This is a genomic window from Paraburkholderia sp. A1BS-2L (assembly GCF_051125205.1).
Taxonomy (GTDB): domain Bacteria; phylum Pseudomonadota; class Gammaproteobacteria; order Burkholderiales; family Burkholderiaceae; genus Paraburkholderia.
The window spans coordinates 57,672-173,014 of the sequence record NZ_CP120429.1; the positions used below are offsets into that span (position 1 = coordinate 57,672).

At 65.8% G+C, this 115,343-nt stretch carries 96 protein-coding genes, 1 pseudogene and 1 riboswitch (2 of these 98 cut by a window edge); of the genes and pseudogenes, 53 read left to right on the forward strand and 44 right to left on the reverse strand.

Features of this window, described 5'->3' with window-relative positions; translation table 11 throughout:
* Window positions 1-762, forward strand: the 3' end of a protein-coding gene (gene hpnR, locus P5W98_RS15075) for a hopanoid C-3 methylase HpnR (RefSeq protein ID WP_421025495.1). Its footprint begins 783 nt before the window's first position; the window shows 762 of its 1,545 coding nt (coding positions 784-1,545); its start codon lies off the left edge, out of view; the stop codon is at window positions 760-762.
* Window position 763: 1 nt separating this feature from the next.
* Here hpnR and P5W98_RS15080 read toward each other — a convergent pair whose 3' ends face one another.
* The 4 genes from P5W98_RS15080 to P5W98_RS15095 all read right to left on the reverse strand — a co-directional run bounded on the left by P5W98_RS15080 (window position 764) and on the right by P5W98_RS15095 (window position 5,039).
* Window positions 764-1,525 (reverse strand): DUF4410 domain-containing protein, encoded by a 762-nt coding sequence (locus P5W98_RS15080; RefSeq protein WP_421025494.1) that lies wholly within the window; start codon window positions 1,523-1,525, stop codon window positions 764-766.
* A 198-nt stretch (window positions 1,526-1,723) separates the two neighbouring features.
* Complete coding sequence (locus P5W98_RS15085; protein ID WP_421025493.1) at window positions 1,724-3,064, reverse strand: ATP-binding protein; 1,341 nt, start codon at window positions 3,062-3,064, stop codon at window positions 1,724-1,726.
* A 14-nt stretch (window positions 3,065-3,078) separates the two neighbouring features.
* On the reverse strand, window positions 3,079-3,792 hold the full coding sequence (locus tag P5W98_RS15090; protein WP_213302789.1) for a response regulator: 714 nt from the start codon (window positions 3,790-3,792) through the stop codon (window positions 3,079-3,081).
* A gap of 278 nt (window positions 3,793-4,070) precedes the next feature.
* On the reverse strand, window positions 4,071-5,039 hold the full coding sequence (locus P5W98_RS15095) for a hypothetical protein (RefSeq protein WP_421025492.1): 969 nt from the start codon (window positions 5,037-5,039) through the stop codon (window positions 4,071-4,073).
* 265 nt (window positions 5,040-5,304) lie between these two features.
* On the opposite strand from P5W98_RS15095, the gene P5W98_RS15100 reads away from it, so the two are divergent.
* Window positions 5,305-6,219 carry a sterol desaturase family protein gene (locus tag P5W98_RS15100; RefSeq protein WP_421027007.1) on the forward strand — a complete coding sequence of 305 codons (915 nt, stop codon included), beginning with the start codon at window positions 5,305-5,307 and terminating at the stop codon, window positions 6,217-6,219.
* A gap of 69 nt (window positions 6,220-6,288) precedes the next feature.
* Window positions 6,289-6,999: an SDR family NAD(P)-dependent oxidoreductase gene (locus P5W98_RS15105; RefSeq protein ID WP_421025491.1), complete on the forward strand. Its 711-nt coding sequence runs from the start codon at window positions 6,289-6,291 to the stop codon at window positions 6,997-6,999.
* 26 nt (window positions 7,000-7,025) lie between these two features.
* Here P5W98_RS15105 and P5W98_RS15110 read toward each other — a convergent pair whose 3' ends face one another.
* The 4 genes from P5W98_RS15110 to P5W98_RS15125 all read right to left on the reverse strand — a co-directional run bounded on the left by P5W98_RS15110 (window position 7,026) and on the right by P5W98_RS15125 (window position 12,268).
* Entirely contained in the window at window positions 7,026-7,379 is a 354-nt protein-coding gene (locus P5W98_RS15110) for a hypothetical protein (RefSeq protein ID WP_421025490.1), read from the reverse strand.
* 214 nt (window positions 7,380-7,593) lie between these two features.
* Entirely contained in the window at window positions 7,594-9,177 is a 1,584-nt protein-coding gene (locus P5W98_RS15115; RefSeq protein WP_421025489.1) for a PepSY-associated TM helix domain-containing protein, read from the reverse strand.
* Between the two features lie 107 nt (window positions 9,178-9,284).
* Entirely contained in the window at window positions 9,285-11,684 is a 2,400-nt protein-coding gene (locus tag P5W98_RS15120) for a TonB-dependent receptor (protein WP_421025488.1), read from the reverse strand.
* Between the two features lie 242 nt (window positions 11,685-11,926).
* Window positions 11,927-12,268 (reverse strand): DUF2946 domain-containing protein, encoded by a 342-nt coding sequence (locus P5W98_RS15125; protein ID WP_421025487.1) that lies wholly within the window; start codon window positions 12,266-12,268, stop codon window positions 11,927-11,929.
* Between the two features lie 245 nt (window positions 12,269-12,513).
* Here P5W98_RS15125 and P5W98_RS15130 point away from each other — a divergent pair, with 245 nt between their 5' ends.
* The gene (locus tag P5W98_RS15130; protein WP_421025486.1) at window positions 12,514-12,852 is read left to right on the forward strand and encodes a hypothetical protein; all 339 of its coding nucleotides are present in this window, start codon (window positions 12,514-12,516) and stop codon (window positions 12,850-12,852) included.
* 47 nt (window positions 12,853-12,899) lie between these two features.
* On the opposite strand, the gene P5W98_RS15135 is transcribed toward P5W98_RS15130, so the two are convergent.
* The 3 genes from P5W98_RS15135 to P5W98_RS15145 all read right to left on the reverse strand — a co-directional run bounded on the left by P5W98_RS15135 (window position 12,900) and on the right by P5W98_RS15145 (window position 17,709).
* A complete protein-coding gene (locus P5W98_RS15135; RefSeq protein WP_421074001.1) occupies window positions 12,900-16,355 on the reverse strand; it encodes a hybrid sensor histidine kinase/response regulator in 3,456 nt (1,151 codons plus the stop codon).
* The gene (locus P5W98_RS15140; RefSeq protein WP_421027006.1) at window positions 16,355-17,017 is read right to left on the reverse strand and encodes a response regulator; all 663 of its coding nucleotides are present in this window, start codon (window positions 17,015-17,017) and stop codon (window positions 16,355-16,357) included. The genes P5W98_RS15135 and P5W98_RS15140 overlap by 1 nt, the downstream gene beginning before the upstream one ends.
* Window positions 17,018-17,232: 215 nt before the next feature.
* Window positions 17,233-17,709, reverse strand: a complete 477-nt coding sequence (locus P5W98_RS15145; RefSeq protein ID WP_421025484.1) for a hypothetical protein — start codon at window positions 17,707-17,709, stop codon at window positions 17,233-17,235.
* 354 nt (window positions 17,710-18,063) lie between these two features.
* Between P5W98_RS15145 and P5W98_RS15150 the strand changes: the two genes are divergently transcribed.
* The 4 genes from P5W98_RS15150 to P5W98_RS15165 all read left to right on the forward strand — a co-directional run bounded on the left by P5W98_RS15150 (window position 18,064) and on the right by P5W98_RS15165 (window position 23,079).
* The gene (locus P5W98_RS15150; RefSeq protein ID WP_421025483.1) at window positions 18,064-18,654 is read left to right on the forward strand and encodes a BPSL1445 family SYLF domain-containing lipoprotein; all 591 of its coding nucleotides are present in this window, start codon (window positions 18,064-18,066) and stop codon (window positions 18,652-18,654) included.
* Between the two features lie 224 nt (window positions 18,655-18,878).
* Window positions 18,879-21,035 (forward strand): thiamine pyrophosphate-dependent enzyme, encoded by a 2,157-nt coding sequence (locus P5W98_RS15155; RefSeq protein ID WP_421025482.1) that lies wholly within the window; start codon window positions 18,879-18,881, stop codon window positions 21,033-21,035.
* Between the two features lie 15 nt (window positions 21,036-21,050).
* Window positions 21,051-22,595, forward strand: coding sequence for an indolepyruvate oxidoreductase subunit beta family protein (locus tag P5W98_RS15160; RefSeq protein WP_421025481.1), 1,545 nt, complete (start codon window positions 21,051-21,053; stop codon window positions 22,593-22,595).
* A 31-nt stretch (window positions 22,596-22,626) separates the two neighbouring features.
* Window positions 22,627-23,079 carry an acyl-CoA thioesterase gene (locus tag P5W98_RS15165; RefSeq protein WP_421025480.1) on the forward strand — a complete coding sequence of 151 codons (453 nt, stop codon included), beginning with the start codon at window positions 22,627-22,629 and terminating at the stop codon, window positions 23,077-23,079.
* Between the two features lie 19 nt (window positions 23,080-23,098).
* Here P5W98_RS15165 and P5W98_RS15170 read toward each other — a convergent pair whose 3' ends face one another.
* The gene (locus P5W98_RS15170; protein ID WP_421025479.1) at window positions 23,099-23,548 is read right to left on the reverse strand and encodes a MarR family winged helix-turn-helix transcriptional regulator; all 450 of its coding nucleotides are present in this window, start codon (window positions 23,546-23,548) and stop codon (window positions 23,099-23,101) included.
* Between the two features lie 210 nt (window positions 23,549-23,758).
* Between P5W98_RS15170 and P5W98_RS15175 the strand changes: the two genes are divergently transcribed.
* Entirely contained in the window at window positions 23,759-24,538 is a 780-nt protein-coding gene (locus tag P5W98_RS15175; RefSeq protein WP_421025478.1) for a cyclase family protein, read from the forward strand.
* 48 nt (window positions 24,539-24,586) lie between these two features.
* Here P5W98_RS15175 and surE read toward each other — a convergent pair whose 3' ends face one another.
* Window positions 24,587-25,375: a 5'/3'-nucleotidase SurE gene (surE, locus tag P5W98_RS15180; RefSeq protein WP_421025477.1), complete on the reverse strand. Its 789-nt coding sequence runs from the start codon at window positions 25,373-25,375 to the stop codon at window positions 24,587-24,589.
* Between the two features lie 244 nt (window positions 25,376-25,619).
* On the opposite strand from surE, the gene ydiK reads away from it, so the two are divergent.
* Window positions 25,620-26,699 carry an AI-2E family transporter YdiK gene (gene ydiK, locus P5W98_RS15185; protein ID WP_421025476.1) on the forward strand — a complete coding sequence of 360 codons (1,080 nt, stop codon included), beginning with the start codon at window positions 25,620-25,622 and terminating at the stop codon, window positions 26,697-26,699.
* Here the strand turns inward: ydiK and P5W98_RS15190 are convergent.
* The 3 genes and pseudogenes from P5W98_RS15190 to P5W98_RS15200 form a co-directional block, all read right to left on the reverse strand.
* Window positions 26,696-27,865 (reverse strand): annotated as a pseudogene (locus P5W98_RS15190) (DUF2827 domain-containing protein). The gene ydiK and the pseudogene P5W98_RS15190 overlap by 4 nt on opposite strands.
* An 8-nt stretch (window positions 27,866-27,873) precedes the next feature.
* The gene (locus tag P5W98_RS15195; protein WP_421027005.1) at window positions 27,874-29,034 is read right to left on the reverse strand and encodes a DUF2827 domain-containing protein; all 1,161 of its coding nucleotides are present in this window, start codon (window positions 29,032-29,034) and stop codon (window positions 27,874-27,876) included.
* Between the two features lie 26 nt (window positions 29,035-29,060).
* Window positions 29,061-30,098, reverse strand: a complete 1,038-nt coding sequence (locus P5W98_RS15200; protein WP_421025475.1) for a DUF2827 family protein — start codon at window positions 30,096-30,098, stop codon at window positions 29,061-29,063.
* A 57-nt stretch (window positions 30,099-30,155) separates the two neighbouring features.
* Here P5W98_RS15200 and P5W98_RS15205 point away from each other — a divergent pair, with 57 nt between their 5' ends.
* The 3 genes from P5W98_RS15205 (at window position 30,156) to P5W98_RS15215 (ending at window position 33,421) form a co-directional block, all read left to right on the forward strand.
* Window positions 30,156-30,500: a hypothetical protein gene (locus P5W98_RS15205; protein WP_421025474.1), complete on the forward strand. Its 345-nt coding sequence runs from the start codon at window positions 30,156-30,158 to the stop codon at window positions 30,498-30,500.
* A 3-nt stretch (window positions 30,501-30,503) separates the two neighbouring features.
* Window positions 30,504-32,438 (forward strand): YadA family autotransporter adhesin, encoded by a 1,935-nt coding sequence (locus P5W98_RS15210; protein WP_421025473.1) that lies wholly within the window; start codon window positions 30,504-30,506, stop codon window positions 32,436-32,438.
* 218 nt (window positions 32,439-32,656) lie between these two features.
* Window positions 32,657-33,421, forward strand: coding sequence for a ParA family protein (locus tag P5W98_RS15215; RefSeq protein ID WP_421025472.1), 765 nt, complete (start codon window positions 32,657-32,659; stop codon window positions 33,419-33,421).
* Between the two features lie 77 nt (window positions 33,422-33,498).
* On the opposite strand, the gene P5W98_RS15220 is transcribed toward P5W98_RS15215, so the two are convergent.
* The 7 genes from P5W98_RS15220 to P5W98_RS15250 form a co-directional block, all read right to left on the reverse strand.
* Entirely contained in the window at window positions 33,499-35,136 is a 1,638-nt protein-coding gene (locus P5W98_RS15220) for an AMP-binding protein (RefSeq protein WP_421025471.1), read from the reverse strand.
* Between the two features lie 102 nt (window positions 35,137-35,238).
* Window positions 35,239-35,655, reverse strand: coding sequence for a RidA family protein (locus P5W98_RS15225; protein ID WP_421025470.1), 417 nt, complete (start codon window positions 35,653-35,655; stop codon window positions 35,239-35,241).
* Window positions 35,652-36,839, reverse strand: coding sequence for an acyl-CoA dehydrogenase family protein (locus P5W98_RS15230; RefSeq protein ID WP_421025469.1), 1,188 nt, complete (start codon window positions 36,837-36,839; stop codon window positions 35,652-35,654). Before P5W98_RS15230 ends, P5W98_RS15225 begins: the two co-directional genes overlap by 4 nt.
* Before the next feature lie 4 nt (window positions 36,840-36,843).
* Complete coding sequence (locus P5W98_RS15235) at window positions 36,844-37,701, reverse strand: enoyl-CoA hydratase family protein (protein ID WP_421025468.1); 858 nt, start codon at window positions 37,699-37,701, stop codon at window positions 36,844-36,846.
* Window positions 37,702-37,729: 28 nt separating this feature from the next.
* Window positions 37,730-38,290, reverse strand: coding sequence for a MarR family winged helix-turn-helix transcriptional regulator (locus P5W98_RS15240; RefSeq protein WP_421025467.1), 561 nt, complete (start codon window positions 38,288-38,290; stop codon window positions 37,730-37,732).
* Window positions 38,287-39,066 carry an SDR family NAD(P)-dependent oxidoreductase gene (locus tag P5W98_RS15245; RefSeq protein ID WP_421025466.1) on the reverse strand — a complete coding sequence of 260 codons (780 nt, stop codon included), beginning with the start codon at window positions 39,064-39,066 and terminating at the stop codon, window positions 38,287-38,289. Before P5W98_RS15245 ends, P5W98_RS15240 begins: the two co-directional genes overlap by 4 nt.
* 2 nt (window positions 39,067-39,068) lie before the next feature.
* The gene (locus tag P5W98_RS15250) at window positions 39,069-41,453 is read right to left on the reverse strand and encodes a bifunctional salicylyl-CoA 5-hydroxylase/oxidoreductase (RefSeq protein ID WP_421025465.1); all 2,385 of its coding nucleotides are present in this window, start codon (window positions 41,451-41,453) and stop codon (window positions 39,069-39,071) included.
* A 321-nt stretch (window positions 41,454-41,774) separates the two neighbouring features.
* On the opposite strand from P5W98_RS15250, the gene opgC reads away from it, so the two are divergent.
* The gene (gene opgC, locus P5W98_RS15255) at window positions 41,775-42,863 is read left to right on the forward strand and encodes an OpgC domain-containing protein (protein WP_421025464.1); all 1,089 of its coding nucleotides are present in this window, start codon (window positions 41,775-41,777) and stop codon (window positions 42,861-42,863) included.
* A 44-nt stretch (window positions 42,864-42,907) separates the two neighbouring features.
* Here the strand turns inward: opgC and P5W98_RS15260 are convergent, their stop codons facing one another.
* Complete coding sequence (locus P5W98_RS15260) at window positions 42,908-43,678, reverse strand: SDR family oxidoreductase (protein ID WP_421025463.1); 771 nt, start codon at window positions 43,676-43,678, stop codon at window positions 42,908-42,910.
* A 214-nt stretch (window positions 43,679-43,892) separates the two neighbouring features.
* On the opposite strand from P5W98_RS15260, the gene P5W98_RS15265 reads away from it, so the two are divergent.
* Window positions 43,893-44,915 (forward strand): ProQ/FINO family protein, encoded by a 1,023-nt coding sequence (locus P5W98_RS15265; RefSeq protein ID WP_421025462.1) that lies wholly within the window; start codon window positions 43,893-43,895, stop codon window positions 44,913-44,915.
* A gap of 95 nt (window positions 44,916-45,010) precedes the next feature.
* Here P5W98_RS15265 and P5W98_RS15270 read toward each other — a convergent pair whose 3' ends face one another.
* The 3 genes from P5W98_RS15270 to P5W98_RS15280 all read right to left on the reverse strand — a co-directional run bounded on the left by P5W98_RS15270 (window position 45,011) and on the right by P5W98_RS15280 (window position 48,533).
* Complete coding sequence (locus tag P5W98_RS15270) at window positions 45,011-45,751, reverse strand: transglycosylase SLT domain-containing protein (RefSeq protein WP_421025461.1); 741 nt, start codon at window positions 45,749-45,751, stop codon at window positions 45,011-45,013.
* Between the two features lie 135 nt (window positions 45,752-45,886).
* Window positions 45,887-46,783: a fructose bisphosphate aldolase gene (locus P5W98_RS15275; RefSeq protein ID WP_421025460.1), complete on the reverse strand. Its 897-nt coding sequence runs from the start codon at window positions 46,781-46,783 to the stop codon at window positions 45,887-45,889.
* Between the two features lie 307 nt (window positions 46,784-47,090).
* The gene (locus P5W98_RS15280) at window positions 47,091-48,533 is read right to left on the reverse strand and encodes a PLP-dependent aminotransferase family protein (RefSeq protein WP_421025459.1); all 1,443 of its coding nucleotides are present in this window, start codon (window positions 48,531-48,533) and stop codon (window positions 47,091-47,093) included.
* Between the two features lie 337 nt (window positions 48,534-48,870).
* Between P5W98_RS15280 and cyoA the strand changes: the two genes are divergently transcribed.
* The 4 genes from cyoA (at window position 48,871) to cyoD (ending at window position 52,811) form a co-directional block, all read left to right on the forward strand.
* On the forward strand, window positions 48,871-49,800 hold the full coding sequence (gene cyoA / locus P5W98_RS15285) for a ubiquinol oxidase subunit II (protein WP_421025458.1): 930 nt from the start codon (window positions 48,871-48,873) through the stop codon (window positions 49,798-49,800).
* A 6-nt stretch (window positions 49,801-49,806) separates the two neighbouring features.
* Window positions 49,807-51,819 (forward strand): cytochrome o ubiquinol oxidase subunit I, encoded by a 2,013-nt coding sequence (cyoB, locus tag P5W98_RS15290; RefSeq protein ID WP_421025457.1) that lies wholly within the window; start codon window positions 49,807-49,809, stop codon window positions 51,817-51,819.
* Between the two features lie 3 nt (window positions 51,820-51,822).
* Window positions 51,823-52,428 (forward strand): cytochrome o ubiquinol oxidase subunit III, encoded by a 606-nt coding sequence (gene cyoC, locus P5W98_RS15295; protein WP_421025456.1) that lies wholly within the window; start codon window positions 51,823-51,825, stop codon window positions 52,426-52,428.
* Window positions 52,429-52,502: 74 nt separating this feature from the next.
* Window positions 52,503-52,811, forward strand: a complete 309-nt coding sequence (gene cyoD, locus P5W98_RS15300) for a cytochrome o ubiquinol oxidase subunit IV (protein ID WP_434716981.1) — start codon at window positions 52,503-52,505, stop codon at window positions 52,809-52,811.
* A gap of 79 nt (window positions 52,812-52,890) precedes the next feature.
* Here cyoD and P5W98_RS15305 read toward each other — a convergent pair whose 3' ends face one another.
* Together P5W98_RS15305 and P5W98_RS15310 are read right to left on the reverse strand one after the other, a co-directional pair.
* A complete protein-coding gene (locus P5W98_RS15305) occupies window positions 52,891-54,222 on the reverse strand; it encodes a type II toxin-antitoxin system HipA family toxin (RefSeq protein ID WP_421025454.1) in 1,332 nt (443 codons plus the stop codon).
* The gene (locus tag P5W98_RS15310; protein WP_421027004.1) at window positions 54,222-54,545 is read right to left on the reverse strand and encodes a helix-turn-helix domain-containing protein; all 324 of its coding nucleotides are present in this window, start codon (window positions 54,543-54,545) and stop codon (window positions 54,222-54,224) included. The genes P5W98_RS15305 and P5W98_RS15310 overlap by 1 nt, the downstream gene beginning before the upstream one ends.
* Window positions 54,546-54,942: 397 nt before the next feature.
* Here P5W98_RS15310 and P5W98_RS15315 point away from each other — a divergent pair, with 397 nt between their 5' ends.
* The 7 genes from P5W98_RS15315 to P5W98_RS15345 all read left to right on the forward strand — a co-directional run bounded on the left by P5W98_RS15315 (window position 54,943) and on the right by P5W98_RS15345 (window position 62,951).
* The gene (locus P5W98_RS15315) at window positions 54,943-56,103 is read left to right on the forward strand and encodes a PAS domain-containing sensor histidine kinase (protein WP_421025453.1); all 1,161 of its coding nucleotides are present in this window, start codon (window positions 54,943-54,945) and stop codon (window positions 56,101-56,103) included.
* Complete coding sequence (locus P5W98_RS15320) at window positions 56,088-56,735, forward strand: response regulator (RefSeq protein WP_421027003.1); 648 nt, start codon at window positions 56,088-56,090, stop codon at window positions 56,733-56,735. The genes P5W98_RS15315 and P5W98_RS15320 overlap by 16 nt, the downstream gene beginning before the upstream one ends.
* 211 nt (window positions 56,736-56,946) lie before the next feature.
* Window positions 56,947-58,215, forward strand: coding sequence for an amidohydrolase family protein (locus P5W98_RS15325; RefSeq protein ID WP_421025452.1), 1,269 nt, complete (start codon window positions 56,947-56,949; stop codon window positions 58,213-58,215).
* A gap of 46 nt (window positions 58,216-58,261) precedes the next feature.
* A complete protein-coding gene (locus P5W98_RS15330; RefSeq protein ID WP_421025451.1) occupies window positions 58,262-58,798 on the forward strand; it encodes a DUF1097 domain-containing protein in 537 nt (178 codons plus the stop codon).
* Window positions 58,799-59,041: 243 nt separating this feature from the next.
* Complete coding sequence (ggt, locus tag P5W98_RS15335) at window positions 59,042-60,592, forward strand: gamma-glutamyltransferase (protein WP_421027002.1); 1,551 nt, start codon at window positions 59,042-59,044, stop codon at window positions 60,590-60,592.
* A gap of 198 nt (window positions 60,593-60,790) precedes the next feature.
* Window positions 60,791-62,017, forward strand: coding sequence for an amidohydrolase family protein (locus P5W98_RS15340; RefSeq protein WP_421025450.1), 1,227 nt, complete (start codon window positions 60,791-60,793; stop codon window positions 62,015-62,017).
* Between the two features lie 85 nt (window positions 62,018-62,102).
* Complete coding sequence (locus P5W98_RS15345) at window positions 62,103-62,951, forward strand: bifunctional allantoicase/(S)-ureidoglycine aminohydrolase (RefSeq protein ID WP_421025449.1); 849 nt, start codon at window positions 62,103-62,105, stop codon at window positions 62,949-62,951.
* A gap of 22 nt (window positions 62,952-62,973) precedes the next feature.
* Here P5W98_RS15345 and P5W98_RS15350 read toward each other — a convergent pair whose 3' ends face one another.
* On the reverse strand, window positions 62,974-64,434 hold the full coding sequence (locus P5W98_RS15350; RefSeq protein ID WP_421025448.1) for an amidohydrolase family protein: 1,461 nt from the start codon (window positions 64,432-64,434) through the stop codon (window positions 62,974-62,976).
* 18 nt (window positions 64,435-64,452) lie between these two features.
* On the reverse strand, window positions 64,453-65,655 hold the full coding sequence (locus P5W98_RS15355; RefSeq protein ID WP_421025447.1) for an amidohydrolase family protein: 1,203 nt from the start codon (window positions 65,653-65,655) through the stop codon (window positions 64,453-64,455).
* A gap of 187 nt (window positions 65,656-65,842) precedes the next feature.
* Between P5W98_RS15355 and P5W98_RS15360 the strand changes: the two genes are divergently transcribed.
* Both P5W98_RS15360 and otnI read left to right on the forward strand, forming a co-directional pair.
* On the forward strand, window positions 65,843-66,724 hold the full coding sequence (locus tag P5W98_RS15360) for a LysR substrate-binding domain-containing protein (RefSeq protein ID WP_421025446.1): 882 nt from the start codon (window positions 65,843-65,845) through the stop codon (window positions 66,722-66,724).
* A gap of 83 nt (window positions 66,725-66,807) precedes the next feature.
* Window positions 66,808-67,605 carry a 2-oxo-tetronate isomerase gene (gene otnI, locus P5W98_RS15365; protein WP_421025445.1) on the forward strand — a complete coding sequence of 266 codons (798 nt, stop codon included), beginning with the start codon at window positions 66,808-66,810 and terminating at the stop codon, window positions 67,603-67,605.
* A 7-nt stretch (window positions 67,606-67,612) separates the two neighbouring features.
* Here otnI and P5W98_RS15370 read toward each other — a convergent pair whose 3' ends face one another.
* The gene (locus P5W98_RS15370; protein ID WP_421025444.1) at window positions 67,613-68,041 is read right to left on the reverse strand and encodes a DUF3293 domain-containing protein; all 429 of its coding nucleotides are present in this window, start codon (window positions 68,039-68,041) and stop codon (window positions 67,613-67,615) included.
* A gap of 127 nt (window positions 68,042-68,168) precedes the next feature.
* Window positions 68,169-68,933, reverse strand: coding sequence for an IclR family transcriptional regulator (locus P5W98_RS15375; protein ID WP_421025443.1), 765 nt, complete (start codon window positions 68,931-68,933; stop codon window positions 68,169-68,171).
* A 217-nt stretch (window positions 68,934-69,150) separates the two neighbouring features.
* Here P5W98_RS15375 and sauS point away from each other — a divergent pair, with 217 nt between their 5' ends.
* The 7 genes from sauS (at window position 69,151) to P5W98_RS15410 (ending at window position 78,365) form a co-directional block, all read left to right on the forward strand.
* The gene (sauS, locus tag P5W98_RS15380; RefSeq protein ID WP_421025442.1) at window positions 69,151-70,596 is read left to right on the forward strand and encodes an acylating sulfoacetaldehyde dehydrogenase; all 1,446 of its coding nucleotides are present in this window, start codon (window positions 69,151-69,153) and stop codon (window positions 70,594-70,596) included.
* Window positions 70,593-72,245 (forward strand): AMP-binding protein, encoded by a 1,653-nt coding sequence (locus P5W98_RS15385; RefSeq protein WP_421025441.1) that lies wholly within the window; start codon window positions 70,593-70,595, stop codon window positions 72,243-72,245. Before sauS ends, P5W98_RS15385 begins: the two co-directional genes overlap by 4 nt.
* 61 nt (window positions 72,246-72,306) lie before the next feature.
* Complete coding sequence (locus P5W98_RS15390) at window positions 72,307-73,689, forward strand: MFS transporter (protein ID WP_421025440.1); 1,383 nt, start codon at window positions 72,307-72,309, stop codon at window positions 73,687-73,689.
* 210 nt (window positions 73,690-73,899) lie between these two features.
* Window positions 73,900-74,103 (forward strand): DUF3311 domain-containing protein, encoded by a 204-nt coding sequence (locus tag P5W98_RS15395; protein ID WP_421025439.1) that lies wholly within the window; start codon window positions 73,900-73,902, stop codon window positions 74,101-74,103.
* 141 nt (window positions 74,104-74,244) lie between these two features.
* A complete protein-coding gene (locus P5W98_RS15400) occupies window positions 74,245-75,657 on the forward strand; it encodes a sodium:solute symporter family protein (protein WP_421025438.1) in 1,413 nt (470 codons plus the stop codon).
* A gap of 15 nt (window positions 75,658-75,672) precedes the next feature.
* Window positions 75,673-77,349 carry an amidohydrolase gene (locus tag P5W98_RS15405; protein ID WP_421025437.1) on the forward strand — a complete coding sequence of 559 codons (1,677 nt, stop codon included), beginning with the start codon at window positions 75,673-75,675 and terminating at the stop codon, window positions 77,347-77,349.
* Entirely contained in the window at window positions 77,346-78,365 is a 1,020-nt protein-coding gene (locus P5W98_RS15410; RefSeq protein ID WP_421025436.1) for a CobW family GTP-binding protein, read from the forward strand. The genes P5W98_RS15405 and P5W98_RS15410 overlap by 4 nt, the downstream gene beginning before the upstream one ends.
* 123 nt (window positions 78,366-78,488) lie before the next feature.
* Here the strand turns inward: P5W98_RS15410 and P5W98_RS15415 are convergent, their stop codons facing one another.
* The 3 genes from P5W98_RS15415 to P5W98_RS15425 all read right to left on the reverse strand — a co-directional run bounded on the left by P5W98_RS15415 (window position 78,489) and on the right by P5W98_RS15425 (window position 82,645).
* Window positions 78,489-79,808, reverse strand: coding sequence for an MFS transporter (locus tag P5W98_RS15415; RefSeq protein WP_421025435.1), 1,320 nt, complete (start codon window positions 79,806-79,808; stop codon window positions 78,489-78,491).
* 118 nt (window positions 79,809-79,926) lie between these two features.
* A complete protein-coding gene (locus tag P5W98_RS15420) occupies window positions 79,927-81,564 on the reverse strand; it encodes a GMC family oxidoreductase (RefSeq protein WP_421025434.1) in 1,638 nt (545 codons plus the stop codon).
* 217 nt (window positions 81,565-81,781) lie between these two features.
* A complete protein-coding gene (locus P5W98_RS15425; protein ID WP_421025433.1) occupies window positions 81,782-82,645 on the reverse strand; it encodes an IclR family transcriptional regulator in 864 nt (287 codons plus the stop codon).
* A 314-nt stretch (window positions 82,646-82,959) separates the two neighbouring features.
* Between P5W98_RS15425 and P5W98_RS15430 the strand changes: the two genes are divergently transcribed.
* From P5W98_RS15430 to P5W98_RS15445, 4 genes are all read left to right on the forward strand, one after another.
* Window positions 82,960-84,375 (forward strand): NAD(P)/FAD-dependent oxidoreductase, encoded by a 1,416-nt coding sequence (locus tag P5W98_RS15430; RefSeq protein ID WP_434718527.1) that lies wholly within the window; start codon window positions 82,960-82,962, stop codon window positions 84,373-84,375.
* A 177-nt stretch (window positions 84,376-84,552) separates the two neighbouring features.
* Window positions 84,553-86,013, forward strand: coding sequence for an amino acid permease (locus P5W98_RS15435; protein WP_421025431.1), 1,461 nt, complete (start codon window positions 84,553-84,555; stop codon window positions 86,011-86,013).
* A 47-nt stretch (window positions 86,014-86,060) separates the two neighbouring features.
* A complete protein-coding gene (locus P5W98_RS15440; RefSeq protein ID WP_421025430.1) occupies window positions 86,061-87,047 on the forward strand; it encodes an AAA family ATPase in 987 nt (328 codons plus the stop codon).
* A complete protein-coding gene (locus P5W98_RS15445) occupies window positions 87,044-88,786 on the forward strand; it encodes a cobaltochelatase CobT-related protein (RefSeq protein ID WP_421025429.1) in 1,743 nt (580 codons plus the stop codon). Before P5W98_RS15440 ends, P5W98_RS15445 begins: the two co-directional genes overlap by 4 nt.
* A 71-nt stretch (window positions 88,787-88,857) precedes the next feature.
* Here the strand turns inward: P5W98_RS15445 and P5W98_RS15450 are convergent, their stop codons facing one another.
* The 5 genes from P5W98_RS15450 to P5W98_RS15470 all read right to left on the reverse strand — a co-directional run bounded on the left by P5W98_RS15450 (window position 88,858) and on the right by P5W98_RS15470 (window position 94,851).
* On the reverse strand, window positions 88,858-89,619 hold the full coding sequence (locus P5W98_RS15450) for a sulfite exporter TauE/SafE family protein (protein ID WP_421025428.1): 762 nt from the start codon (window positions 89,617-89,619) through the stop codon (window positions 88,858-88,860).
* Window positions 89,616-90,665 (reverse strand): phosphate acetyltransferase, encoded by a 1,050-nt coding sequence (gene pta / locus P5W98_RS15455; RefSeq protein WP_421025427.1) that lies wholly within the window; start codon window positions 90,663-90,665, stop codon window positions 89,616-89,618. The genes P5W98_RS15450 and pta overlap by 4 nt, the downstream gene beginning before the upstream one ends.
* A gap of 91 nt (window positions 90,666-90,756) precedes the next feature.
* Entirely contained in the window at window positions 90,757-92,568 is a 1,812-nt protein-coding gene (xsc, locus tag P5W98_RS15460) for a sulfoacetaldehyde acetyltransferase (protein WP_421025426.1), read from the reverse strand.
* Between the two features lie 148 nt (window positions 92,569-92,716).
* Entirely contained in the window at window positions 92,717-93,121 is a 405-nt protein-coding gene (locus tag P5W98_RS15465) for a nuclear transport factor 2 family protein (protein ID WP_421025425.1), read from the reverse strand.
* A gap of 155 nt (window positions 93,122-93,276) precedes the next feature.
* Window positions 93,277-94,851, reverse strand: coding sequence for a PLP-dependent aminotransferase family protein (locus P5W98_RS15470; RefSeq protein ID WP_421025424.1), 1,575 nt, complete (start codon window positions 94,849-94,851; stop codon window positions 93,277-93,279).
* Window positions 94,852-95,331: 480 nt separating this feature from the next.
* Between P5W98_RS15470 and P5W98_RS15475 the strand changes: the two genes are divergently transcribed.
* The 4 genes from P5W98_RS15475 (at window position 95,332) to P5W98_RS15490 (ending at window position 99,640) form a co-directional block, all read left to right on the forward strand.
* The gene (locus P5W98_RS15475) at window positions 95,332-96,186 is read left to right on the forward strand and encodes an ABC transporter permease (protein WP_421079593.1); all 855 of its coding nucleotides are present in this window, start codon (window positions 95,332-95,334) and stop codon (window positions 96,184-96,186) included.
* Window positions 96,187-96,210: 24 nt separating this feature from the next.
* A complete protein-coding gene (locus P5W98_RS15480; RefSeq protein ID WP_421025422.1) occupies window positions 96,211-97,230 on the forward strand; it encodes a taurine ABC transporter substrate-binding protein in 1,020 nt (339 codons plus the stop codon).
* 52 nt (window positions 97,231-97,282) lie between these two features.
* Window positions 97,283-98,020, forward strand: coding sequence for an ABC transporter ATP-binding protein (locus P5W98_RS15485; RefSeq protein WP_421025421.1), 738 nt, complete (start codon window positions 97,283-97,285; stop codon window positions 98,018-98,020).
* Window positions 98,021-98,136: 116 nt separating this feature from the next.
* A riboswitch (glycine riboswitch) is annotated at window positions 98,137-98,236 on the forward strand.
* Window positions 98,237-98,386: 150 nt separating this feature from the next.
* A complete protein-coding gene (locus tag P5W98_RS15490) occupies window positions 98,387-99,640 on the forward strand; it encodes a D-amino acid dehydrogenase (protein WP_421025420.1) in 1,254 nt (417 codons plus the stop codon).
* Between the two features lie 72 nt (window positions 99,641-99,712).
* Here P5W98_RS15490 and P5W98_RS15495 read toward each other — a convergent pair whose 3' ends face one another.
* Window positions 99,713-100,663 (reverse strand): LysR family transcriptional regulator, encoded by a 951-nt coding sequence (locus tag P5W98_RS15495; RefSeq protein WP_421025419.1) that lies wholly within the window; start codon window positions 100,661-100,663, stop codon window positions 99,713-99,715.
* Window positions 100,664-100,838: 175 nt separating this feature from the next.
* Between P5W98_RS15495 and speB the strand changes: the two genes are divergently transcribed.
* The 4 genes from speB (at window position 100,839) to betA (ending at window position 106,763) form a co-directional block, all read left to right on the forward strand.
* Window positions 100,839-101,813 (forward strand): agmatinase, encoded by a 975-nt coding sequence (speB, locus tag P5W98_RS15500; protein ID WP_213302973.1) that lies wholly within the window; start codon window positions 100,839-100,841, stop codon window positions 101,811-101,813.
* A gap of 80 nt (window positions 101,814-101,893) precedes the next feature.
* Window positions 101,894-103,408 (forward strand): aldehyde dehydrogenase family protein, encoded by a 1,515-nt coding sequence (locus P5W98_RS15505; protein WP_421025418.1) that lies wholly within the window; start codon window positions 101,894-101,896, stop codon window positions 103,406-103,408.
* A gap of 72 nt (window positions 103,409-103,480) precedes the next feature.
* Entirely contained in the window at window positions 103,481-105,013 is a 1,533-nt protein-coding gene (locus tag P5W98_RS15510) for a purine-cytosine permease family protein (protein WP_421025417.1), read from the forward strand.
* Window positions 105,014-105,050: 37 nt separating this feature from the next.
* Complete coding sequence (gene betA / locus P5W98_RS15515) at window positions 105,051-106,763, forward strand: choline dehydrogenase (RefSeq protein WP_421025416.1); 1,713 nt, start codon at window positions 105,051-105,053, stop codon at window positions 106,761-106,763.
* Window positions 106,764-106,902: 139 nt separating this feature from the next.
* On the opposite strand, the gene P5W98_RS15520 is transcribed toward betA, so the two are convergent.
* Together P5W98_RS15520 and P5W98_RS15525 are read right to left on the reverse strand one after the other, a co-directional pair.
* Window positions 106,903-107,886, reverse strand: coding sequence for a quinone oxidoreductase family protein (locus P5W98_RS15520; protein WP_421025415.1), 984 nt, complete (start codon window positions 107,884-107,886; stop codon window positions 106,903-106,905).
* Window positions 107,887-107,918: 32 nt separating this feature from the next.
* Window positions 107,919-108,977 carry a 3-keto-5-aminohexanoate cleavage protein gene (locus P5W98_RS15525; RefSeq protein WP_421025414.1) on the reverse strand — a complete coding sequence of 353 codons (1,059 nt, stop codon included), beginning with the start codon at window positions 108,975-108,977 and terminating at the stop codon, window positions 107,919-107,921.
* Between the two features lie 286 nt (window positions 108,978-109,263).
* Here P5W98_RS15525 and P5W98_RS15530 point away from each other — a divergent pair, with 286 nt between their 5' ends.
* From P5W98_RS15530 to P5W98_RS15555, 6 genes are all read left to right on the forward strand, one after another.
* Entirely contained in the window at window positions 109,264-110,385 is a 1,122-nt protein-coding gene (locus tag P5W98_RS15530) for a porin (RefSeq protein ID WP_421025413.1), read from the forward strand.
* Window positions 110,386-110,413: 28 nt separating this feature from the next.
* Complete coding sequence (locus P5W98_RS15535) at window positions 110,414-110,788, forward strand: BON domain-containing protein (RefSeq protein WP_421025412.1); 375 nt, start codon at window positions 110,414-110,416, stop codon at window positions 110,786-110,788.
* 264 nt (window positions 110,789-111,052) lie between these two features.
* Window positions 111,053-111,898 (forward strand): TauD/TfdA dioxygenase family protein, encoded by an 846-nt coding sequence (locus P5W98_RS15540; RefSeq protein WP_421025411.1) that lies wholly within the window; start codon window positions 111,053-111,055, stop codon window positions 111,896-111,898.
* A 22-nt stretch (window positions 111,899-111,920) separates the two neighbouring features.
* On the forward strand, window positions 111,921-112,745 hold the full coding sequence (locus tag P5W98_RS15545; RefSeq protein ID WP_421025410.1) for a GntR family transcriptional regulator: 825 nt from the start codon (window positions 111,921-111,923) through the stop codon (window positions 112,743-112,745).
* Window positions 112,746-112,782: 37 nt separating this feature from the next.
* Window positions 112,783-114,078 carry an MFS transporter gene (locus P5W98_RS15550; protein ID WP_421025409.1) on the forward strand — a complete coding sequence of 432 codons (1,296 nt, stop codon included), beginning with the start codon at window positions 112,783-112,785 and terminating at the stop codon, window positions 114,076-114,078.
* Window positions 114,038-115,343 carry the 5' portion of an MFS transporter gene (locus P5W98_RS15555; protein ID WP_421042687.1) on the forward strand. 125 nt of this gene lie beyond the right edge of the window, so 1,306 of the gene's 1,431 nt are visible here — the first part of the coding sequence; it begins with the start codon at window positions 114,038-114,040; its stop codon lies beyond the right edge, outside the window. The genes P5W98_RS15550 and P5W98_RS15555 overlap by 41 nt, the downstream gene beginning before the upstream one ends.

Below are 115,343 nucleotides of genomic sequence, written 5' to 3' on the forward strand. Positions count from 1 at the left end.
TACTACCTGGAGACGCGCGGCGACGTGCTCCTGCGCAACAAGGCGGTGTTCCGCGCGTGGCAGGCGATCGGCCTGAAATACATGTTCCTCGGGCTCGAAGCCATCGACGACGAGGGCCTCAAGGCGTTTCGCAAGCGCATCAGTCTGGACCGCAATTTCGAGGCGCTCGAGTTCGCGCGTTCGCTCGGCATTACGGTCGCGATCAACCTGATTGCCGACCCGGACTGGGGCCACGCCCGCTTCGAGACGATACGCCAGTGGTGCATGGAGATTCCGGAGATCGTGAACATCAGCGTGAACACGCCGTATCCGGGCACGGAGAACTGGCAACACGAGACGCGGCGCCTGACGAGCCTCGACTACCGGCTCTACGACATCCAGCATGCTGTGGTGCCAACGAAGCTGCCGCTGCCCGAGTTCTATGCGGAACTGGTGCGCACGCAACAGGTTTTGAATCGCAAGCACATGGGCTGGACCGCGTTTCGCGGCGCGGCGGGGCAGGCGATGCATCTGCTGCTGCGCGGCCAGACCAATTTCGTGCGCATGCTGTGGAAGTTCAACTCGGTGTTCGATCCGCGTCTGCAACTCGCCGATCATGCGCGCGAGGTGCGCTACGAGATGACGCCGCCGCCCGCCGCGATGGGCGAGCGCGGGGTCGACATGAAGACGGTCTACATTCACGGGCCGACCGGGCGGCGCGGCCGCAAGATCGACGACGCCACCGAGAAGTTCGTCGACGAGACCCGCATGGATTTGGGCTGAATCACGCCGCCTTGCTGGCTGGCACCCAGCCGTATTGCGCGGCCGCCTGCGCGAGCTGCTTGGCGATCGAGTTCGCGAGCTTGCCCGCGTCGGCGGCAATCGTGTCGCGCTTCGATGCGCAGGCGCCGTGCAGTCCCGCGCCCGCCGCCGCCGATGCCGCAAGGTGGCCCGCCGCCGCACCCGCGCCCGCAGTTTCCGCCATGCCGGGCATATAGCCGCTGTTCGCGCTCGTCTCGAAGGTGGCGATCGATTGCGGCGCGCCATGCGCCGGCAGGTACGACACGGCGATGGTGGCGTCCACTTCGCTCTTGCCCGCACCGAGTCCGATCAGCGCGCGGCGCCGGCGGCTGCCTGCATCGACGGTATCGATGCGGCCTTCGACCACGATGGCGTCGCGGCCCGCCGGCACGGGGCCGTCGACGCGCACCGCGGGCAGCCCCATCTTCTGCAACTGCGCGACGATGTCGTCGGCCAGCTTTTCGCGCGCCGCGAGCGCCACTTGCTGCTGTTGCTGCGCCGACGACTCGCCGCTCGACATCGTCTTGAGCCGCTGCGCCATGCCGCTGTCGAGCTTCACGAGTTCGGGCGAGATCTCGAACGCGCAGACGTAGATGACCTCGGCGTGCACTTGCGGCAGCGCAGCGGCGGCTTGCAGCGGGCTCGCAGCCGAGGCGCAGCCTGACGCGAGCAGCGAGCCCGCGAACAGCGCAGCGCCGGCGAACCGGCGGGTCTTGTTGAGGAGGGAGGGGAAGAGCGTATTCATGTCGGGTCGCCTGGATGCTGGATTCGATATCGACGGTTAATCAGGATATCGAAATATCGTGATGGGTTCGTGAGGGCTGCCTGAGCGGCTTGCCTGCATTCGCCTGATTATTCAGGTTGCAGCGCGTGTCACTCGGCACAGGCGCAAGTATGCGGGGGAGTCAGTGGGTGCGCCACGCGCAAATTATGTCGCTCGATGTCATCGGCGCGCGTCGGCGTCGTGAATCGGCAGCTTCACCACGGCTTCGAGTCCACCGCCCGCACGGTCGGTGAAGGTGAGCGAACCGCCGTGCTGCCGCGCGATGCGTTCGACGATGGCGAGCCCGAGGCCGGTGCCGCCCGCGTGGGTGCGCGCGTTGGTGCCCCGGCTGAAGGGCGCTTTGAGCCGCTCCAGTTCTTCGGCGCGGATGCCGCCGCCACGGTCGCAGATGGCCACGCAAGCGTGGCCGTCCGCCTGCCACGTGCGCACGCACAGGCCCGTGCGCCCGTAGACGACGGCGTTTTGCATCAGGTTCATCAAGAGACGCATGATGGCCACGGGCCGGAACGCGAAGCAGGGCAGCGCGCATTCCTCGAAGTCGAATTCGTGACCGAGCCCCGCGAAGTCGGCCACGAGCTGGCCCGCGAGCGCGTTGAGGTCGCCTGGCTGCGGGGCTTCGCGCTCGCCGCTGCCCGCGTAGTCCATGAACTGCTGGAGGATCGTGTCGATGTGGTCGAGATAACCCTCGGCCGCGTCTACGAGCTTGTCGTTGGTGCCGCGCGGCAGCGCCATCGCAAGTGCGAGGCGCAGTTTCGTGAGCGGTGTGCGGATGTCGTGGGACACGCCCGCGAGCATCAGCGCACGCGTCGCATCGGCCTGTTGCAGCGCGGCGGTCATCTGATTGAAGGCCTGGCTGACCTCGGCGATCTCGGTCGGGCCGTCGGTGGGCAGCGGCGCGGGCGCTTCACCGGCGCTGACATGGCGCGCCGCGTGCGCCAGATCGCCGAGGGGGCGGTTCAGATGCAACTGGATCAGCCAGCCCGTGAACGCCGCGAGCAGCGCGAGACCGATCGACAACACGATGGCCGCGGCGATGCCGCTGGCGCGCGCATCGGCGCTCATCGGCAAGGCAACCCAAATGGGCTCGCCCGCCGCGTGCATGCGTATCCAGAGGCGCTCTTCGTCTGATGATTCCCAGCGCACGGGCATGTCGGCGGGCAGGTGGCGCTGAAGCGCCGTGATGAAGACGTCGCGCTGCCACGTCTGGAAAACATGGAGCAGACTCGCGCCCGGCGGATCGAGGTTCGCCACGTGTGCGGCGGGGGCCGTGCGGTGTTCGTTCAGGCGCGCGGCGCTCGCGCGGCTTTCGGCGGGCGGCAACGCGGCGAGCGTGCTGTCGAGCAGCTTGACGTAGTCCGCGAAGATGATCGAGGCGCGCTCGATGCGCGGGCGTTGCACGAAATGCAGCAGCGCGCCGAACGAGCACAGCTGGGTGAGCGCGACGAGCGCCACCAGCAGCGCGATGTTGCGCGAGAGGAGCGAGCGTGGCAGCCAGCGCATGAACGTCGCGGGGCTCAGGACTCGACGCCGGCCACCAGCATGTAGCCGAGACCCCAGACGGTCTTGATGAAGCGCGGCTTGGCGGGATCTTCCTCGACGATCTGGCGCAGCCGCAGGATCTGCACGTCGACGCTGCGGTCGAGTGCGGCATGGTCGCGTCCGCGTGCGCGCGCGAGCAGGTTCTCGCGGCTCACGGCGCGGTTCGGCGAGGAGCCGAGCGCATGCAGCAGAAGCATCTGCGCCGAATGAATTTCGATGGGCACGCCATCGCGCAGGAGCGTTTGCTGGCCGACGTCGAAGACGAAGCTGCCGAAGCGCAGCCGCTGCGTCGTGACGGTGGGGTCGCCCGCGGCCATCTTCTGGCGGCGCAGCAACGCTTTCACGCGCGCGACGAGTTCGTCGGGCAGAAAGGGCTTGGCGAGGTAGTCGTCGGCGCCGGTTTCGAGGCCGATCACCTTGTCGGCGGCGTCGCCCTTGGCCGTGAGCATCAGGATCGGCAGTGTGTGGCCTTCCGCGCGCAGGCGGCGGCAGACGCTCAGGCCGTCCTCGGGCTCCATCATCAGATCGAGCACCAGCAGGTCGTAGGGCTCGCGCTGCAGCATGCGGTCGAGCCGCTTGCCGTCGGCGACGGCGCGCACTTCGAAGCCATGCCCGCTCAGGAAGCGCTGCAGCATGTTGCGCAGCTCGGCTTCGTCGTCGAGAACGAGAATCCGGTTTGCCTGCTCCATGGACCGCCTCCTGCGGTGGTTGCGGTGCGCCGATGTTTCGAAGCATCCGGCGTGTGGCCGGAGCGCAATGATCAGGGGTGCTACCGGACCGCGCCGGCTTCTACGATATTAGGCGAGTTGGCGCGGCCCGAACGTCGCCTCGCGAACGTTCAGGGGTGGTCCGCGCGCTTGTGCGCGGCGGGCCACACCGCGCACGTCGGCGCGAACGGGCGTTGCGCGTTAGCGCGAGGCGCGGTTGCTGATCAGGCCATCCCTCAGGTCGTTAATCAGGTCGTCAATCAGGCCCAGTGCGCGGGCACCCATACGCCGCCAGCCCAGTGAGCCGGCACCCAGATCGCGCCGCGCCGCGCGGGCGCAACGTAGACGGCGCGCGGTAGCGGGCGGGCGGCATACACGACCTTTGGCGCAGGCGGCGCGACGTAGACGACTTTGGGTGCGGGCGGCGCGACATACACGGGCTTGGGCGGCGGGGGCGCAACATACACGGTCTTGGGCGCCTGAGCGACGACGACAGTGTTCTGCGCGGGCGGCGGGGCCACGTAGACCGCGCTGGTCGTGGGCGCCGGCGCGACGACCACCGGAGCCGGTGCCACTGCAACCGCGCCCCCGCCCTGGACGACCGTAGCGCCACCGGTCACAACCGTGCCTTCCCGAACGACGGTAGACCCGCCCGACGTCGTCACTACTCCCGGCGCGACGCGGGTGGCGCTGCCCGAGTGCGTAACCGTGCCACCCGCCGTGCCGGTGTCCGTGCCCGAGCGATAGCAGGTCGAGCCCGCACAATTCGTCGAAGCGCTGTGGCTAATGCTATTGCCGTTCGCGGCCGTGATCGTGCCATTCGACGAATACTGGCCCGGCGCGGTGCGCGTCACGCTGCCCGAGGTCGATGCGCTGCGGCCGTCCTCGCCCGACATCGTGCCAGTGTGCGAGCAGGTGCCGCCGGCGCAGCTCGTGTCGCCGGCATGCTCGACCGAACGCCCGTTCGGGCCGACTGCCGTGCCGGTGTTGGAGAACTGCCCCGGCGCGGTGCGCGTGACGGTCCCGGTATTGGTGGCGAGGCCGCCCCATGGGCCGACCACGCCGCCCGCATGCGAGCAACTGCCGCCGCCGCACGAGGCATAGTGCGCGCCGTTATAGGCGCCGTGCGGCGTGTAGGCGGTGCCGTGGGCCGCCCAGCCCGCGAAAGCCGGTGCGCTGGCGAGGGCGAGGAGGGAGGCGGCGAGGAGAGAGCGGGTCAGCGATTTCATTTGGGATCCTTGCGGTTCGGTTCGGTGCACGCATCGGCGTGTCAGCGGAACGAACTATAGGGCGGTCCCTGCCGCGAGTCTCGTGCAAAACCATGTCGCGGTGTTACACCGTGCGCGCGCGACATGCGGCGACATAATTTGTGAGTGGTTCTCGGCGTCCGGCGCTTTTAAAGTGCGCTTCATCCGACGCGACACGCAGGGCAGCAGCGAGCGACGCGTCCTTTCCAACATCGCGCCATGCGCTTTCATTCGCACACTGCTTACCATGCTCTCCACAGGAAAAATTTCGTCATACGTAACGCTCCTTATCGTCGCGGCCTCGCTGATCGAGGCCGGGGTGCTTGCGTTTCGCAAACGCTGTAACGGCCAGGTCCCATTCGACTGGTCCGAAGTCTGGCTCTCGCTCGCCGATCTCGTCGGACGAAAACTGTTCGCGCTTCTGCCAGTTTCGCTCGCCGCGCCGGTGTTTCATTTCGCGTGGGCGCACCGGCTTTTCACGCTCACGATCGATAACGTCCTGCTCGTGCTGCTCATCTTCGTCGGCCAGGAATTCTGCTATTACTGCTATCACCGCGCCTCGCACCGCATGCGCTTTTTTTGGGCATCGCACGCGGTCCACCATTCGCCCAATCAACTGACGCTGTCGTCCGCGTATCGCCTCGGATGGACCAGCAAGCTCGCCGGTCCAGTCGTGTTCTTCGCGCCGCTCGTCTGGCTCGGCGTGCGCCCCGAGATTGCGGTCGCGATGCTCTCGTTCAACCTGCTTTATCAGTTCTGGCTGCACAACACCTGGATGCCGAAGCTCGGCTGGCTCGAATACGTGTTCAATACGCCTTCGGCGCATCGCGTGCATCATGCGTCCAATGTCGATTACCTCGATGCGAACTATGGCGGCGTGCTGATCGTGTTCGACCGCCTGTTCGGCACCTATGTGCCAGAGCGCGCCGACGAGCCATGCCGCTACGGGCTCGTCACGCCCACGCGCTCGCGCAATCCGTTCGTGGTCGAGTTCGAGCACTGGACGAGCCTCGCGCGTGACATCGCCGCCGCGCCCGACTGGTGGACCGCCGTGCGCCACATGATCCTGCCGCCGGGCTGGCGTGCGGATGGCACGGGCGAAACCACGGAGGCGCTGCGCAGGCGCAGCCTGGCGGCGGCGCAGCCCGAGTCGCGCCTCTGATACGCTGCTGCCGGAATGTCCAACCTAGGGTTCGGCATGAGCCGAACCCACGACTCGCAGGAACTCAACATGGAAGACTCAGTGAAGGGCAAGGCGGTGGCGGTCACCGGCGGATTCGGCAGCCTTGGCATGGCGAGCGCGCAATATCTCGCGGCGCGCGGCGCGCGCGTGGCGCTGATCGGTCGGGGCGCGGCGCCCGGCGATGACGCCTGGCCCGCGGCGCTGGCCCAGGCGGTGCGCATCGGCGGCATCGACCTCGTCGACGCGGCGGCGGCGAAGCAGGCGCTGGAGACGGCAAGCCAGGCGCTGGGCGGTCTCGATGCGCTCGTCAACATCGCGGGTGCGTTCCGCTGGGAGACGATCGCCGATGGCGACGTGCGCACGTGGGACCTGATGTTCGATCTGAACGTGAAGACGGCGCTCAATGCGTCGAAGGCGGCCCTGCCGCATCTGCTCGCGCGGGGTGCTGGACGCATCGTGAACATCGGTGCGGGCGCGGGGCGCAAGGCCGGGCTCGGCACGGGCGCCTACGCGGCATCGAAGGCGGGTGTGGCGCGGCTTACCGAGGCGCTGGCCGAGGAACTCAAGGACCAGCGCGTGACCGTCAATGCGATTTTGCCGAGCATCATCGACACGCCGCAAAACCGCGCCGAGATGCCCGACGCCGATTTCACGCGCTGGGTGCAGCCCGATGAAATCGCGGCGGTGATTGCGTTTCTGCTTTCCCCGGGCGCCAGCGCGGTGACGGGCGCGGAGATTGCCGTGAATGGGCGGGTATGACGGGGTTCGCACTGGGTGACGCGGGGCTAGTGCCGGCCGCCGTGTCCACCGCCGCCTTGCCAGGTGCCGCCGCCGTGCCAGCCTCCACCACCGCCGTGCCAGCCACCGCCGCCTCCGTGCCAGCCTCCACCGTGCCAACCGCCGCCATGCCAGCCACCGTGCCAGCCGTGGTACGGGTAGCAGCATCCGCCCCAGTAGGCGAAGCCAAAGCTAGGCCCGTAGTAGTAAGCGGGGTAGCCGCCATAGGGGTAACCGTAAGCGTAGGGATAAGAGTAGCCATAGCCATATGTGGAATCGTAATAGCCGGGATACCCGGGGTAAGGCGCGACGCATCCTGCAAGCGTCGCAGCCATCGCCAATGCGAAAATGAGCCGGAACACAGTGGTCTCCTGACGATCGGGGCCGGAGCAAAACTGCACGCCCTGATTTCATGCAAGGCCTCGATACTGCTTTGACACCCGATTGCGGACGGGGATCAAGAGCAATTGTGTCCTCAGATTACCGCAGCACGCCTGACATCGCTCAAATGAGATTTGGCGCGCCCGTGGCGAGTGGGGCATGGCGGTCGCGCAGCCCTCCTGCGACGACCACTCGTCAGGAAGACGAAAGAGTGTTCGTGCGGCCGAAAGCGAGCCGATCGAGCACCCATACGGCCACGATCGTCGCGCCCATCAGCGGAAAGATCACGCCGAGCATGGCGAGACCGGCCCTCCAGGCACGCATGGGCGGCGCGGCGCGCTCGCGCGAAGGCGCGCCGAGTCCACCGGCCGTGCGTGACGAGTTGGCCGGGCGGGCAGGGCGACGCAGCCACCACATGACGAAGCCAGTGACGGCAAGCGCCGCGAGCCCGAGCGAGATCGCCGCGCAAATCAACTGGTTCGCAAGGCCGAAGTAGCGGCCCATATGCAGCGACGTGCCATACGCAACAGCCTGCGAGACCACGCCGTAATCGCCGTAGCCGATGTCCTTGAGCACCTTGCCGCTGTACTGGTCGATATAAACCGTGCGCTCCTCTTGCGGGTCCGCGGGAAAGTACGAAACGACGTAGACACCCGTTGCCGTGGCGGGCAGCGCGACGTCGTAACCGCTCTGCACGCCGAGCTTACGCATTTGCGCGATCACCTGGTCGAGCGTCCAACGCGAGACGGGCTGCGTGCGCGCGCCGGGCGACTGCGGCACCGGGACCGCGCCCACGGCCCATGGCACGTTGGGCAGCGGCAGGTCGTCCATCACCATGCCAGGCATCGACGCCATGTCGTGGCCCGCGTGATCGGCGTGGCTGCCGGGCGCTGCATGCGCCGTGCTTCGCGCCGCATTTTGCCCACCCTGCAGCGTCGATTGCAACGGCAGGCCCCCACCCCATGCGCCGCGCGGCGCACCGAGACTTGCGCGGGTTGCGAGCGCCTTGAACTGTTTGCCCCACGAGCCCGTCCACGGCAGGCCGCTCACGACGAACAAGAGCGCGCCCACCGCAAGCCAGATGCCGATGGTGCTGTGCACGCTCTTCCAGAACGGCCGGCCCGTTGCGCCGAAGCGCGGCCACAGCGCCGCGCGTATCGTTGCCAAACCGGTGCCCCCACCCGACGCGGTGTTCGACGTTTCCCCTGCGGCCCCCAGCGCGCGCGACTGCCGTGGCCACCAAAGCGCGACGCCGGTGACGATCATCACGAGCGTCCAGCAAGCGGCCAGTTCCATCAGCAGTTCGCCAGTTTTGCCGAGCAGCAGCTTGCGGTGCAGCATGCGGTCCATCTGCATGAAGCGGCTTTCCACGTCGAGCGAGCCGAGCACTTCGCCGCTGTACGGGTTCACATAGACGCTCTCCTTGACGCCGCCGGCGCGCGCGAAAACAAACTCCGCGCTGCGTGCGGGATTCGCTTCGACATGCGCGCGCAACATGCGCGCGCCCGGCGGCATCGCGTCTCGCGCACGCGCGAGCAAGGCATCGGCGGGCAGGCGCGGCGTCGCGGCGGGCGCGACCACGAGCCGGTGCGGATACAGCAGCGGCTCGATCTGCGGCTGGAAGCAATAGATCGTGCCGGTGATAGCGAGCACGATCAGAAACGGCATGACGAACAGGCCGGCATAGAAATGCCAGCGCCATAGCGTGCGATACCCTGGATGAACGGCGCCGGCAGTACGGGCGACGCGCGTGGCGGAGGCAGGCAGCGTGGCGGACATCGGGTGCTCCTTGTGGTCCGGTGGTGCGTCGCCATGGGCGCAGCGTTGGACCAGCAGTGATGGTGATTGAAGCCGCGAGTGCGGCAATGGCGATTGCATGCGTTCGCTCACAGCCCGAGCTTCGCCCCGACGTAATATGTGCGGCCCGGATACGGGTGATAGACGAAGTAGCGCGCGTCGAACAGGTTGTCGATGCCCACGCCAATCTCGCTCTTCTTCGTGGGCCGGAACGTGTATTTGATGTCGGCGACCGTGTACGTGCTCGTGCCGCCGAACACGTTCGGGTTGGTGTCGGCGTTGGTGAGCGTGTTGTACTGGCGGCCAGAATAGCGGGCTGCGAGCGTGAACGCGCTCTTCGCATCGAAGCGGTAAGTCGCGATGAGATTCGCGCGCCAAAGCGGAATCCGGTAGAAGTACTTGCCCACGCTCGCCGGGTTCTGCGCGTTTTCGAGAATCTTCGACTGCGTGTACGCCACGTTTGCAGCAAGGTCGAGGCCTTGCCAGATCACGTCCTGCCCCTGATAGCTCGTCTCCACGCCGCGCGAGCGTACCTTGCCGATGTTCTGGAAGCTCGTCACGTTCGGAATCACCATGGTGTCGGTCTGGCTGAAGATCGTGTTCTTTACGTCATCCTGAAAGATCGTGAAACGCCATAGGCCATTCCAGTGTGCCCATTCGGCGGTGAGTTCCTTCGAGAGATCGTCCTCGGGGCGCAGGTTCGGATTGTTATTGACAATGGACGAGCCGTTGACCTGCCCCTGGAACAGTTCGCTCACGGTAGGGAAGCGATACGCGCGTGCAATGGAGGCGCGCAGCGTGAGGTCGTCGGTGACGTCCAACGACAGCGAGGCCTTCGGCGAGACGTGATGATCGCCTGCGTCCGGATAGGGTGCGCTCGATGCACCGAGCGCTTGATGGCCGTCATAGGCGCGCCAATCTTCGTAGCGCGCGCCAACGACGAGCTTCCAGCGCGGCATGAGGCGCCACGCGTCTTGCGTGTAGAACGCTTGCGTGCCGGTCTTGCCCGCGAACGCGTTGGCGAAGCTGCTCGCGCCGCCATCGCGCCAGGCGAGCGTGTTCCAGGTCTGGTTGTCGGTGAAATAGTTGTCGTAGTGGTAGCCGAAGCTGAGCCAGTGTGCCGCGAGGCCCGCATCGGGCCGCCTGGGCGTCCATGTTGCCTTGAGGTCGAGCGTCTTCCAACCGGTCCCGTCGCCGAGCGTCATCGTACCAGGGCCGTCGCCGGCGCCGCCGGCATTGGCGTTGCGCGCGACGCTATTGCTCACGTCGTAGTACGAAGCAATGGCCTCGGCGTTCCAGCCGCTCGCCTGATGTGTGCGCAGCGAGACGCCATAGAGCCAGTTTTCGCTCGCGCCGCGGCTGGGCGCGAGCGCTGCCGCCGGGATGTTGTACTCGTAGCCGTCTATCGAAACCTTGCCGCTGTACACCGGGTTGCCGTTGGCGTCGTAGAGGAAGGTCGAGGTCTGGCTGTCGTAGGTGCGGTGCCAGTAGCCGAGCGTCACGCCGCCCCGCACGGTGGGCGTGAAGTCGTATTGCATGCGCAGCTTGAGCTGCTCCTGGACCGTGTGCTCGATGCCTTCTCCGCTCACGCCCAGCACTGCCGTGGGCACGTTGGTCTGGTTGTTGTAGAAGTCCGCGCCGTGCACGGGAATGGCGCCGGGCTTCGCGGGTGTTTTCGACTGCGCGAGCGTGGCGAACTGCAGCGGCTGGCTCGTGTTCTCGAGGTGATTGACGCCGAGCAGGTACGAGAACTTGCCGATCGTGTCGCCCACCGAGGCGCTCATCTCGCTGCCGTTGAAATTCTGGTTCACGCGGTAGAGGCTGAAGTGTTGCGTGAACGCCTTGACGTCGGCGGTGGCTTCGAACTGCTTCGGCATGCGCGTCGTGATCAGCACCGTGGCGCCGAGCGAGTTGCCTGCGTAGAGCGCCGAATAGGGTCCGTAGATCACGTCCACCTGCTGGATCTGGTCGGGAAACACCATCGACCAGCGCGGCGGGAAAGCGTAGCCGTTGCCGAGCAAATTCGACACCAGCAGGCCATCGGCATAGACGAGGCCGCGCGCGCTTTGCGTATTGCTCGTACCACGCACGGCGATGATCGAATTGAGGTCGCCGATGAAGCGCTTGCGCACCGCGAGGTTCGGCATGTACTTGAGCACGTCCTCGGTGTTGACGACGCTCCAGTGGCCGAACTGCTGCGGCGTGACAGTCTCCAGTGTGGCCGGCAGGTTTGGATCGACGGCGGGCGTAGCGGCGGCGCTCGTGCTGCTGCTCGTGGCGCTCACGGTGACGGTGGGCAACGTGGCTTCGTCCGTGGCCGCGAACGATGCAGCAGGCGCGAGCGATGCAAGCAACGATAGCGGCACGAGACCAGACGGTGGCTTGAAACGTGGCTTGAAATACGACTTGAACCAGGGTTTGACGGGCGTGCGAGGGCGCGCATGCAGGTGCGTGCGAATGCGCGCGCCGCGCGGAGCGGGCGTGAACATAACGAAGTTTCCCAAATGCGATGAACGTGCGGCCACGTGAGCGCTACGCCTTTCGCCGCGAGCGGGATGGCGCGTGCTGCGCGTATCGAAGCGCGCGTTTGAACGCACACACGGCGACGTGCGCTGCCGTTGCGAGCGGCAACGCAGGCGCGGGCGCCTTTGTCATGGATCCGCGCAGGCAGCGGCGAAGCGTGAGTGTGAGTGCGGGAAAAACGCGAACCGGTGGCCGGTGACGGCTGGGCTCAGGAAACGAACGGGGGATCGCGCGGCCTGCCTGAAGGGAAGGCGCCGAACGGCGTGTGGCGGGTGGAGAGCGGCGCGACGCGATCGAGCGTCGCCACGAGTGCGCGCGACGGCTCGGGCAAAGGAACACCCGGCATCGCGACATGATGTTCGAGCAGATCGCAGTATCCGCACGCGCCGAATGCATCGGCATGCGAAAGATGCGGCTCGCCGGAAGCCGGCTGGATCGCCGAGCAGAGCGCGGCGTCAGGCACGTGCGCGTAGTGCGCGGCAACCAGCTGACTCACGAGCGGCGCGAGCACGATGAGCCACATGGCGACGAGGCCAAGCCATGTGGTCAATAGTTTGTGCTTGCGTGGATTCATGACGGAGCGAACGAAATGCGCGGCGCAGTCTACCACGACGCGCGCGCATTGCGGGCCCCCGACGGCACGCTGAAGATGGTCATAAGCCGTGGCGTATCGAGTGCGGAAATCGGGCCGATGCGGCGTTTTCGAAGGCGTTCTATGGCTCGCATCGGGGCAGTGAGCGACCATGGTCGCTGTCTGTAACGCTTATGGCGCCGCCTTTTGCGCGGCGAACGATCATGCCCGTCTTTTCAATGCGCCAGGCGCCCAGCCTGAGATGGATGGCCCGCACCGCCGAACCTTGCGGCGTGCGCGCGCCTCGTCCTGATGACGCCGCGGCGCTGAACGCTGCACCGCACCCGCGCGAGATCGGCGTGCGGACGCCCCGTTGCGGCATCGAATTGCCCGACGGGTATGCGCTGCGTCTCGAAGCGCGCACGCATGCAACGCCGCACAGCCCCATCGGCTGCCCGCTGGAGGCAAGCGTGCTGCGCCAGTGGTGCGTGCGCAATCTGCAAGGCGATTGCCCCGCGCAGGCGCAGCCCACACCCCCCGCGTTTCTTCAGAAGCACGTTTGAACCCGCAGCGCGGCGGGTTTGGTCCATGTCAGGCCAATCACGCGGATTCACGCTGAATCTCGCATCGCGGCCTGCTCGCGCAGCGCCTCCAGTTCGGCCACCACCTCCTCCGAAAAAGCGCTGACCTCGTCGGTCCACTGGCCGGCTTCGCGCAGCGTCGCGCGCAATTCCAGACAGGCTTCGTTGAGCATCGACGGTCCCAGCACGGCGAGGCCGCCCGAGACGCGATGCGCCCAGTCGCGCAGGCGCTGGAAATCGTGCGTGGCCGCAATCCGCGCATAGTCGGCGATATCGTGATCGGCTTGCTCGACGAAGAGCGGCGCGAGCGCAGACGACAAGACAGGAAAGCGCGGCAAGTCCGCTTCATCGTCGATCGCATCACTCAGGTCGCTCATATCGCTTATGGTGTTCTGGTGGTTTTTTTCGGGCTGAACCGGTGCGGGAGGAACGATGGCATCTTGCGCCGTGTCCGGCAGATGCTCGGCGACGTCGGCGAGCACGCGCGCGAGCGCCGCGAGCGGCACCGGCTTGCTCAGATAATCGGTGAAGCCGGACAGGCGGCCTTGTGCGATTTGTTCGGGCAGCGCATTGCCGCTCACCGCGTAGACGGGCAGCGCCGCGCGCTTCGCGCGCGCGGCCTGCAGCAACTCATAGCCATTCATCTTCGGCATGTTGAGATCGGTGAGCACCACGTCGACATGCACGTCATCGAGCCGCGCGAGCGCTTCTTCGCCGTCCTTCGCTTCGGTCACGTTCGCCCCCAGCGTGCGCAGCTGATCGCGCAGGAGACTGCGGTTGAGCAGATTGTCTTCCGCGATCAGCACGTTCAGCCGCCGGAATTCGCTGTTTTGCAGCGCTTGTGAAGCGGCGGCGCCCGCAGTCCCCACAGCCCCCACAGCCCCCACAGCCCCCACAGCCCCCACAGCCCCCACAGCGGGCGCCGCCTGGTTCCCTCCATGCCCCGCCGCATCGGACCGGGCGCGCAGCATTTGCGTGGCGGTGCGAATGCCCGCAAGACTGTACAGGCTCACTTCCACGCCGCCGTCTTCGCGGGCAAGCGGCACGAGCGGCCCGTCCTGGCTCAGCCAAATAACGTCGGCCATGCTGCCCCACAGGCGTTGCACATCGTCGGCCGAATACTCGCCCGTCACCAGCAGATAGTCCCATGCGCCTTCGCGCGGCGGCGGCTCGCTCGCGCTCAGCCAGGTGGGCGCGCTGACCTTGGGGTCGAAGAGATTCGTGAGCCATTCGTGGTTCTCGGGCGCACGGCACAGCATGGCCGGATGCACTTCGGGCAAGGTCCATTCCTTTCCGGCGGGGGTCGCGTCGCTCACACGCAGCGGCAGCGTGACGATGACGCGCGTGCCCACGCCTAGCGTGCTTTCCACTTCGCAGCGCCCGCGCATGAGTTTCGCGAGGCGTCCGCAGATCGACAAGCCGAGGCCGGTGCCGCGCGCCTCGGTGAGCCGGTGCTCGTCGCCTTGCGTGAACGGCTGGAACAGGCGCGCCTTGAGGGACTCGGGCATGCCCACGCCCGAGTCGGCCACGCTGATTTCGAGCGCGTCGCCGCGCCAGTTCGCGCGCAGCACGACCTTGCCCGAATGCGTGAACTTGAACGCATTGCTCAAGAGGTTATTGACGATCTGCGCGAGCCGCACGGAGTCAAAATAGAGCCGCGCGGGAATCGCGCGGTCCACCACGAGATAGAACGGCAGCTGCGAGCGCGCGGCAAGTGGCGCATGGGTGAGCGCGATGCGCACGAGCAGCGCGGCGATTGATTCGGGTTCCTCAGAAAGCGTCATCGCACCGACGTCGATCTTCGAGAAGTCGAGCACGTCGCTCACGATCTGCAGCAGCTCCGAGGAGGAGACCTGCATGGCCTGCACGCGCGCTTCCTGCTCGGGCGCGAGCGGCCCGCGCGCCACCAGCTCGATGTTGCCGACGAGCGAGGCAAGCGGCGTGCGGATTTCGTGGCTCATTGCCGCGAAGAAGCTCACTTTGCCGCGCGCGGCTTCGTCGCTCGTGCGCTTCGCTTCGCGCAGCAGGCGCTCGGCCTCGTGGTGCTTCGACATGTCGGCGAAGGCGCAGAACATGACGTCCTCGCGGTTCATGGAAGCTGGCGCGTACGTGATCTCCAGATGCACGCTGTCGCCGTCTTCGCGCACGAGCGAGAACGGCAGGACGTAGATGGGCGTGTCGCCGGCCGTCGATGGCGCATGGGGCATATGTTTCTCGAACTCGACACACAGCGCGGCGGGCAGCCGCGTGGCGTGCTCGTCGAGGCCGAGCACGTTGCGCACAATCTGGTTCGCGATCACGATTTCGAAGTCGCGCTGCCGCACGATGCACAGGCCCACTGGCGTGGCATGCACGAGCAGGTGGTTGAGCAGTTCGCCTTCGAGCGCGCGCGTGGCTTCGCCATAGGTGCGCTCGAGCACGTGCCGGTTCCAGTAGCGCGAGAGTGCCACGAGCAGCGCGAGCAGCGCCGCCGTCATCAGCAGGATAATGACGAGCGGCATGCGGATCCGCGCGAGCTCGGCGCCCCAGGACAGCGCGAGCGTGTAATGGCCAAACCCGTATTCGAGCGGCTGCTCGCGCAGCGCCCAGCCGAAACGCGGCAGCAGATGAAAGCGCTCGACGGGCAAGGTCGCGACCACCCGGTCGACGTATTGCGCGGCGGGCGCGGACAGCGTGCTGGCCAGCAACGTGCCGTCGCCGTCGAACAGGGTCGGCTCGATAGTCGATCCGTCCGGCGCTTGCGCTTTCGGCAGCTCGTCGAGATCGATGCTAGTTATCACCAGCGCATAAGGTTCGTTATCCTTGAGAACGGTGCCCGCCGCCAGCACGAGCCGAGGCGCGAAGCCGAGCCCGGCAGGCGGGCGGAACCAGGTCACTTCGCGCCAGGTCCGCGGATCCTTCGGGTCGGTGCCGCGTGCGCTCATGCGCAGCAGCGCCGCGTCCACCAGCACGCGCGCGTCATCCTCGCCGTTGCGCAATGCCTCGGCCCCGTTCTGCGCACTGTGCGGCTGGGGCGCGAGCTGGTGACTCCAGGCGGCGCTGCCGTCGAGGAGCACGATCAGCATCGGCGCATTCTCGTCGATGCGCGAAGCCATTTGCGCGGCACGCTCGCAGAACGTACGCAGGGCCGGCGCCGACTCGCCCGCGCCAAAGACCGGCGTGCAGCGCGGTGGCGCTTCGGTTACGGGCTGCGGCGTGAACATCCCGGCCTCCTGGAGCGTGAACAGCAAGCGCAAGCTCGACAGGAGGGAATAGCGCTGCGCCACCAGCTCGTTCGTTTGCGCCGTGACGGCGCGCAGTTGAGCGGCCTGGCTCGAGAGCGACGCCGCGCCAATGCTGAGCGCCGTGACGATTGCCGCAACGAGCCCGGCGAATGCGAGCATCGCGATCAGCATGGCGAAGACGCGCCGCTCGCGCTTCAGGTTGCGCTCGAGCGCCCTGAGCGCATCGAGGGGCGAAACCACCGAGCCGATGCGCCGTTCCATTATGCGAATCCGTTTTCGCTCGCGTAGCGGATCAGATCGGCATTCGATTCGAGGTGAAGTTTGCGCATGGCCGCGCGCTTCTGAGTGGCGACGGTCGTGACCGAGCGGCTCAGGCGCCTGGAGATTTCGGTGACGCTCAGGCCGAGCGCAAACAGGCGCACGACTTCGAGTTCGCGCGGCGAAAGCGGGTTGGTGCGGCGGAATTCGTCGGCGGTCGAGCCTTCCGTGGCGAGCCGCTCGGCTATGCGCGCGGAGAGCGTCGTGCCGGGCTCGACGAGCGCGCGCTGGCAGACTTGTGCGAGCGTGGGGATCGGTTCGTCCTTGCCAACGAGGCCGGCCACGCCCAGCTCGGCGAGTTCGTGCAGAATGCCGCCGTTGGTGAGCATCGTGAACACGACGAGAGGAATGTCCGGATAGAGCCGGCGCAAGCGGCTGATGAGACGCAGCCCGTCTTCGTCCTCGATCTCGCCCTGCATCGAGAAGTCCGTGACGATGAGATCGCAAGGGGTGCTGCGCAATGTATCGAGAAGCTCGGCGCCTGACCCGGCGGTCGCCACGACCTTGTGTCCGGGTATCTGGTCCAGGTAGTCGGTGACGGCGGTGAGCACGACCGGGTGGTCGTCGGCCACCACGATCCGCAGTTCTTGTGTCGCGTTCGTCATGAGCGTGAGCGTATTGCCTGGATTCGCAGTGTGGAGAAAGTGCATGGCAGCAGCGCTATGGATCCCGCGGCGATGCATGATGCTTATCTCATTGTATGTCAGTGGTTTATCTGAATTATTGTAGGGTGTCTCTGGGTTTTGCGTCGGAATATGTCCTCTCAGGGCGTTTGAATGTTGCGGGGCTGTGCCCGGCGCGTGCATGGCTCGCGACAGGATCAGTGCCGGGCTTGCAGGCGCTCGCTGCCGATGCCATGCGCATCGTCGCTGTTGGCGACCTGGCAGCGCGAGTGGAAGCAGGCGACCGAGAAACGCGCGTCACCGCCCGACGTCGTGGAGCAAGCCTGACTGCATGAGCGCGTGGGCATTTGCGCGAACTGCAGTGGCACGTGGCGCAAGCGCGGCTGCCTGGGGGGCGGGGATTCTATGTGGCGAGCCACAAAGGCGCGCCGAGGCCTCGTGTTGGCGAGGCAAAACATGATGGCGCCTGCTGCCATCGCCCAACCGAGCGCGCCGCACGCTGCCATCAGCCAGAAGGTGGAGGCGGGCTCGTGCCAGAGCAGAAACAGCAAGGCGAAGAAGGCCACATAGAAGAACGGCAGGAGATAGATCCCGATGTCGCTCGCCCATTCGCAAGCGCGCGAGATCCACGACGCGGCGCAACGGTTCCAATGAAGGTGGGGAGCGGCGGACATGGTGGTATCTGATTCGAGATGGCTGGGTGCCGGGTGTGGCGTTGATCGCGTCATGTCTCGACTGTATCGACTCAGGCTGACAGAGAAAATCGGACGATTTCGAGAAACGGACTGACAGCGCCGAAGGCCGCCGAGTGATGTCACACGGCCGAAGGACAATGATGTTGCGTTGCGACATTACAGGCCTGCGAGCAGCGGCGCCGTGATCTTTCGAAGGGAGGATGCGAACTCGATGCGCGGCGCATTGTCCTATACCGCCAGGAGAGGCAGGCGGCCTCGCACGCTGTCTCGTGGCGCGTCGCGCAGCATTTGCGCACGCGCTTTTTCGTAGAACCGTTCAGACAGGAATACTTCATGCGCCGACGTCAATTTCTTCTCGGCTCCAGTGCCGCGCTTGCCGCAAGCGGTTTCGCTCTCGCCGGCTGCACGACAACCCCGCTGGGTTCGGGAGACAGCGCCAGCCAGAACGCAGCGCGCCGCAGCTCCATCGATGCGGGCGTGGACGCCACGCTCGCGCGCCTCTACGGCACCGTGGCCGGGTCGCGCGAGCTGCTTGCGAAGGCGAGCGGCGTGCTCGTGTTCCCGAGCGTGATCTCGGCGGGGTTCTGGTTCGGCGCGCAATACGGCACCGGCGCGCTGCGCGTGAACGGGCGCACCGACGGCTACTACAGCACGCTGGGAGGCTCGTTCGGCCTGCAGATCGGTGCGCAATCCAAGGCCATCGTCTTTGCGTTCATGAACCAGGGCGCGCTCAACGATTTCGTTAACAGCCAGGGCTGGTCGGCAGGCGCCGACGCCACGGTTGCGCTCGTCACCGTGGGGGCGAACGGCAATGTCGACACCTCGACGGCAACCAGTCCAGTCGAGGCGTTCGTGCTGACCAACGCCGGCTTGATGGCCGGTGTCTCGCTCGAAGGCGTGAAGGTCTCGCGGCTGGTGATCTGATCGCCGCTTGAGCGCCGCCTGGCTCATGCAGCCGGCAAAATAGTGCCGGCTGCATGAAAATGCACCTCAGGCGGTCGTACCCTTTCTTATGCAGCGGCGTGCCGTCGGGTGCCGCTTTGCCGGGTTATCCATGATTTTGGAAATATTTATATCTAAATTACAATGACCCGGCACGCGGCACGAATGTGCGCGGCGGCAGAGGGCGATCAACGAAGGGGGCGGTCATGGCGGAGCGGTCGTTTGTCGAGGAAGTGAAGAAACTGCGTCTCGGCGCAGGTGAGGTGTTCAGCGGCGAAGGCATTCTTGCCGTGACGAAGGCGCTGCTCGAATCGGGCGTGGCCTATGTGGCCGGCTACCAGGGCGCGCCGATTTCGCACCTGATGGACGTGCTCGCGGACGCGCAGGACATCCTCGGCGATCATGGCATCCGCTTCGAGAACAGCGCGAGCGAGGCCACCGCCGCGGCGTCGCTGGCCGCCTCCGTCAACTATCCGCTGCGCGGCGCGGTGACCTTCAAGGCCACGGTGGGCACCAACGTCGCGTCCGACGCGCTGGCGAATCTCGCCTCGGGCGGCGTGACGGGCGGGGCGCTCATCATCGTCGGCGAAGACTACGGCGAAGGTTCCTCTATCATGCAGGAGCGCAGCCACGCATTCGCGATGAAGTCGCAAATCTGGCTGCTCGATCCGCGCCCCAATCTACCCTCGATCGTGCAGGCGGTGAAGGACGGCTTCGACCTTTCGGAGGCGAGCCACACGCCCGTCATGCTGCAACTGCGCATTCGCGCGTGCCATGTGCACGGCCAGTTCGTGGCGTCCGATAACCGCCGCTCGGCTTTCACGATCAAGGACGCGCTCGAGCATCCGGTTCGCGATGTCGAGCGCATCGTGCTGCCGCCCGCGAGCTTTCTGCACGAGCGCGAGAAGATTCACGAGCGCTGGCCGGCCGCCGTGCAATTCATCGAAGAGCGACAACTCAACGAATTTTTCTCGGCCGACGCGCGCGATATCGGCATCGCGGTGCAGGGCGGCAGCTACAACACGGTGCTGCGCGCGCTCGAACGGCTGGGTCTCGCCGATGTCTACGGCGAATCGGCCATTCCGCTTTATGTGATGAACGTGGCATACCCGCTCATCGATTCGGAGTGGGAACGATTCTGCGCGGGCAAGCGCGCAGTGCTCGTGATCGAGGAAGGGCAGCCGAACTTCGTCGAGCAGAACGCGAGCGCGATCCTGCGCCAACGCGGCGTGGGCGCCGCGCTGCATGGCAAGGACATGTTGCCGCTCGCCGGCGAATACAACACGGCCACGGTAATGAAGGGGCTGCGCGCGTTCTTCGAGCGCTATGGCGTGCTCGAACCGCTAGCGGCGCCGCGCAAGGTGATTCCGGTGAAGGCCGTGCCCGCCGAGGAAACCGTGCCCGCGCTCGACGCCAGCGTGCACGCGCGCCCGCCCGGCTTTTGCACGGGCTGCCCCGAACGCCCTATCTTCACGGCGATGAAGCTCGTCGAGCGCGAGTTGGGTCCGCACCACGTGAGCGCCGACATCGGCTGTCACCTGTTCTCGATCCTGCCGCCCTTCAATCTGGGCGCGACCACCATGGGCTATGGGCTCGGCAGCGCGAGCGCGTCGGCGCTCAATGCGAGCGCGGACAAGCGCGCCATTTCGGTGATGGGTGACGGCGGCTTCTGGCACAACGGCCTCACGAGCGGCATTGCCAACGCGGTCTTCAACAAGAGCGACAACCTCACGATCGTCGTCGACAACAGCTATACGTCGGCCACGGGCGGCCAGGACATTCTTTCGTCGACGGCGCTCAACCCCACGCGCAGTACGGGCCACGAAATCGAGCAGGCGGTGCGCGGCGTGGGCGTGAAGTGGGTGAAGGCCGTGCGCCGCACCTACGACCTCAAGACGATGATGGCGACGCTCAGGGAAGCGCTCACCACGGGCGAGAAAGGCCCCAAGGTGCTGATCGCGCAGAGCGAATGCATGCTGAACAAGCAGCGCCGCGAAAAGCCGAAGCAGCGCAAGGCGATTGCCGCCGGCGAGCGCGTGGTGCGCGAGCGCTTTGGCGTCGATTCGGATACCTGCACGGGCGATCACTCGTGTATCCGCCTCTCGGGATGCCCGTCGCTATCGATCAAGCCCAACCCCGATCCGCTGCGCACCGATCCGGTGGCAAGCGTGCTCGACAGTTGCGTGGGGTGCGGTTTATGCGGCGAGGTTTCGCACGCGGCCGTGCTGTGCCCGTCGTTCTACCGCGCGCAAATCATCAGCAATCCTTCGAAAATGGACAAGCTGCGCCAGCGCGTGCGCAACGCCGCGATCGGCTGGCTGCAGCGCCGTGAAGCGCGCCGCCGTGCGCGTTATGCCTTCTGAGCGCGAGGAGAGATCATGACTCAAGCACAACCGATCAAGATCGCGATTCTCGCCATGGGCGGCGAGGGCGGCGGCGTGCTGGCCGACTGGATCGTCGACCTGGGCGAGCACAACGGCTACTACGCGCAGACCACCTCGGTGCCGGGCGTCGCGCAGCGCACGGGGGCGACCATTTATTACGTCGAGCTGTTCGCGCGCGACGAGACCGAAGCGCGCGCGCCCATTCTCGCCCTGATGCCGCTGCCCGGCGACGTCGACGTGGTGCTCGCTTCGGAGTTGATGGAAGCAGGCCGCGCGGTGCAACGCGGGCTCGTGACGCCGGAGCGCACGACGCTCGTGGCCTCGACGCACCGCGTGTATTCGATCGCCGAGAAAACCGCCATGGGCGATGGCCGCGTGGACGACCGCGCGCTGATCGCTCACGCGGGCCAGGCCGCGAAGCGCTTCGTGCGCTTCGACATGGCGCAGGCGGCCGAAGCGAGCGGCAGCGTGATCAGCGCGGTGCTGTTCGGCGCGCTCGCGGGCACCGGCGTGCTGCCGTTCAGCCGCCGCCAGTTCGAGGAAACCATCGAGCGCGGCGGCGTGGGCGTGAAGCCCAGCCTGCGTGCTTTCGATCTGGGCCATGCACGCGCGGGCATGGACGAAGCGCAGGACGAGTCACGGGACAACGCACAGGACACAGCGCAAGCCGCCACGCAGGAAGGCGCGCAGCCGAATGCGCAGCAACCCGCGCCGGCGCCGCGCGACCCGGCAGTGGCCCGCTTGCTCGAGCGTGTGCGCACGGAGTTGCCAGCCGAGGTCCAGCCGTTCGCCATCGAGGGCGTGCGCAGGCTGATCGATTATCAGGATCCCGATTATGCGGCGCTGTATCTCGACCGGCTCGCGAAACTGCGCGGCAAGGTGGCCGATGCGCCGGTCAACTTGCTGCGCGAGACGGCGCGCTATCTTGCGCTATGGATGTCGTACGAGGATACGATCCGCGTGGCCGACCTCAAGACGCGCGCCTCGCGTTTCGAGCGCGTGCGCGGCGAGGTGCGCGCGCAGCCGGACCAGCTGCTCGCGATCAACGAGTTCATGCATCCGCGCATCGAGGAAATCTGCGAGACCCTGCCCGCTGGAATCGGCCGCTGGCTCGCGAGGCCTCACGCCGTTCATCGGCTCGTCGAGCGACACACGAAAGCGGGGCGCGTGATCAAGACCAGCTCGCTGCGCGGCTATCTGATGCTCCACGCGGTCGCGCGCCTGCGCGGCATGCGCCGCCGCACGCTGCGCTACGAACTGGAGACCGCGCGCATCGAGGCGTGGCTGCAGCAGATTGCGCAGTCCGCGCAGCACAATCCGGCGTTGGCCGTCGAGGTCGCGCAATGCCAGCGTCTCGTGAAGGGCTACAGCGACACCCATGCCCGCGGGCTCGCGAACTACCAGACGCTGATGGGGGCGGTCGTGCAAGCGGGGGCGCGGCTCGCGCCCGCGACCTTGCGCGAGCTTCGCGACGCGGCACTCGCCGACGAGCACGGCCACAAGCTGCGTGCCGCGCTTGCGCGGCATGCGCTGGCATAATCGCGGCGTTATCCGGGAGACCTTGATTGCGATGAAAACCAGTGCGCCTACTTTCAGACAGCGGCACAAGATTCACTTTTCCGAATGCGATCCGGCCGGCATCGTGTTTTACCCACAGTACTTCGTGCTGTTCAACGACCTCATCGAGTCGTGGATCGACACGCTGCTGCCCGAGGGCTATCACGGTGTGATCGGTGCGCGGCGCGTGGGCCTGCCCACGGTGCGTCTGGAAGTCGATTTCAAGGCGGTCAGCAAGATGGGCGACGAGGTGTGGCTCTCACTCGACGTCGAGCGCATCGGGCATGCGTCGCTCACGCTGGCGTGGGCATGCACGGGTACCGACGGCGTCGTGCGCATGAGCGCCCGGCAGACCATCGTGACGACCTCGCTCGACACGCACAAGGCCATGCCGATTCCCGACGATTTGCGCGACGCGATTGGACGCGCGGCGCCGGCAGCCGAGGTGCGGGCGCGCGAACACTGAGCAGGGCGTGGCCAGGCGCTCAGGCAGGCGGGCGATGCAGATCGATCAGCAGGCGCAGCGTGGCCTTCAGTTCCTCAGCCTTTTGCGCGCCGAGCGGCGCGAGCACCTGATCTTCGTGCCGCCTCGCCTGCACGATCAGTTCGGAAACTAGCTTCTGCCCTTGCGGCGTGATGCGCACGAACGTGACGCGCCGGTCCGTCTCGCTGGGGATGCGCTTGACATAGCCTTGCGCCTCCATGCGGTCGAGCAGCCGCGTCACGGTCGGCTGTTTCGTCACGGAAATCTGCGCCAGGCGGCCGATGCTCATGGCTTTCCCATCGGAAAGCGTGGACAGCACGCGCCAGTCAGATACCTCGAAGCCGGCCGCCTGCACGATCACATGGAATTCGCCGGAGATCAGCTGGCTGACCTGGGCGAGCAGCGCCGGCGTGTAACTGTCGACAAAGCTGTTGGGAGAAGACGGGCTCATACGGGAAATTGACGGGCTGCGGAGTGTGGACGACCTCCGCCGGAACGCAAACATACCACGACCCTCGCACCCGCCTCCCTGTTTCCGAAAGGGGAAAAGGGGTTAACCATGATTTTGGATTGATTTAGGCCTAAAGATAATTTTGGCGTGTGTGGCCGGGTGTGGTGAAAGCCGGGCACGTCGGCAGTCCAACGAGCAGAGGAGCCCAACATGACGAGCAGTCTGGAGCAACTGACCACTGACCTGGCGAGCGGCCGTGTGCGCGTGGTCGATCTCACGCAAACGCTTTCGCCCGATTTCCCGGCCTTGCAACTACCGCCGCAATTCGGCCAGGTGTGGGCGTTCAAGATGGAGAAGATCAGCCAGTACGACGAGCGCGGCCCTGGCTGGTACTGGAACAATTTTTCGTGCGGCGAGCATACCGGCACGCACTTCGATGCGCCGGTGCACTGGATTTCCGGCAAGGACCACGCACAAAACGCCGTGGACACCATCGACGTGAAAAATTTCATTGCGCCGGCCGTGGTGCTGGACGCGAGCGCCGAAGTCGCAGCAAATCCAGACTGGCTGCTCACGGTGGACTTTCTGCAGTCCTGGGAGGCGCGCCACGGCCGCATTCCCGCGGGCGCATGGGTCCTGCTGCGCTCGGACTGGTCGAAGCGCACGGATCCGGCCGAGTTCCTGAACCTGCGCGAAGACGGCGCGCACACGCCGGGGCCGACTCAGGAGGCGGTCGAGTGGCTCATTCACGAGCGCGAGGTGCATGGCTTCGGCGTCGAGACCATCAATACCGACGCGGGGCAGGCCTATGCCTGGCCCGTGCCGTATCCGTGCCACACGCTCATGCACGGCTCGAACCGCTATGGCCTGCAATGCCTGCGCAATCTCGACCAGCTGCCGCCCACGGGCGCGGTGATCGTCTCGGCGCCGCTGAAGATCCAGGCCGGCTCGGGCAGCCCCTTGCGCGTGCTCGCGCTGGTGCAGGACTGAGCTGAATCGCCGCCGCCGCAACGGCCCGGCGGCTTCTTGCCTGGTGGTTCAGCGGCCCGCGCCCAGCGCCTCGCTGAGCACCGCGAAGGTGCGCTCGTCGGTGCGATCGAAATTGAGCGGCGTGACCGAAATGCGCCCCGAGATGACCACGGCCGTTTCCGAATCCGGCCCGTTCTCGCGCGGGCCGCGCGTGAAGCGCAGCCAGTGATATTCAATGCCGCGCGGATCGATTTGCGGAACCACGTCGATGCCCTGCACGAGCCCCACGCCCTGGCGCGTGACAGTGAGCGGTCCGGCCGCGCTCGCATCCACGTCGGGGAAATTCACGTTCAGACATACCGGCGCCTCGTGCGAAATCGCCGCGAGGCGCCGGATCACGTCCGGCGCGAGCGCGCGGGCCGTGTCCCAGCGCACATGCTCGCGGTCGCGGAAGGTCTGGCTCAGCGCGATCGAGGGCAGGCCAAGCAGCAAGCCCGTCATGGCTGCGCCCACCGTGCCCGAAAACATCGTCTCCACGCCGAGATTGGCGCCGCGGTTGATGCCCGAGAGCACGAGCGTGGGCCTCACGTCGCCCATCAGGTGGCGCACCGCCATCACCACGCAGTCGCCGGGCGTGCCGAGCACGCCGAAGCGGCGCTCGCCGCGCCGGCTCACCCGCAGCGGCGAATGCAGGCTGATCGAATGGGACGTGCCGCTCTGGTCGTGCTCGGGCGCGACCACCCACACTTCGTGCGCGAGTTCGGCGGCGACGGCTTCGAGCACTGCGAGGCCGGGCGCGTCGATGCCGTCGTCGTTGGTGAGGAGCACGCAGGGCAGTTTCGGGTCGGATGAGGACATGGCAGGTCTCGTTGGAAGTGGACGGCTATTATCGGCCACCAGGGGGCACTATCGTGCACCCTCGGTCACCACCGGGCCCCATCGGCAGTCAGGACGATTGCGCGCTATTTCGCGCCGGATCATGGTCCATCCGGGATAGACTAGCGGCTCGGCGGCGCCGTGCTCCGGGCCGCCGCTCAAGTTCGAGTTCGTCGATTCAATCGTCAATGTAGTGAATGCGGCCTGCCTGCCGCGAGGAGAGCCCGTGAAGTCGCAAGACCTGCCAGATATTGCTCGCGTCCTGTTTGTCGTCGCGATTCTCTGTGCGTTGACGGTCGGCTCCCTGTACGTCATGCGCCCGTTCATTCCGGGGCTGATCTGGGCGACCATGATCGTCGTTGCAACGTGGCCCGCGATGCTCGCCGTCCAGCGGCGTCTCGGCAATCGGCGCGGGCTTGCCACGCTCGTCATGCTGCTGATCCTGCTGGTCGTGATCGTCCTGCCGCTCTACCAGGCGATCTCCACGCTCGCCGAGCACGGCGCCGAGATCATGGATCTGATCCGCAAGCTGCCCACGTACGCCTTGCCGCCGCCGCCTGGCTGGATTCACGACGTGCCCATGATCGGCCCACGGGCGGCGAGCGAATGGCAGTCGCTCTCCGACGCGGGCCCCGGTGGCCTGCTCGCGCGGCTCGAGCCCTACGTCACCATCGCGGCACACTGGCTCATCGGGCACGCCGCTTCGGTGGGCGTGTTCGTGATCCACATGTTCATCACCGTGATCATCACCGGCGTGCTGTACATGCAAGGCGAGCAGGCCGCCGCCTTCATCCTGCGCTTCGCGGAGCGCGTGGGCCCGCGCTATGGCGCGGAGGCGGTGCGTCTCGCGGGCGCGGCGATCCGCGCGGTGGCGCTCGGCATCGTCGTGACGGCGGTGCTCCAGTCGGCGCTCGGCGGCATCGGGCTCGCGGTGGCGGGCGTCCCGGGCGCGGGCGTGCTCGTCGCCTTGATGCTGATGCTTTGCCTCGCGCAGATCGGCCCGGGCCTGCCGCTGTTAGGCAGTGCGATCTGGCTGTTCGTTCACGACGCGCACCTCGCGGCGATCTTGCTCGGAGTCTGGTCCATTTTCGTCGTCATGCTCGACAACTTCGTGCGTCCGGTGCTGATCCGGCGCGGCGTGAACCTCTCGATGCTGCTGATCCTCTCCGGCGTGCTCGGCGGCATGGTTGCGTTCGGCATCGTGGGCCTGTTCATCGGCCCGGCGATCCTCGCAGTGTCGTCCGCGCTGCTGACTGCGTGGATGAACAAGGCGCCGACCACCCAGCCTGAAGCTCCGCAAGCCTAGCGCAGCGGCCGCGCCATCAACTCATCGAGCAATGCCTGATACGTTTTCACGACCCGCTCGTTGAACGGCAAGAAGCGCGCGATCTCCCGGCGCTGCTGCATGCGCCAGCCGGCGGTGTTGCGCCCGCGCGCGTCGATGGCCCGGATGAGCTGCCGTGCGCCATGATGGGCATCGTTGGCCTCGTAGTAGTAGCCGAGCTCGCGGCACAGCGTGGCGTTGTGCACCAGCGGGTAGCCCTGCCAGCACACTTCCAGATAGAAGTAGTTCAGCGGATTTTCCAGCTGGTTGGAGACCACGACGTCGGTGTTCTGCGCGAGGAAGGTCGGCATGTCGTGGCGGCCGAGAAACAGCGCCTTATGCTCGCGCACGATTTCGAGCTGGTTCATCAGCGCGATGAAATCGCGGTTCTCCTGCACGAGCTTCAGCGCATTGGTCACCTGCAGCAGCTCGATGGCATCGGGGCGCGCGCGATAGGCCAGATCCGCAATCAGCGCGGGGTAGAGGCAGAACTTCACGACGTTGATGTTGGGCTCCATCACCGTGAGCCGGGCCGGCGCGCGGCCTTCGTCGCGTGGCGCGTACACGCCGCCGCCAGGCCGCGCGCGGGTGCGCTCCTCGAGGAACGCCGGGCTCCAGACGAATGGCACGACGCGCCCCGTCGTGCGGCGCAGGACTTCGAGGTAGGACTGGCTGTTGCCGGCCACCTGCGGAATGATCCAGATGTCGTCGTAGCGCTAGTTGACGAACAGATTGCCGTTCCACATGGGCTTGTTGAAGAGCATCCCCTCGGTGGCGTGGATGTACTCGAAGCCGCAGCAGTAGGAGATCAGCCGCACGCCGCGCGACTTCAGCCACGCGGTGCGTTCGCCGTCCAGCTGGCCGCCCAGTTCGATCATGAGGTCCAGTTCGTCCTTCGCCTCGTCGAACGCGCGCGTGGGCCAGCGATCGAGACTCCACGGCAGTTCGCGCGTCACCGGCACGGCGGTGGTGTTCACGAGCGTGACGCTCGCGACGCCGGGGCAGTGCCGCAGCGTGTCGGCGAGAAACACTGCGTTCTGCTTGATGCCGTTGTTCCAGGGCGTTTCGTTGGGCTGATGCAGCCCGATCGTGACGCCGATTCTGAGGTCTTTGGCTCGGTTCTTGCCGTTTTGCGTGGCGGTGCTCATGCTGCTCCCTATTCGAACAGCGCGGCAATGGCGGCGCCGTAGGCATGGACGTTGGCGGCGTACTCGGGGTGCAGCGTCGCGAGGAACGCTTGCGCATCGCGCCTGTACGAATCCAGGTTGTTGTCGTGCGTGGCGAGTGCGTGCAACAAGGCTTGCCCGCCTTCCTCGCAGTCGAAGTCGTGATAGCGATAGCCGCAGTTGCCGATCAGATGCGAGTTGTGCACGAGCGGATAGCCGCCGTGCAATGCTTCGTAGTACAGGTAATTCTGCGGGTTCTCCCATTGATGCGTGGCGACCACATCCACGTCCCGCGCCATGACCTGATAGAACGGATAGCGCCCTTCGAACGACGCCAGCCCGTGGCGCACGATATCGAGACTATTGGCGAAGCTGCGAAAGCCTGCATGCTCCCTGGACTTGAAGATGTTGTAGACCCACACGTGTTCGAGCGCATCGGGATTCGCGCGGTGCGCGCTCTCGCAGCACAGCATCGGAATCTGGCTGGTCTTGACCATGCAGATGTTCGGCTCGAAGATGCCCGCGCGCCAGCGGCGGCGGCCCGGCTCGTAGCCGAAATGCTGGCCTTCGGGCAGCGCGGCGGCGGCCTTCTCGAGCACGAGCGGGGTCCACAGATGAGGCATGATGCGCACCGATGCGCGCATGGCGCTGCGATAGTACGGCATGCAAGTGGTTTCGTACTCGGCCAGCGTCCAGATCTCGTCGTAAGGCGCGCCGCTGATGAGCAGCGCGTGCGGCAGGTTGAAAATCATGCGCTCGATGTCGATCACATAGTCGTTGCCCACGCGCATCGAGACGACCTTGCCGCCGCGCTCGCGGAAGTTGGCAATCCACGCGCGGTCGAGCTGCGCGCTCATTTCGACCATCAGGTCGAGCCGCGTGGCCGATTCGGCCATGTCGATGAGCGGCGCAGGCGCGTCCTTGACGAAGCGGCGCGCATCTTCGAGGTCGCCGTCGCCGCCGCCGATCACGAGATAAACCTCGGCCACCGATGGAACCTTGCGCAGGAGCATCACGAGAAAGAGGCAGTTCTGGAAGATGCCGTTTTCCCACAGCGACTGCTCGCCCTTGCGCACGAAGAGCGATACGCCAACCTTGAGGCCGTGCGGCGTCGATGCAGCCCGGCGGCATTGCGAGGATGCGGGCTGCATGTTTTGCTGCCTGGTGTCAGGCGTGTTCATACGGACCTCCGGATCGGGGCGTGCTCGACGAGCGCTTGCAGGCGCTGCGCATAGCCACGCAGATTTGCTTCGTTATACGGATCAACTGCGTCGAACACGGTGCGCGTGCGGGCGCGGTACGCGGTAAGCCCGGCGTCGTGCGTGCGCGCGGCGGCGATCAGCTGGTGGCCGCCTTCGTGAGCGTCGAAGCCCGGGTAGTAATAGCCCGCGCCGAAGCCGGCAAGCCATGGCGAGTTGTGAATGAGCGGGTAATCGCCGTACAGCACGTCGAGATAGCTGTAGTTCTGGTCGTTGTCCCATTGATGCACGACCACGGCGTCGGTGTGCTGGCTCATGAAGCCCGCGATATCGTCGCGGCCATGAAAGGTGGCGCGATGCTCGCGCACGAGATCGAGCGAGTTGGCCAGATGCAGCATCGTCAGATGATCTTTCATGTGCAGCGTGTTGAGCGCGTGCAGCGCGGCGATGCTCGCGCGGTCGGCGCGGTACGCCTCATCGCAGGCCAGCATCGGGATGCTCGAGCACTTCACTACCGAGATATTCGGCTCGAAGATCGCCACGCGCAGCGCGCCGCCGGCAGCTTCGCGAGCGCTGCGGCTGCGCTCTGTTCCATAGCCGTATTCCAGGCCGTGCTGGGCCAGTTCGGCGATGCGCGCCTGCAGGAAACCCGCGTGCCACACATAGGGCACCACGTGGACGGGGCAGCGGTGCAGCGTGCGCATCATCGGCACGTGCAGGCGGTCCTTGGGGACTACCCAGATTTCGTCGCAGCGGTCCGGGCGCGAGGTGTGCACGGGCTTGTTGAACACGACCGGCTCTACGAGCCCCACGTACGGTTGCCCGCAGCAGTAATAGACCACCTTGCGGCCACGCGCGCCCATCAGGTCGAGCCACGCGTTATCGAGCGCGCCGGCCATTTCGATGACCACGTCGACGGCGTCCGTCGCTTCGCGCTGGGTGAGGATGGAGAGGCCCGGCGCGATGGCGTCGACCGGTTGCGGCAGGCGCTGTTCGCTGCCGACGTCGATGAGCACGACCGACTCCGCGAGCGGGAGCCGCTGGAAAGCTTGTGCAATGAGCTGGCGACCGGCATGAACTCGTTCGCCACTGGCTGCGGCTCGCAGGCGACCGGCATCGGCTCGAACGCGAATGGCTGGGGCGCGGTTGCCTCGGGTACGGGCGCATCGTCCCTCGGCATCAACGCGACCGCATCGGGCCAGGGCTCGTTTGCGTTTGGCACGTACGCGACCGCGAGCGCCACGGACACGGTCGCCATTGGCACGCTCGCGAATGCGAGCGGAAGGGCCGCGCTCGCGTTGGGTGGACAGTCCACGGCAGCCGGCCAGTCGGCCGTTGCGCTCGGCTATCTCGCGGTGGCGCAAGGCAACTATGGCATCGCCCAGGGCGACAGCTCGGTGGCGGGCGCGACGGGGTAGAACGTGGCGATCGGCTCGGCCGCCACCAACGCGAACAGCACGACCGCCGCCGGCGGCGCCGTGGCCATCGGCCGTGCGCAGAGCGCGACCGGCGACGGCGCGGTCGCGCTCGGCAGCGCCAACAAGGCGCTGGGCAACGGCGCGGTCGCGCTCGGTCTCACGACGACCGCCAACGGCACCGGCGCGCTTGCGCTCGGCAGCACCACGACGGCCAGCGCAACGAACGCCGTGGCGATCGGCCCGAACGCGAACGCTACCTATGCGGACAGCGTGGCGATTGGCGCCAACAGCACGACCGGCGCCGCCGCTCCGACGGGCACCGGCTACGCCACCGGCACGGCGGCACCCGTGGCCGAGGTCTCGGTCGGCAACGCGGGCGAGCTGCGTCGCGTCACCAACGTCGCGGACGGCTCGGCACCGCAAGATGCCGTAACGGTTGCCCAATTGAGCACGAGCGATTCGAGCCTCTCGACGAGCGTCAGCTCGCTCTCGACCGGTCTCTCGACGACCGGTAGCAACCTCGCGAGCCTGTCCACGTCGGCCTCGGCGGGGCTGAGCTCGCTCTCGACAGTCACCTCCACGGGTCTGTCTTCGCTGTCGACCGGTCTCTCGACCACGGATAGCAACCTCACGAGCCTGTCCATTTCGTCCTCGACGGGCTTGAGCTCGCTCTCGACGGGTCTGTCGACCACCAACAGCAACGTCGCGAGCCTCTCGAGCGGCGTCGACTCGCTGTCCACGGGTCTGTGGACGACCAACAGCAGCCTCGTGAGCCTGTCGACGGCAACCGCAAACGCCACCGGCAACACCGACTCGCTGTCGACGGCACTGGCCGATCTGGCCACCTCGTCCTCGACCAGCATCAGTTCGCTGTCGACCAGCATCGATACGCTGTCGACTTCGGCTTCGACGGGTCTCAGCTCGCTCTCGACCGTGACCTCCACTGGTCTGTCCTCGCTCTCCACTGGTCTCTCGACCACCGATAGCAACCTGGCCAGCCTGTCCTCGTCGACCTCGACGAGCATCGACTCCCTGTCGACCTCGTCGAGCGTGGCCTCGCTGTCGACCGGCCTCTCGACGGTCAGCTCGCAGGTGAACTCGCTGTCCACCACGGTTGCGCCGGTGGTCCAGATGATCGACGCTGCGAATGCCGCGGGCAACGCCTTCATGGGCACGCTGGCCGGCGGCATGAACAACGACGGCACGGTGCAAACGCGTGGCGCGACGGGCGGTGCGATTCAGAACGTCAGCGCGCAGAACTGCTCGTCGGTGAACGGTGTGGACGCAACGGGTTCGGGTCTGTGCGTGACCGCCAACGGCGAAGGCGCAACGGCTTACGGCTCGAGCGCCAACGCCACAGGCGACAACTCGACGGCCATGGGCCACCGCGCCACGACGGCGAACGCGAACACCGTGGCAGTCGGCTCGGGTTCGATCGCCGCGGGTCATAACGGCACGGCGGTGGGCGTGAACTCGCGCGCCTCGGGTGCCGGTTCGGTGGCGGTAGGCTATGGCGCCTCGGCGCCGGGCGCCAACTCGGTGGCCATCGGCCAGGGCTCGGTCGCCGATCAGGACAACACCGTCTCGTTCGGCGCGGCCGGCACGGAGCGCCGCCTCACCAACATCGCGGCGGGCGTGGCCCCGACCGATGCCGCAACGGTCTCGCAGCTCGGCAGCGTGCAGAGCAACGTGAACAACGTGGCGCGCACGGCCTACGCCGGCACGGCACTCGCGATGGCCATGAGCGGCACGTATCTGCCGTCGCTCAACGCCGGCGAGAAGACGGTGGGCGTGGGCTTCGGTTCATACCAGGGCTACAGCGCGGTTGCGGTGAACTTCAAGGGCTTGTCGGGCAACGGCCGCTGGGGTTACGGCGCCGGTGTCTCGACAACGGGTCATGACGTCGGCGTGAACGCGGGGGTGGGCTGGAAGTGGTAAGCCAGCACTAGCAGGGGAGTAAAACCAAAACTAAAAGCAGCAGTGCAGTGAACGACGGGCGGCCGGCAACGGTCGCCCGTTTTTTTACGACTGCATCGCGCAGCCGCAAGCGCTTCCATCCGGCCGTCCAATCCTGACCTTATTATTCGTATGCGGCAGTGCAGCAACGATCGGGTATGCTGTCGGCTCTATTAAAAATTTCCATTCGAGAGACGAGCATGCGGCGTGTCGTATTCAATCAGAAAGGCGGCGTAGGGAAGTCGACGATCGTTTGCAATCTTGCAGCAATTAGCGCCAGCGAAGGGCTGAGAACGCTGGTCATCGATCTGGATGCGCAGGCGAATTCAACCCAGTACCTGCTGGGCGCGCAAGCCGGCGAGGTGCGTTCCACGGTGGCGAGCTTCTTTGAGACCGCGTTGACGTTCAGCTTCAAACCCGTGGACGTGACGTCGTTCATTCATCCGACACCGTTTGAGAACCTCGACATCATGCCCGGTCATGCCGACCTGGATACGCTGCACGGCAAGCTGGAATCCCGCTACAAGATCTACAAGCTGCGCGACGCGCTCAACGAGCTCGACATGTACGACGCGGTGTATATCGACACGCCGCCGGCATTGAACTTCTACACTCGCGCCGCGCTGATCGCCGTCGAGCGTTGCCTGATTCCGTTCGACTGCGACGACTTCTCCCGGCGCGCGCTTTACACGCTGCTCGAAAACGTGAAGGAGATCCAGCAGGATCACAACGCCGCGCTGGAGGTGGAGGGCATCGTCATCAACCAGTTTCAGCCGCGCGCAAGCCTGCCTCAAAAGCTGGTCGACGAACTGATCGGCGAGGGCTTGCCGGTGCTGGCTTCGCGGCTGTCTTCGTCGGTGAAGATTCGCGAATCGCATCAGCAGGCGACTCCCGTTGTCCACCTCGATCCGGGACACAAGCTCTCGCGTGAATATCGGGCCTTGCATCAGGAGCTGACGCAGTAGCTGCGCCGTCCGGCGTCCGGCGTCCGGCGGACCCGGGGAGTGGAGCCCGCCGGACCCGTCGCCGCGTTTCGGCGCGCTCACATCGTTTTCAACGCCGAGCGCTTGAGCTTGCCGGTTTCGGTTCTCGGCAGCGCGTCGAGGAACGCGATCAGGCGCGGGTACTTGTAGGCCGCCACCGCGTTCTTCACGAAGGCTTGCAGCTCGGCCACCATGGCCTCATTGCCCTCGAAGCCGGGGCGCAGCACCACGAACGCCTTCACCACCTGGCCGCGCAATTCGTCGGGCACGCCCGTCACGCCGCATTCCACCACGGCGGGGTGCTGCATCAGCACGGTCTCGATCTCGGGGCCCGCGATGTTGTAGCCCGACGAGACGATCATGTCATCGGCGCGCGCCTGGTAGAACACGTAGCCGTCGGCGTCGATGGTGACCGCGTCGCCAGGCAGATTCCAGCCGTCGCGCACGAACTTCTTCTGCCGCTCGTCGGCCAGATAGCGGCAGCCCGTCGGCCCGCGCACCGCGAGATTGCCGGTGACGCCGGGCGGCACCGGCAGCATGTCGTCGTCGAGCGCCTGCACCTCATAGCCTGGTACCGCGCGCCCGATCGAGCCGGGCCGCACCTCGCCGCCCGCCGAGGAAATGAAAATGTGGATCATCTCGGTGCCGCCAATGCCGTCGATCATTTCGATGCCGGTTGCCTCGCGCCACAAGTCCCGCGTCGCCTGCGGCAGCGCCTCGCCCGCGGATACGGTCTTGCGCAGGCTTGAAATGTCGTAGTCCTTCACGAGCGGCGCCATCTGCCGGTAGAAGGTGGGCGCGGTGAATACGATGGTCGCGCGAAAGCGCTCGATGGTTTGCAGCAGCAGCGCGGGCGTGAGCTTTTCGATCAGCACGGTCGAGGCGCCCACGCGCAGCGGGAAGCAGAGCAGGCCGCCCAGCCCGAATGTGAACGCGAGCGGCGGCGTGCCGCAAAACACGTCGTCTGCGGTGGGCTTGAGCACGTGGCGCGGGAACAGGTCGCACATGGCGATCACATCGCGGTGGAACTGCATGCAGCCCTTCGGCGTGCCCGTGGTGCCGCTCGTGAACGCGATCAGGCAGACGTCGTCGCTGGCCGTGTCGCATGCGGTGAACGCGGCGGGCTTGCTGGCCGCGAGACTTTCGAGGCTGCCGGGCGCATCGTCGTGGAAGTAGCGCACCTGGGCGAGGTTCGCGCAGAAGAATTCGTCGTCGGCCTGGGTGCAGCGCGCGAGCTCGTCGGCGAGGCGCACGTCGCACAGCGCCGCGTTCACGCTCGCCTTGTCGATGATCTGCCTGAGCTCCTTCGCGCGCAGCAGCGGCATGGTGGGCACCACCACGAGCCCGGCCTTCAACGACGCCAGCAGCGCAACGGCCATCTGCAGCGTATTGGGGCCGCGCAGCAGCACGCGGTTGCCGGGCTTCAGGCCCATGTCGTCCACCAGCACGTGAGCACTGCGGTCCACCAGTTCGCGCAATTGCGCATAGGTGGTCGCTTGCGGCTTGCCGTCGACCTCGGACCAGACGGCCGGGCGCGCCCCATGCCCGGCCTCGATGGCGCGGTCCAGCAACTCGGCCGCACAGTTCAGACGCGCGGGATAGGCGACGTCGGGATTGTCGAGAAGCAACGCGGGCCACTGCGATTCGGGCGGCAGGTTATCGCGTGCAAAGGTGTCGACGTGAGCGGTCGGTTGCATGGTGTCTCCGGCTTGGCTGCGAACAGCCTTGTAGGGTGTTCTGTTGCGTGGCTCTTGTTGGTCCGATTATGGGGTCGCTTATGGGGTCGATTATGGGCTCGCTTATTGGCTGGATAAGCGGGCATCGTCGGGAATCACGGCCGTGGCCTCGATCTCCACTTTCGCCTCGTCCTCCATGAGCGCGACCACCTGGATGGCGCTCATGGCGATGTCGTAGTCGCCGATCAGCTCGCGAAACGCCGCGCCGATCTCCTTGAGCGATGCCAGGTACTCCTTTTTGTCGGTGACGTACCAGGTCATGCGCACCAGATGCTCGGGCTTGCCGCCCGCTGCGTCGAGCACGGCCACGATGTTGCGCAGCGCCTGCACGGCCTGCGCGCCGAACTCGCTGCTCGTGAAGCGCGCGTTCTCGTCCCAGCCGATCTGGCCGGCGATATAGACCTGGGTGCCCACGGCGGCGACGCCGTTGGCATAACCGCGCGGCTTGACCCAGCCTGCGGGAAGAAGTGCTTTTTTCATGAGTGTTCCGTTTGGTAGGCCTTGAGCAGATCACGTCCGACGATCAGTTGCTGAACCTCGGTCGCGCCTTCGTAAATGCGCAGCGAACGAATCTCGCGGTAGAGCGATTCGACGATGTTGCCGCTTTGCACGCCCATGCCGCCCCAGAGCTGCACGGCGGCATCGATCACCTGTTGTGCGCCTTCGCTCGCATGCCACTTCGCCATGGCCGCTTCGCGCGTGACGCTCACGCCCTGGTCGCGTAGCCACGCGGCGCGATAGACGAGCAGGGCGCTGCTGTCGATGGTGAGCGCCATCTGCGCGAGCTTCGCCTGGGTGAGCTGAAAATCGCCGAGCGTCTGGCCGAACATCTGGCGCGACGCGGCGCGCGCGAGACCTTCGTCCATCGCGCGGCGCGCAAAGCCGAGCGACGCGGCGGCCACCGAGGTGCGGAAGATGTCGAGCGTGCGCATGGCGATCTTGAAGCCTTCGCCCGGCGCACCCAGCATCTGGCTCTTGTTCACGCGCGCGCCGGCGAAGCGCAGACGGGCGAGCGGATGCGGCGCGATCACGTCGATGCGCTCGGCAATCTCGAGCCCCGGCGTGTCGGCATCCACGACGAACGCGCTGATGCCGCGCGCGCCCGGCGCTTCGCCGGTGCGCGCGAACACCACGTAGAAGTCGGCGATGCCGCCGTTCGAGATCCACGTCTTCTCGCCGTCGAGCACGTAGTCCTGGCCGTCGGCGCGCGCGGCCAGCGCCATCGCGGCCACGTCGGAGCCCGCGTTCGGCTCGGAGAGAGCGAACGCGGCGATGGCTTCGCCGCTCGCGACGCGCGGCAGATAGCGCGACTTCTGCGCATCGCTGCCCGCGAGCGAGATCGCGCCCGAGCCGAGGCCCTGCATCGCCAGGGCGAAATCGGCGAGGCCCGAATGCTTCGCGAGTGTTTCGCGCAGCAGGCACACGGCGCGCGTGTCGATGGTGTCGCCATGGCCGCCCCAGGCGGTGCCGCCCACGCCGTAGCGCAGCCAGCCCGCCGCGCCCAGCTTGCGCACGAGTGTGCGGCAGGTATCGTCGACATTGTCGTGCGGCACATGCGCGAGATGCAGGCGTGACCACTCCTCGACGCCTTTTGCAAGCGCGCGGTGATGGTCTTCGAAGAACGGCCACGCGAGCGCGCCATGCAGGGTGTTGTCAGCGTTCACTGGCTCAATCTCCCTTGAAAACCGGACGCGTCTTCGCCGCGAAAGCGTCATACGCGCGGCCGAAGTCGCGCGTCGCCATGCAGATCGCCTGCGCCTGCGCTTCCGATTCGATCGCCTCGTCGATGCTCATGGTCCATTCCTGATGCAGCATCGTCTTGGTGATGCCGTGCGCGAAGGTCGGGCCCGCCGCGAGATCGGCCGCAAGCTTTTGCGCCTCCGCGAGCAGCACTTCCGGCTCGCACAGCCGGTTATAGAACCCCCAGGCGTGGCCTTCCTCGCCGCTCGCGGAGCGGCCCGTATAGAGCAACTCGGCCGCGCGGCCCTGGCCGATGATGCGCGGCAGGATTGCGCACGCGCCCATATCGCAGCCCGCGAGGCCCACGCGCGTGAACAGGAACGCAAGCTTGCTGCGCGCGGTGGCATAGCGCATGTCGGAGGCCATCGCGAGAATCGCGCCCGCGCCCGCGCACACGCCGTCCACGGCGGCGATGATCGGCTGCGGGCAATGGCGCATCGCCTTCACGAGGTCGCCGGTCATGCGCGTGAACATCAGCAGCTCGGGCATCGGCAAGTCGATGAGCGGCGCGATGATGTCGTGCACATCGCCGCCCGAGCAGAAGTTCTCGCCCGCGCCGTGCACCACGACGCTCTTCACATCGGTGGCGTAGGCGAGTTGGCGGAACAGGTCGCGCAACTCCGCATACGATTCGAACGTGAGCGGATTCTTGCGCTCGGGGCGGTTCAGCGTGATGGTCGCCACGCGGCCCTCGACCGACCAGCCGAAGTGCTTCGCCTCGTAGCCGGCCAGCGTCGTGCGGTTGCCCGCGAAGAGCGCATCCGCGCTGGAGCGTTCTGTCGTCAAGGTATGTCTCCTTTAGCTTGGAGCGCGCTCAGCCTTCGAGGCTGTCGCGCAGATGTTGCTTGAGCTTGCCGAGGCGCTCGTGCATCTTCGACTTCTCGTCGAGCGAGAGGCCGCCGAACATTTCCACCACCCACTGCTCGTGCGCGGCGGCCATGCGGTCGAACGCGGCGCGGCCCTCGGGCGTGAGGCGTACGGCAATCGAGCGGCGGTCCTCGGGGTCGGCGTCGCGCGTGACGAGGCCTTCCTTTTCCAGCTGATCGGTGATGCCGGTGACGTTGCCGCCCGTGACCATCAGGCGGCGCGAGAGCTCGGTCATCCGGAGTCCTTCGGGATGGCGTTCTAGCTGCGCCATCAAGTCGAAGCGCGGCAGCGTGGTGTCGAATTCGGTGCGCAGGCGGCGGCGCAGCTCGGCTTGCACGAGGTTGGTCGTGGTGAGCAGGCGCAGCCACAGGCGCAGGCCCATGTGGCTGTCGGCGCCGGTGCTCATCTCCATGTCGACGACGTTCTCCGCGAGCTTTTCGACGCCCTTGCGCGTCGTCTTCGCGGCAGGCGCCTTGCGCGGCTTCTGTTTCGGCACAGGCGAGGTCATGTGATTTCTCCACCGGAAACGGATATCGATTGCCCGGTGATCGCGGACGACCCGGGCGCGCACAGCCACAGCACCGCGTTGGCGACTTCTTCCGGCTGGACGAAGCGCTGCTGCGGGTTGTGACGCACGAGGATGCTACGCGCCTCGGCCTCGCTGCGCGAGGTCTTGCGCGTGATCTGGTCGAGCGAGGCCTGCAGCAGTTCCGTTTCCGTATAGCCGGGGCATACCGCGTTCACCGTCACGCCCTGCGTGGCGACTTCGAGCGCAAGCGCGCGCGTCATGCCGATCACGCCGTGCTTCGACGCGCAATACGCGGCCACATACGGATAGCCGACCTGGCCCGCCGTGCTCGCCACGTTGACGATGCGGCCGCTCTTGCGCGCGAGCATCGCCGGGATCGCGGCACGCGTGCAGAGGAACACGCCCGTGAGGTTCACGTCGAGCATGCGCTGCCAGAGATCGAGCCCGGTCTGGGCGAACGGCGAGGCAGTGGCCTGGCCCGCGTTGTTCACGAGGATGTCGATCGCGCCGAGGCCATCGGCAGCGCTCGCGAACGCATCGTGTACGGCGCGTTCGTCGGTCACGTCGACGCTCACGCAGGCGATGCGCTCGCCGGCTCCCAACGCCTCGCGCTGCGCTTGGAGCTTCACCGCGTCGCGGCCCATCAGCGTGACGCGCGCGCCCGCATGCAGCAGCGCGGCGGCCGTCGCCGCGCCGATGCCGCTGCCTCCGCCGGTCACCACGGCGTGCTGTCCTTTCAGCGTATCGTCGCTCATGCTCACACCGTGCCTTCCGCGCGCTGGGCGCGTTCGAGCGGAGAGAGCCCCGCAGCCGCGGCGGCGGCCGCGCGTTCGCGCTCGATGTTGCGTTCGAGCTGGGTCTTCGCCGCCGTGTACTGGTTCGGCCACTTCACGTCGAAGTAGCCGATCTTCGCGGCCTCGCCGAGCGTCCACGCCGGGTTGGCGAGGTGCGGGCGCGCCACCGCGCAAAGGTCGGCGCGGCCCGCCGCAATGATGCCGTTCACGTGGTCGGCCTCCGAGATTGCACCCACGGCGATGGTCGCGATGCCGGCTTCGTTGCGGATGCGGTCCGCGAACGGCGTCTGGAACATGCGGCCATACACGGGCTTTTCGTCCTTGCTCACCTGGCCCGACGAAACGTCGATCATGTCCGCGCCTGCCGCCTTGAAGGCACGCGCGATCTGCACGGCGTCGTCGGGCGTGATGCCGCCTTCGACCCAGTCATGCGCGGAAATACGCACGGAAATGGGCTTGTCGTCGGGCCATACGGCGCGAATCGCCCCGAACACCTGGAGCGGATAGCGCAGGCGATTCTCGAGCGAGCCGCCATATTCGTCGGTGCGCTGGTTCGTGAGCGGCGAGAGGAAGCTCGACAGCAGATAGCCGTGCGCGCAGTGCAGTTCGAGCCAGTCGAAGCGCGCCTCGGCGGCCATCTGCGTGGAGCGCACGAATTGCGCTTCGATTTCCTGCAATTCTTCCAGGCTGGCCGCGTGCGAATGCTGGCTCACGCCGCGCAAATACTGCTGCGGCGACGCGGAAACGAGCGGCCAGTTGCCCTCGTCGAGCGGCTGGTCGATGCCTTCCCACGCCACCCGCGTCGAGCCCTTGGCGCCCGAGTGGCCGAGCTGGATGCCGATCTTCGCATCGGAGTTCGCGTGCACGAAATCGACGATGCGCCGCCATGCGGTGAGATGCTCGGGCGCATACATGCCGGGGCAGGCGGGCGTGATGCGCGCTTCGGGCGACACGCAGGTCATCTCGGTCATTACGAGCGCCGCGCCGCCCATCGCGCGCGCGCCCAGATGCATCAGGTGATAGTCGCCGGCCACGCCGTCGCGCGCGGAGTACTGCGCCATCGGCGACACCACCACGCGATTCTTGAGCGTGACGCCGCGCACCGTGAACGGGGTGAACATCGGCGGCGCGGCGCGCTGGCCGGCTGCCGCGCGCGCATCCGCATCGACGCCCGCGCGCGCGGCAAGCCACGACTCGAAGCCGCCGAGGTAGTGCGCGTCGCGCTCGCGCAGGTTCTCGTGCGAGATGCGCTGCGAGCGCGTGAGCAGCGAATATGCGAACTGCTCGGGCTCGAACTTCGCGTAGCGGTCCACGTGCTCGAACCACTCCGTCGAATTGCGCGCGGCGTTCTGGATGCGCAGCACGTCCACGCTGCGCACGCTCGTGTAGTGATGAAGCGCGGCGCGCAGGTCGCCCGGATGCGCTTCCATGCTGTTGGCGAGCTCGATGGCGTCTTCGAGCGCGAGCTTGGTGCCCGAGCCGATCGAGAAGTGCGCGGTATGCGCAGCATCGCCCATCAGCACGACCGGCGTCTGCTTGCCGTTCGCGCTGGTCTTCCAGTGCACCCACTCGCGGCTCACCACGCGCGGGAAGCGGATCCATTGCGACGAGCCGCGCAGATGCGCCGCGTTCGAGCGCAGTTCATGGCCGTCGAGATAGCGCGCGAACAGCTTCTCGCAGAACACGATGCTGTCTTCCTTGCTCATTTCGTCGAGGCCCGCCGCCTTCCACACACGCTCGGGCGCTTCGACGATGAACGTCGAGGTGCTGTCGTCGAAGCGGTAGGCGTGCGCCTGGAACCAGCCGAATTCGGTTTCTTCGAAGGCAAACGTGAAGGCGTCGAACAGCTTCGAGGTGCCGAGCCACACGAAGCGGCAGTCTCGCAGATCGATGTCGGGCTGGTAGGTGGCCGCGTACTTCTGGCGCGTGGCGCTATTCAGGCCGTCGGCGGCGATGATGAGGTCGGCGTCCTGCACATCGTCGTCGCTCATCTGGGTCTCGAACACGAGCTTTACGCCGAGCTGCTCGCAGCGCGCCTGCAGGATGTTCAGCAGACGCTTGCGGCCGATGCCGCAGAAACCGTGACCCGACGAGCGAATCGAGCGCCCGCGGAAATGGATCTCGATGTCGTCCCAGTGATTGAACGCGTCGAGAATCTCGTCCGCGCTTTCCGGATCGGCCGCGCGCAGATTGCCGAGCGTCTGATCGGAAAACACCACGCCCCAGCCGAACGTGTCGTATGGGCGGTTTCTCTCGATCACCGTGATCTCGTAGTCCGGGTGACGACGCTTCATCAAAAGGCCGAAATAAAGTCCGGCTGGCCCGCCACCGATACAAACGATTCGCATGTTCGCTCCCTTGGTCAGTCTGCAGGGGCAGATTAGGCCGAATTACTTTAAGTGTCAAGTAATTGCACGAAGGACACCGGGAAAGCCCTGACGCGGGTGGGCAAAGAGCGGAACCTGCGGGCGCTCAGCGGAATATGCGATGCTGGAGGGCGTGCGAGTGGCGGACGGGTGCTTCGAGCCGGCACTGAATTCGCTTGGCGTAGCGGCTGCAGCGCCGAGTCATGACGAAACGCTTTCGCATTATCGCTGCCGTATAGCGCTGCGCAAATAATCAGTCATCCCGATGAAAGAGAAAAACCGTTCCAACCGGAGCCTTGATTGATGAGTCAGACATCGAAGCGATCGATCGAAATCGATTTTTTCCGCGGTTTCGCGTTGCTTGCCATCGCGCTCGATCACATGCCCGCCAGCATGCTGTCGCACGGCATGCTGCACACCTTCGCGTACTGCGATTCGGCCGAGGTGTTCGTGTTCGTGAGCGGGTACGTGTCGGCAGCGAGCTGGCTCGCAATCGCGGCGAAAAAGGGCGTGGGCGCTGCCAACCAGCGCTTCTTGCGGCGTGGGCGCGAAATCTATGCCGCTTATTTGTGCGCTGCTGCACTGATGCTGCTTTCGGGTGCAGCGGCTGTTGGATTGCGCGTGGATTCGCCGCTCGTCGCGGATTCAGGCTTTCAGCGCTTCGTCGCGCATCCGTTCGCAATGCTCGGCAATGTCGCGGTGTTTCGCGATCAGCCGTATCTGGCGGGGGTTTTGCCGCTCTACGTGATTCTCGTGCTCGCGCTGCCCGCGATCATGCCGCTCGCGCGGCGCGCGCCCGACGTCGCACTGCTGGGCAGCTTCGGCATCTGGCTGGGCGGCTGCTGGCTCGTGCGCTATCTGCCCGCCGTGCCCGGCTCGAACTGGCCATTCAATCCGTTCGCGTGGCAGGCGATGTTCGTGCTCGGCCTGCTGTGCCGGCTCTATCCGGTTTCGGCGGCGTTCCAGATTTCGCGTCTGGGCCGCGCGCTCACGGTGCTCGCGGGCGCGCATGTCGTGCTGTTCGCCGTGATGAAGCTGTTCGTCGACCTCGAGCCAGCGCCGGGCTACATGAAGCAGAACCTCGCGAGCCTGCGTATCGTGAGCTTTGGCGCGGTAGCCTGGTTGGCCGCGCAGGCCGTGCGGCTGGGCTGGATCGGCTGGCTCGCGCGGCGCTTGCCGGGCGTGGTCACGGTGGGCCAGCAGGGGCTCGTGTGCTTCGTTGGCGGCGCGCTCGTGTCGAATGCGATCGACACGCTGTTGCGTGCAACGCATGTGAGCGCTTTCTGGCCCGCGCGGCTCGCGGGCGATCTGCTGGCTATTGGCGCGCTGCTGGTGCTAGCCGGCGGCGCGCGGCGATGGAAGGGGGAGCGCTCGCGCGCCGCCCTCACGTGAAAGCGCAGCGCGCCCGCGTGAGCGACGCGCTGCGTCGACTGCCTTCAGTTCCTCGCGAGTTCGCGCACGTCGGCCGTTGGCGTTGCGCCGAACGCGTCGCTCAGCGCGTAATCGATCAGTTGCCGCGCCGCATGTCGCGGCGAAGCAAGCTGGCCGCTTTCCTTCAGTTGCTCGAAGCGCTCGCGCTGCGGGAACTGCTCGGTGCTGGTGGAGCGGATGGTGGCTTGCATGGCGGTGTCCACCACGCCCGGCGCGACGCTGCAGATGCGCACGTCGGGCCGCGCGTCTTGCGCCACCGCGCGAGCGTGATGATCGAGCGCGGCTTTGGTCGCGCAATAAATGCTCCAGCCCGCGTAGGCGTTACGCGCCGCGCCGCTCGAAATGTGCATGATGCGGCGCTCCAGCGCGTCGCCCGATGCTTCGCCCGAAGCCAGCGCGTTGGCAAGCATCAGCGGCGCCGCGACGTTGAGCGTGATCGCGCGAGCGATGGCGCCCGCGTGCTGGGCGCCGAGCGGCGCGATCGGCTCGACGGTGCCCGCATTGTTGAACAGCAGCACGCACTGCGCGCCGTGCGCGAACTGGCGCAGCGCGCCGCTCGCGAACCAGCGTTCGAGCGCGGCGCAATCGCCGAGATCGAGCGCGGCTTGCTGCAACTGCGCCGCGGACGACGACGGCTCGCGCGCGGCCAGCGTGGGATGCGCGCTGCGGCCAAGGCCGAGAACATCGATCTGGCGCTCCAGCAGCAGTTCTGCGAGGGCGGCGCCGAGTCCACGGGAATGGCCGGTCACGATAGCGCGGACGGGAGAGGAAGTCATGGTGGGAGCGGTCATGGTCAGCGGGAAAATGCGTGATGCGCATGGGCTGCGCCGGCATCGCGCGGAAGGTGTTTCGGGGCTTCGCATCAACCAGGCCGGTTGCGCCGGACGGTCTCGCGAGCCGGCCCGAAACCGGGGTCGCGCGTGCGGGATCCAAACAGGCCGCGCGAATTCGGTATCATAGCGTCCGATCCAATAAGGAAGAGATCTGGACGTGAAAGCCGCATCGCAACAACGCCGTACCCTGAGCTTCAAAGACGGGCTTCTGGAAATCAAGAAGAGCATGGGCCTGGGTACCGGACAACCTGCCGAAGAACACGCGCAGTCGCCGCAAGGCCGGCACGCGCCCAAAGGAAACCGGGCGGGCGCAAAGACCGAGCCGCAGAAGGGCGCTCAGGGGCAGCGGCGCGCGCAGGGCGCGCCCGGCCACAAGGGTCCCAAAGGCTCCCAGGGCAACAAGGGCCCCCGTCCCGCCGGCGCGGACGAGGCGCGCGGGCGCGCGCGTCCGCAGCAGCAGCGCGGCCAGGCGCACGGCAAGCCCGCTGGCGAGGGCGGCGAGGCGGCCGGCAACTCGACCGAAAAGCGTCATGACGCGCGGGGGCAGCAGGCCCGTCAGGCGCGCGGCCAGCGCGGCCCGCATGACGGCGAGCGCGGTGGTCAGCGCCAGCGTCCGGCGCGCCAGCAGCAGTCGATGGCCAATTTGAGCGAGACCGAAAAGGCGCGCATCGAACGCAATCGCCAGCTCAACGCGGTCTGGAACGTGTTCGCGAAGCACTATCCGGCATTCCGCGAGCGCTTGCCGCTGAAGATCGGCGTGGTCGAAGACCTCGTCGCGCGCCATCCCGATTACGAACGCACGCTAATCGTCGCCGTGCTCAAGCGCCACGTGAATCATCCGCGCTATCACGAGCGCGTGGCCGTTGGCGGCTCGCGTTACGAGCTCGATGGCAGCGCCTCGGAAGGCCCGGGCATCGACCCTTCGCACGTCGGCCGCGCCAAGGCCGCGCTCGCGCATCAGAAGGCCAAGGCCGAGGCGCGCGCCAAGGAGCAGCAAAACGCGCAGCAAGCGGCGCAAGCCGGGCAGGCTGCTGCGCCAGCAGCAGCCGATGCGGCCCCCGCGCAGGATCCGGCAGCGGCCGCGACGCAACCAGCGGCTGAACCGGCACAGGCGCAAGCCCCCGAAGCAGCCGGCGAAACGCCCGACAGCAACGGCGAAGCCCCCGCGACGCCCAGCTGATCGACAACGCAGAAGCGCTCCAGCCCCGGCATGGCCGATGCTGGACGCTCGATGCGGATTACCCCGGAATATCGATTCTCAGCGCGGCTGAACCGTCAGCGTTCGCGCGAGCGCGCGTGGGTGCGCGTTTCCAGCACGCCGCGCATGGCCGACGCCTCGGCAACCGGGGCGCTCGCCGCAGCGCGGGAAGATGCGGACGGCGATGCGGAATTTTGCGCCGCCACGGCCGCTGCAGTGCCGGCCGGCGACGAGCCGCTTGCGGGCATCGCGTCGTTCGTGTCGGCGGAGAATGCTCCGCTAAAGGTTGGCGGCGCATCCGTTGCGGCCGCCTGCGCTTGCGGCGCGCTCGCGGCATCGAGCACGCGGCTGAATTCGGCCGCGCGCACGCGGATCTTTTCCGCATAGGCTTTCGAGCCGCCGTAGTTCTTCATCGCCGCGTCGAGATCGCCGCCGGCCGCGCGCTGGTAGCCGTAGAGAATCGACGATCCCACATCGATATTGACCTCGGGATCCGTGAGGTCTTTCACGTTGCGCAGTAAATTGCGGTGCGCCGAGGGCACCACCTGCATGAGCCCGGTCGCGTTGTTCGAGCCGCGCGCCTTCTCGCGAAAGCGCGATTCGATCGAGATGATGGCGAGCAGCACCGCGGGCGGCAGCGAGTATTTTTCGGCTGCCGTGGTGACGGCCAGCGAGATCTGGGCAGCCTTGTCCTTGGCCAGTCCGAACTTCTGGCTCAGGTAGGCGGGGAGCTTCTTGTCGTCTGCTGGGGGCTGCTGGGCCGCCGCGTATTGCACGAGGCCAGGCAGCATGACGAGCAGGCAGAGTAACCGCCTCATGGCCGGTCCTTTCGTGAGTTTCGTGTACAAACAACAGGTGAACGAATGAAAGGCGCACAGTATAGCCGGCCAGAAAGAAACCCAGCCGGAGCGTGGCCCGGCTGGGTTTCTCAAAACGCGCTGCGCTGATGGCGCTCAGACTTTCTCGACGGAAGCCTTGTAGATTTCGTCGATGCTCTCGGCAAGCGCGGCATCGAATTGCGCATCGCTCATCTGCCGGGTCAGGTCGTTGATCAGCGCGCGCGAGAAGCTCGCGATCATGCCGTGATTGGCGGCCAGCCGACGGCACGCGTCGCTGCGCGTATAGCCGCCCGAGAGCGCGACCACGCGCACGACGCGCGGGTGGTCGATGAGCGGCTTGTAGAAGTCGGGCGTGTCGGGGATCGTCAGCTTGATCATGACGTTGCGCGAGGCGGGCAGGGCGTCGAGTCCCTCGACGAGTGCGTCGCGCAGCAGCGTTTCGGCCTGCGCCTTGTCCGGGGCCTTGATCGACACCTCGGGTTCGAGAATCGGCACGAGACCGCGCGCGCCGATCTGCTCGCCCACCTCGAACTGTTGCTTCGCGATGGCGGCGATGCCCGCAGGCGACGCGTGCTCGATCACCGAACGCATCTTGGTGCCGAAGATGCCAGCTTTCAATGCGCGCTCCAGCAAGGCGTCGAGGCCGGGCATCGGCTTCATGAGCCGCACGCCGTCGGCCTCGGCTTCGAGGCCCTTGTCGACCTTGAGAAAGGGCACCACGCCGCGCTCCTCCCAAAGGAATGCGGGCACCGGCTTGCCGTTCGCCTGGCCGTCCATGGTCTGCTCGAAGAGGATCGCGCCGATCACCTTCGCGCCCGTGAAGGCCGGCGCGCTAATGACGCGCACGCGCATCTCGTGCATGAGCCGGAACATCTCGGCGTCGCCGCTGTACTCGCTCTCCGGGATCCCGTATTGCCGTAGTGCGCCAGGCGTCGAGCCGCCGCTCTGGTCGAGCGCGGCAATGAATCCCGGCTTGGCGCGCATCTGCTGCAGCATCGTGTCGTTGGCCATGTTCAAACCTCCCGAAACAGGCGCCGGCGCTGCTCGCGCATGGCGCGGTTATTGGGGCCCGGTGGCGGGACCGGCGGTTGGGGCCAATTCAGGGAGTCCGATTCGGCCGCACCCGATCCGGTGAGTGTACTGGCGCAGCGCGGCAGCGTCTCGGCCGATGTGTGCGGCGGGGTCTTTTGGGCGCTTGTACGAATGTCGGCGTATCGTCAGCCGGTGTCGAGGTTGAAGCCGGATGCGGCGTTGAATGGCGCGCGCAGTCCGCCGCCCAGGGACACGCCGGCAGCCATCTGGCGCGGCAAGGGCTGAGTCAGACGAGCACTTGCGAGGGCGCCGACCGGTCGCTCGCGAGCAATGCGGAAAGCCGCCGTAGCCCCGCCTGCAGACGCGTGCGCTCGGCGGTTGCGCCCAGCGAGATGCGAATCGCGTTTGTCGGGCTACGGGTTGTGTCCATGCCTTGCTCGAATGCCGTGGACGGCGCCACGGCGAGGCCTTCGGCGCTCGCGGCCGCCGCGAGTTCGCGCGCCGGCCAGTAGCTCGGCAACTCGTACCAGAGATGAATGCCCGCGTTCTCGCCCGCTGCCGGGCCGAGCGCCTGCGCCGCCATGCGCTGGCGTGCCTGTGCCTCGGCGCGCACGCCTTCGAAGATATGCGTGGCCGTGCCGTCTTCGATCCATTGCAGGGCCAGCGCATTCGTGAGCGGCGCGGCCATGAGCGAGAACGTGCGCAGCGCGGCCAGCACGCGCGCGTGCGACGCGGTGTCGGGCATCGCGAGAAACGCTGTGCGCAGGCCGGGCGAGAGCGTTTTTGAGAGCGTGGAGAGGTAAGAGACCTGCGTCGGTGCGAGACGCGCGAGCGGCGCAGGCGCATCGGGCGCGAAGCGCCAGTAGGGATCGTCTTCGACAATGTGCAGGCCGCAGCGCGCCGCCACGCGCAGAATCGCGCGGCGGCGCGTCTCCGGCATGGTCGTGGCGGTGGGATTTTGCAGCGTGGGGTTCAGATACACGAGGCGCGCGACGTGCGGCCCGTTTTGGCCGGCCTGACGACAAGCGGCTTCGAGCGCGTCGGGAAGCATGCCTTCGGCGTCGGTCGCAACGGTTTCGAGTCGGCGCCCCAGTTGCGCGAGCGCGTGCGGCAGCCCCGGATAGACGAGCGGCTCGCTCAGCACCACCTCGCCCGGCCCGGTGAACGCGAGGATCAGCGCGGCCAGCGCCGCTTGCGCGCCGGGACACACCACCAGCTGCGCGGGGTCGATCTTGCCGAGCATTGGCTCAAGCCACTTCGCGCCCGTCGCGCAATCGGCCGCGCCGCCGCCGCCGAGGTGATAAGTCATCAGCAAGTCGGCATCGCTGCGCAGCAGCAGGCGCGAGAGGCCTTCGCGCAGCAACGCATTGGCATCGATGCCGGCCGGGGGAGGCGGGATGTTCATGCTCAGATTCACGCGCTGCCCGAGCGCCGCCCGCGGTGGCGCGATGAAGGTGCCGAGCGGTCCGCGCGCCACGATCAGCGCGCGCCGCCGCGCCTCGTTGAAGCCGCGCGTCACCGTGGTGAGATCGACGCTGAGCAGCGCCGCGAGCGCGCGCTGCGCGGGCACGCGCTCGCCCGGCGCCAGCGTGCCCTCGGCCACGGCGCGCTCGATGAAGTCGGCGAGCCGCAGATAGCGCGGACCGTTGCCGACCTGTAGAGCCGAGGCCCACGTCCTGGCCCAGGAAGCGGCGGTGATGTCCGGATCGATCCGGCCATTTTGCGTCATTTTGTCGCTGATGTATGCATGATGTCTTACTCTAGCATGCGGACACGAAGCGCGTAAATCCATACATTAAGGCTATGTATGGTTATCCGGGCGGTGCTGTTGGGCCGCCGCGGCGAAACGATGTGAGCACGTCTGGATGGGTTTGCGCGACTAGTCAACCATGGAACCCGACATGCGTACCTCGCACACACGAAGAGGGTCAGCCGTCGAAGCTGGCCCGCCACTTCCTCAATCTGACTCCTTAAGCTCATCCCCGCACCATTCCATACGTTCCGTCCGCACCGCCGCGACACTGTGCGGCGCAGCCGCGCTCTCGCTGCTCGGCGGCTGCAGCTCCGTGCTGCTCGACCCGAAAGGCGACATCGGCGTGCAGGAGAAAAACCTCATCCTGATCGCGCTCGGCCTGATGCTGCTCGTTGTGATTCCGGTGGTCGCGCTCACGCTCTGGTTCGCGTGGCGCTATCGCGCTTCGAATACGCGCGCGGCCTATGCGCCCAAATGGGCGCATTCCACTGCGATCGAAGTGGTGGTCTGGTCGATTCCCTGCATGATCGTGCTCGCGCTTGGCGTGCTGATCTGGCGCACGACGCATTCGCTTGATCCGTACAAGCCGATCGAATCACAGCAAAAACCCATCCGCGTGGACGTGGTCGCGCTGAACTGGAAGTGGCTCTTCCTCTATCCGGATTACGGCGTCGCCTCGGTGAACCAGCTGGCGATTCCGGTCGACACGCCCGTGTCATTCCGCCTGACCGCCGACTCGCTGATGAACTCGTTCTTCATTCCGCAGCTCGGCAGCCAGGTCTATGCGATGTCGGGCATGCAGACGCAACTGCATCTGATCGCGAACCATCCGGGCACCTACGCGGGCCGCTCGGCGGCGTTCAGCGGGGCAGGCTTCTCGGACATGCATTTCGACACGCTCGCCACGAACCGCGCCGGCTTCGACGCATGGATCGCGCGCGCGAAAGCCTCGCCCGCGGTGCTGAGCCGCAGTGCCTACATCCAGCTCGCGCAACCGGGCGAGAAGGCGCTTGTCGCTTTCTATTCGAACATCGCGCCGGGACTCTTCGACGGCGTAGTCGGCCAGTATATGCGCGGCGTTCACGGCAATCCGATCTGCGGCTCGGGCACGGGCGTGAACGGCATGAACGGCGTGAACAACCCGGCGCTCACCCGCGATCCCCGTGGCCTCGTGCCCACCACGTCGGCCGGTTCGGCCAGCGCGGCCCGTTCGACCACCTCGGCCCTCCTGGCAGCGGAGTAAACACATATGTTCGGAAAACTCACGCTCGATGCCGTTCCCTGGCACGAGCCGATCATCATGGGCACGGGCGCCGTCGTGGCGCTCGGCGGTCTTGTCCTGCTCGCCGCGATCACGCTCGCGGGGAAGTGGGGCTATCTGTGGCGCGAATGGCTCACCTCGGTGGATCACAAGCGCATCGGCATCATGTACATCGTGCTGGCGATCGTCATGCTGCTGCGCGGCTTCGCCGACGCGATCATGATGCGCGTGCAGCAGGCCATCGCCTTCAACGACGCAGCGGGCTATCTGCCGCCGCATCACTACGACCAGATCTTCACGGCGCACGGCGTCATCATGATCTTTTTCGTGGCCACGCCGCTCATTCTCGGTCTGATGAACGTGGTCGTGCCGCTGCAGATCGGCGCGCGCGACGTCGCGTATCCGTTCGTGAACTCGCTCTCGTACTGGCTCTCGGTGGTGGGCGCGGTGCTGGTGATGGTGTCGATGTTCGTCGGCGACTTCGCCGCGACGGGTTGGGTCGCGTATCCGCCACTTTCGGAGCTGGGCTACAGCCCGACTGCAGGTATGGACTACTACATATGGTCATTGCAGATATCGGGCCTTGGCACCACGCTCTCGGGCATCAACTTCATCGTGACCATTCTGCGCATGCGCGCACCCGGCATGGACCTCATGAAGATGCCCGTGTTCGTGTGGACGGCGCTCATCACCAACATCCTGATCGTCGCGGTGTTCCCGGTGCTTACCGGCACGCTCGCGCTGCTCACGATGGACCGCTATCTCGACATGCATTTCTTCACGAACGAACTCGGCGGCAACGCGATGATGTACATCAACCTGATCTGGGTGTGGGGACACCCCGAGGTATACATCCTGATCCTGCCCGCGTTCGGCGCGTTCTCGGAGATCATTGCGACGTTCTCGGGCAAGCCGCTGTTCGGCTACAAGTCGATGGTGTACGCGACGGCCTCGATCGGCATTCTCTCGTTCTTCGTGTGGCTGCATCACTTCTTCACGATGGGCTCGGGCGCGAACGTCAATGCGTTCTTCGGCATCATGACCACGATCATCTCGATCCCGACCGGCGTGAAGCTGTTCAACTGGCTCTTCACGATGTATCGCGGCCGCATTCGCTATCACAGCGCGACGCTCTGGACCATCGGCTTCATGGTGACCTTCGCCGTGGGCGGCATGACCGGAGTGCTGCTCGCCGTGCCGGGCGCGGACTTCGTGCTGCACAACTCGCTGTTCCTCGTCGCGCACTTCCATAACGTGATCATCGGCGGGGTGGTATTCGGCTGTCTTGCGGGCATCAGCTTCTGGTTCCCGAAAGTGTTCGGCTTCACGCTCAACGAGTTCTGGGGCAAGGTGTCGTTCTGGTGCTGGCTGATCGGCTATTGGCTCGCGTTCACGCCGCTCTACATCCTCGGCTTCGAGGGCATGACGCGCCGCATGAATCACTACGCGGTGCCCGGATGGCATCCGTGGCTGGTGGTGGCGCTCGTGGGCGCGGTGTTCGTGGGACTCGGCATCCTCGCCTTCATCATGCAGATCTACGTGAGCATTCGCGAGCGCGATGCGAACCGCGACCTCACCGGCGATCCGTGGGACGGCCGCAGCCTCGAATGGTCGACGGCCTCGCCCGCGCCGTTCTACAACTTCGCCGTGCTGCCGGCAATCACCTCGATGGAGCAACACTGGGACAACAAGGAAGCCGGCCGCGCGTACGTGCAGCCGCGCGCCTACGAAGACATCCACATGCCGCGCAACACGGGGGCGGGCTTCGTTATCGCCGCGTTCAGCCTGCTGTTGGGCTTTGCGCTCGTGTGGCACATGTGGCTGTTCGCGGCGTTGGGGCTCGCCGGCATGATCGCCACGTTCATCGTGCGCAGCTACGACCAGGACGTCGATTACTGGGTGCCGGCCGCGGAGGTGGCGCGCATCGAGGACGCGCGCTTCAGGCAGCTCGGCATCAAGCCACGCATTGAACAACCCGAGCAAATCGAGGAGATGGCTTAAACCATGGCTCACGCTGCACTATCTCACGCTCATGGCCACGCTCACGGCCATGATGACGGCACCAGGACCACGCTGGGGTTCTGGATCTACCTGATGAGCGACTGCCTCATCTTCGCGACGCTCTTCGCCACCTTCGGCGTGCTCGCGAATGCCACTGCGGGCGGCCCTGGCGCCAGGCAGCTCTTCGAACTGCCTTACGTGCTGTGCGAAACGCTGCTACTGCTCGCGAGCAGCGTCACGTTCGGCATGGCGATGCTGGGCCTGCACGCGCAGCGACGCGCGCAAGTGATCGTATGGTTGGCAATCACATTCGCGTTCGGCGTGGGCTTCATCGGCATGGAGGTGAACGAATTCGCGAAGCTCGTCGCCGATGGCGCGGGCCCGCATACGAGCGCGTATCTTTCGGCGTACTTCACATTGGTCGGTACGCACGGCCTGCATGTTTCGGCCGGTCTGCTGTGGATCGCGATCATGATGCATCAGACCTGGAAGTTCGGCCTCACCGGCGCGATCCGCCGACGCCTCGCGTGCCTGAGCATGTTCTGGCACTTCCTGGATCTCGTATGGATCTGCGTTTTCACCTTTGTTTATCTGCGAGGCATGCTGTGAGTTCACCCCACGTTACGCATTCGGGCAGCCACGACGGCAGTCACGACAATTCGCACGGCAGCCTCAAGAGCTATATGATCGGCACGATACTTTCGCTCGTGCTCACGCTCGCCTCGTTCGGGGTGGTGATGCTGCATGTGGTGCCGCCCAGGGCAGGGCTCGCGGCCATCGTCGTGCTGTGCGTTGCTCAGCTCGTCGTGCAGCTCGTGTATTTCCTGCATATCGGCGCCTCGCGCAGCCAGCGCGCGAACACCGGCATCTTCGTGTGCTCGGCTTTCCTGATTGCGGTGATCGTCGGACTTTCGCTGTGGGTCATGCACAACGCGAACGTCAACATGATGCCCACGCAGACGACCGTAGAACGCGCCATGGCGCACGACTAATCGGACGTTCACTCTTGTCCGTCCGGCAACGCGCTTCGCGCGCGTTGCCGGCCTCGGCTCAACATCGGCTCACATCGGCTCAAGCGGCCGCCAGAACCCTTGCCAGCCTGCGCATGCCCGCGAATACCGACTCGGCCACATCGAGTGGAAAGTCGCCGGGAAGCTGGGCAGCGACTTCGCCGATCACGCGTTCGGTTGCCCCGGCCACCGTCTCGATCATCGCCTCGACCTGCGCGACGGTGAACCCTACGCGCTGCCCCTGGGCGATCCAGTGGCGCGGCAGGATCTGCGCGATACGGTAGTGCGCGTTGCGCCCGCGCACGGCCATGGCGAGGCTCGCGCGCTGCGCCGGCAGCTGATTGCGCCCGCGCCCGATGATCGGATGCGCCGAGAGCACGTCGTAGAGCGGCGTGGCGGCGTAGCGGCTGCCCGGCAGATGCGCGATGCTGAAATTCTTGGCGTGGCCGTCAGTGGCCGCGAGCAGCCAGAACACCAGTTGCGCCATGAAGAAATGGCGGCGGTCGTCCTCGCGGCGCACGGAGCCGCCGAGCACCGTCATGACGCTCTCGATGCCGGGCCCGCCGTCCGCCTCGTATTTGTGCAGGCCCGGCGTGCCCGTGGCCTGGCACAGGTCCTCCTGCGGCAGGCGCACGATCCAGCGGCCATTGCGCGCCATGCGGCGGTCGAAGCGCTCGACCACGAGCGCCTTCGTGTCCTCGAAACGGGCGATCTCGCAGGGCGCGATCGGCAGCCCATAAGCCGCGACGATCTTCGCGCATAGCCATTCGTTCTCGACCGACGTGCGCATGTCGGCGCGCATGTTGCCGACGAGACCGAGCGGCAGCTTCAGGATGTGCGTGGTGGGCGTGCTGCCCATGGGCAGCAGCCAGCGGTTCTGGTGCCGCAGCAGGGCGGTTTTCTCCTGCGCGCCGGCAATCGAGAGGCGCAGATCGTCCACGCTCTCGTGCTCGCCGAACGGCGGCGCGGCGGTGGTGTCGCGCAGCAGCCGGGCGATGTCGGCCGTCGACAGCGGTTTGCCTTCGATGGTTTCGAGGCCCGCCGGCTCCTCGCCCGCAGGCAGCAGTTGCAGCGCGCCCACGCAGTCGCGCCCGAGCACGGCCAGCAACTCGAACGGCGTGGTGCTGGCCGTGCGGTAGCGCGCCGCGATGCGGCGCCGGATCCGCTCGCTATCGGGCAGCAGGTTGTCGAAGTAGTCGGCCACGGCGGCGCCGCGCAACGGCTGGTTGCCCGGCGTGAAGGGTAGTGAAAGCGAGAGCGGCCGGCCTTGCTCGTCATCGCGCCAGGTCTCGAAATACGCGAGGCGCTCCACGCCGCGCACGACCTCCCAGTACCCGACGGGCAGGCCGTTCATCCACAGGTCGAGCCGGTTCGTCTGACGGGGGCGCGCCATTACCAGTCCTCCCGTTTGCGCGGCTTCGCGCGGGGCTTTGGCGCCGCGGGCTTGGCCGCGGCGGGAGCGGACGCGCGCGTTGCGGCAGTTTGGGCGGGGCTTTTTGCAGCGCGCTTTTGCCCGGCTGGGCCGGCGGGCGCCGCCAAAGCCTCTGAGGACAGGCGCATTTCGACCGAGAACAACCGCAGGACGCGAAACAGCCGGTCGACGCTTGCGGACTCGGGGTGCGCTTCGAAGGCGGCATAGCTTTGCTGAGAGATGCCGAGGCGCTGCGCGACCTGTTCCTGGGTGAGGCCGGCTTGCTTGCGAAAGCCCAGCAGCATGGGACGCAACTGGCTGACGGTCTTGAGCGAATAGTCCACGCGAGGCTCCTGCTGCAGTGACGTGGCAAAGGACAGTTCACAGTCTATAGGCTGTAAATGTTAAATACAACCTTAAGACTGTAAATGAAAAATACAGGCTTCAGGTTGTATATGAAATTTACAGCCTTGAGACTGAAGCGGCGCGCTGCGGGAACACGCTGCGGGAACACGCCGCTGCCGGCGAGGCGCGGAGGATGAGTCAGACAAATAAATCATGAATTCCCGCAATCCAGGAATATGCGGGAAAACTAGAGGCGCGTGATCTTGACTGGATTGATATATTGCATGCATTCGGGGGCCCATCGCGCGAGCTGCACGTGCCTGCGGGCCTCCATCGTGTCCCTTGCGAGGAGCAGTCGTGGAGAACCATGGCGAATTACACCGGGCCATTCTGAACAACATCCCGGACCAGGCATGGCTGAAGGACACCGAGTCACGCTACGTCCTCGTCAATGAAGCGTTCATGGAAGCGTGCGGACGCCCCGAGCAGGACATCATCGGCCGCACGCCCGACCAGGTCTGGTCGCCGGAACTGGGCGAGGTATATCTGGACACCGACCGCGCGGTGCTCGAAAACGGCAAGCGCCGCCGCTACGAGGAGCGGCGCCCCGGCCCCAACGGCAAGCTGCTCTGGTTCGACACCGTCAAGATGCCGGTGCGCGGCGCGGACGGGCGCATCGTCGGCACGGTCGGCATCTCGCGCGACATCACCGACTTCAAGCGCACGGAAACGGAGCTGCGCGATTCGCGCTCGCAGTTGCGCGAGCTTTCCGCGTGGCTGCAGTCGGTGCGCGAAACCGAGCGTTCGCGCATTTCGCGCGAGCTGCACGACGAGCTCGGCCAGTTGCTGAGCGGGCTGCGGCTCGGCCTGAACTATCTGGAGACCCAGGCGCGCGCGCTGACCTTCGGGCAGATCGACCACATCGGCATGCTAAAGAATCTGGTGGACACCACCATGGACGCCGTGCATCGCATCGCGTCCGATCTGCGCCCGCCGGTGCTGGACGAGCTGGGGCTCCACGCGGCGCTCGAATGGCTGACCGAATCGTTCACGCAGCGCACCGGGCTGCCGTGCGACCTGCGGCTGAGCATGCCCGAGACGCTGCTGGGCGAGCTCGATGCGGAGCGCAGCACGGCCATCTTCCGCATCGTCCAGGAGTCGCTCACCAATGCGAGCCGACACGGGCGGGCCTCGCGCGTGGTGGTCGAACTCGACGCGCACGACGATCACTGCCACCTGGCGATTGCCGACAACGGCCGCGGCATGGACACCTCGCACGCCGCCAACGGACCGAGGCTCGGCCTGCTCGGCATGCGCGAGCGCGCGCTGATGCTGGGCGGGCAACTGGACGTCACGAGCCGCCCCGGCCACGGCACGCGCGTGAGCGCCCGCATTCCGCTGCACGCTTCACCCGCGGAGCCGGCTTCGGGCCCGCTTGCCAACCCTCTAGCCAACCCGCTTGCCAACCCCGCCGCAAACGCAGTTGCCAACGACGCGAGCCCATCATGCGCATCATGATCGCCGACGACCACGCGATCATTCGCGACGGTCTGAAACGCATCCTCTCCACGGTGCCCGACATGGAGGTGGCGGCGGAAGCCGTCGACGGCACCGACGTCGTCGAGCAACTGCGCAGCACGGCCGTCGACGTGCTGCTGCTCGACATGTCGATGCCGGGCAAGAGCGGCATCGCGTTGATCCAGCAGATCAAGGCCAGCCACCCGGCGCTGCCGGTACTGGTCCTGAGCATGTACCGCGAGTCGCAATACGCGGTTCAGGCGATCCGCGCGGGCGCGGCTGGGTATCTGACCAAGAACGCCGAGTCCGACCAGTTGATCGGCGCGATACGCAAGGTCGCCCGGGGCGGCACGATCGTCTCGGCGCTGGTGGCCGAGAAGCTGGTCAAGCAGTTGCAGCAGCCCGCCAGCGCGTTTCCTCACACGTTTCTCACGCCGCGCGAGTTCCAGATCTTCCAGATGCTCGTCGAGGGCAGCAGCATCAACGACATCGCGCACAGCCTCTCGCTGTCGAGCAAAACCGTCAGCACGCACAAGGCCAACATCCTCGACAAGATGGAGATCCCGTCGACCGCCGGGCTCGTCCATTACGCCATCCAGCACGGTCTCGTCTTCGCGGGCACGGATACCTGAGTCCGGCAGCCGCTTTGTGCGGTGCGTCTCGGAAAATCCCTGGACCAAAACCAGCCGATCCCGATGCCAGGCGCACAGCCGCACGCCTAATCTGTCTATAACGCGCAAGTCGTTGCGGACCGCCGCCAGGCAGGGCCGCAGCGCCTGCCCGCCGCGCCGGGCAGTGACCGCGCACGCTCCCGGCCGACCCATTACGTAAGGAGACCCAATCATGCATGTGGACCTTCTGATCAACAACGTCTGCGTTCGCGACGATGAACCGCCCGTCGACATCGCCATTCGCGACGGCCGCATCGTGGCGCTCGAAGCAGGCATCGACGCAACGGCCGACGAGATTATCGACGCGGGCGGGCGCGCGGCCATTCCGGGGTTGATCGAGGCGCACCTGCATCTCGACAAGGCCCTTTTGCACCGCCGGCTGCCGGCCCGCTTCGGCACGCTCGACGAGGCGATTCGCGTGACGGGCGTGCTCAAGAGCAAGCAGGAGCGCAACGACGTGCTCGATCGTTCGCGCCAGGTGCTCGACATGGCGGTGAAGAACGGCACCGTTGCCGTGCGCGCGCACCCCGACGTCGACCTGATCCAAGGCTTGATCGGCGTGGAGACGTTGCTCGAGCTGAAAGGCGAATACGAAGATTTGCTCGACCTGCAGATCGTGGCGTTTCCGCAGGAGGGCATTCTCAAGTCCCAGGGCACCCACGAGCTGATGGTCGAAGCCTTGCAGATGGGTGCGGATGTGGTTGGTGGTTGCCCATACAACGAACTCAACTGGGTCGACACGCAGCGCCATATCGACATGGTGTTCGAGCTCGCGCAGCGCTTCGACCTGCCGGTCGACATGCATGCCGACTTCGCCGACGACACCACCGACCCGCGCTTCGCCGCGATTTCATATATCGCGCAGAAGACCATCGAGACCGGCTACCAGGGGCGGGTGGCGCTCGGACACGTCACGAGCCTCGGCGCCCTCGACGACGAGGCGCTCAAGCCGGTGATCGAGCGCATGCGCGAAGCGGGCATCAGCATCGTGACGCTGCCGGCCACCGACCTCTATCTGGGCGGCCGCAAGGACACGCACAACCAGCGGCGCGGCCTCACGCCCGTCAAGGCCTTGTATAACGCGGGCGTCAACGTCGCCTATTCGTCGAACAACGTGCGCAACGCGTTCACGCCGTTCGGCAAGGCCGACATGCTGCAGATCGGCAACATGCTCGCGCACGTGGCCCAATTCGGCGTGCCGGAGCATCAGCAGGCGATTCTGGACATGGGCACGCGCAACGCCGCGCGCGCGATCGGGATCGAGCACGGCTACGGCATCGCGGTGGGCAAGCAAGCCGATCTCGTCATTCTCGACACTTTCCGGGTGGCCGATGCGCTGCTCGACATCCCGCCGCGGCTGTGGGTCATCAAGCGCGGCCGCATTACGGTGGTCACCACGCACCACTGCGAAATCCACCGGCATTCGTGTTGCTGTGCCTGACGTGAACAGAACCTGAACGTTCAATCGAAAACTCAAGGAGACGAGCATGAAGAAGCTACCCGCGGAAGTCGTCGCATCAGCCCTTGCAGTCACGACGATACCGATCGCCATGTTGCCGCTGCACTTGCCGCCGTGGGCCATTTTCATCAGCTGGGCCGCGACCTTCGCGATGGGCGGGCCGAGCGCCAGGAACCTCAAGCGCATCTGGCCCACCTTGCCGGTCGGATCGTTCTTCGCATTCCTGATCGTTCTCTGCTTCGAGCAGGCGGCGCGGCAATTCAGCGGCAACACGCTGCTGCTCGCGCAAATGGCGATCCTCTTCACGCTGAACGGCCTGATGATGTCGCTGGCCCGCCAGTTCGTCATGTTCAATTTCATCCCGGGCATGTTCTTCGGATTCGCGACGTACTTCGGCACGCTGTTCGGCGGCTTTGGTCCGGTTGCGCACAACCCGTTCATGGCCTTGTTTGCGGCGATTGCGATGAACGCGCTCGGACCGGCCTATGCGTGGGTGAAGGAGCGCTATTCGGCGCCCGAAGTCACCACGCACCGCTGGTGGAAGGGCTGGAAGCCGGAAGTCTGACGGCTGCTCGAAAAATCACACGAAGGGCCGCGGCAGCCCACTGACTGTCCGCGGCACAAGCGATAAATGCATAGGGGAAGCACCATGACGCTCGTAGCGCAAGCCCAGACCGACACCGGGACGGACATCGAAGAAGAGATGGCGCAGCAGGCGCTGCTCGACGACGCGGCCCTCGAAGCGCCCGTCACGCGCACGCCCGGCACATCAATCGAAACGCCCCGGCTTGCGCGCTCGTCGCGCGGCATGGTGACGAGCCCGCACGAACTGGCAAGCGAAGCCGGACGCGAAGTGCTGCGTGCGGGCGGCAATGCGATCGAGGCGGCCATCGCGATCGGCGCGGTGCTGAGCGTGACCTACCCGCACTTCACCGGGCTCGGCGGTGACGCCTTCATGGTGATCAGCGACCGCGCCGGCCACGTGCATACGCTCTCCGGCATTGGCCAGGCCGCCGCGAAAACGTCCGGCTACACAGGCGCGATTCCGGTGCGCGGGCCCGGCGCAGCGCTGACGACTGGCGCCTCGGTTGCCGTCTGGGACAAGGCTTACTCGCTCAGCCGCGGCGCGTGGGGCGGCAAGCAGGGCTGGTCGTCGCTGTTTTCGCGCGCCATCGAGTACGCGGCCAACGGCTTTCCCGTGACGCCCTCGCAGCAATTCTGGCAAACGCTGCGCGCCGGCGAGCTGGCCAGCTGGGAGGGCTTCGCGCGGGTCTTCATGCCGCACGGACGCATCCCTCGGGCCGGCGAGCCGTTCGTCCAGCGCGAACTGGCGCGCAGCCTCGAGCGCATCGCCACGCACGGCGGCCGCGAATTCTATGAAGGCGATCTGGCCGAGCGGGTGGCCGCCGGCCTGAAGCAGGCGGGCTCGCCGCTCACGCTCGACGACCTGGCCCGCACGACGGCGCGCGAGGAAGTGCCGCTGCGCGTGGGCTATCGCGGCGGCGAGCTGCTGGGCCTGCGCCCGCCAACTCAGGGCGTGACCACGCTCGAAATCATGGGCATTCTCGATCGCTTCGATCTCGCCTCGATTCCCGAGAACAGCGCCGACTACTATCACGTCCTCGTAGAAGCGGTGAAGCTGGCGTTTCTCGACCGCGACCGCTACGTCGCCGATCCCGATTTCGTCGACGTGCCGGTCGACCAGATGCTGTCGGCGCAGACGCTCGACGCGCATGCGCGCCGTATCCGCATGGACCGCGCGATGCCCTGGCCGCACACGTTCAAGCATGGCGACACGGTGTATATCGGCGCGGCCGACGAGCAGGGCAACAGCGTGAGCATGCTGCAAACCGTATATTTCGACTGGGGCAGCGGCGTGGTGGCCGGCGACACGGGCATCCTGTGGCACAACCGCGGCGCCTCGTTCAGCCTCGACCCGAAGAGCCCCAACGTGCTGCGCGGCGGCAAGCGGCCGTTCCATACACTGAACCCCGGCATGTACCTGAAGGCGGGCCGCCCGCACCTGCTGTACGGCACCCAGGGCGCGGACGGGCAGCCGCAGACCCTCGCGGCCGTGCTCACGCGCCTGATCGACTACGACATGGACCCGCTTTCGGCGCTCGGCCGGCCGCGCTTTTTGCTCGGCAAGACCTTCTCGGACAGCCGCGACAGCCTCAAGCTCGAAGAGGACGCAGGCGCGCAAGTGTTCGGTGAACTGGCCGCGCGCGGCCACGAAATGAGCCCCATTCCCGCGCAAAGCCAGCTGGCCGGGCACCCCGGGGCGATCCGCATCGGCGCGGACGGGCACATGACCGGCGCCCACGATCCGCGCAGCGACGGGCGCGCGCTCGGGCTGTAGTGAAGCACCGCGAGCAATCAGGCAAGTGGCGAGCTATCTAGAAAATGAATGGCGGCCATTTCAACATTTAATTTGTCGATAATACGGGCTTCGGATATCGTGACGGCATTCATCCTCTCATAGGGCCCCGACGCGCAGCGAGCGCAACGCAGACCGCAACGCGTTGAGTGGGTCCTGAATTGCCGAGACACCGTCATCATGTTCGATCGCGTATTCGTCAATGCCGTAGGCGCTGACGGCCAGCCACTGAATCTCGCTGTACGCGATGGACGCTTTGCCAGCATCTCCAGCCTCGGCGCCGAACGGCCCGAAACCGGGGCCGCCGAAATCGTCGACCTCCAGGGGCACCTCGTGCTGCCGGGTTTCGTCGACGGCCATATCCACCTCGATAAAAGCTTCCTCGGCGACCGCTGGCATCCGCATCGCGTCGCCGCGACGCTGCGCGAGCGCCTCGCCGACGAAAAATCCGCGCTCGCCAGCGCCGCGCCGATTGCCCAGCGCGCCGACGCGCTCATCCGCCAGGCGGCCTCGTTCGGCACCATCGCCATGCGCAGCCACGTCGACGTGGACGCCACGACCGGCCTGACCCATCTTCACGCCGTGATGGAAGCGCGCGAAAAATGGCGCGGCATCATGGACATCGAACTCGTCGCGTTTCCGCAAGCGGGCGTGGTGTCGTGCCCGGGCACGGCTGAGGTGCTCGATGCCGCCGCGCAAGAAGGCGTCGACGTGGTGGGCGGCATCGACCCGACCACGCTCGACGGCGACGCCAACGGCCAGCTCGACATCGTCTTCGGCATCGCGCAAAAGCGCGGCGTGAAGATCGATATTCATCTGCATGAAGCCGGCGAACAAGGCATCGAGCAGCTTCACCGGATCGCCGCGCGCACCCGCGCGGCCGGCCTGGAGGGCAGGGTGTCGGTCAGCCATGCCTATGCGCTGGGCGACGTGGAGGCGGACGCCGTCGCGCGCATCGCCGACGCGCTGGCCGCAGCCGGCGTGTCGATCATGACCAACGCCCCCGGCGACCGCGCCTTCCCGCCGATTCTCCCGTTGCGCGCCGCCGGCGTGCGCGTGTTCAGCGGCAACGACAACATTCAGGACGCCTGGTGGCCGTACGGCAACGGCGACATGCTGCAGCGCGCCATGCTCGTTGGCTACCGATCCGGGTTCTATACTGACGAAGAGCTGCGGGTGGCACTCGAGATGGCGACCGACGCCGGCGCGGCCGTGATCGGCAAGCGCGACTACGGCCTGAAGACCGGCAACGAAGCCTCGTTCGTGATCGTCAAGGCGCCGCACGCGGCAGCCGCGGTGGCCGCCGCACCCGCCGAACGCGTCATCGTCCGAAGCGGGCAATTTTGGGGTGATACACCCCGCATGAAATTCGAAACCACGCCGGCTGCATCCGGCCAGCGCGGCTGACTATCCCGAGCGCCTTCGCGCGCTTTTGTCCGCGCGCGGCCTCGTCTTTGAAGTTGTGACATCAAATCCTCACGGAGCACCAAGAATGTCATCCAGTCCTTACTACTCGCCGAAGGGCGGCCATCCGGCTCAAACCGAATTGCTGACCGATCGCGCCATGTTCACCGAAGCCTACGCGGTCATCCCGAAGGGCGTGATTCGTGACATCGTCACGAGCTACCTGCCGTTCTGGGACAACACGCGCCTGTGGGTGCTCGCGCGTCCGCTGACCGGCTTTGCCGAAACGTTCTCGCAGTACATCGTGGAAGTGAGCCCCGGCGGCGGCAGCGACCGTCCCGAACTCGACGATCTCGCTGAAGGCGTGATCTTCGTGGTCGACGGCGAGCTCGAGCTCAAGCTCAACGGCGTCGAGCACAAGCTCGTGCCGGGCGGCTACGCCTTCATCCCGCCGCGCACGAACTGGACGCTGCACAACCGCAGCGGCGCCGTGGCGAGCTTCCACTGGCTGCGCAAGCACTACGAAGAAGTCGAAGGCGTGCCGATGCCCGAAGCCTTCGTGACGAACGAGCGCGATATCGAGCCGATCCCGATGCCCGGCACCGAAGGCCGCTGGGTCACCACGCGCTTCGTCGACATGAGCGACATGCGCCACGACATGCACGTGAACATCGTCACGTTCGAGCCGGGCGGCGTGATTCCGTTCGCTGAAACGCACGTGATGGAGCACGGCCTCTACGTGCTCGAAGGCAAGGCCGTCTATCGACTGAACCAGGACTGGGTGGAAGTCGAAGCTGGCGACTTCATGTGGCTGCGCGCGTTCTGCCCGCAAGCCTGCTACGCGGGCGGCCCGTCGCGCTTCCGCTATCTGCTGTACAAGGATGTGAACCGCACGGTGAAGCTCACGCTCGGCCAGCAGCCGAAGCGCAAGGCGTAATAGCCGGCTTCAGGCCCGCCGCTCAATAGTGGCTGGTCCCCCATAGCGTCGCCGGCATGTCCAGCAGGCGACGCAGGCCGCTGCGCTCGAGCATGCGCTCCGCAGCGGCCTGAACCCCCTCCAGAATCTCCGCTTCGTCGACCGACAGCACGCGGTAGTCTTCCATCAAAATCCGTCCGCCCACCATCGTCATGCACACGTCCGCGGCATTCGCGAAGCACGTGACGCGATAGACGGGCATGTTCATCGGCATCATATGCGGCTTGAACAGGTCGACGAGGATGATGTCGGCCAGCTTGCCCGCTTCGAGTGAGCCGATTTCTCCGTCCATCGACAGCGCCTTCGCGGCGTCGATCGTGATCATCTCCAGCACCTTGCCGTGCGGCAGCACGTCCGGATCGCGGAAGTGCCGGCGGTGATAGTGCATGCACTGCCACATGTGGCGGAACATGTCGTAGCCGCGGTCGGGCGCGGCGGCGTCCGAGCCGATTGCCACGTTGACCCCCGCATCGATGAGCTCCGGCACCGGGCAGCGGCCGATGACCGACATGATCGCGCTCGGGTTGTGCACGATCGAGGCACCCGTTTCCACACACACGGCAATGTCCGCCTCGGTGAGGTCGATCGCGTGCGACATGAACGACTTCGCATTCATGAGCCCCAGCTCGCGATGCGCAAATTCCAGCGTGCCGGCGCGATGGCCGTCCTGCGTGAACGAGAGCCCGCGCGACTGCGCGAGCGCCATGTAGCGGGCCGCCTCGCGGCGCGCCGTGCCTTCCCATTGCGCCTGCGCCGGGTAGTGCTGCGGTGCGTACACGGGCAGCGTGAGCGCGATCCGGATGCGGCCGTTCGCGTCGCCGTGGCAAGTGTCGGCGATTGCCTCGCATACTTCGTACATCTGATCGAAATCGACATCTCGCGTCACGCTGCCATGTGTGCCATCAGACGCATACGTGGTGTAGGCGCGCGGCGAGGGCGGCCGCGAAGCGCCGACCGCGACCATCGAGCGGGTGCCGGTCTTGACCACGGCGTCGCAATGGCGCCGCGCGTAGACCGGATCGTCCACGCGCATGATCGAATCGCCGCCGCCGAGCAGCGATACCCCCGTCGTCACGCCGGCCTTCAGGCGTTCGAGCGCCGCGAGATGCGACTCCATCTCCCAGAACGTCTCGTCCGAGGCCCGCGTATAGATCGTTTCACAGGCGTCGGTCCACGCATCGCCGTCCGCGCCGCCGATGCTGCGCAGCATCGCATGGCCCGCATGCGCGTGCGCGTCGATGAAGCCGGGCAGCACGGCTTTTCGGCGCGCGTCTATCGTGCGGTCCGCAGAATATTTTTCGGCAAGCCCGGCGCTCGTGCCTACCGCGACGATGCGCTCGCCCTTGACCGCCACCGCGCCGTCCTCGATCACGCGGCGCGCGACGTCGACCGTAATCACGCAACCGTGCATGATCAGCACGTCCACGTGTTCTCGATGGTCCATGTGCATCCTCTTAGTCGTTCAGGCGGCAAGCACGCCGCCGCGCGCAACGATGCGCCCGTTCGCCACCACCAGCTTGCGCACGGGCCGCGCGACCACCGCGTGCGCGAGCGTTTCGGCGTCCACCAGCACGAGGTCGGCGCGCGCGCCCTTGTGCAGGCCGTAATCTGCGAAACCGCAGCCTTGCGCGCCCGCCGCGCTCACGCAGTCGAACGCGACCGCCAGATCGTCGTCGCGCCGCAGGTCGTAGCGCATGCCGATCAGCATCGCGCGTTCGAGCATGTCGGGCACGCCGTACGGCGTCCACGTATCGCGAATGCCGTCGTTGCCGCCAAAGATCGTGATGCCCAGCTCGCGGCAGCGCTTGAGCGGCGGCACCGGGCGCGAGGGCGGGGCGCTCGTCAGCAGCGCCACGCGCAGGCGCGCGATCCGTTCGAGCAGCGCCGTGGGCTCGGGCAATGCGCCCAGGCAGAACGCGTGGCTCACCACCACGCGCCCTTGCATGCCCAGCGCCTCCACGCGGTCGAGCAGCAGCTTGAACGTGAACGCGCCGATCTCGCCCGGTTCGTGCAGATGAATGTCGATGGGCTTGCCGTAACGCTCGGCGAGCGCGAAGGTGGTGTCGAGCGAGCGCGCGGGATCGCCGTCGATCAAGGCGGGATCGAGCGCGCCCAGCACGTCCGCGCCGGCGGCGAGCGCATCGTCGAGCAGTTTCTCGGTGCCGGGGCGGATCAGCAGGCCCGATTGCGGGAACGCGACGATCTGCATGTCGAGCACGCCGGCCAGCGTGTCGCGCGTGCCGAGCACGCCTTCGAGATAGCGCAGGCCCGCGTCGGTATCGATATCGACGTGGGTGCGCAGGCGCGTCGTGCCGGCCGCGAGGAACGCGTGCGACAGCGCGAGCGACTGCACGCCCGCATCGTGCCCCGAGTCCTTGCGGAACGCGCGTTCGTTCGCGATGCGGTCGGTGAGATTCGGGCCGACTTCGTTGACGTACCAGTCGCGGCCCCAGAGGGTCTTGTCGAGATGCGTGTGCCCCTCGACGAAGCCCGGCAGCAGCAGCGCGCCGCCGCCGTCTTCGATGCGGGCGCCGGACGGCGGCGCGAAGTTCGGCCCCATCGCCTCGATGCGGCCGCCAGCGACCGAGACGGATACCGGCTGGCCGCGCGGGTCATCGGAAAGGCGGACGTTGGAGATGAAGAGAGGATGAAGAGAAGAAGTCATGCCGATTCCACAGTAGTGGCCATGGGGCCGCGCAGGGCACGGCGTCGATCTCGCCAGTTTGCCAGCGAATACCCGGCGATTGCCAGCCTGACCGATGGGCTGACCGAGGTCCCGACTGCGGGCCCGATTGCCAGCCTTCACGCTACGTGATAGAAGGCGGTATTCCATTCGAAAACCAAATAGCCCGATGAAAAGCGACTCAGGAGGACATCGGCCGCTGTTCGATCTGGACCTGCTCAAGGCCATCGTCATGGTGGCCGATTGCGGCACGTTCACGGCAGCCTCGGCGCGGCTGCATTCGACGCAGTCGACGGTGAGCCAGAAAGTGAAGCGTCTGGAGGACATGGCGGGGCACAAGCTGCTCGAGCGCGGCGCGCGCGACGTGCGTCCGACCGATGCCGGCGAGACGCTGCTGGCCTACGCGCGGCGCATGCTGGCGCTCAACGACGAAATGCTCGAATCGTTGGCGGGGGCGACCGTGGGCTTGACGGTGCGCCTGGGCGTGCCCGAGGATTTCGTCGGCGGGCCCACGACGCACATGCTCGCGGCATTCACGCGCGAGCACCCGCTGGTGAAGCTCGAAGTCACGAGCGGCTTGAGCCGCGACGTCGAGCGCAACTACGACCGCGGCGACCTCGATCTCGCGCTCGTGAAGCACCGCCGCAACAGCCGCGAGGCCGTGGCCAGCTGGCCCGAGCAACTGCGCTGGATCGACAGCGCGAAGAACCCGTCGTTTCAGCTCGACCCGATTCCGCTGGTGGCGTTCCCGCCGCGCGGACTGTATCGCGACGACATGACTAACGCGATCGAAGGGCTCGGGCGGCGCTGGCGCATGAGCTTCATCAGTTCGAGCCTGAGCGGCATCCAGGCGGCCGTGGCCGACGGGCTCGGCATCAGCCTGCTGCCGCTGCGCTCCGTTACGGCCGATCACGTCGTGCTCACGCAAAAGAGCGGGCTGCCCGCGATCGAAACCATGGACCTCGCGCTGCTGCACCGGCCGACCGCCGACACGGTGGTGAAGGAGCTGGCGCGGGCGATGTCGCGCATGATCGGCAAGCCGCGGCGCTGAAGCCCTGCACTGAAGCCCTGCACTGAAGGCCCGCATGCCCCCATTCTTGTTCCATTGCTTGTTTTCCAGCCGGAGCTGATGCCATGCCGCGTTTCGCAGCGAATCTCACCATGATGTACAACGAGCACGCGTTCCTCGACCGCTTTGCCGCCTGCGCCCGTGACGGCTTTCGCGCGGTGGAGTATCTCTTTCCCTACGAGCACCCGGCGGCCGAAATCCGCTCGCGCCTCGACGGCAACGGCCTCGTGCAGGCGCTCTTCAACGCGCCGCCCGGCGACTGGGCCGCGGGCGAACGCGGTCTGGCCTCGCTGCCGGGCCGGGAAGACCAATTCCGCCGCTCGGTCGAGACCGCACTCGACTACGCGCGCAAGATCGGCAACGACAAGCTGCACGTGATGGCCGGCCTCGTTGGCGCGGACGGCACGAGCGTCGATCGCGCGCGCCACCGCGAAACTTATCTGCGCAATCTCGCGTGGGCCGCCGAGGCCGCGCGCGGCGAAGGGATCCAGATCCTGATCGAGCCGATCAATCAGCGCGACATGCCCGGCTATTTCCTCAGCCGCCAGGACGAAGGGCAGGCCATCTGCCGCGAAGTGGGCGCGCCGAACCTGCGCGTGCAGTTCGACTGCTATCACTGCCAGATCGTCGAAGGCGACGTCGCGATGAAACTCAGGCGCGACATCGGCGGCATCGGCCATATCCAGATTGCCGGCGTGCCGGAGCGGCACGAGCCGGATCTGGGCGAGCTCAACTATCCCTACCTGTTCGATGTGATCGACGCGCTCGGCTACGACGGCTGGATCGGCTGCGAGTACCGGCCGAAGGCGGCCACCTCCGCTGGGCTGGGCTGGCTGCGCCCATATTTGCAAGCCGCGCAGTGAATCGGCATTAGCGCAGGAGAATCAGTTGCGGCACCGCGTCGGCGCCGCACCAGACGATTGCGTTCTGCTGGTGTTTTTCGCCTAGCGCTTTTGCGGCATCGAGCGTGATGCCCAGCACCAGGAAGCTCGCCTCGCCGGGCCAGTGGTTCGATGGATGCTGCCCGACGCCCTCGATATATGCGAAGCCGAATGCGTCGAGCTCGCTTGCGAGCACCGCTTGCCGGGCCGCGTTGGTTTCGGCGTCGAGACCTTCGCTCAGCGGATTCCAGGCGGTAATGAACGCGCTACAGGCGACGTGGCGGGCTTCATGGAGTGCGGCAAGCGCGGCGTTGAACTCGCCGGGACGCAGCGTTGCAGGCGCGTCGCCCAGCACCTCGTAATGCGTTTCGAGGTACGCCTCGATCGTCTCGCGCGCGATGCTCGAGTCTGGAAACACGAATCCTCCGTTTCATGCCAGTTGATGAACCGAATGTACGCAGCCTGGCCGCCGCGCTGAACAGCGAGGCGACGCCGTGGTGGTCAACGACCACAGGTATCGCGGCCTAACCCACCAAGCCCCAACCTCACTCCCGAAACGTCTTCGCCGTCTCCACCGCGGCGCGCCTCAGATCAGGCACGAACGCCAGCAAATCGTCCAGCGTAAGGCGCCCGACCGGCGCCTGAACCGCAATCGCCGCACACGCCCGGTTGCGCTCGAGCATCACGGGTACGGCAATCGCGATCAAGCCCTGGAGATGCTCCTGATTATTGATCGCCAGCTGGCGACGCCGCGTCAGCGCCAGTTCCTTGCGCAATACGTCGCGGTCGGTGATGGTTCGCTCCGAATAGGCTCGCAGCGGCAGCGCTTCGAGCATGCGCTCGCGGCGCTCCCTGGGCAGAAAGCTCAACAGCAGCTTGCCGCTTGCCGAACAGTGCAGCGGCACATGCGAGCCCGGCTGGAGATGCATGCGCAGCGGCCATTCGGTCTCCACACGATCGACGTAGATCACGTCGTTGCCCGCGAGCGTGGTGAGGTTGCAGGTCTCGCCGATCTTTTCGACCAGCTGTTCGAGCAACAGGTGCCGCGCCGCCGCCGGCCCCGCATGCATGAGCACGTTCACCGCCAGCTGTCTGACACGCGGCGAACACTCGTATAGCTTGTCGTTGGCGCCGCGCGTGACGAGCCAGGCATCGGTGAGCTGGGCCAGGATGCGGTGCACGGTCTGCTTGGGCAAACCGAGCGCCTGCACGAGATCCATCATCGACAAAGGACGGCCCGCCTCGGCGAGCGTTTCCAGAACGCGGAACGCGCGGACTGCCGCCGCATTCGACTGGTTCGACGTGGACACGCGGGTCTCCTGTATCGGTTGCGCGCTGCGGTTGGCGCGACCGCTCGCGCCATTGTGCATCGCGCAGTGCGTTTTTCGGGACTGGTGAAAGTCCCGAAAAACGCATTTTCCGTGCCTCGGCAACCGTGTGTCGCGGATTATGCGGGAATCGGGACTCGCATTCGCGCGCCGATGAATAGATTGGCAACACAGCCAACGAATCAATCGGAGCTCGTCGATGAATGTGAGGGACACCGCAGTTTCGGCCACCGGCGCGGGCCAATCCGACGCCCAGGCCGCGCAACTCCATGCGCTGGTCGCGCGCTCGCGCACTGCGCAGCAAGCGTTCGAGTTCGCCGGCCAGCAAACGCTCGATACCGCCGTTGCCGCCGCCGCGTGGGCGATCATGGAACCCGGCCGCAACCGCGAGTTGGCTGAGCAGGCGGTGCGCGACACCGGGCTCGGCAACGCGCAAGACAAGTTCCGCAAGAACTACCGCAAGACGCTCGGGCTGCTGCGCGACCTGCATGGCAAAAAGACTTGCGGCGTGATTGCGCGAGACGAGGCCACGGGCATCGTCGAGATCGCGCGCGCGGTCGGGGTGGTCGCGGCAATCACGCCATCCACGAATCCGGGCGCGACGCCCGCCAACAAGATCATCAACGCGCTCAAATGCGGCAATGCGGTGATCGTCGCGCCTTCGCCGAAGGGGCATGGCGTGTGCGAGCGGCTCATCGGCTTCATTCACGCCGAGTTCGCGAAAGCGGGGCTGGACCCGGCGCTCGTGCAAATGCTGCCCGCGCCGGTGGACAAGGCCGCCACCGCCGCGCTGATGCGCGAGGCCGACCTCGTGGTCGCGACCGGCTCACAGGCGAACGTGCGCATGGCCTACACCAGCGGCACGCCGGCCTTTGGCGTGGGTGCCGGCAATGTGGCGTCGATCGTCACGCGCACGGCGAACCTTCGCGATGCGGCGCACAAGATCGCCGCCTCGAAGACCTTCGACAACGCGACGAGTTGCTCGTCGGAGAACAGCGTCGTCATCGACGATGCCGTTTATGACGCGATGCTGCGCGAACTCGCCGCCTGCGGTGGCGTGCTGCTCGACGCGCAGCAAAAGGCGCGGCTGCAGGCGGCGATGTGGACCGACGGCAAGCTGTCGGCGCGCTGCACTGCGAAATCGGCTGCGCAGATCGCGCATACCGCCGGTCTCGACGAGGTCGCAACGGACGCATGCGCATTCCTCATGGTGGAAGAGAGCGGCATCGGGGCGAGCCATCCGTTCTCGGGCGAGAAGCTCGCGCCCGTGCTCACGGTCTACCGCGCGCGCGATTTCAGCGACGCGGCGGACCTCGTGCGCAAGCTCTACGCGTACATGGGCGCCGGCCACTCGGTGGGCCTGCACACGGGCGAGCCGCACGAAGCCGAGACGCTCGGCGCGACGCTGCCGGTGGCGCGCGTGATCGTCAACCAGGCGCATTGCTTCGCGACCGGCGGCAACTTCGACAACGGCCTGCCGTTCTCGCTCTCGATGGGCTGCGGCACCTGGGGCCGCAACAATTTTTCGGACAATCTCGGCTTTCGCGAGTACCTGAACATCACGCGCGTGGCGTTCCCGATCGAGGAGCAGGTTCCCGAGCTCGACGCCTTGCTTGGTGACTATTTCCGGAGATTCGGCCAATGAGCGCGCCCATGACGATTCGCGCGTTGATCGAGGCACGCGCCGCGCAGTATCCTGACAAGCCGTTTCTGCTGGCTGCGCCCGATGAAAGTGCTGGTGAAAGTGTCAGCCGCAACGCAGACGGCGCGACGCTAACCTTCGGCGCGCTGCTCGAACGTTGCCAGGCACTCGACCAGCGCTTTCGCGACGCCGGCCTCAAGCCGGGCGACGTCGTTTCGGTGCTGATGGGCAACGGCATCCAGACCGCCACGCTGCTGCTCGGCGCGATGTACAGCGGACTGATTGCGCATCCGCTCAATCTCCTGTGCCAGACGACCCAGCTCGCCTACGTCGTCGAGCATTCGGATACGCGGATGATCTTCACGAGCACGCAGACCGGCGGCGCGCTCGCGGCGGCGCTGGCCGCGTTGCGCAAGCAGGGCGTGACGCGCGAGATTGCGCTCGTGCAGACGGAGCCGGATGCGGTGGCGCTGCCGGTGCTACCCGCACTGCTCGTGCCGGAACTGGCCGCCGCCGATGCTGCGAACGCCGCGTCCGGAGGGCCGGATCTCTCTCGCCCCGAAGCCGCCGAAGCCGCCGGTGCCGACATCGCCTTGCTGATGTACACCTCGGGCACGACCGGCGCGCCCAAGGGCGTGCTGCTCAGTCACGAAAACCTCCATGCGAACGCGCGCAACATCAGCATCGAGCATCGCCTCGGCGCCGACGATCGCGTGCTCGCCTCGCTGCCGCTCTATCACATCAACGGCCTCGTCGTGACCTTGCTCGCGCCGCTCTGGCACGCCGGATCGGTCGTGCTGCCGCCGCGCTTTTCGGCGCGCACGTTCTGGCGCGACGCCGCCCGTTACGGCTGCACCTGGATCAACGTGGTGCCGACGATCATCGCCTATCTTCTCGACGGCGACGAGCCGGACGGGCTCGACCTCGAGGCACGCGAGGCGCTCAGGGCGCTCAAGTTCTGCCGCAGCGCATCCGCCGCGCTGCCCGCCGACCACCACCGCGCGTTCGAGGCGCGCTTTGGCATCGGCGTGATCGAGACCATGGGCATGACCGAGACCGCCGCGCCGGTCTTCAGCAATCCGTATGATGTTTCTCGGCGCAGGATCGGCAGCATCGGCCTGCCTTCGGGCAGCGAGGCGCGCGTCATCGACCGCGACGGACGCGTCTGCGGCCCGCACGAGTGCGGCGAAATCGTGTTGCGCGGCGAGCAGGTCATGCGCGGCTACTACAAGCGCCACGAGGACACGGCGAAGGCATTCACCGCCGACGGCTGGCTGCGGACCGGCGACCTCGGCTATCGCGACGACGAAGGCTACTTCTACATCAACGGCCGCTCGAAAGAGCTCATCATCAAGGGCGGCGAGAACATCGCGCCGCGCGAGATCGACGAGGCGCTGCTGCGCCATCCGGGCGTGCTCGATGCGGCGGCGGTCGGCGTGCCCGATTCCGCCTACGGACAGGAGATCGTCGCCTTCGTGGTGCCGCGCGACGCCCACTGGCAAGGCGCGCCCGACCCGGCCGATCTGCGCGCGCACTGCCTGCGCGAGCTGGGCCGCTACAAGACGCCCAAAGAGTTCCGCTTCGTGAGCGAGCTGCCGCGCGGCCCCTCGGGCAAGGTCCAGCGCCTGAAGCTCGTGACGCCCTCGGGCTGACGCGGCACGCCCATATGCAGCAGGTCGAGTGACACATAAGAGGGACTCAGGAGACGACGACATGAAACAGCACGCGCAGCGCGTAAAAACGCGCCACATTATTCTCGGCGTCATGTGTTTGATGTACTTCATTTCGTACATCGACCGCGTGAACATCGCAGTCGCGGGACCGCTCATCCGCCATGAAATGGGCCTGAGCGCGGTGCAGCTAGGGCTCGTGTTTTCCGCATTCGCCTATCCCTATGCGCTCATGCAGATCATCGGCGGCTGGCTCTCGGACAAGTTCGGGCCGAAGCTCGTGCTCACCGTGCTCTCGCTGATCTGGGGCGCGGCAACGCTGGCCACGGGGTTCGCGGGCAGCGTGGCGATGCTGGTCGGGCTGCGCTTCGCGCTCGGCGTGGGCGAGGGCGGGGCGTTTCCCACCGCCACGCGCGCGTTCACGTACTGGATGCCGGTGGGCGAGCGCGGCTTCGCGCAGGGCATCACGCACAGCTTCGCACGCCTGGGCGGCGCGGTCACGCCGCCGCTCGTGCTTGCGGTGGTGGCGACGGGCGGCTGGCGCGACGCGTTCATCCTGCTCGGCATCGTGAGCCTCATGTGGACGGTGCTCTACCTGCGCGTGTTCACCAACTCGCCGGAGCAGAACCGGCGCATTACGCCCGAGGAAACCGCGGAGATCGGCTATCGCAAGGGCGACTGCGACCGCGCCAAGCGTGCGGCCACGCCGTGGCGCAAGCTCGTGCGGCGCATGTGGCTCGTCACCTTCGTGGACTTCTGCTATGGCTGGCTGCTGTGGGTCTACCTGACCTGGCTGCCGTCGTATCTGAAAGAGTCGCGCGGCTTCGACCTCAAGCACCTCGCGCTTTTCACGGCGCTGCCGCTGCTGGCCGGCGTGGTGGGCGACACGCTGGGCGGCGTGGTCTCCGACCGGCTCTTCAAGTGGACCGGCCGGCTGCGCTTTGCGCGCTGCGCGGTGCTGGTGACAGGCATGGGCGGCTCGCTCGCGTTCCTCTTGCCGATGGTGTCCGCCACCAACCCGGTGGTCGCGGTGCTGTTCCTCTCCGCTTCGTTCTTCTTCCTGGAGATCACGAATCCGGTGCTCTGGACGCTGCCGCTCGACATTGCCGGCAAGTACGCGGGCACGGCAGGCGGCATGATGAACACGGGCTTCGGCATCGCGGGGATGGTCTCGCCGGTCGTGTTCGGCTACCTCATCGAGCATACCGGCAGCTATAACGTGCCGTTCATGATCTCGGCGGGCTTGCTTGCGCTGGGCATCGTCGCCGCGCTCTTCATCGATACCTCGCGCACGGTCGAAGCCGACGAGGAGCGCGAGCGGCGCATGGGCGCGCAGGAGGCGGGCGCCTTCGCCTTCCTCGACGGCATGCCGGCGGTGCGGATCGAACGGCACACGCTGCGGCGGCCGCTGCGCTGGTGGCGTTGACCGGGTTGCATTGATGCAGTGGCGTTGGCGCAGCGGCAATGGCGGTTGGCGCGTTGACGTTGGCGCAGTGACGTTGGCATTGGACTCATCGATAGTCCGCATCTGGCACTATCCGTACCTGTTTTTGACAGCTGATACTCGAAGCAACCAGTTGGCTCGATGCGCCTGGCCCGGGAAAAGGGCCAGGCGCCACAGCCCAAGGAGACAAGGATGCTCAGGTATCTGATCGGAATCGGCCTTCCTTTTCTGGGTGTCATCGGCGCGCTGCCGTGGGTGGCGGCGCAGCCGGACCGCTACGTCTTTGGCGTGCCCTTCATCTACGCGTGGATCTTCAGCTGGTTTCTCCTGACCTCCGGGTGCCTGTTCCTCTGCTGGCATTTCTTTGACCGGCACCGCTACGCGAGCGAGAGCTAGCGGGCGTCAGCCGCGCAGTTGGCGCCACCGTTAGCGCCACCGTTGGCGCCACAACCAGTCGCGCAAACCGCCGCCGCCCGCTGCCGCCGATCCCGCCGATCCCGCCGCCCGTCCCACCGTCTCCACTCTGGAGAGCCGCGCATGTCCACACTCGTTTTCTCGCTCTTGATCGCCTTTTCGCTGTATCTCGCCATTCGCTCCCGGCGCGGCCACGGCAAGCAGAGCGTGCACGACTTCTTCGTCGCGTCGCGCCAGTTCGGCACCGCGCTCGTGTTCTTCCTGACGGCCGGCGAGATCTACAGCATCGGCACGATGGTCGGCTTTCCGGGCGGCATCTATGCGAAGGGGCCGACTTATGGCATCTGGTTCCTCGGCTACATTCTGCTTGCTTACCCCATCGGCTATTTCATCGGTCCGCGCATCTGGGAGGCCGGCAAGCAGCACAACGCCATCACGCAGGCGGATCTTTTCAAGGGCCACTATCGCAGCCGCATGCTCGAGCTGATCGTCGCAGGCTCGTCCATCCTGTTCCTGATCCCCTGGGGCGAACTGCAGTTCACGGGCCTCGCCGCCGCGCTCAAGGGACTCGGCTGGCAAGTTCAGCCGGTCTGGCTGATCGTCGTTTGCGCGGCGCTCGCCTTCACCTATATCGCCATTTCCGGCGTGCGCGCCTCCGCGTGGATCGCGGTGCTCAAGGACATCTTGATGCTGCTTGCGATCGTCGTGACGGGCGTGGCCGCTGCGTGGATGGCCGGCGGCACGCACGAGGTCTTTCATGCCGCGAGCCACCAGGTGAGCAACGCCATGACGCCGCCGCAACTGCGCTTCTCCATGAGCACGATGCTGTTCCAGTCGCTCGGCTTCTACATGATGCCGTTCGCGGCGCAGAACTTCTTCACGGCGCGCGGACCGAACACCATCCGCCGCACCCAGATCGCGATGCCGCTCTACATGCTGATGTATCCGTTCCTCGTGGTGGCCTCGTACTATGCGATCAGTGCTAACCTCAAGCTCGCGTCGCCCAATGACGCGTTCTTCGCCGCCGTCGTCCATCTGCTGCCCGACTGGCTGATCGGCCTCGTCGCGGCGGGCGCCGCGCTCTCGGGGCTGCTCGTGCTGGCCGGCATCTGTCTCGCGATCGGCCCGATCGTCACGCGCAATCTCATTCCGAACCTGCCCGAGGCGCGCCAGAAGCGCGCGGCGAAATTCGTGATCGTGGCCTACCTGCTGGTGTCCATCGCCACCACGCTGCTCACGCCCAACCTCATGCTCCTGCTCATCAACCTGACGTATTACGGCGTGACGCAGTTCCTCCCCGGCATGCTGCTCCTGCTCGCCCGGCGCCGCGTGCGCCCCGGCGCGGTGGCGGCCGGCATCGTCTGCGGCCAGGTGCTCGCAATCGTGTGTTATGTGCTGCACATCGGCTTCGGCGGCATCAATCTCGGCCTCGTGTGCCTCGGCGTGAACGTGCTCGTGGTGTTCGTCATGCATGTCCTGATGCGCCCGTCCGGTGACCGCTATGCCATGCCCGATTCGCTTCACCATCATTCGTAGGAGATGAACCTCTCGATGAATCCGCACGCATCGTCTTCCACGCCGTCTGCGCCGGTCACGGTTTTCGCGGCGCGCCGCATTCTCACGCTCAATCCCGGCCAGCCGCACGCAACGCATGTGGCCGTGCGCGAGGGCCGCATTCTCGCGGTCGGCACGAGCGAGGACGCCGCGCGCTGGGAGGCGCAGTACAGCGCCTCCCAGCGCGACGACACGCTGCGTGACAAGGTGCTGATGCCCGGTCTCGTGGAAGGGCATTGCCACTTGATGGAAGGCGCGGTATGGGATGCGGTCTACGTGGGCTACTACGATCGCCGCGGCCCGGACGGCACGCTGTGGCACGGCCTGCGCACGCTCGACGCCGTGCTGGAGCGCCTCGCGCAAGCCGAGCGCGCGATGACCGAAGATGGCCCGTTGCTCGCGTGGGGCTTCGATCCGATTTACTTCGGCGCGGCGCGCCTCACGACGCGCGAGCTCGACACGGTCTCGGCCACTCGCCCTATTGCGATCCTCCATGCGAGCGTGCATTTGATGAACGTGAACAGCGCGATGCTCGCGCTCGCGGGCATCGACGAGGACACCGACGTGGACGGCATCGCGCGCGACGCGCACGGCCAGCCGACGGGCGAGCTGCAGGAGTTCGCCGCGATGTTCCCGGTCTACCAGGTGATTGGCGGCAAGCTTGCGATCGCGGCCAGCGAAAAGCCGCACGCGGTCTGGAATTTCGGCCGCGTCGCGCAGCTCGCGGGCGTCACCACGGCCACCGATCTCGTGAACGACCTCTCGCCGCTGGGCAATGAGACGCTGCAAAGCGTGACCGCCGACCCGGATTACCCGGTGCGCATCGTGCCCGCGTTCGCGCCGCAGCGTAATCCCGCCCAAGGCGCAGCCGGCGTGCTGGAAGCGATCAAGGGCAATACCGACAAGCTGCGCTTCGGGCCGGTGAAGTTCATCGTCGACGGTTCGATCCAGGGCTTCACGGCGCGCGTGCGCTGGCCCGGCTACGCGGGCGGGCAGCCCAACGGCCTGTGGCTGATTCCGCCGGAGCAGCTGGTCGAGGTGTTCGAGCCGTACCATTGCGCGGGGCTGCAACTGCATATTCACACCAATGGCGACGAAGCCACCGAGGTCGTGATCGACGCGCTCGCGACGCTGCTCGCGCGGCACCCGCGGCCCGATCACCGGCACACGCTGCAGCACTGCCAGATGGCGGATGCCGCGCAATTGCGGCGCATCCGCGCGCTGGGCCTGTGCGTGAACTTCTTCGCCAACCATCTCTACTACTGGGGCGATGCGCACTACAGCCAGACCATGGGCCCGGACCGCGCCAACCGCATGGACCCGGCCGGCTCGGCGCAGCGCATGGGCATTCCCTACGCATTGCATTCGGATGCGCCCATCACGGCGTTGAGCCCGCTCTTCACGGCATGGTGCGCGGTGCGGCGCGAGACGGCGTCGGGGCGCGTGCTCGGCGAGGCCGAGCGGATCACCGTCGACGAGGCGCTGCACGCGATCACGCTAGGCGCGGCTTATACGCTGCGGCTCGATCATCTGATCGGCAGCATCGAGGTGGGCAAGGTCGCCGATTTCGCGGTGCTCGACGAAGACCCCAGCACCTGCGCGCCCGAGCGCCTGAAAGATGTGCCGGTGTGGGGCACGGTGCTTGGCGGGCGCATCATGCGCGCCCCACGATGATGAACGCCCGCGACACACCATCGAATGCGCGCGCGCCGATCGACCTCGCGGTGATCGGCGGCTATCTCGGCGCGGGCAAGACCACGGTGGTCAATCACTTGCTGGAGGCGCCGCATGGCAAGCGCATCGCGGTGCTCGTGAACGACTTCGGCTCGGTGAACATCGACGGCCGGCTCATTCGCGCGCGCAGCGACGACGTGATCGAACTCGACAACGGCTGCATTTGCTGCACCATCGGCGGCGCGCTCGCCGACGCGCTCGCGCGTCTGGCCGCACGCGAAGCGCGTCCGGACCTGCTGCTGATCGAGGCGAGCGGCGTGTCGGACCCGGCCAAGATCGCCCAGGTGGGCTTGCTCAACGGCGCGTTTCGCCTTACGGCCGTGCTCGTCGTGGTGGACGCGCCCGAGCTCGTGCGCACGCTGGTCGATCCGTTGGTGGGCGCGATGGCGCAGCAGCAGATCGATAGCGCGAGCGCGGTGATCGTCACCAAGCTCGATCTCGTTGCGCCCGAGTCGCGCGAGCGCGCGGTCTCGGACGTGCGCGCGCTCGCGGCCACCGACATCGTCGTGGCCGCCGATCACGGGCGCGTGCCGCCCGCGCTGCTATTCGACGCGAGCGTGCCGCAAACGCTGGCGCTCGCCGACGCGAGGCGCTGGCAGCACCAGCCGATCGGGTCGGGCGCCGGCGCGTTCCCGAGCTTTGCAAGCGTGACGCTGGCCGCGCCCGATGTGCTGGACAAGGCGCGTCTGCGTGCGTGGCTCAAGGCGCTGCCGCGCACGATCCTGCGCGCGAAGGGCTTCGTGCGCGTGGCCGATACCGAGGGCGGCGTCAGCACGCGCGTGTGCCAGGTCGCGGCCCGCCGGCTGCGCATGACGCCGCCCACCCAGGGCGAGCAGACGGCGGGAGGCGAGGAGGGCGTGCTCGTCTTCATCGGCTTCATCGATTCGGAAACCGAATCAATCCTGCGTGACGGACTGCTCGCATGCCGCCAGACGCCGCGGCATGCCGCTCATTGATGCCAGTCACTGAAGCCAATCACTGAAGCCAATCACTGAAGCCAATCACTGAAGCCAATCACTGAAGCCAATCACTGAAGCCAATCACCGCTGCCAATCACGGATGGCGCTCGCCGAAACCGTTCACCGCGCCCCGCTCATCGCCATGGGCCGCGAATGGCGATGGCGGCCCATCCACATGGCCGAGAGCGCGCTCACGAGACCCGCGAACATCGTATAGACGCAGATGAGCCACGGATCGCCGCCATTGCGCTGCAAAAGCCACGTCGCGATGATCGGGCTGATGCCGCTCGCGAAGATGCCCGAGAACTGATAGACGAACGAGATGCCGGAATAGCGCACGTTCGCGTCGAACAACTCCGCGAACAGCGCCGCTTCCGGCCCATACACGGAAGCGTAGATCACGCCGAGCGGAATGATCACGGCGATCCACACGAGCACGGGCGAGCCGCCGGCATGCTTCATGAGCCAGAAGCCGAAGAACGACGAAAAGCCCGTGAACAACGAACCCCAGAAGTAAATGCGCGTTCTGCCGATGCGGTCCGAGAGGCGGCCGAAGAACGGGATCGTGAAGATCATCGTGAAGGCAGCGGCCATCACGGCGAGCAGGGCGTCGGTGCGCGAGAGCTTGATGGTCTGCGTGAGGTAGGCAATCGTGAACACGGCGAATACGTTGAAGAATACGCCGTCGATAAAGCGCGCGCCCATGCCCGCGAGCACATTGCCGGGATAGCGGCCGAGCACCTCGAAGATCGGCACGCGGATCTCCGCGCCTTGTTGCTTCACGCGTTCGAATTCGGGCGTTTCCAGCACGCGCAGGCGGATATACATGCCGATGGCCACCAGCGCGAACGAAAGGAAGAATGCGAGCCGCCAGCCCCACGCGAGAAACTGCGCATTGCTGAGCGTCGAAGAAAGCAGCGCGACCACGCCCGAGGCGAGGCACAGCCCGATCGCGAGGCCGATTTGCGGAATGCTCGCGTAGAAGCCGCGCTTGTCTTCGGGCGCGTATTCGAACGACATCAGCACCGCGCCGCCCCATTCGCCGCCCAGACCGAGACCTTGCGCGACGCGCAGGATCAGCAGCAGCGCGGGCGCCCAGAGACCGATCTGCGCGAAGGTCGGCACGGTGCCGATCAAGACCGTCGCCACGCCCATGATCGAAAGCGTCAGGATCAGCATGCTCTTGCGCCCGAGCCGGTCGCCGAAGTGGCCGAACACGATGCCGCCGAGCGGGCGGCTCAGAAAACCCACCGCGAAGGTGCCGTAGGCGAGCATGGTCGAAATGAGCGGATCGCCGCTCGGGAAATACAGCTTGTTGAACACGATGCCGGCGACGACGCCGTAGAGGAAAAAGTCGTACCACTCGATCGTCGCGCCAATCAGGCTCGCGACCACCACGCGCCTCATCTGCGTGGCGTCGGTGCGGGGCAATGCGTTCATAGGGCTATCTCCTTTGTGGGCGCACCTGGTGCGGTGCGGTTCCTTGAAATGCCGGCGGGTTCGTTAGCGATCCTTTATTTTTGGTGTGGACAACCTGTTGCTGCTGCGCTTTTCTGCGTCAGGAGTGCGCCTCGGCGTACGCCTGTTGTGGCGCGGCGAGGGCGGGGTGATCTTCGAGAATCATGTCGGCGGCTTTCTCCGCGATCATGATCACGGGGGCGTTCGTGTTGCCCGAGACGAGCTCTGGCATGATCGATGCGTCAACCACCCGCAGCGCGGCGATGCCATGCACGCGCAGGCGCTCGTCGACGACCGCCATCGCGTCGCCGCCCATCTTGCAGGTTCCGGCCGGGTGATAGATTGACTGGCTGAAGCGGCGCGCGGCGTCCAGCAATTCGTCATCGGTCTGGTACTGCTCGCCCGGCACGAACTCGGAAATGATGTGGGGCGCGAGCGAAGGCGCGGCGGCAATGCGGCGCGCCACCCGTATGCCGTCGATCACGACCGGATGGTCGCGCGGATCGGACAGATAGTTGGCGCGAATCGCGGGGTACTGGAGCGGATCGGCCGAGGCGATTTCCACGCTGCCCCGGCTATAAGGCCGAAGCTGGCAGACCGACGCCGTGAACGCCGAGAACGGATGCGCGCCCTGGCCCGGCTTGTCGGCGCTCAGCGGCTGCATGTGGAACTGGATGTCCGGGCGCTCGACCGTGGGGTTCGAGCGCGTGAAGATGGCCACCTGGCTTGCGGCCAGCGTGAGCGGCCCGGTGCGCCAGAGCGCGTACTGCAGGCCGATCCACGCCTTGCGCAACGGGTGGTTGACCTCGTCGTTGAGCGTGCGTTCGCGGGTGCGGAACACGAGCCGCACCTGGAGATGGTCCTGGAGATTCTGGCCCACGCCGGCCAGGTCATGCAGCACCGGCACGCCGGCCTTGTCCAGCACGCGCGAGGGGCCGATGCCCGACAGTTGCAGAAGCTGCGGCGAGCCGATCGCACCGGAGGCCACGATGACTTCGACGCGCGCCCGCGCGCGCTTGCGCACGCCGCCTTGCAAATACTCCACGCCCACCGCGCGGCGTCCTTCGAACAGAATCCGGCACGCCTGCGCCCGCGTTTCCACGCTCAGATTGCTGCGTTTGCGCGCGGGCTTGAGAAAGCCCTTCGCGGTGCTCCATCGAAAGCCCTTGTACGCCGTCTGCTGGAAGTAGCCCACGCCTTCCTGGACCGCACCGTTGTAGTCGTCGTTGAACGGGATGCCGGTTTCCTGCGCAGCCGCGATGAAGTGATCGGCGATGGGCCGGCGCAGGCGCAGGTCGGACACCTTGAGCGGACCGCCCACGCCATGCCAGTCGTTCGCGCCGCGCTCCTGATCCTCGGACTTCTTGAAGTAAGGGAGGATTTCCGCGTAACTCCAGCCGCGATTGCCCAGCGCCGCCCACCCGTCGTAGTCCTCGCGCTGTCCGCGCACGTAGAGCAGGCCGTTGAGCGAACTCGATCCGCCCAGCACCTTGCCGCGCGGCCAGTCGATCTGGCGGCCCGCCACGGCTTCGTCCGCTTCCGTGCGATAGCACCAGTCGAGTTTGGGGTCGTGCATGGTCTTGAAATAGCCGACCGGCACGTGAATCCACGGATTGTTGTCCTCGCCGCCCGCTTCGAGCAGCAGCACGGCGTTGCGCGGATCGGCGCTGAGCCGGTTGGCCAGCACGCACCCGGCCGATCCGGCGCCGACGATCAGGTAGTCGACCTCGTGGTCCATGAATCCCGTCTCCTCGAAATCCCGGAGCGGCACGACGTACATGCCGCGCCGCTGTTTTCGGACCAATGTCGTGGATGGAGAGGGCGACCGCAAGCGCCAATCGCGCGCACTGGCCGAAAGTGAAACGAAAACTGCCGAAACGGGATCAGAAGTCCATCGGGTAGCGCGCAGGCTTCGCCGCCGAAGTGGCGGCGCACCTGCATCCGATCACGGCAGCTTAGGGCAAAGACAGCCCCTGGAGAAGGGGCGCGAGCTTGCTCGCCGTTTGCTTCATGCGCTCCACCGACTCCAGCAGCTCTTCGAGCGTGGCGCGCGCGGTGGGCGCATGCACGGCGAGCGCGGCCAGCACGCGCTTGCTGTCGGGTTCGCGCACCGGCACCGCAATCGCGACCATGCCGCGCACGAACTCTTCGTTGTCGATGCCGATGCCGCGCACCGCCAGCTGTTCGAGTTCGGCTGCGAGCGCCTTCGGCGTCGTCAGGGTGCGATGCGTCATCCTTGTCAGCACGAGGCGGTCGAGCAATGTGTTGCGCTCGAGCACCGTCATCTGCGAGAGAAACAGCTTGCCGCTCGCGGTGCAGTGCAGCGGCACGTGCATGCCCGGACGCATCTCCATGCGCAGCGGCTCCGTGGTTTCGACGCGCTCGATGTAGAGCACGCGGTCGCCGTCGAGCGCGGTGAGATTGCAGGTTTCGCCGAGCGTTTCCACGAGCGCGCGCAGCAGGACGCGGCACGAGCGCGTGAAGGTATTGTTGGCGAGCGTGGCGAGCGCGAGCTGCGCCGCGCGCGGCCCCAGCGCGATGCTGCGGTCGTGCCCGCGCGAATCGGGCATGTGGATCACGTAGCCGCGCGCTTCCAGCGAATCGATAAGCCGCAGCAGCGTCGCCTTCGGGATATGCAGCCGCGCGGACAACTGCGAGAGCGTATACGGCTGGCCCGCCGAGGCCAGTTGCTCGAGCACCACGAGCGCGCGCAGCACGCGAGCGTCGTCGGTCGCCGATTCTTCGCGCAGAGCAGGGGTGCTGCTGTGGGCGCTGATGGGTCCGCTGATTGGTGCGCTCTCAGGCGCGGTGCTGCGCATCTGTCTCCTCCATAAGGGGCGTGCCAAAGCATCCGGCATACGCGGAAATGAAACGAATTGTTCGAGTTTTGCCGCCTTTTTCAGTATCGACGGAAAGTTCACGCGGTTATCTAGCGGATTACCCGAATACGCCCTGCGGTTTTCACGCGCTGTACCAGGCGATACTGGACCACTGGCTCTACCTGCGCCATGCGCGTCTGCCTAGAATTTTTCCAACAGAGCGAAAAATGAAGACAGGAGACAAGCATGACGAACACGCAGTCGGCAGCACCCGCTCTCGCAACCGTCTTCACGAAAATTGTGGAGGGTTGATCATGGGATACAGCACCGTCGATCCCGCGGTATCCGGCTTTGCTGCGCGGAACGCCGCTTCTACCAAGTACGACCCCACTTACGACCCGCTCGTGTCGCCAGGCCCGGGCATCGGCAAGGACTATGCGCCGACCTACTGGGTCGCGACCGCCGGCAGCCCGCCGCCCGACGACGGCCCGGTCACCAAGGATCTCGACGTGGACGTCGCGATCATCGGCGCGGGGTATACGGGGCTCGCCACCGCGCTGTGCCTCGCGCGCGAGCACGGCATCAAGGCCGTCGTGCTGGAAGCGAACCGCACCAGTTGGGGCTGCAGCAGCCGCAACGGCGGACAGGGGCAGAATGCCTCGGGACGCCTCTCGCGCTCGCAATGGATCGAGCGCTGGGGCAAGGACGTCGCGCTGAAAATGCACGACGAGATCCAGCAGGGCTTCGATCACTTCAAGCAACTGGTCTCTGAAATCGACTGCGATCCGCAGCCGGGCGGCCACTTCCTGATCGCGCACCGGCCCCGCATCATGGCCAAGCTCGCCGCCGAGGCGAAGGTGTGGAAGGACGTGTTCGGCTACCCGTCGGAGCTGCTGAGCGCCGAAACCTTCCGCCGCGAATTCATCAACGACCATGAGGCGGCCGGCGCGCTGCACGAGCCCGAAGGGATCGGCATCCATGCACTGAAGCTCGCGTTCGGCTATCTGCGCCTCGCGCGCGCAGCGGGCGCCAGAGTCCACACGAGCAGTCCGGTGATGGGGTGGGAGACCATCAACGGCGTGCATCATCTGCGCACGCCGGGCGGCATCGTGCGGGCGCGCGCGGTGGGCATCGCGACCGGCGCGTACACGGCGCAGACGCTGCATCCCACGCTGCATAGCAAGATCATGCCGATCCTCTCGAACTCGATGGTCACGCGCGTGCTCACCGATGCCGAGATCGCGGCCTGCAATTTCCGCACGACCCAGGTGCTCACGGACACGCGCACGCTGCGCTTTTACTATCGCTTCCTGCCCGATCGCCGGCTGCAAATCGGCAGCCGCAGCGCGATCACCGGCGAGGACGCGCCGAATCCGCGCCATCTCGATCTGCTCAAGGAAGGCATGGCGCGCAAATTCCCGGCGCTGCGCGGCGTGGACATCGACTACTCGTGGTGGGGCTGGGTCGACGTGAGCCACGACATGATGCCCCGTGTGTGCCAGCCCGATCCCCGGCAATCGGTGTTTTACGCACTCGGCTACGGCGGCAATGGCGTGTCATATTCGCAGCAGGCGGGGCGGCGGCTGGCCGAGCGCATCGCGGGCAAGGGCGCGAAGCAAACTTTGCCGATTTTCACCACGCCGCTGCCTGGCCACCTGTTCGCGCCGTTCAGGCGCATCGGCCAGCGCATGCTTTATCTGCAGTACTTCAGGCGCGACGAGAAAGCCTGAACTGCGGGCCTGAAGAGCGGGCCCGAGCGGCGGCTACGCCGTCAATCTGCGGACGATCCACGGAAATTACGTTCGGATCGCGAAGCAAATAATCACCGAATGACCTCACTCCGGGCGGCGCGCAAAGCGCGCCGCACCGTATTCATACAAACCCGGAGTTGAATCTCAGGAGACGACATGCAACCTTCTATGGATAACCAGGAACTGAAATGCGGCCTCAAGCAGCGCCACATGACGATGATCGCGCTAGGCGGGGTCATCGGCGCGGGCCTGTTCGTTGGCAGCGGCGTTGTGATCCAGCAGACCGGACCCGCCGCCGTGCTCTCGTTCCTCATCACCGGCGGCCTCGTGGTGCTGGTGATGCGCATGCTTGGCGAAATGGCCTGCGCGATGCCCGCGGTCGGCTCGTTCTACGAATATGCGCGGCTCGCGTTCGCCACCTGGCGCGGTCCCGGCAAGCTCGCCGGCTTCCTCACGGGCTGGATGTACTGGTATTTCTGGGTGATCGTGGTGGCCGTAGAAGCGGTGGCGGGCGCGAAGCTCGTGCAGTTCTGGCTACCCGATGCGCCAGCCTGGATCATCAGTCTCGTGCTGCTCGTTCTGTTGAGCGCGACGAACCTGATCTCGGTGGGCAGCTACGGCGAGTTCGAGTTCTGGTTCTCCTCGATCAAGGTGGCGGCCATCATCGTCTTCCTGTTTCTTGGCGGGCTCTATGTGCTCGGGCTGTGGCCTGCGTCGCTGCACACGACCGCCGTGCTGCCGACGCTGCTCGGTCATGGCGGCCTCATGCCGAAGGGCATCGGGCCAGTATTGAGCGGCGCGGTCGCGGCAACGGGTTTTTACTTCGGTGCGGAAATCGTCACGATTGCGGCAGCGGAAGCACGCGAGCCGGCCAAGGCCGTCGCGAAGGCCACCAATTCGGTCATCACGCGCGTGCTGGTGTTCTACGTGGGCTCCGTGCTGCTGGTGGTCGCGCTCGTGCCGTGGAATTCGGCGCGCATGGCCACGCCCTATGTGAGCGCGCTCGAAGTCATGGGCCTGCCGGCCGCCGCGAACATCATGAACGCGATCGTGCTGACCGCCGTGCTTTCGGCGCTCAACTCGGGACTCTATGCGGCCTCGCGCATGCTGTTCGCGCTGACCCGCCACGGCGATGCGCCCGCCGCGCTCGCCAAGGTGAACCGCCGCGGCGTGCCGGTGCGCGCAATCCTGCTCGGCACCGTGTTCGGCTATATCTCGGTCGTGATGTCGTATGTGTCGCCCGATACGGTGTTCGCGTTTCTCGTCAACTCGTATGGCACGGTCGCGATCTTTGTTTATCTGCTGATCGCCTTGTCGCAACTGCGCCTGCGCAAGCGCCTCGATCCGGCGGCAGTCGGCGAGCTGCGCGTGCGGATGTGGTGCTTCCCGTACCTCACGTGGGTCGCGATTATCGGTATGGTGGGAATTCTGGTGGCGATGGCGTTCATTCCCGAGCAGCGCAAGCCGCTCTGGCTCGGCGTCGCGAGCCTCGCGGTGCTGCTCGTGACCTATGCGTGGCTGCATCGCCGTGCAAGGGCGCGCGAGCGCGCACTCGATTACGGCGCGGGCTTTGCAAAGTTGTCGCATGCCGGCGGCGCTGGAAACTTTGGCGAATGAGGCCGATGAATGAGCCGGAACGCAAGCGAGACGAAAGGGAGAACACCATGACGACGGAACGCGCGATGGAAGGGCCGGACCGCATCGTGTCGGTGCGCGAGCGCTTCGGCTTCGATTCGAATCTGATGGTGCCGGCGTTCAGCGAACGCGACGCCCATGTGCCCGACCTCGACGAAGCCTACCGTTTCAACCCCGAGGTCACGCTCGCGATTCTGGCCGGCTTCACGCGCAACCGGCGCGTGATGGTGCAGGGCTTGCACGGCACGGGCAAGTCCACGCATATCGAGCAGGTCGCGGCGCGCCTGAACTGGCCGTGCGTGCGCGTGAATCTCGACGGCCACATCAGCCGCCTCGATCTGGTCGGCAAGGACGCCATCGTGGTGCGCGACGGCCGCCAGGTCACGGAGTTTCAGGAGGGCATCGTGCCGTGGGCGCTGCAGCGTCCGGTGGCGCTGATCTTCGACGAATACGACGCGGGCCGCCCCGATGTGATGTTCGTCATCCAGCGCATTCTCGAGAGGGACGGCAACTTCACGCTGCTCGACCAGAATCGCGTGATCCGTCCGCATCCGCACTTCCGCCTGTTCGCGACGACCAACACGGTTGGCCTCGGCAATCTCAACGGCCTCTATCACGGCACGCAGATGCTCAATCACGCGCAGATGGATCGCTGGAACGTGGTCGCCACGCTCAATTACCTGCCGCGCGAGGAGGAGGCCGGCATCGTGCTCGCGCGCGTGCCGGAAATGGCCGATGAGGCCGGCCGGCAACTCGTCGATTCGATGATCAGCATGGCGGCGCTCACACGCAAGGGATTCGCGAGCGGCGATCTTTCCACGCTGATGTCGCCGCGCACGGTCATCGACTGGGCCGAGAACTGCCAGATTTTCCGCGATCCCGCGCTGGCCTTCCGGCTCACCTTCCTGAACAAGTGCGATGAGGCGGAACGGCCCGTCGTGGCCGAGTACTACCAGCGCTGCTTCGATGTCGAACTCGGCGGCGCGGGTGGCGACGAGCCGGAGCCGCGCACGTGACGACCGCACCCACGCCCGAAGCCGTGCGCGCCGCGCTGCGGCACGAGGCGCTCTGCGCGGCCGCCGTGCGCGCGCTCACCGGCGACGCCGCGCTCCACTATCGCGGCGGCCGGCTGTGCCGCGAATTGCGGCCGCTTGCGCTGCATGCCCCGCATCTGCGCAGCAACGCCTACCAGGACGATTTCCCCTCGCAGCGCGGCGCGGCCGACGCCGCCGCGCTGCGGCTGCTCCATTCCGATGCCGCGCTGCACCGGGCGCTGTGTCCCGAGGACGCCATCGAGCGCCTGTTGTTCGAGCTATTCGAGCAGGTGCGCTGCGAGGCATGCCTGCCGCCGGGCATGCCGGGGCTCGCGCAGAACCTGCGGCACCGCTTCGAAACGTGGTCGCGCGCCTGGTGCCGCTCAGGCATGAGCGAGGGCCACCTCGGCATCCTGCTCTATACGGTCGCGCAGATCGTGTGGTCGCGCGTGACTGGCTGGCCCGTGCTCGAAGACACCGAGGATCTGATCGAGGCGACGCGTGCCGGCATCGTGCCGGCGATCGGCGTCCAGCTTGCCGGGCTGCGCGCGAACCGCGCCGACCAGCGCGCCTACGCAGTGCATGCGCTGGAACTGGCGCGGCGCATCGCGTCGATGCTCGACGACGCGCGCGCGGCGCGCGCCCAGGACGACGACAGCGAAGCCCGCGCGCCCGACGACGCATTGACGTCGTTCTCGCTCTGGGTCGACTTCGACGAAACCAGCGTCGAGCTGCCCGCGCTCGCGACCACCGGCACGAGCCGCGTGCTGGCCGATGCGACGGACGGCTATCGCGCCTACACCACGCAGTACGACCGCGAGATCCGCCCCGCGGCGCACGTCCGCGAGGCGCTGCTGCGCGAGTATCGCGAGCGGCTCGACGGGCGCATCGCCGCTTGCAACATCAACGTCGCGCGGCTCGCGCGCGTGCTGCAGATGGCGATTGCGGTGCCGCAGCGCGACGGCTGGCTGTTCGGCGAGGAAGACGGCCGCATCGACGGCCGGCGCCTTGCGCAAGTCGTCAGCTCGCCGGCCGAGCGGCGCGTGTTCAAACAGGAGCGCTTCGAGCCGCGCAGCGATTGCGTGGTGGGCTTCCTGATCGATTGCTCGGGGTCCATGAAGGCGCATATCGAGCCGGTCGCGATGATGGCCGATCTGCTCGCACGCGCGTGCGAGCAGGCGGGCATCGCCACCGAGGTGCTCGGCTTCACGACGCAGGCCTGGAACGGCGGGCGCGCGCGGGCGGACTGGCTCGCCAACGGGCGGCCGCCGCATCCGGGACGCCTGAACGAGACCTGCCACATGGTGTTCAAATCCGCCGACCAAAGCTGGCGCCGCGCGCGCCCGGCCATCGCCGCGCTGCTCAAGGCGGACCTGTTTCGCGAGGGCGTGGACGGCGAGGCCGTCGAATGGGCATGCGCGCGGCTCGCGAGCCGCACCGAGGCGCGCCGCATTCTCGTGGTGGTCTCGGACGGCAGCCCGATGGACACGGCCACGGCGCAAATGAACGACGCCTTCTACCTGGACAATCACCTGAAAGAAGTAGTGGCGAAGCACGAGGCCATGCGCGACGTCGATGTGATCGGACTGGGCGTGGGGCTGGATCTCAGCCCGTACTACTCGTACTGCGTAGCAATCGACTCGGGCGAGGCGCTCGACATGGCGCGGCTGATCGGTCTTGCGCGATGGATCGGGCGCTGCCAGGCGGCCCACTCGGTCTGACACTTCGGTATGACACTTGCTCTGCTGATATTCGGTCCGATTGGGTCCGATTGGGTCCGATCAGGTCCGATTCAGCCGACCATTTCCCTCATCGCGCAAAGCACGAGCGATGCGCCAATCACCATCAGCACACCGAACGCGAGCCTGCGCATCGCGATGGAGGAGAGCGGAGGCGGGTAGTGGCGCGCCGCGACCGTCATCAGCATGACGACCGGCGCGGCCAGCGCGGCCTCGATGCAGATCGAGACGGGCAGCGCGCCTTCCCAGGCGCTGAACAGCACGCGCGTGAGCGACGTCACCGTGAAAATCACGATCAGCGCGCAGCGAATCTCGATCAGCTTGAGCGGCTGGCGATAAAACTGGAAGATGAGCGGCGGCCCCGAGACGCCGAACATGCCGCTCAACAGACCGCCGCATACGCCGCTCACGAAAAAGCTGCGGTCTCCTGAACGCTGTGCGAGCGGCGCGGGCCGCAACGCGGCGCTCAGGCCGCCATACAGCACGACCGCGCCGAGCAGCAATTGCAGCACGCCCGAAGCCGCCGTGCTCAGATAATCGAGCAGCAGCACGCCCACCACGACCGAGGGCAGCACGCCGAGCGTCGCCGCGCCCACGGCGCGCCAGTCGATATGGTGGAGCTTGCCGGGCAGCGCGGCCGCGCTGTTGGCAAGCGTGACGAGACTCATCAGGGTGGCGATGCTGGCGATGGGCGCGAGGCTGAAGCCGCTGGTGGCGCCCATCACGATCATGCCGAGGCCGAAGCCGGTAATTGTCTGAAAATAACTGGCGGCGCCGATCACGGCGATCAGCGCCAAAACCTTCTCATGCGTCATGCTGCGTGTGGTTCCTGCGAGTGAGCGGCGGCGCGCGGGCGGGCCGCCTGGGCCGCTTGTGCCTGGACCGCCGTGGTGGCGATCACATAATAAATGTCTTCGGGCGAGCAGCCGCGCGAAAGGTCGTTGGCGGGCCGGTTGAGACCCTGCATCAGCGGGCCGATGGCCTTCGCGCCGCCCAGCCGCTCCGCGAGCTTGTAGCCGATATTGCCCGCGTCGAGATTCGGGAACACCAGCACGTTCGCGTGACCGCCGCACTGCGAATGCTCGATCTTGCGCTCGGCGATCTCCGCCACGAGCGCCGCATCGAGCTGCACGTCGCCGTCCACGCACAGCGTTGGGCGCTGCTCGTGCACGCGGCGGGTCGCCTCGATCACCTTGTCCACGCTCGCGTGGTGGGCGCTGCCGCTCGTCGAGAACGACAGCATCGCGACGCGCGGCTCCTCCATCAGCAGGCTGCGCGCGCTGTCCGCGGCGGCCATCGCGATCTCGGCGAGCTGCGCCGCGTCGGGGTCCACCACGAGCGCGCAGTCGGAGAAGATCAGCGCGCCTTTATAGCGGTGAAACGGCTCGCACAGCATCATCAGGAAGAAGCTCGATACGAGCTTGAACGAAGGCTCGACACCGATCAGCTGGATGGCCGAGCGCACCACGTCGGCGCTCGTGTGGACGGCGCCGGCCACCGAGCCATCCGCGTGGCCGAGACGCACCATCAGATTGGCGAAGGCGAGGGGCTTGGCGGCCTCTTCCCATGCGAGCGCGGGCGTCATGCCCTTGGCGCCGCGCAACGCGACGAGCTCGCCGGCGAACGCGGTGCGCCAGGCGCTGGTTTGCGGGTCGATCAGCGCGATCTCGCCAAGGTCGATGGACTCGCGCGCGGCGGCGGCGCGGATGGCGTCCGGCTGGCCGACGAGCATGATGCGCGCGATGCCTTCCTGGCTTGCCCGGGCCGCGGCGGCGAGCACACGCGCGTCCTCGGCCTCGCAAAGCACGATGCGCATGGGCGCCTGGCGGGCGCTTTCGACGATGCGGTTCAGGGCTTTCATGGTTTCATGGGATTCAGATAAATAACGCAACGTCCATATGCGAAAAACCCGCGCGCGCCGGGTGGGCGCGCGCGGGCCGCTACTTTGCCGCTTAGACGAAGTCCTTGTACTTGTCGAGCAGGCGCACGGGCTTCGAGAGCGCGTCGCGGCGGAACGGATCGCCGAGCTCGCGCGTGCACATGATCTCGACGATGGTCGTCTTGCCGTGATTCATCTGCAGATCGATCGCGCGCTTGAGCGCCGGGCCCACGTCCTCCAGCTTGTCCACCACGATGCCTTCCGCGCCCATCGCCTTCGCGATGCCGGCGAAGCTCGGGCTTTCGAGCTCGCCCGCCACGAAGCGGCGGTCGTAGAAGTCGACCTGGTTCTTCTTTTCCGCGCCCCACTGGCGGTTATGGAACACCACGGCCGTCACCGGAATGTTGTGGCGCACGCAGGTGAGCGTTTCCATCAGGCTCATGCCCCATGCGCCGTCGCCCGCATACGAGACCGCGGGGCGGTGGGGCGCGGCAACCTTCGCGCCGATGATAGTCGGGAACGCGTAGCCGCAATTGCCCCAGCTCATCGCCGCGAAGAAGCTGCGCGGCTTGTTGAAGCGCAGGTAGCTGTTGGAGACCGAATTGATGTTGCCGATGTCGGTGGACACCATGACGTCCTCGGGCATCGCCTTTTCCAGCTCGCGCAGCACCTGGCGCGGGTGCAGATACTCGCCGCCCGTGGGCGTGCGCTCGTGCTTCTGCTCTTCGATCATGTCGAGGCTGTAGGCGTCGCGCTCGTGGGTCCACGAATCGAGTTCTTTTTCCCACGCGGCCTTTTCGCTGGCGATCTGGTCGGCGCGTTCGCCGCGCGTGGCGTCGCTCACGAGGGTGCGATTCGCGAGACGCTCGGTGAGCGCCTGCGCGGCCGCCTTGGCGTCGCCGCAAATGCCCACCGAGATCTTCTTCACGAGGCCGAGCATCTTGTGATCGGCGTCGATCTGGATGATCTTCGCGTCTTTTGGCCAGTAGTCCATACCATGTTGCGGCAGCGTGCCGAACGGTCCGAGCCGCGAGCCCAGCGCGATCACCACGTCGGCGCGCGAAATCAGCTTCATGGCGGCCTTCGACCCCTGGTAGCCGAGCGGGCCGCACCAGAGCGGATGGTTGGCCGGGAACGAATCGTTGTGCAGGTAGCTGTTCACGACCGGCGCGCCGAGGCGTTCGGCGAGCGCCTTGCACTCCTCGACTGCGTCGCCCATCACGACGCCGCCGCCCGAGATGATGACCGGGAACTTGGCGCTGGCGATCAGATCGGCCGCTTCGTTGAGGCTTTCGTCGCCGCCGGGGCCGCGGTCGAGGCGGCGCGGCTGCGGAATCTCGGCCTTGATCTTGCCGTAGAAGTAATCGCGCGGAATGTTCAGCTGGGTCGGGCCCATTTCGGACATTGCCCGGTCGAAGCAGCGCGCCGTGTATTCGGCCATGCGCGCGGGGTGGGTCACGTGGCCCTGGTACTTCGTGAACTCCTGGAACATCGGCAGTTGATTCGCTTCCTGGAAGCCGCCGAGGCCGATGCCCATCGTGCCCGCCTCGGGCGTGACGATCACGACCGGGCTATGGGCCCAGTAAGCCGCCGCGATGGCGGTCACGCAATTGCTGATGCCGGGGCCGTTCTGGCCGATCACGACGCCGTGACGGCCCGACACGCGCGAGTAGCCGTCGGCCATGTGAGCCGCGCCCTGCTCGTGAACGACGGGAATGAGGCGGATGCCGGCGGGCGCGAAGATGTCCATCGCGTCCATGAAGGCGGAGCCCATGATGCCGAACATGTCGGTCACGCCATTGGCCGCCATGGTTTCAACAAAGGCTTCGGACGGGGTCATGTCCTGCGGGCCGCTGGCCGCCTGGGTCGAGGTCTTTTCGCTCATCAACTGTCTCCGGTTGTCGTTTGACGGGATGCCGTGTATTCGATGCTATTCGGCGCCCCGTGAGGGTCAAGGAAATCTGTGCTCGATGGATGAATCTGAAATGAAATGGAACGTTTCGTTTCAAAACGCCTGGTGCCGCTGCGTGGGCTCACGCCGGTTGCTTCGGGCGTTCCTTGCGGAACGCGCGCTTCACGGCAATGCGTCCGTCGCGGAACTCGAAGAGATCGCAGCCTTCGGCTTCGATGCGCCAGCCTTCAGCGTGCGTGCCCGTGAACACCCATTCGGACACGCCGCGATCGCCCGCGACGTAGTGGCGTCCCGCGCCCCAGTGGGCGTCGGGAAAGGTGCGAAAGACGGCTTCGAAGGCGGCGCGCACCGCTTCGCGTCCAACGAAGCGGGTGCCGTAGACTTCGGGGCCGCCAGCCGCGTCGAATACGCAGTCTTCGGTCATGAATTCCATCAGCGCATTGGCGTCATGACGGTTGAAGGCATCGGAAAAGGCGGCGAGCGTGTCGGCCGTGACGGTGGATTGGGCGCTGAGCGTATCTGCCATACGTGTCTCCAGTTGGAAGCCGGCGCCGTGCACGAGAAGTCGTGCGTGGCACCGTATATCGACACGTTAAGGTTTGCTCATCGAGTGCGGTAGCACCAGTGCGAATCTTTCGCCTGGGCCAGCATGCGGGCCGCTCAGGGCCGCGGCGGGGACGCTCAGGCGGGACGCTGCAGACGCACGACTTGCGCGAGCGCGCGCACACCGGGTTCGATCTTGTCGAGCTCGATGGCGGAGAAGCCCATGCGGAACCAAGGGCTGTGTTCGGCGTCGTCGGCGAAGAACACGCCGCCGGGCTCGATCAGGATGCCGGCCTCGCGCGCATCGTCGGCGAGGCGCGCGGAGTCGAGCCAGGGCGGGCCTTGCACCCAGCACGACGCGCCGCCGCCGACCGGCACGTAGCGCACCTCGGGTAAATGCGTATCGAGCGCCGCCATCAGCGCGCGCGCCCGCTCCTTGTAGGCATGGGCGAGCCGGCGCAGCAGCGCGTCGTGATGCCCGAGCGCGAGGAAGGTCGCGAACGCGCGCTGGATATAGGCCACCGGGTGACGCACCATCAGGCGGCGCAGCGCGCGCAGCTCGCGCACGAGCTCGGGCGGGCCGACCACGTAGCCCAGACGCAGGCCGGGCGCGAAGGTCTTCGAAAGGCTGCCGACGTAGATCACGCGATCCGCCGTGTCGAGGCTCTTCAAGGCCGGATGCGGCGTGCCGGAGAAGGTGTTCTCGCTCTCGTAGTCGTCTTCGATGATGACGAAGTCGTGCTGCTGGGCGAGCTCGAGCAGCGCGCGGCGGCGCTCGATGGGCATGGTGGCTGTGGTCGGGCACTGGTGGCTCGGCGTCACGAACACGTAATCGCAGCGCGCGAGCGAGTCGGCGAGGCGCACCGGATCGATCCCTTCGGCGTCTATCGGCAGTTCGAGCAGATTCGCCTTGCGGTTCACGAAGATGTTGCGGGCATCGGGATATCCCGGATTCTCGAAGCCGACCGTGGTGTTTTTCCCGAACAGCAAATCGGCGACGAGGTAGAGCGCCTGCTGGCAGCCATTCGTAATGATGATTTCGTCGGGCATCGCGAACACGCCGCGCCGCGGCAGCACACGGGTGCGGATCTGCTGGATCAACGACTCGTCGTCGCGTTCGATCAGGTCGGGCGCCCAGTTGCGGATCTCCATGATCGATAGCGCCTTCAGGCAGCACTCGCGCCAGTCGTTGGTGGGAAACAGCGATTGATCGAACTGCCCGTAAATGAACGGATATGCATAGTTCTGCCAATTGGCGGGTTTGACGATGTTGCGCTGGGCCGAGGGCGGGCGCTGGATGCGCGATTTCCAGACCGGTGCGAAGGGCGACGCCGCGCCATGCGGCTCGGCCGCGACGGCTTGATCCGCGCGCTGCTGCTCCCGCTGCTGCACGCGCTCCTGAGCCTGCTTTTGCACCGTCACGCCGTGCAGGCCTTCCAGCATGGCGGGGTTGACGAAGTGGCCGCTGCGCTCGCGCGAGACCAGATAGCCTTCCTCGACGAGCATCTGATAGGCGAGCACGACAGTGTTGCGGGCGACGCCAAGCTGCTCGGCCAGTTCGCGGCTCGACGGCAGCGCGGCGTCGGGCGGCAGTTGTCCGTCGAGGATGGAGGCCACCAGCATCTCGCGAATCTGGTGCTGCAGACTTGTTTTCGACTCCGGTGACCGTCGGAACTGCTGGGCCCAAAGGGCGGACGGGGTGCGGGTCGGCATGCTTGCTCCTGTGATGGGTGAGGGCGGTGAGAGGGCGGTGAAAGTCCGAAAGTTCGATCGCCGGTTTGCAAAGCCGATAAATCGACCTGACATTCGGCCATTATCGGCCCACAATATTCAATAGGGGCCTCCCGAGTCGATTAGGTGAATTTCGGAGCGACGGTTCGCGATGAACCTGCCTCACCGGCCTTCGGGAGAACCCTCACGGGTGCGGGCGAGCGCTTGCCGCTGCTGCGACGCAGCGCGAGCGCAGAACGGCGAGCGGGCGCGCGGTTTGCGCACGCCGTCCGAATCATCGAAGGAATCCATGGTGCCAGGCTCATCTGGCACTGGCTCCATCGGATCTTCCCGCGTGGTACTACCCGCCGTTTTATTGATTGAGAATCCTTGGTTCAACGGGCGAGACGCTAACAACAAGCGTGGTGAAACATAAAAGCGTTCCGCGGCGAGCTCATTGCATTTCAACTTGAGGAGACGGCGGTGAAAGCCTTACCCAGACTGACGAAAATGATGAAGCATCCCGTCGACTCGCCAATCGAGCCGGTGATCAAGATACGCCGCGGCCACGGCAAGTTCAATTCCTGGTGGCTGACGACCGCCGTTCTCGCGATCTGCGTCGTGCTTTGGCAGGCGGTATCGAAAGCAGGCATTTTTCCGTCCTTTGCGCTCCCTTCGCCGGTGGCGGTGTGGCAAGCCTTCGTCGACATCATCCATAACGGCTACGGCGGACAGTCGCTCATCAGCGACATCCTGGTTAGTTGCTTGCGCATCGTTGTGGGTTTTGTCGGCGCGATTGTGATCGGCGTTCCCGTTGGCCTGCTGATGTCGCGAAACAAGATCGTATTCGACATCATCGACCCGCTGCTGCAGTTCATCCGGCCGGTTCCGCCGCTTGCCTATATCCCGCTGCTGGTGGTGTGGTTCGGCATCGGCGAATTGCCCAAGGCCATTCTCATTCTGGTCGGCACCATTCCGGTCATCATCATCGGCACCATGTCGGGCGTGAAAAGCACGCCGGCGCTGCGCATCTCGGTGGCGCGCACGCTCGGCGCGACCAACGCGCAAATCTTCCGCAAGGTCGTGCTGCCCTCGGCCATGCCGGAAATCTTCACCGCGATGCGTGTGGGCATCGGCGTGGCGTGGACCTGTCTCGTGGCCGCGGAACTGATCGCGGCGAGCAGCGGGCTGGGTTGGCTCGTGCAGTTCGCAGGACAAGCCTTGCAGGTTGCCATCGTGATCGTCGGCATCGTGATCATCGGGTTGATCGGGTATGCCATGGAGCTGGCGATTCGCAAGATCGAAAACATAGTCGTTCCCTGGCGCGGACATAACTGATCGGGTCATCCGAGGAGACGAAAAATGAAAAAGATGCAATGGATCTTTGGCGTGAGCGCGGCCCTGCTTGCCAGCAGCTGCCTGGTGCCCGGCGCGGCTTACTCGCAGGGCAAGCCCGAAGTCATCATCGGCTACGAGGACAACGGCGCCGATCCGTACATGGTGTCGATGGCCGAGCATCTGTTCGAAAAGCATATGAACGCCAATGTCGAGTACAAGCTCTTCAGCTCGGGCCCGGCAGCCATGAGCGCGCTGGCGTCGAACAGCCTCACGTTCATGTGCGGGCTTGGCGTGCCGCCGCTCGTCACCGCCATCGCCCAGGGCTTGCCGATGGCCATCGTGTACAACCAGGAGCGCTATACCAATGCGGCCGGCATCGTGGTCAAGCCCGATAGCGGCATCCACGACGTGGCGGGGCTCAAAGGCAAGAAGATCGCGATCGTGGCCGGCTCGCAGGCTTCCTTCGAACTGGCGACCTTCCTGGCGCAAGCGCACGTGCCGTATGAGTCGGTCACGCAGGTCAACATGGCGCCGCCGCAGATGCGCACCTCGTGGGTGACCGGCGCGATCGACGCGGCGATCGTCTGGGATCCGGTCTTCAGCGCGCTGCGCGCAGCCGGCGGCAAGGCCATCAAGACCGACGGCGACCTGCCGCGCGAAGCTTCCAGCTACAACGTGTGCATCGCCAACGCGGAATGGGCGAAAGCGCATCCGGACCTGGTGACCGGCTTCGTCAAGGCGCTCGACGCGGGCTATCAGGTGACGATGAAGAATCGCGACCAGGCGATCGCCGAGATGGCGAAGGCCACCGGCGTGACCGTGCCGGTTGCGACGAGCGAGCTCGCCGGTTACGAGCTCTTTTCCGGTGCCGACCAGACCACGCCCAAGGTGATGGGCCTCGACGCCGGCGTCAAAACCTCCGCGACGTACCAGACGCTGGTGAATACCGCCAAGGTGCTCAACCAGATCGGGCGTATCCCGTCGGTGCCGGCGAACTTCGACGCGAACGTCGCGCCGCAGTATTCGAAAGCGTTGGCGCATTGACTCATTCGCGCATTGATCCATTGACGGTCTGACCGTCGAACAGGAGACGAACTTGAACATCGTCATCGATTCCCTGTACAAGACTTTCGGCGCCACCACGGCACTGGAAAACATCAATCTGCAGTTCCGGGGCGGCGAATTCATCACCGTGCTCGGCTCTTCCGGCTGCGGAAAGACGACCTTGCTGCACCTGCTCGCCGGTCTGACGTCGCCCTCGCGGGGCAACATCTATATCGATGGCGAGGTCAAGGAACAGCCCGGCGCCGACCGTGTCGTGGTGTTCCAGCAGGCCGGCTTGTTTCCGTGGCTCAGCGTGGAAGAAAACATCGAGTTCGGTCCTTCGCTGCACGGGGTTCCCAAAGAGCAACGGCGCAAGGATTCCGCGGAGATCCTGCGCATCATCGGCCTGGAATCGTTCGCCAAACATAAGCCCTACGAGTTGTCGGGCGGCATGCAGCAGCGCGTGGCGATCGCGCGGGCGCTCGTCATGAAGCCGAAGGTGCTGCTGATGGACGAGCCCTTCGGCGCACTCGATGCGCAGACGCGCCATTCCATGCAGACGTTCTTGACCGAGCTATGGGAGAAGCTTCATTGCACGATCGTGTTCATCACCCATGACATCGACGAAGCGATCTTTCTCGGCACGCGGCTCGTGGTGCTTTCGGCGCGTCCTGGGCGGGTGGCACTCGACGTGCCCATCGAGCTGGACCGCCCGCGCACGCCGGAGGTCGCGTTCGAGCCGCATTTTCTGGAATTGAAGAAGACGGCGATGGGCATTCTCGCGCATTGATTCTTGCGCATTGATGCATGCGCTCCCCGAGCGCGGCGGTCAACGGCCCATGAGCAGCGTGCCAGCGAAAAATCGCTTGCAAGCGCAATAACGGCCCGCTATCGTTGCGCTGTTCGACACGCTGCAGCGGGAGAGACCGTCACTGCGAAAGCACCTGACGGCGCCGACGGAGCAACCGCCCCGGAAACTCTCAGGCACAAGGACCCTGCAGCAAGAACATCTGGAGAGCGGCGCGAACGCGCCCACCGAAGGAGATTTCCGCGCCGGCGCGTCCAGCGCCGGCGCGGAAAGAAACTCTCAGGTACATGGACAGATGGGGCACAGGTGTCGGAAACGACAAGTGCTCAATCTAATCTGGACCATGTCATGTCACGAATCGCCATTATTGGCGCCGGGATTACCGGCGTCACGACCGCTTACGCCCTCGCCAAGCGCGGTTTTCGCGTTACCGTGCTCGAACGCCATCGCTATAGCGCGATGGAGACTTCGTTCGCGAACGGCGGCCAACTCTCCGCATGCAACGCCGAAGTCTGGAACAGCGCCGCCACCGTTCTCAAAGGCCTGCGCTGGATGCTCACGCGCGACGCGCCGCTGCTCGTAAACCCGCTGCCGGGCTGGCACAAATATTCGTGGATGGCCGAGTTCCTGCGGCAGATTCCGAACTATCGGGCAAACACGCTCGAAACCGTGCGCCTTGCCATCGCGGCCCGCGAACACCTGTTCGAGACCGCGCGCAAGGAGGGGATCGAATTCGACCTGGAACAGCGCGGCATCCTGCACATCTTCCGGGACCGCAAGAGCTTCGACGCTTCATCGAAGGTCAACGCCATCTTGACCGAAGGCGGTCTCGACCGCAGGCCGGTGACCGCAGCCGAGATCCGCCAGATCGAGCCCACGCTGGAGGGCGCGTTTTACGGCGGCTTCTTCACGCCCTCCGATTCGACCGGCGACATCCACAAGTTCACGCGCGGCCTGACGCAAGCGTGCGTGCGGCACGGCGTGGAGTTTCGCCACGACACGCAGATCACGGCGATCCGGCGCGATTCGGACGGTGTCTTTACGGTATCGGCGACGCAGCAGGGCGCCGCTCACCACGCGAGGTTCGAGCGCATCGTCGTTTGCGCGGGCGTCAACAGCCGCGCATTCGCGTCGATGCTGGGCGACCGCGTGAACGTGTATCCGGTGAAGGGCTATTCGATCACCGTATGCCTCGACGACGAGACGAGCCAGCGTGCGGCGCCATGGGTCAGCCTGCTCGACGAGAGCGCCAAGATCGTCACAAGCCGGCTGGGCGCCGAGCGCTTCCGCGTGGCCGGCACGGCCGAGATCAACGGCCTTAACCGGGACATTCGCGCCGACCGCGTCGCGCCGCTCGTCGAGTGGACGCGGCGCCTGTTCCCGCAGGTCAGCACCTCGCGCGTGATCCCGTGGGCCGGACTGCGGCCCATGTTGCCGAGCATGCTGCCGAAGGTCGGCCGGGGACGCATGCCGGGCGTGTTCTACAACACCGGGCACGGGCACCTCGGCTGGACGTTGTCGGCGGCAACGGCGGAGAACGTCGCCGCGCTGATCGAGGGCATGGCGGGCAGTGCCCAGGGCGTTCGCTTGGCGACCGCCTGAGCGTCGCGGCATCGTCGCTTGACTTGACCGCAGCACCTCATGGCCGCCCGCGCAAGCACGCGGGCGGCGCGGCTATTTGCGGCGCGCGGGCGGCTTTTCGTCCGCGTGCTGGTCCGCGTGTTCATGCACCCAGACTTCGTGCAGGTCCACCATGAAGGCCTGCAAAATCGAAGGTACGGCAGAGGCCCGGCGCGTCGCCGCGCAAAAGGGCGACTGCATGCCGAACTGCTCCGGGCCGATGCGCCGCATCTCGTCGCGCTCGACCCAGCGCGCCGCGTAGTGATTTGGAAGGAATCCTATATATGCGCCCGAGAGAATCAGGATCGCCTGCGCCTCGACGTTGTCGACGGTCGCCGCAGCCTTGCTCGCACTCAGCATCTTCAGGTCGTGCTGCTGCAGGTAGCCGCGCGCGGCGATGCGGCTCGTGGCAATGGCTTCGATCTGAATGCCGTTTTCCCGTGCCCCGGCAAAGAGCGGATTGCCCTTGCCGCAATAGAGCCCATCGGGCTCGAGATAGAGCTCGGTGTAGGCGAGCCCCGGCACGTGAATCGGGAAGTGGCCGATCGCGACGTGGAGCCGGCCGTCGAGCACGCGCTCTTCGAGTTCCGCCGGCGTGCCGACGTAGACGTCGACATGCACGTCGTCGCCCCGCGAGACGAACTTCTGCAAGGCCCGCGGCAGCGGCGAGGCGAGGTCCGTCACCGTGTTGTCGATGATGCCCAGATAGAGCCTGCCGGCGATATGTTGCTTGAGCGCGTCCGTGTCCATGCAGAACGCCTCGACGGCCACCTGCAGTCGCTGGGCCGCCTCATAGGTGGCAAGACCGTGCTCGGTCAGGCGGAAGCCGCCGCGGCCGCGCTCGCACAGCTTGAGACCGAGGCGCGTTTCCAGCGTGGTCATCTGCTCGCTGATGGTCGACTGGCTCACGTTCAGGGTCGCCTGGGCCGCGGAGAAGCCGCCGCAGCGCACGACATGCATGAAAACCCTGAGCAGTTTGAGATCGACGTCCTGCAGTTGCATCATTGCCCGCGTTCTCCATAATCGCTTGCTTCGGATATTCCGATATGAACATCTGATACCCGGGATTTTTGGTCAAAAATAATGCGCACATAGTGTCTCAAAGCGGCGGCCCGGCAGAAACCGGGTCGTTCACCGATTACTGACTGGATCAGCCAGCGGATCACACACGGAGACACTCATGCCGGGCAATACGTACGAAAGCGGACGGCTGGACTTGCCGTTCGTGGGACATTGCACTTTCGCGAAATCGCCGGTCTGCCTCGACTGGGACCGCATCGACGCCGATGTGGCAATTCTTGGCGCCCCCAACGACATGGGCACGCAATGGCGCTCGGGCGCGCGCTTCGGGCCGCGCAGCATCCGCGAGGCATCCACGCTGTTCTCGTTCGGCCATGCGGGCGCATACGACCACGAAGACGACGCGCTCTATCTGACGCGCGATCAAGTCCGCATGGTGGACGTAGGCGACGCCGACATTGTCCACACCGACATGGCGGCGAGCAACGCCAACATCGAAAGCGCCGTGCGCAAGATCCTCGCGAACGGCGCGATGCCCATCACGCTGGGCGGCGATCATTCGATTCACGCACCGGTGATTCAGGCGTTCGAGGGCCGCGGTCCCATCCACATCGTGCACTTCGACGCGCATCTGGATTTCGTCGACGAGCGCCATGGCGTGCGCTACGGGCACGGCAATCCGCTGCGGCGCGCCTCGGAAATGCAGCATATCAGCGGCATGACGCAACTCGGCATCCGCAACGTTTCTTCGTCGAACCGCAGCGACTACGATGCGGCGCGCGCAGCGGGCTCGGACATTCTGTCCGTGCGCGACGTGCGCCGGCTCGGCACGCAAGGCGTCCTCGAACGCATTCCCGAGGGCCGCGCCTACTACATCACGATCGACATCGACGGCTTCGATCCGTCCATCGCGCCGGGCACGGGCACGCCGAGCCACGGCGGCTTCACCTACTACGAGGTGCTCGAAATCATCCAGGGGCTGGCCCGCCGCAGTCACGGCAACGTCGTGGGCATGGACCTCGTCGAGGTGGCCCCGGCATACGATCCGGCGGGCGTCACGCCGATTCTCGCGGCGCAGTTGCTGCTGAATTCCATCGGCTTCATTTTTCACGCGCGCAGCCAGCGGCCGCGCTGAGGCCTCCCTGCGGATAGCGGCACCCAACGTCAACACGCGCGCAGCGAGGGCACGACGGCGCGCGAGATCAGGAGACAACCTTGGAATCCATCGTACGAAACTATCTGGAGCAGTTCGGCGTGCGCGAGGAGACGCGGCGCTTTCTCGAGCAGCCGCAGCGCATGCTGATCGGCGGGGCGTTCGTGGCGGGCGGCGCGGGCGAGATGCTCGACGTGGTCGAGCCCTCCACCGAAGGCGTCATCACGCAGATTCCGCTCGCCACGACCGGCGACCTCGATCGCGCGGTCGCTGCGGCACGCGCGCAGTTCGACTGCGGCGCCTGGCGGCGTCTGAAGCCGCTCGAACGCGAGCGCCTGCTGCACCGCCTCGCCGATCTCATCGAGGCCCACGCCGACGAGCTCGCCGAGATCGAGTCCATCGACGTCGGCAAGTCGGTCGCGAATGCGCGCGACGTGGACATCCAGGGCACCATCGACACCTGGCGCTATTTCGCGGGCTGGGCTTCCAAGCTGCACGGCCGCACCGTCGAGCCTTCGCTGCCCGGCCACTATCTGGCCTATACGCGCAAGGAGCCGGTGGGCGTGGTCGGCATCATCGTGCCGTGGAATTTTCCGCTGCAAACCCTGGCGTGGAAGCTGGCCGCGGCGCTCGCGGTGGGCTGCACGGCTGTGATCAAGCCCGCGGAGCTGACTTCGCTCTCGACCTTGCGCTTCGCGCAACTCGTGCAGGAAGCCGGCATTCCCGATGGCGTGGTGAACGTGGTGACCGGGCGCGGCACCGTGATCGGCGCGGCAATGGCGCGCCATCCCGGCATCGACAAAGTGACGTTCACCGGCTCCACGGCGGTGGGGCGCGGCGTCGGCAGCGCGGCGGTCGACGGCGTCAAGCGCGTCACGCTGGAGCTGGGCGGCAAGTCCCCGGTGCTCGTGCTCGACGACGCGGACATCGAGGCCGCCGCGCGCGCGGTGGCCAACGGCATGTTCTTCAACTCGGGGCAGGTGTGCGACGCGGGCAGCCGCCTCTACGTGCAGCGCGGCGTGCACGAGCGCTTTCTCGCCGCGCTGATCGACTACACGCGCACGCTCAAGATTGCGCCGGGCCTCGATCGCGATTGCTTCATCAGCCCGCTGGTTTCGGCGCAGCAAAAGGCGCGCGTGACGTCCTGGATCGAAACCGGCCGGCGCGAAGGAGCGGAACTGGTGTATGGCGGGCGCAACGTGGAAGGCTCGGGTTATTTCGTTCAGCCCACGATATTCGCGCATTGCCGACCGGACATGCGCATCGTGAAGGAAGAAATCTTCGGCCCCGTGCTCGTGAGCGCGCCGTTCGACGATGTGAACGAGGCGATTGCGCTCGCCAACGACACGCCCTATGGACTCGCCGCCGCGATCTATTCGCGGGATCTGAACCGCGTGCATGCGCTGGTGCCGAAGCTGCGCGCGGGCAGCGTCTACGTGAACGCGCACAGCACGATCGATCCGGCGATGCCGTTCGGCGGCTTCAAGGCGTCGGGCTTCGGCAAGGACCTCGGCGCCGAGCAGCTCGACTCGCTGATGGAGACGAAAGCCGTCTGGATCACGCTGAACGACGCGTAGGGCGGGGCCTCTCTCGCATCTTACCCAGGCTTATCTTTACGCAGCATCGTCCATTACGACATGGGGCACACGATGGAAGCACACGACAGAGTCGCAGCAACGATCGCAGCGCCAACGGCCGCCGCCGGCGAGCATGGCGCGATCGAGGGGCATTCGATCGATTTCATTCCGGAAACCGAGCGCACCGACCGGCTATCGCGCCAGGGACCGTTCTGGTTTCTCGGCAACTTCACGTTCTTCACCATGACGATTGGCTTCGTGGGGCCGAGCGTCGGACTGAGCGCGCTATGGACAACGGTCGCCGGCACGCTGGGCATCATGTTCGGTACCTTGTTCATGGCGTTTCACGGCTCGCAGGGCCCGCATCTGGGCCTGCCGCAAATGATCCAGTCGCGCGCGCAGTTCGGCTATCGCGGCGTGGTGCTCGTGCTGCTCGCCACGCTGTTCGTGTTCGCGGGCTTCAACATCGTGAACCTCGTGCTGATGATGCAGGGACTCAAGGCGCTGTTCGGCTGGGATCCGCTCAAGGTTGCGCTCGTCGTCACCGTGCCTGCGGCAATTCTGGCGATTCTTGGGCACGACTGGATGCATCGCAGCTTCAAATGGGCGCTGTATCTCTCGCTGCCGCTGTATGGCCTCGTCACCCTGGCGGTGCTCATGCACTGGGTGCCCGATCTGCCGCTGCCGGCAGCGCTGCCCGGCACGCCGCCGCCCGCGCCGCTCGGCTTCACCTTGACCGGCTTCATCACGCAGTTTGCCGCCGCCGCGAGCTACAACATCGCCTATGCGCCCTATGTGTCCGACTATTCGCGCTATCTGCCGAAGAACACGCCGAGCGGCCGGCTGATCGCCGCGGTGTTCCTCGGAGCGTCGCTCTCGGGGGCGTGGATGATCGCGGTGGGCGGCTGGCTCGGCGACCACCTGCACGCCACCGACGTGCTGGTGGCGCTCAACCAGGTGGGCAGCGATCTGTCGCCGCGACTCGGCAGCGTGGTGGTGGCGATCACGATCGTGGCGTTCCTTCCCGTGATAGCGATGAACATTTACAGCGCGAAACTCACGGCGATCACGGGCCTCGATTCGTTCAGGAAGATCGAGCCTACGCCCCGGGTGCGCGTACTGGCGATTCTCTTTGTCGTGGTGCTGCAGCTCGGGGTCGCACTCAGCATCTATACGTCGGGCAAGGGGCTCTCGGTCCTGAACATCTATCTCGTCGTGATGCTTTACTTCCTCGTGCCGTGGACGGCCGTCAACCTCACCGACTACTTCTTCGTGCGCAAGGGCCGCTACGCGATCCCGCACTTCTTCCTGCCGCAGGACAACATCTACGGCATGTGGGGCGCGCGCGGCCTGATGTCGTATGCCATTGGCTTCGCCGCAATGGTCCCGTTCTTCTGCATCTTCGACGGCGCCAACGAAGTCTATGTCGGCCCGTTCGCGCGAGCGATGGGAAGCGTGGACCTCGCGTGGCTGGTCGGTCTGTTCGTCTCGGGCATCGCGTACTACGTGCTGAGCCGCTCGCTCGATCTGCGCCGCGAGGACGCGCTGATCTCGCACATCGAAAAGACCATGCCTCAGTACACCACGGGCGAGCAGCGCTTCTGAGCGTGATATCGTCAGGATAACGAATCAGGAATTCATCATGGAAAGCCGGGAATACGACTACATCATCGTGGGTGCGGGATCGGCGGGCTGCGTGCTGGCCAACCGCCTCACCGAGAATCCGTCCGTGAGCGTACTGGTGCTCGAATACGGCGGCAGCGACCGCAGCATCATCATCCAGATGCCGAGCGCGTTTTCGATGCCGATGAACACGCGCAAGTTCAACTGGAAATACCAGACCGCGCCGGAGCCGCATCTGAACGGACGCCAACTGCACTGTCCGCGGGGCAAGGTGCTGGGCGGATCGTCGTCGATCAACGGCCTTGTCTATATTCGCGGCCATGCGTACGACTTCGACGAATGGGAGGAACTGGGCGCGCGCGGCTGGGGCTACCGCAACTGCCTGCCGTACTTTCGCCGCGCCGAGAATTACAAGTTCGGCGGCGACCAGTATCGCGGCTCGAGCGGGCCGCTCTCCACCAACAACGGCAATAACATGAAAAATCCGTTGTACGGCGCATGGATCGAAGCGGGCGTGCAGGCGGGCTACATCCATACCGACGACTGCAACGGACACATGCAGGAAGGCTTCGGCGCGATGCACATGACGGTGAAGGACGGCGTGCGCTGGTCCACCGCCAACGCCTATCTGCGCCCGGCCATGAGCCGTCCCAACCTGCACGTGGTCACGAATGCGATGACGCGGCAGGTGATCGTCGAGGGCAAGCGCGCGGTCGGCGTGGTCTACGACCGGGGCGGCGTCACGCACACGGCGCGCTGCCGCGCCGAAGTGCTGATTTCATCGGGGCCGATCGGCTCGCCGCATCTGCTGCAGCGATCGGGCATCGGGCCTGCCGACGCATTGCGCGCGGCGGGCGTGGAGGTCAGGCACGCTCTGCCAGGCGTTGGCATGAATCTGCAGGACCATGCCGAGATCTACATCCAGTACGGCTGCAAGGAGCCCGTCACGCTCAACGGCCAGATGGACCCGTGGCACAAGTTCCTGATCGGCTTGCGCTGGCTGCTGTTCAAGGATGGTCTCGGCGCCAGCAACCATTTCGAGGCCGGCGGTTTCATCCGCTCCGAGGCGGGGCTGCGCTGGCCCGATATTCAGTTCCACTTTTTGCCTGCCGCGATGCGCTACGACGGCGACAAGCCGTTCAAGGGGCACGGCTTCATGGTGCTCACCGGGCCGAACAAGCCCAGGAGCCGGGGGCATGTGCGGCTCACGTCGGGCGACCCGTACGCGCACCCCGAGATCCGCTTCAATTATCTGGACCGCGAGGAGGACCGCGAGGGCTTCCGGCGCTGCGTGCGGCTCACGCGCGAGATCATCGGGCAGCCGGCGATGGACCGTTTCCGCGATGTCGAGCTCGCGCCCGGCCCCGACGTGCAAACCGACGACGAAATCGACGCCTTCGTGCGGGCGAATCTGGAAAGCACGATGCATCCGTGCGGCTCATGCCGGATGGGCGAGGACGACATGGCCGTGGTCGACTCCGAGTTGCGTGTGCGCGGCATGACGGGCTTGCGCGTGATCGACTCCTCGGTATTCCCGACCGAGCCCAACGGCAACCTGAACGCGCCGACCATCATGCTCGCCGAGCGCGCCTCCGATCTCGTGCGTGGCAAGCCGATGCTGCCGCCGTCGAATGCCGAGGTGGGGCTCGCCGAAGGCTGGGAGACCCGGCAGCGTACGCGTGCGCCCAAGCGGCAACTGTATCGTGCCGAGTACAGCGATACGCGGTCTTAACCCTGAACGAACGGCAAATGAATCGCGAACCCAGCGATCGAGGCAAGGCGGCCGTGTTCCAGGCGAACGGCGGACGACCTTGTATCGATCCCGGCTTCTGCGGTTCCAGCGCGGTTCCGTCGCCGTTCCGCAATAACCCTCACTCCACCACGAAAATGGAGGAGCCCGTGGTTTTTCTTGCTTCGAGGTCCCGATGTGCCTGCACCGCGTCCTGCAACGCATAGCGCTGGTTGATCTCGATGCGGATGCGTCCGGCAGCCACGTGGCCGAATAGCTCCTCGACCAGTTCCGCCTTTTCGGCGGGATCGGCGATGTAGTCGGCGAGTCCGGGGCGAGTCAGGTACACCGAGCCCTTGCGCGCGAGAATTTGCGGATCGAATGGCGGGATCTTGCCCGATGCGGTGCCGACGCAGACCATCAGGCCGCGGCGTTTGAGCGAGTCGAGCGAGGACATGAAGGTGTCTTTGCCGACGCTGTCGAAGACCACCGACACGCCAGCTCCGCCAGTCAATTCCCGCACGCGTTTGGCCACATCTTCATGGCTGTAGTTGATCGTGTGATCGCAGCCGTGGGCGCGCGCGACCTCGGCCTTGGCACTGGTGGACACGGTGCCGATCACCGTCAGCCCGAGCAGTTTGGCCCACTGCGAAACGATCAGGCCAACCCCGCCCGCGGCCGCGTGCAGCAGCACGGCGTCGCCCGCCTTGAAAGGGTAGATGCGGCGCACCAGGTAGGCAGCGGACAGGCCTCGCATCGTCATGGCCGCCGCCGCCTCGCAACTGATGGCATCCGGCAGCTTGATCAACAGTTCTGCGGAAATCAGCCGCTCCGTGCTGTACGCGCCCAGCGTGTTGATGAAGCCCGTGTAGCTCACGCGGTCGCCGACCGCGAAATCGGTCACGCCGGCGCCGATGGCCTCGACCACGCCGGCAGCCTCGTTGCCGAGGCCGGCAGGCAGCGGGACCACGTACGTACCGCCGCGAAAGTAGGTATCGGCGAAATTCAGACCCACCGCCACGTGGCGGATGCGTACTTCGCCCGGCCCCGGCTCTCCCACGTCCACGTCTTCGAAACGCAGAACCTCAGGACCACCTGTTTCGTAAAACTTGACGACTTTTGCCATGCTTTCTCCTGTTCCATGGTTTCTTGAAGGCTTCAGTCCGGCTTGCGCAGGAAGCCCTGGTTGCCGCCGTTGCGATTGGGCGCGAAGCCGTTGGCCTGCAGCGTCTCCTCGGCCGTGTCGTAGAAGACGCCGATTTTCATGATCTCGCGTGCCTGTTTCGCGGTCGCGATGGGGCGGCCGAACTCGCCCGCAATACGCACCAGTTGCTTGATCTGCTCGACGGAGCTCATCTTGCCCGTGCGGGTCTGGTTCCAGAGCACGTCCTCGATGCCGCAGCGCACGTGAAGACCCAGCGCGATCCCGATCATGTTCACGGGCAGCACATTGAGCACCGAGCTTTCCACCGTGACCACCGCGCCATCGGGCACCGCACGCAGCATGTTGGCGAGGTTGAAGATGTTCGCCTGATCCATGCCGCCGCTGATCGCCACCCAGTTCATCACCAGCGGTCCTTTGTATACGCCGCGCCGGATCATCCGCTCGATGGTCTCAAAGCTGTTGATGTTGTAGACCTGAAACTCGCTCTGGATCCCGGCGGCCGACAAGCGCCGAACATGCTCCTCGGCCCAGCTGGGGTTCGAGGGAACGATCATGTCCTTGTAGGTGGCGTAAAGATTCGGGAAGCCCCGCGAAACGCCCCTGAAATCATCCACCCCGGCATGCTCCGTCACATTCATTTGTGTCGTGTTGACGGTCACCGTCACCTGGTCGGGCTTGGGATCGAGTTCGGCCAGCATGTGGCGGGTATCGTCGCTGAGCCATTTGGCGGCTTGGCCTTCGGACTCGGGCGCGAAACTGATCGAGCCGCCCACCTGAATCACCATCTCCGGCACCCGCTCGCGCACCCCGGCGATCAGTTCATTGAACATGGACAGGCGCTTGCTGCCGCGGCCATCGGGTTCGCGCACGTGCAGATGCAGCACGGTGGCGCCCGCTTCGTAGCAATCCACCGCCTTCTGGATCTGCTCCTCCATCGTGACAGGAATGTCCTCCGGAAAGTCCGAGGGAATCCAGCCCGGCGCATAGGGCGCGGCGGTGATGATCAAAGGCTGCTGGTTCTCGGGGTACAGGTGGCCGTCAAGAAAGTTCATGGTGATGGATCTCCGGATTGAGATGTGAGGTCGTCAGAACACGGGTGGCCTGCAGAACGGCTGCGACCGCTGCGAGGGCACTGTGGATCGGAGTGTATCCCCACCAAACAATAATGTCGACATAAATATCAGAAGGGAATCTGTTGCCGCAAGCCCATGTCTTGAGCTGTCTCCCGACCCGACTCGGTATAAACATTAATGTCGACATCAAAAAATATAGACGATGATCGCGCTATCCGTATCCGGCCGGGTTTGCCCGGCCATCACAAAAGCAGAGGAGACGTCAATGAAATTGAAGTGGGGCGGCGCAGCGGTACTCGCGGTATTCGCCAGTGCATCGCACGCGCAATCATCGGTCACGTTGTACGGCGCGATTGACTCGGGCTTCTTTTATCAAAGCACGGCTGCGTCGTCGTTCGCGCCGAACGCGCACAACAACGGGCATGTGTTCGGCATCAAGGACGGCAGCCTCTACGGAAGCTTCTGGGGCATCAAGGGGACCGAGGACGTCGGTGGCGGCTACAAGGTCAACTTCCGCATGCAGGGCGTGTTCAACAGCAGCAACGGCAAGCTTGGACTGGCCGACACGACCGGGGCCGCCGCGGTGTTCAACCAGCAGGCGACCGTCGGCGTCTCCGGGCCGTTCGGCACCTTCGACGCCGGGCGGCAGTACACGCCAATGATCTATGCAATGGCTGATACCGACGTTCGTGCTGCCGAGTACTTCGGCAGCATCCTGGGCGCCTGGCTCGGACTGAACCAGGCCGCCGGCTGGCCTGGCACGAACACGAACGTGCCGATCGGTGCGCTGTACGACAGCAATGCGCTGGTGTACCAGTCGCCGAAATTCCACGGCGCGTCGGCCGCGCTCGAGTACGCGCCGGGAGGCGTGCCGGGCCAGATTCAGGGCGGCACGCGCGAATCCGCGGTGCTCAGGTATTCGAACTACGGTCTCAATCTGTCCGCCGTCTACTACAACGCCCACGACACGAACCTTGCGGCGGCCACGCCGACCGGGCTCGACAACAACCGCTTCTACTATTTCGGCGCGAAGTACACCTTCCGGGGAATCTCGGTATCGGCGTCATACGGCATCGGCAAAAATCCTTCGAACACGAAACGATCGGATTACGAAATGATATCCGGCGGCCTCGGCTATCAGTTCACGCCGTACTTCAGGGTGACGTCCGGGTTCTATTACCTGAAGGATCGCAACGACTCGGCGAACCACTCGAGTGAATTTGCAGTGGGCGCGGATTACAGCCTGTCCAAGCGGACGATCCTCTCCGCGCAGGTCGGATATGTCGCCAACCGCGGCGCCATGAACCAGACGATCATGTACGGCCAGCCCGTCGCACCGGGCGTATCGACCACGGCAGCAATGATTGGCCTGCGCCATAGCTTTTGATGACTCGAGCACGAAACGGAGAACGACGATGAAGATGATGCACGGACTCAGGGCGGCGCTCGGTGTCGCGATTGCAATGGTGTTGATCAGCGCCTGGGCGCAGGACGGGACGCCGGCAGCGGCATCGGCTGTCGCGCCGCCCAGCGCCTCTGCCGGCGCGACGGCCAAAACCACACGCCAGGCAAATCGCGCGCTAAAACGCAAGGTGTACGCGACGCTCGCAAAGCATAAGGAAATCGACGCGGGCAACATCGGCATCACCGCGAAAGGCGGCGCCGTGACGATCAGCGGAACCGTTTCGGACGCTTCGCAGATCAACACCGTTGTCGAAATCGTGAAGGGCGTCGCAGGGGTTACCTCAGTGACTAGCAAGCTCACGGTGCAGCGGCCGTTCGGCCAGTAGGAGACGCAAGCCGGGGCCGATGGGATGGGGTCGGCCCTGACACGTCTTGTCAGCCAGCTTCATGATGCCGCCGCAAATCCGGGTGGCCAGCCACGGCCCCTGAATCTTTCAATTTATGTCGACATAAATAAATATTGCTGATATCTTGTTCAACAACAAGTACAGCAAAACTTCAGGGCTTCGCAGGGCAAGCCGCCACGGGTATAGGGGCGGCGACCGTGGAGATGCTGCGGAAACCCCGCCAGATACAAGGAGACATCATTCATGATCAAAGTAGAAAGATTGACGGCATGCATCGGCGCCGAGGTGGCTGGCGTGAGCCTCGGCGATGCATCCCGGGATGCATCGCTGTTTGCGGAAATCAAGGCGTTGCTGCTCAAGCACCGGGTCCTTTTTTTCCGCGACCAGGATCTCTCACGGGAAGAGCATGTCGCGTTTGCGCGCAGGTTCGGCAAACTCGAGGATCATCCCGTTGCGGGAAGCGATCCGGAACACCCGGGGCTCGTGCGAATCTATCGCTCGGAAGCAAAGAACCCTTACGAGAACAATTACCACACCGACGGGCTTTGGCGTCCTAACCCTTCCATGGGGGCCGTGCTCCGCTGTGTCGAGTGCCCGGAAGTGGGCGGCGACACCATCTGGGTCAACATGGTCGAGGCCTATAAGCAACTGCCTGATGAAGTCAAAAAACGCATCGAGGGATTGAGAGCGAAAAGCAGCATTGAACACTCGTTCGGCGCGGCAATGGATCCCGAAGAGCGAAGGAAACTCGCGGCGCAGAATCCGGAGGTGGAACATCCTGTCGTGCGCACGCACCCGGAAACTGGCGAGAAGATCCTGTACGTCAGTAGCTTCACCACCCATTTTGTCAATTACCACACCGCCGAGAACGTGCGTTACGGTCTGGACAAGACACCAGGCGCGAGCCTTCTGTTGAATTATCTGCAAAGCCAGGCTTCGATTCCCGAGTATCAGGTGCGTTTCCGTTGGAAGCCGAATAGCGTTGCGGTGTGGGACAACCGGTCCACCCAGCACTACGCGGTCATGGATTACTGGCCGGCGCCTCGCAAAATGGAGCGGGCGGGCATCGAGGGCGATACGCCTTATTGAGCAATTTGCGTATTCCCAGGCCATGGCCCGAAACAAAACCCCGAACCTTCCCGATTTTTCCACGCTTCTCACGCCGAAAAATTCTCTCATGCTGGCCGTCGAGCGGGCCGTGCTGCGCGGGCAGGACGGCGTGTATGCCGCAGCGCCGATTGCGCAGCAGATCGCAGTCCGGCTGGCCGGGGTCATTACGCTGGACCTGGTGAAAGCGGGGCAGCGCTTGCTGGAGAACGATATCAGCGAGGTGCTGCAAGTCAGCCGCGCGCCCGTGCGCGAAGCGATGCGCATGCTCGAGCGGGACCGTTTGATCGAGTTTCAGGCCCGGCGCGGAGCCATCGTGACGGCACCCGACGAAAACGAGCTGCGGGATATTTTCCGCGTGCGCGGCGTGCTTTATCTCTCGATGCTCGAACAAGTGGCGCGCGAAAATCCGGCCGGGTTCGAGGCGTTGTTGGGCATGCATATGCCCAGATTAACCAGGGCAGCCGCGGAGTCGGCCGACGCGTACGCAGTAGAAAGCTTTCTTCTGAATTTCGCCACGGTGAGCTTGTGCGGAAACCGGCTTCTGGTCGATCTCCTGCATTCACTTTCATTGCGAATCCTGCGTTACGTCCGGCTGGGATTCGTGGCGGTGCCTCAGTCGATTCTCGCGTCGTTAAGGGACTGGAATGATCTGCACAGCGCTGCGCTCAAGCGGGACAACACACAACTGCTTTGCCTTGCGGCCTCGCGTCTGGACACTGCCAGGGACGCTGCAATACGCGCCATTGCCGGAGCGTCGGCTGAAAGCGGGTTTGCCGTGAGCGAAAGGCCATGCGGCCCGCAACGTATGCACGTGCCTTTCAATTAATGCGCTCATAAATAATTCGCGACTGGAGGAGACAAAATTGACCCTTTATACAGTTAATTCAGTGACGGCCGAGTCAGGTTCGGTGAGCCGTGACGCCCGAGCCTACGCATGGGTGGTATTTGCATTGATGTTCTGCCTCTTGCTGTCCGACTACATGTCGCGGCAGGCGCTCAATGCCTTGTTTCCGATATTGAAAGTCCAGTGGCGGCTGTCCGACACCCAACTCGGTTCGATTAGCGGCGTGGTGCCGTTGGCGGTCGGCGTCCTGACCCTGCCGTTTTCGCTGATTGCGGACCGCTGGGGGCGTGCCAGGAGCATCGCCCTGATGGCTGCACTCTGGAGTCTGGCCACGCTCGGATGTGCGATTGCGAGCAGCTACCACGAAATGCTCGTCGCGCGCATTTTCGTCGGTGTCGGCGAAGCGGCGTACGGAAGTGTCGGACTCGCCATGCTCATGAGCATCTTTCCGGGAAATCTGCGCTCGACCATCGCCGGCGGCTTTACGTCTGCCGCTGCTTTTGGGTCGGTGTTCGGCGTTTCGGTTTCCGGCATCATTGCGGCCCGCTTTGGCTGGCGTTATTCGATGGCGCTCATGGCGATTTTCGGTTTTGCGCTGGTGACTATTTACTTCTTTGTCGTGACGGAAAAAAGACTCGCCCATGCGCATCCAGTCGAGGCGAAAGCAATGCCGCTGCATGAACCTGTGAAGCTGACGCCCCGAACGCTGTTTGCCGGCCTGTTTCCGTCGCGCTCGGTTTTTTGTGCGTACCTCGGCAGTGCGCTGCAGATCTTCATTCAAGGGACGCTTTTCGTGTGGCTGCCCAGCTACCTGAATCGCTACTGGGGCATGCCTGTCAGCAAGGCAGCCGTGGTGGCGGCCGGCCTTGTCCTTGTCAGCGGTCTGGGACAGTTTCTGTGCGGCGTGGTGACCGACCGGATCAGCGGCGAGTCTTCGCTCAAGCGCTGGAACATGGCGGTTGCCTATTGCCTCATGCTGGGCCTCCTGCTGGCAATCGCGTTCCGCTTGCCGCCGGGCAATCTGCAACTCGCGCTCCTCGCACCCGCGGTGTTGTTTCTCGCCAGTTCGTTCGGCACCTGCAGCGCGATCATTGCAGGCGCGACACCGCCGGCAATCCATGGCTCGGCATTCGCGACGCTCACGCTTTTCAACAATATTCTCGGTCTCGCCGCGGGTCCGTTTGTCACCGGCGTGGTAGCGGATGCGGTGGGGCTTCAAGGCGCATTGCGCTGGCTTCCGGTCGCGGCCGCGCTGCCGCTCGCGGTGTACCTCGTTGGCCGGCGGTGCCATATCGCTGAAGCACGACGCGGGTAAGCGTCGCGTACCTCATCAATCCCGGGAGACAAGCATGAACGTGATACCCAACGACTCCGAGGCCGGCGCGGCCAGCGAAAACAGCGGCTACCTGACGAGCAGGCGGCAGGTCTGGTTTGCCTTTGCGATGACCTTCGCGCTCATGTTCTTCGATTTTATCGACCGGCAGGTGATCGTTTCGCTCTTTCCTCATATCAAGAGCGAATGGCATCTGAGCGACAAACAGCTGGGCTCGCTGGTCTCGGTCGTCTCGATCGTGGTGGGCGCGGGGGGATTGCCGGTCGCGCTGGTGGCGGACCGCATGGGCCGTGTGAAGAGCATCGTCGTGATGGCCGTCACCTGGAGTCTGGCTACGATCTCATGCATGTTCACGGCCAACTATAGCCAGTTGTTCATGGCGCGCGCAGTGGTTGGGCTAGGTGAAACAGGCTATGGTTCGGTGGGCGTCGCCCTGATCTCGACGCTCTTTCCCAAGTCCTCGCGCAGCGCCGCGCTCGGCGCCTTCTATGCCGCGCCATCGCTGGGTTCGGTGCTGGGCGTGGTGCTGGGCGGGATGATCGCGGCCAGGTGGGGCTGGAAAGCCGCATTCGGGGTGGTCGGTGTGCCGGGGCTCGTGCTGGCATTGTTTTATCTGCTCGTACGCGACTACAAGACGGTCGCGCTAACGCCGGACCCCAACCCGGCCAATCAGTCGCTCGGGCTGACGCTCAAGCGCATCTTCGGCGCGCTGGCGCGCACGCGCACGCTGCTGTGGGTGTGCGCGGGCGCGTCGGCTCAACTGATCACCGTATCGGCCATGTGGTCGTGGCTGCCCAGCTATCTGAACCGTTTTCACGGCATGACGCCGGAAGCCGCGGGCAAGGCGGCGGCGGTGGTGGTATTGGTCGGCGCGCTCAGCTGCACGCTCTGGGGCTTCGTGGTGGGGCGCCTGACACGTCGCCAACCGCGCAACAAGCTGCCCGCGCTCTCCGCGCTCTGCCTCGTCACCTCGGTGATTTTCGTGGCGGCGTTCGGCGGTACTTACGCGGCGGCTATTCAGTTCAAGCTGATCGTCCTTGGCGGCTTTTTCATGAACTGTACCGTCGGCGTGGTTGCAGGTGTCGCCATGGACGTCGTTCACCCAGGCGTGCGCTCGACGGGTGCCGCGGTGCTTTCCCTATTTCAGAACGTGTTTGGTCTGGCCGTGGGGCCCGTTCTCGCGGGCGCCTTATCGGACCGCTGGGGGTTGCAGCACGCGCTCACCGTCATTCCGCTGTGCAGCGTAT

What these genes read in the sequence shown, in the direction of transcription:
- surE (WP_421025477.1), bottom strand. Translation starts at nt 25,375, where the DNA reads ATGTCCTCATCCGACCCGAAACTGCCCTGCGTGCTCCTCACCAACGAC.
- P5W98_RS15355 (WP_421025447.1), bottom strand. Translation starts at nt 65,655, where the DNA reads ATGACTTCTTCTCTTCATCCTCTCTTCATCTCCAACGTCCGCCTTTCC.
- P5W98_RS15520 (WP_421025415.1), bottom strand. Translation starts at nt 107,886, where the DNA reads ATGGCAAAAGTCGTCAAGTTTTACGAAACAGGTGGTCCTGAGGTTCTG.
- betA (WP_421025416.1), top strand. Translation starts at nt 105,051, where the DNA reads ATGGAAAGCCGGGAATACGACTACATCATCGTGGGTGCGGGATCGGCG.
- P5W98_RS15140 (WP_421027006.1), bottom strand. Translation starts at nt 17,017, where the DNA reads ATGACGAACGCGACACAAGAACTGCGGATCGTGGTGGCCGACGACCAC.
- P5W98_RS15085 (WP_421025493.1), bottom strand. Translation starts at nt 3,064, where the DNA reads ATGCGCTGGCTGCCACGCTCGCTCCTCTCGCGCAACATCGCGCTGCTG.
- P5W98_RS15220 (WP_421025471.1), bottom strand. Translation starts at nt 35,136, where the DNA reads ATGCAACCGACCGCTCACGTCGACACCTTTGCACGCGATAACCTGCCG.
- P5W98_RS15495 (WP_421025419.1), bottom strand. Translation starts at nt 100,663, where the DNA reads ATGATGCAACTGCAGGACGTCGATCTCAAACTGCTCAGGGTTTTCATG.
- P5W98_RS15095 (WP_421025492.1), bottom strand. Translation starts at nt 5,039, where the DNA reads ATGAAATCGCTGACCCGCTCTCTCCTCGCCGCCTCCCTCCTCGCCCTC.
- P5W98_RS15435 (WP_421025431.1), top strand. Translation starts at nt 84,553, where the DNA reads ATGCAACCTTCTATGGATAACCAGGAACTGAAATGCGGCCTCAAGCAG.
- sauS (WP_421025442.1), top strand. Translation starts at nt 69,151, where the DNA reads ATGAATGTGAGGGACACCGCAGTTTCGGCCACCGGCGCGGGCCAATCC.
- P5W98_RS15170 (WP_421025479.1), bottom strand. Translation starts at nt 23,548, where the DNA reads ATGAGCCCGTCTTCTCCCAACAGCTTTGTCGACAGTTACACGCCGGCG.
- P5W98_RS15405 (WP_421025437.1), top strand. Translation starts at nt 75,673, where the DNA reads ATGAATCCGCACGCATCGTCTTCCACGCCGTCTGCGCCGGTCACGGTT.
- P5W98_RS15305 (WP_421025454.1), bottom strand. Translation starts at nt 54,222, where the DNA reads ATGGCGCGCCCCCGTCAGACGAACCGGCTCGACCTGTGGATGAACGGC.
- P5W98_RS15280 (WP_421025459.1), bottom strand. Translation starts at nt 48,533, where the DNA reads ATGACGCAAAATGGCCGGATCGATCCGGACATCACCGCCGCTTCCTGG.
- pta (WP_421025427.1), bottom strand. Translation starts at nt 90,665, where the DNA reads ATGAAAGCCCTGAACCGCATCGTCGAAAGCGCCCGCCAGGCGCCCATG.
- P5W98_RS15490 (WP_421025420.1), top strand. Translation starts at nt 98,387, where the DNA reads ATGTCACGAATCGCCATTATTGGCGCCGGGATTACCGGCGTCACGACC.
- P5W98_RS15390 (WP_421025440.1), top strand. Translation starts at nt 72,307, where the DNA reads ATGAAACAGCACGCGCAGCGCGTAAAAACGCGCCACATTATTCTCGGC.
- P5W98_RS15545 (WP_421025410.1), top strand. Translation starts at nt 111,921, where the DNA reads ATGGCCCGAAACAAAACCCCGAACCTTCCCGATTTTTCCACGCTTCTC.
- opgC (WP_421025464.1), top strand. Translation starts at nt 41,775, where the DNA reads ATGAGTCAGACATCGAAGCGATCGATCGAAATCGATTTTTTCCGCGGT.
- P5W98_RS15245 (WP_421025466.1), bottom strand. Translation starts at nt 39,066, where the DNA reads ATGAGCGACGATACGCTGAAAGGACAGCACGCCGTGGTGACCGGCGGA.
- P5W98_RS15135 (WP_421074001.1), bottom strand. Translation starts at nt 16,355, where the DNA reads ATGGAACGGCGCATCGGCTCGGTGGTTTCGCCCCTCGATGCGCTCAGG.
- P5W98_RS15535 (WP_421025412.1), top strand. Translation starts at nt 110,414, where the DNA reads ATGAAGATGATGCACGGACTCAGGGCGGCGCTCGGTGTCGCGATTGCA.
- cyoC (WP_421025456.1), top strand. Translation starts at nt 51,823, where the DNA reads ATGGCTCACGCTGCACTATCTCACGCTCATGGCCACGCTCACGGCCAT.
- P5W98_RS15480 (WP_421025422.1), top strand. Translation starts at nt 96,211, where the DNA reads ATGAAAAAGATGCAATGGATCTTTGGCGTGAGCGCGGCCCTGCTTGCC.
- P5W98_RS15090 (WP_213302789.1), bottom strand. Translation starts at nt 3,792, where the DNA reads ATGGAGCAGGCAAACCGGATTCTCGTTCTCGACGACGAAGCCGAGCTG.
- P5W98_RS15410 (WP_421025436.1), top strand. Translation starts at nt 77,346, where the DNA reads ATGATGAACGCCCGCGACACACCATCGAATGCGCGCGCGCCGATCGAC.
- P5W98_RS15250 (WP_421025465.1), bottom strand. Translation starts at nt 41,453, where the DNA reads ATGCGAATCGTTTGTATCGGTGGCGGGCCAGCCGGACTTTATTTCGGC.
- P5W98_RS15120 (WP_421025488.1), bottom strand. Translation starts at nt 11,684, where the DNA reads ATGTTCACGCCCGCTCCGCGCGGCGCGCGCATTCGCACGCACCTGCAT.
- P5W98_RS15150 (WP_421025483.1), top strand. Translation starts at nt 18,064, where the DNA reads ATGCGCCGACGTCAATTTCTTCTCGGCTCCAGTGCCGCGCTTGCCGCA.
- P5W98_RS15100 (WP_421027007.1), top strand. Translation starts at nt 5,305, where the DNA reads ATGCTCTCCACAGGAAAAATTTCGTCATACGTAACGCTCCTTATCGTC.
- P5W98_RS15270 (WP_421025461.1), bottom strand. Translation starts at nt 45,751, where the DNA reads ATGAGGCGGTTACTCTGCCTGCTCGTCATGCTGCCTGGCCTCGTGCAA.
- P5W98_RS15160 (WP_421025481.1), top strand. Translation starts at nt 21,051, where the DNA reads ATGACTCAAGCACAACCGATCAAGATCGCGATTCTCGCCATGGGCGGC.
- P5W98_RS15325 (WP_421025452.1), top strand. Translation starts at nt 56,947, where the DNA reads ATGCATGTGGACCTTCTGATCAACAACGTCTGCGTTCGCGACGATGAA.
- P5W98_RS15385 (WP_421025441.1), top strand. Translation starts at nt 70,593, where the DNA reads ATGAGCGCGCCCATGACGATTCGCGCGTTGATCGAGGCACGCGCCGCG.
- P5W98_RS15240 (WP_421025467.1), bottom strand. Translation starts at nt 38,290, where the DNA reads ATGACCTCGCCTGTGCCGAAACAGAAGCCGCGCAAGGCGCCTGCCGCG.
- ggt (WP_421027002.1), top strand. Translation starts at nt 59,042, where the DNA reads ATGGTGACGAGCCCGCACGAACTGGCAAGCGAAGCCGGACGCGAAGTG.
- P5W98_RS15080 (WP_421025494.1), bottom strand. Translation starts at nt 1,525, where the DNA reads ATGAATACGCTCTTCCCCTCCCTCCTCAACAAGACCCGCCGGTTCGCC.
- P5W98_RS15175 (WP_421025478.1), top strand. Translation starts at nt 23,759, where the DNA reads ATGACGAGCAGTCTGGAGCAACTGACCACTGACCTGGCGAGCGGCCGT.
- P5W98_RS15540 (WP_421025411.1), top strand. Translation starts at nt 111,053, where the DNA reads ATGATCAAAGTAGAAAGATTGACGGCATGCATCGGCGCCGAGGTGGCT.
- cyoD (WP_434716981.1), top strand. Translation starts at nt 52,503, where the DNA reads ATGATCGGCACGATACTTTCGCTCGTGCTCACGCTCGCCTCGTTCGGG.
- P5W98_RS15130 (WP_421025486.1), top strand. Translation starts at nt 12,514, where the DNA reads ATGCCCGTCTTTTCAATGCGCCAGGCGCCCAGCCTGAGATGGATGGCC.
- P5W98_RS15215 (WP_421025472.1), top strand. Translation starts at nt 32,657, where the DNA reads ATGCGGCGTGTCGTATTCAATCAGAAAGGCGGCGTAGGGAAGTCGACG.
- P5W98_RS15400 (WP_421025438.1), top strand. Translation starts at nt 74,245, where the DNA reads ATGTCCACACTCGTTTTCTCGCTCTTGATCGCCTTTTCGCTGTATCTC.
- P5W98_RS15425 (WP_421025433.1), bottom strand. Translation starts at nt 82,645, where the DNA reads ATGCGCAGCACCGCGCCTGAGAGCGCACCAATCAGCGGACCCATCAGC.
- speB (WP_213302973.1), top strand. Translation starts at nt 100,839, where the DNA reads ATGCCGGGCAATACGTACGAAAGCGGACGGCTGGACTTGCCGTTCGTG.
- cyoB (WP_421025457.1), top strand. Translation starts at nt 49,807, where the DNA reads ATGTTCGGAAAACTCACGCTCGATGCCGTTCCCTGGCACGAGCCGATC.
- P5W98_RS15105 (WP_421025491.1), top strand. Translation starts at nt 6,289, where the DNA reads ATGGAAGACTCAGTGAAGGGCAAGGCGGTGGCGGTCACCGGCGGATTC.
- P5W98_RS15465 (WP_421025425.1), bottom strand. Translation starts at nt 93,121, where the DNA reads ATGGCAGATACGCTCAGCGCCCAATCCACCGTCACGGCCGACACGCTC.
- P5W98_RS15145 (WP_421025484.1), bottom strand. Translation starts at nt 17,709, where the DNA reads ATGTCCGCCGCTCCCCACCTTCATTGGAACCGTTGCGCCGCGTCGTGG.
- P5W98_RS15330 (WP_421025451.1), top strand. Translation starts at nt 58,262, where the DNA reads ATGAAGAAGCTACCCGCGGAAGTCGTCGCATCAGCCCTTGCAGTCACG.
- P5W98_RS15450 (WP_421025428.1), bottom strand. Translation starts at nt 89,619, where the DNA reads ATGACGCATGAGAAGGTTTTGGCGCTGATCGCCGTGATCGGCGCCGCC.
- P5W98_RS15530 (WP_421025413.1), top strand. Translation starts at nt 109,264, where the DNA reads ATGAAATTGAAGTGGGGCGGCGCAGCGGTACTCGCGGTATTCGCCAGT.
- P5W98_RS15345 (WP_421025449.1), top strand. Translation starts at nt 62,103, where the DNA reads ATGTCATCCAGTCCTTACTACTCGCCGAAGGGCGGCCATCCGGCTCAA.
- P5W98_RS15525 (WP_421025414.1), bottom strand. Translation starts at nt 108,977, where the DNA reads ATGAACTTTCTTGACGGCCACCTGTACCCCGAGAACCAGCAGCCTTTG.
- otnI (WP_421025445.1), top strand. Translation starts at nt 66,808, where the DNA reads ATGCCGCGTTTCGCAGCGAATCTCACCATGATGTACAACGAGCACGCG.
- P5W98_RS15470 (WP_421025424.1), bottom strand. Translation starts at nt 94,851, where the DNA reads ATGCCGACCCGCACCCCGTCCGCCCTTTGGGCCCAGCAGTTCCGACGG.
- P5W98_RS15310 (WP_421027004.1), bottom strand. Translation starts at nt 54,545, where the DNA reads ATGCTGCTGGGCTTTCGCAAGCAAGCCGGCCTCACCCAGGAACAGGTC.
- P5W98_RS15510 (WP_421025417.1), top strand. Translation starts at nt 103,481, where the DNA reads ATGGAAGCACACGACAGAGTCGCAGCAACGATCGCAGCGCCAACGGCC.
- P5W98_RS15275 (WP_421025460.1), bottom strand. Translation starts at nt 46,783, where the DNA reads ATGGCCAACGACACGATGCTGCAGCAGATGCGCGCCAAGCCGGGATTC.
- P5W98_RS15395 (WP_421025439.1), top strand. Translation starts at nt 73,900, where the DNA reads ATGCTCAGGTATCTGATCGGAATCGGCCTTCCTTTTCTGGGTGTCATC.
- P5W98_RS15415 (WP_421025435.1), bottom strand. Translation starts at nt 79,808, where the DNA reads ATGAACGCATTGCCCCGCACCGACGCCACGCAGATGAGGCGCGTGGTG.
- P5W98_RS15115 (WP_421025489.1), bottom strand. Translation starts at nt 9,177, where the DNA reads ATGTCCGCCACGCTGCCTGCCTCCGCCACGCGCGTCGCCCGTACTGCC.
- P5W98_RS15340 (WP_421025450.1), top strand. Translation starts at nt 60,791, where the DNA reads ATGTTCGATCGCGTATTCGTCAATGCCGTAGGCGCTGACGGCCAGCCA.
- P5W98_RS15360 (WP_421025446.1), top strand. Translation starts at nt 65,843, where the DNA reads ATGAAAAGCGACTCAGGAGGACATCGGCCGCTGTTCGATCTGGACCTG.
- P5W98_RS15155 (WP_421025482.1), top strand. Translation starts at nt 18,879, where the DNA reads ATGGCGGAGCGGTCGTTTGTCGAGGAAGTGAAGAAACTGCGTCTCGGC.
- P5W98_RS15225 (WP_421025470.1), bottom strand. Translation starts at nt 35,655, where the DNA reads ATGAAAAAAGCACTTCTTCCCGCAGGCTGGGTCAAGCCGCGCGGTTAT.
- P5W98_RS15205 (WP_421025474.1), top strand. Translation starts at nt 30,156, where the DNA reads ATGAACTCGTTCGCCACTGGCTGCGGCTCGCAGGCGACCGGCATCGGC.
- P5W98_RS15440 (WP_421025430.1), top strand. Translation starts at nt 86,061, where the DNA reads ATGACGACGGAACGCGCGATGGAAGGGCCGGACCGCATCGTGTCGGTG.
- P5W98_RS15350 (WP_421025448.1), bottom strand. Translation starts at nt 64,434, where the DNA reads ATGGACCATCGAGAACACGTGGACGTGCTGATCATGCACGGTTGCGTG.
- P5W98_RS15260 (WP_421025463.1), bottom strand. Translation starts at nt 43,678, where the DNA reads ATGACTTCCTCTCCCGTCCGCGCTATCGTGACCGGCCATTCCCGTGGA.
- P5W98_RS15165 (WP_421025480.1), top strand. Translation starts at nt 22,627, where the DNA reads ATGAAAACCAGTGCGCCTACTTTCAGACAGCGGCACAAGATTCACTTT.
- P5W98_RS15430 (WP_434718527.1), top strand. Translation starts at nt 82,960, where the DNA reads ATGGGATACAGCACCGTCGATCCCGCGGTATCCGGCTTTGCTGCGCGG.
- P5W98_RS15420 (WP_421025434.1), bottom strand. Translation starts at nt 81,564, where the DNA reads ATGGACCACGAGGTCGACTACCTGATCGTCGGCGCCGGATCGGCCGGG.
- xsc (WP_421025426.1), bottom strand. Translation starts at nt 92,568, where the DNA reads ATGAGCGAAAAGACCTCGACCCAGGCGGCCAGCGGCCCGCAGGACATG.
- P5W98_RS15195 (WP_421027005.1), bottom strand. Translation starts at nt 29,034, where the DNA reads ATGCAGCCCGCATCCTCGCAATGCCGCCGGGCTGCATCGACGCCGCAC.